110 protein-coding genes, 4 tRNA genes, 1 rRNA gene and 1 pseudogene (2 of these 116 running past the window's edge) are annotated in these 107335 nt (G+C 67.8%); 66 read left to right on the forward strand and 50 right to left on the reverse strand.

Annotated features, from left to right (window positions below; genetic code table 11):
• Together ACY5J6_RS09180 and wecB are read left to right on the forward strand one after the other, a co-directional pair.
• A protein-coding gene (locus ACY5J6_RS09180; protein WP_462844660.1) for an MraY family glycosyltransferase crosses the window boundary here: on the forward strand, positions 1–780 show its 3' portion. It extends 306 nt beyond the left edge of the window; 780 of the gene's 1086 nt are visible here — the last part of the coding sequence; its start codon lies beyond the left edge, outside the window; the stop codon is at positions 778–780.
• Positions 777–1895 carry a non-hydrolyzing UDP-N-acetylglucosamine 2-epimerase gene (gene wecB / locus ACY5J6_RS09185; protein ID WP_462844661.1) on the forward strand — a complete coding sequence of 373 codons (1119 nt, stop codon included), beginning with the start codon at positions 777–779 and terminating at the stop codon, positions 1893–1895. The genes ACY5J6_RS09180 and wecB overlap by 4 nt, the downstream gene beginning before the upstream one ends.
• Here wecB and ACY5J6_RS09190 read toward each other — a convergent pair.
• Complete coding sequence (locus tag ACY5J6_RS09190) at positions 1870–3066, reverse strand: MFS transporter (RefSeq protein WP_462844662.1); 1197 nt, start codon at positions 3064–3066, stop codon at positions 1870–1872. The two genes, wecB and ACY5J6_RS09190, sit on opposite strands and share 26 nt — an antisense overlap.
• Before the next feature lie 65 nt (positions 3067–3131).
• Here ACY5J6_RS09190 and ACY5J6_RS09195 point away from each other — a divergent pair, with 65 nt between their 5' ends.
• Genes ACY5J6_RS09195 through ACY5J6_RS09215 form a run of 5 tightly spaced genes read left to right on the forward strand, consistent with a single transcriptional unit; the run spans position 3132 to position 8898 of the window.
• Positions 3132–4244 (forward strand): site-2 protease family protein, encoded by a 1113-nt coding sequence (locus tag ACY5J6_RS09195; protein ID WP_462844663.1) that lies wholly within the window; start codon positions 3132–3134, stop codon positions 4242–4244.
• A 32-nt stretch (positions 4245–4276) separates the two neighbouring features.
• The gene (locus tag ACY5J6_RS09200; RefSeq protein ID WP_462844664.1) at positions 4277–5266 is read left to right on the forward strand and encodes a TAXI family TRAP transporter solute-binding subunit; all 990 of its coding nucleotides are present in this window, start codon (positions 4277–4279) and stop codon (positions 5264–5266) included.
• Positions 5267–5326: 60 nt separating this feature from the next.
• Positions 5327–7465: a TRAP transporter permease gene (locus tag ACY5J6_RS09205; protein WP_462844665.1), complete on the forward strand. Its 2139-nt coding sequence runs from the start codon at positions 5327–5329 to the stop codon at positions 7463–7465.
• Between the two features lie 28 nt (positions 7466–7493).
• The gene (locus tag ACY5J6_RS09210) at positions 7494–8471 is read left to right on the forward strand and encodes a TAXI family TRAP transporter solute-binding subunit (protein WP_462844666.1); all 978 of its coding nucleotides are present in this window, start codon (positions 7494–7496) and stop codon (positions 8469–8471) included.
• Positions 8472–8514: 43 nt separating this feature from the next.
• Entirely contained in the window at positions 8515–8898 is a 384-nt protein-coding gene (locus ACY5J6_RS09215) for a hypothetical protein (protein ID WP_462846520.1), read from the forward strand.
• Here the strand turns inward: ACY5J6_RS09215 and ACY5J6_RS09220 are convergent.
• Positions 8895–10112 (reverse strand): S1C family serine protease, encoded by a 1218-nt coding sequence (locus ACY5J6_RS09220; RefSeq protein WP_462844667.1) that lies wholly within the window; start codon positions 10110–10112, stop codon positions 8895–8897. The two genes, ACY5J6_RS09215 and ACY5J6_RS09220, sit on opposite strands and share 4 nt — an antisense overlap.
• 46 nt (positions 10113–10158) lie before the next feature.
• On the reverse strand, positions 10159–11016 hold the full coding sequence (gene purU / locus ACY5J6_RS09225) for a formyltetrahydrofolate deformylase (RefSeq protein WP_462844668.1): 858 nt from the start codon (positions 11014–11016) through the stop codon (positions 10159–10161).
• 18 nt (positions 11017–11034) lie between these two features.
• On the opposite strand from purU, the gene rraA reads away from it, so the two are divergent.
• Positions 11035–11529 (forward strand): ribonuclease E activity regulator RraA, encoded by a 495-nt coding sequence (gene rraA / locus ACY5J6_RS09230; RefSeq protein WP_462844669.1) that lies wholly within the window; start codon positions 11035–11037, stop codon positions 11527–11529.
• Here rraA and mutL read toward each other — a convergent pair.
• Together mutL and mutS are read right to left on the reverse strand one after the other, a co-directional pair.
• The gene (gene mutL, locus ACY5J6_RS09235; RefSeq protein ID WP_462844670.1) at positions 11423–13057 is read right to left on the reverse strand and encodes a DNA mismatch repair endonuclease MutL; all 1635 of its coding nucleotides are present in this window, start codon (positions 13055–13057) and stop codon (positions 11423–11425) included. The genes rraA and mutL overlap by 107 nt on opposite strands.
• A complete protein-coding gene (mutS, locus tag ACY5J6_RS09240) occupies positions 13054–15489 on the reverse strand; it encodes a DNA mismatch repair protein MutS (RefSeq protein ID WP_462846521.1) in 2436 nt (811 codons plus the stop codon). Before mutS ends, mutL begins: the two co-directional genes overlap by 4 nt.
• A 123-nt stretch (positions 15490–15612) precedes the next feature.
• Between mutS and ACY5J6_RS09245 the strand changes: the two are divergent.
• The 4 genes and pseudogenes from ACY5J6_RS09245 to ACY5J6_RS09260 all read left to right on the forward strand — a co-directional run bounded on the left by ACY5J6_RS09245 (position 15613) and on the right by ACY5J6_RS09260 (position 18943).
• Positions 15613–16729, forward strand: a pseudogene (locus ACY5J6_RS09245) (ISAs1 family transposase).
• 84 nt (positions 16730–16813) lie between these two features.
• On the forward strand, positions 16814–18091 hold the full coding sequence (locus ACY5J6_RS09250; protein ID WP_462844671.1) for a molybdopterin-dependent oxidoreductase: 1278 nt from the start codon (positions 16814–16816) through the stop codon (positions 18089–18091).
• Positions 18092–18101: 10 nt separating this feature from the next.
• Positions 18102–18506, forward strand: coding sequence for a sulfide dehydrogenase (locus ACY5J6_RS09255; RefSeq protein ID WP_462844672.1), 405 nt, complete (start codon positions 18102–18104; stop codon positions 18504–18506).
• Positions 18503–18943, forward strand: a complete 441-nt coding sequence (locus tag ACY5J6_RS09260) for an MOSC domain-containing protein (protein WP_462844673.1) — start codon at positions 18503–18505, stop codon at positions 18941–18943. The genes ACY5J6_RS09255 and ACY5J6_RS09260 overlap by 4 nt, the downstream gene beginning before the upstream one ends.
• Before the next feature lie 69 nt (positions 18944–19012).
• Here the strand turns inward: ACY5J6_RS09260 and ACY5J6_RS09265 are convergent, their stop codons facing one another.
• Entirely contained in the window at positions 19013–20671 is a 1659-nt protein-coding gene (locus tag ACY5J6_RS09265; RefSeq protein WP_462844674.1) for a bifunctional metallophosphatase/5'-nucleotidase, read from the reverse strand.
• Positions 20672–20848: 177 nt separating this feature from the next.
• On the opposite strand from ACY5J6_RS09265, the gene glnA reads away from it, so the two are divergent.
• The 10 genes from glnA (at position 20849) to ACY5J6_RS09315 (ending at position 32214) form a co-directional block, all read left to right on the forward strand.
• Complete coding sequence (glnA, locus tag ACY5J6_RS09270; protein WP_054637943.1) at positions 20849–22189, forward strand: type I glutamate--ammonia ligase; 1341 nt, start codon at positions 20849–20851, stop codon at positions 22187–22189.
• Positions 22190–22334: 145 nt separating this feature from the next.
• Positions 22335–23507, forward strand: coding sequence for a branched-chain amino acid ABC transporter substrate-binding protein (locus ACY5J6_RS09275; RefSeq protein ID WP_462844675.1), 1173 nt, complete (start codon positions 22335–22337; stop codon positions 23505–23507).
• A gap of 64 nt (positions 23508–23571) precedes the next feature.
• Positions 23572–24540 carry a branched-chain amino acid ABC transporter permease gene (locus ACY5J6_RS09280; RefSeq protein WP_462844676.1) on the forward strand — a complete coding sequence of 323 codons (969 nt, stop codon included), beginning with the start codon at positions 23572–23574 and terminating at the stop codon, positions 24538–24540.
• Entirely contained in the window at positions 24537–25865 is a 1329-nt protein-coding gene (locus ACY5J6_RS09285; RefSeq protein WP_462844677.1) for a branched-chain amino acid ABC transporter permease, read from the forward strand. The genes ACY5J6_RS09280 and ACY5J6_RS09285 overlap by 4 nt, the downstream gene beginning before the upstream one ends.
• Positions 25862–26641 (forward strand): ABC transporter ATP-binding protein, encoded by a 780-nt coding sequence (locus tag ACY5J6_RS09290; RefSeq protein ID WP_462844678.1) that lies wholly within the window; start codon positions 25862–25864, stop codon positions 26639–26641. The genes ACY5J6_RS09285 and ACY5J6_RS09290 overlap by 4 nt, the downstream gene beginning before the upstream one ends.
• On the forward strand, positions 26638–27351 hold the full coding sequence (locus ACY5J6_RS09295) for an ABC transporter ATP-binding protein (protein ID WP_462844679.1): 714 nt from the start codon (positions 26638–26640) through the stop codon (positions 27349–27351). Before ACY5J6_RS09290 ends, ACY5J6_RS09295 begins: the two co-directional genes overlap by 4 nt.
• A gap of 154 nt (positions 27352–27505) precedes the next feature.
• Entirely contained in the window at positions 27506–29089 is a 1584-nt protein-coding gene (locus ACY5J6_RS09300) for an ABC transporter substrate-binding protein (RefSeq protein ID WP_462844680.1), read from the forward strand.
• A 53-nt stretch (positions 29090–29142) separates the two neighbouring features.
• Positions 29143–30153, forward strand: a complete 1011-nt coding sequence (locus tag ACY5J6_RS09305; protein WP_462844681.1) for an ABC transporter permease — start codon at positions 29143–29145, stop codon at positions 30151–30153.
• 4 nt (positions 30154–30157) lie between these two features.
• The gene (locus tag ACY5J6_RS09310; protein WP_462844682.1) at positions 30158–31006 is read left to right on the forward strand and encodes an ABC transporter permease; all 849 of its coding nucleotides are present in this window, start codon (positions 30158–30160) and stop codon (positions 31004–31006) included.
• A gap of 155 nt (positions 31007–31161) precedes the next feature.
• Positions 31162–32214, forward strand: a complete 1053-nt coding sequence (locus ACY5J6_RS09315) for a protease complex subunit PrcB family protein (RefSeq protein ID WP_462844683.1) — start codon at positions 31162–31164, stop codon at positions 32212–32214.
• Positions 32215–32348: 134 nt separating this feature from the next.
• On the opposite strand, the gene ACY5J6_RS09320 is transcribed toward ACY5J6_RS09315, so the two are convergent.
• From ACY5J6_RS09320 to ACY5J6_RS09345, 6 genes are all read right to left on the reverse strand, one after another.
• The gene (locus ACY5J6_RS09320; RefSeq protein ID WP_462844684.1) at positions 32349–33509 is read right to left on the reverse strand and encodes a bifunctional folylpolyglutamate synthase/dihydrofolate synthase; all 1161 of its coding nucleotides are present in this window, start codon (positions 33507–33509) and stop codon (positions 32349–32351) included.
• 3 nt (positions 33510–33512) lie between these two features.
• Positions 33513–35327, reverse strand: a complete 1815-nt coding sequence (locus tag ACY5J6_RS09325) for an ABC transporter ATP-binding protein (RefSeq protein WP_462844685.1) — start codon at positions 35325–35327, stop codon at positions 33513–33515.
• Positions 35324–37063: an ABC transporter ATP-binding protein gene (locus ACY5J6_RS09330; protein ID WP_462844686.1), complete on the reverse strand. Its 1740-nt coding sequence runs from the start codon at positions 37061–37063 to the stop codon at positions 35324–35326. Before ACY5J6_RS09330 ends, ACY5J6_RS09325 begins: the two co-directional genes overlap by 4 nt.
• Positions 37064–37200: 137 nt before the next feature.
• On the reverse strand, positions 37201–38031 hold the full coding sequence (locus ACY5J6_RS09335; RefSeq protein WP_462844687.1) for a hypothetical protein: 831 nt from the start codon (positions 38029–38031) through the stop codon (positions 37201–37203).
• Positions 38032–38036: 5 nt separating this feature from the next.
• A complete protein-coding gene (locus tag ACY5J6_RS09340; protein WP_462844688.1) occupies positions 38037–39026 on the reverse strand; it encodes a M20/M25/M40 family metallo-hydrolase in 990 nt (329 codons plus the stop codon).
• The gene (locus ACY5J6_RS09345; RefSeq protein WP_462844689.1) at positions 39026–39679 is read right to left on the reverse strand and encodes a response regulator transcription factor; all 654 of its coding nucleotides are present in this window, start codon (positions 39677–39679) and stop codon (positions 39026–39028) included. Before ACY5J6_RS09345 ends, ACY5J6_RS09340 begins: the two co-directional genes overlap by 1 nt.
• Before the next feature lie 51 nt (positions 39680–39730).
• Between ACY5J6_RS09345 and ACY5J6_RS09350 the strand changes: the two genes are divergently transcribed.
• Positions 39731–40960 (forward strand): class I SAM-dependent RNA methyltransferase, encoded by a 1230-nt coding sequence (locus ACY5J6_RS09350; RefSeq protein WP_462844690.1) that lies wholly within the window; start codon positions 39731–39733, stop codon positions 40958–40960.
• On the opposite strand, the gene ACY5J6_RS09355 is transcribed toward ACY5J6_RS09350, so the two are convergent.
• Positions 40946–41914 (reverse strand): LysM peptidoglycan-binding domain-containing M23 family metallopeptidase, encoded by a 969-nt coding sequence (locus ACY5J6_RS09355; RefSeq protein ID WP_462844691.1) that lies wholly within the window; start codon positions 41912–41914, stop codon positions 40946–40948. The two genes, ACY5J6_RS09350 and ACY5J6_RS09355, sit on opposite strands and share 15 nt — an antisense overlap.
• 29 nt (positions 41915–41943) lie before the next feature.
• Between ACY5J6_RS09355 and aroQ the strand changes: the two genes are divergently transcribed.
• The 13 genes from aroQ (at position 41944) to ACY5J6_RS09420 (ending at position 52458) form a co-directional block, all read left to right on the forward strand.
• Positions 41944–42384, forward strand: coding sequence for a type II 3-dehydroquinate dehydratase (aroQ, locus tag ACY5J6_RS09360; protein ID WP_462844692.1), 441 nt, complete (start codon positions 41944–41946; stop codon positions 42382–42384).
• 127 nt (positions 42385–42511) lie between these two features.
• Entirely contained in the window at positions 42512–44929 is a 2418-nt protein-coding gene (gyrA, locus tag ACY5J6_RS09365) for a DNA gyrase subunit A (RefSeq protein ID WP_462844693.1), read from the forward strand.
• Positions 44930–45241, forward strand: coding sequence for a divalent-cation tolerance protein CutA (gene cutA / locus ACY5J6_RS09370; protein ID WP_462844694.1), 312 nt, complete (start codon positions 44930–44932; stop codon positions 45239–45241).
• Entirely contained in the window at positions 45238–45663 is a 426-nt protein-coding gene (locus ACY5J6_RS09375; protein ID WP_054638393.1) for a nucleotidyl transferase AbiEii/AbiGii toxin family protein, read from the forward strand. Before cutA ends, ACY5J6_RS09375 begins: the two co-directional genes overlap by 4 nt.
• Entirely contained in the window at positions 45660–45890 is a 231-nt protein-coding gene (locus ACY5J6_RS09380) for a hypothetical protein (protein ID WP_462844695.1), read from the forward strand. The genes ACY5J6_RS09375 and ACY5J6_RS09380 overlap by 4 nt, the downstream gene beginning before the upstream one ends.
• A 76-nt stretch (positions 45891–45966) precedes the next feature.
• A complete protein-coding gene (locus ACY5J6_RS09385; protein ID WP_462844696.1) occupies positions 45967–46575 on the forward strand; it encodes a helix-turn-helix domain-containing protein in 609 nt (202 codons plus the stop codon).
• 121 nt (positions 46576–46696) lie between these two features.
• On the forward strand, positions 46697–47344 hold the full coding sequence (locus ACY5J6_RS09390; protein ID WP_462844697.1) for a DUF502 domain-containing protein: 648 nt from the start codon (positions 46697–46699) through the stop codon (positions 47342–47344).
• 12 nt (positions 47345–47356) lie between these two features.
• Entirely contained in the window at positions 47357–47719 is a 363-nt protein-coding gene (locus ACY5J6_RS09395) for a hypothetical protein (protein WP_462844698.1), read from the forward strand.
• On the forward strand, positions 47716–48396 hold the full coding sequence (locus tag ACY5J6_RS09400; protein ID WP_462844699.1) for a response regulator transcription factor: 681 nt from the start codon (positions 47716–47718) through the stop codon (positions 48394–48396). Before ACY5J6_RS09395 ends, ACY5J6_RS09400 begins: the two co-directional genes overlap by 4 nt.
• A gap of 113 nt (positions 48397–48509) precedes the next feature.
• A complete protein-coding gene (locus ACY5J6_RS09405; RefSeq protein ID WP_462844700.1) occupies positions 48510–49760 on the forward strand; it encodes a sensor histidine kinase in 1251 nt (416 codons plus the stop codon).
• A 32-nt stretch (positions 49761–49792) separates the two neighbouring features.
• Positions 49793–50503 carry a (Fe-S)-binding protein gene (locus tag ACY5J6_RS09410; RefSeq protein ID WP_462844701.1) on the forward strand — a complete coding sequence of 237 codons (711 nt, stop codon included), beginning with the start codon at positions 49793–49795 and terminating at the stop codon, positions 50501–50503.
• A complete protein-coding gene (locus tag ACY5J6_RS09415) occupies positions 50493–51881 on the forward strand; it encodes a LutB/LldF family L-lactate oxidation iron-sulfur protein (protein WP_462844702.1) in 1389 nt (462 codons plus the stop codon). Before ACY5J6_RS09410 ends, ACY5J6_RS09415 begins: the two co-directional genes overlap by 11 nt.
• A complete protein-coding gene (locus tag ACY5J6_RS09420) occupies positions 51871–52458 on the forward strand; it encodes a LutC/YkgG family protein (protein WP_462844703.1) in 588 nt (195 codons plus the stop codon). The genes ACY5J6_RS09415 and ACY5J6_RS09420 overlap by 11 nt, the downstream gene beginning before the upstream one ends.
• Here ACY5J6_RS09420 and lepB read toward each other — a convergent pair.
• Both lepB and ACY5J6_RS09430 read right to left on the reverse strand, forming a co-directional pair.
• Positions 52427–53233 carry a signal peptidase I gene (gene lepB, locus ACY5J6_RS09425; RefSeq protein WP_462844704.1) on the reverse strand — a complete coding sequence of 269 codons (807 nt, stop codon included), beginning with the start codon at positions 53231–53233 and terminating at the stop codon, positions 52427–52429. The two genes, ACY5J6_RS09420 and lepB, sit on opposite strands and share 32 nt — an antisense overlap.
• Positions 53230–53982, reverse strand: coding sequence for a patatin-like phospholipase family protein (locus ACY5J6_RS09430; RefSeq protein ID WP_462844705.1), 753 nt, complete (start codon positions 53980–53982; stop codon positions 53230–53232). The genes lepB and ACY5J6_RS09430 overlap by 4 nt, the downstream gene beginning before the upstream one ends.
• Positions 53983–54030: 48 nt before the next feature.
• On the opposite strand from ACY5J6_RS09430, the gene ACY5J6_RS09435 reads away from it, so the two are divergent.
• The gene (locus tag ACY5J6_RS09435) at positions 54031–54804 is read left to right on the forward strand and encodes a serine/threonine-protein kinase (protein WP_462844706.1); all 774 of its coding nucleotides are present in this window, start codon (positions 54031–54033) and stop codon (positions 54802–54804) included.
• Positions 54805–54926: 122 nt separating this feature from the next.
• Here ACY5J6_RS09435 and ACY5J6_RS09440 read toward each other — a convergent pair whose 3' ends face one another.
• Positions 54927–56018 (reverse strand): N-acetylmuramoyl-L-alanine amidase, encoded by a 1092-nt coding sequence (locus ACY5J6_RS09440; RefSeq protein WP_462844707.1) that lies wholly within the window; start codon positions 56016–56018, stop codon positions 54927–54929.
• 49 nt (positions 56019–56067) lie between these two features.
• Between ACY5J6_RS09440 and ACY5J6_RS09445 the strand changes: the two genes are divergently transcribed.
• Positions 56068–56487, forward strand: coding sequence for an OsmC family protein (locus tag ACY5J6_RS09445; protein ID WP_462844708.1), 420 nt, complete (start codon positions 56068–56070; stop codon positions 56485–56487).
• The gene (locus tag ACY5J6_RS09450; protein ID WP_462844709.1) at positions 56488–57246 is read left to right on the forward strand and encodes a type III pantothenate kinase; all 759 of its coding nucleotides are present in this window, start codon (positions 56488–56490) and stop codon (positions 57244–57246) included. It begins immediately after the preceding gene.
• Here ACY5J6_RS09450 and ACY5J6_RS09455 read toward each other — a convergent pair.
• Positions 57209–57574 (reverse strand): hypothetical protein, encoded by a 366-nt coding sequence (locus ACY5J6_RS09455; RefSeq protein ID WP_462844710.1) that lies wholly within the window; start codon positions 57572–57574, stop codon positions 57209–57211. The two genes, ACY5J6_RS09450 and ACY5J6_RS09455, sit on opposite strands and share 38 nt — an antisense overlap.
• 65 nt (positions 57575–57639) lie before the next feature.
• Here ACY5J6_RS09455 and ACY5J6_RS09460 point away from each other — a divergent pair.
• From ACY5J6_RS09460 to ACY5J6_RS09485, 6 genes are all read left to right on the forward strand, one after another.
• Positions 57640–57716: transfer RNA gene (locus tag ACY5J6_RS09460), tRNA-Asp, on the forward strand.
• A 1-nt stretch (position 57717) separates the two neighbouring features.
• Positions 57718–57793, forward strand: a tRNA-Phe gene (locus ACY5J6_RS09465).
• 76 nt (positions 57794–57869) lie between these two features.
• Positions 57870–59561: a tetratricopeptide repeat protein gene (locus ACY5J6_RS09470; RefSeq protein WP_462844711.1), complete on the forward strand. Its 1692-nt coding sequence runs from the start codon at positions 57870–57872 to the stop codon at positions 59559–59561.
• Positions 59562–59664: 103 nt separating this feature from the next.
• A complete protein-coding gene (locus ACY5J6_RS09475) occupies positions 59665–60975 on the forward strand; it encodes a S8 family serine peptidase (RefSeq protein WP_462844712.1) in 1311 nt (436 codons plus the stop codon).
• A 122-nt stretch (positions 60976–61097) separates the two neighbouring features.
• Positions 61098–61859 carry a LamG-like jellyroll fold domain-containing protein gene (locus ACY5J6_RS09480; protein WP_462844713.1) on the forward strand — a complete coding sequence of 254 codons (762 nt, stop codon included), beginning with the start codon at positions 61098–61100 and terminating at the stop codon, positions 61857–61859.
• Positions 61860–61872: 13 nt separating this feature from the next.
• On the forward strand, positions 61873–63105 hold the full coding sequence (locus tag ACY5J6_RS09485; protein WP_462844714.1) for an ArsR family transcriptional regulator: 1233 nt from the start codon (positions 61873–61875) through the stop codon (positions 63103–63105).
• A 122-nt stretch (positions 63106–63227) separates the two neighbouring features.
• Here ACY5J6_RS09485 and ACY5J6_RS09490 read toward each other — a convergent pair.
• Positions 63228–63302: transfer RNA gene (locus ACY5J6_RS09490), tRNA-Val, on the reverse strand.
• A gap of 89 nt (positions 63303–63391) precedes the next feature.
• On the opposite strand from ACY5J6_RS09490, the gene ACY5J6_RS09495 reads away from it, so the two are divergent.
• From ACY5J6_RS09495 to ACY5J6_RS09510, 4 genes are read left to right on the forward strand one after another with little or no spacing between them, the layout of a single operon-like run.
• The gene (locus ACY5J6_RS09495) at positions 63392–64069 is read left to right on the forward strand and encodes a response regulator transcription factor (protein WP_462844715.1); all 678 of its coding nucleotides are present in this window, start codon (positions 63392–63394) and stop codon (positions 64067–64069) included.
• Positions 64066–64959 (forward strand): sensor histidine kinase, encoded by an 894-nt coding sequence (locus tag ACY5J6_RS09500; RefSeq protein WP_462844716.1) that lies wholly within the window; start codon positions 64066–64068, stop codon positions 64957–64959. Before ACY5J6_RS09495 ends, ACY5J6_RS09500 begins: the two co-directional genes overlap by 4 nt.
• A gap of 14 nt (positions 64960–64973) precedes the next feature.
• Positions 64974–65636, forward strand: coding sequence for a phosphate signaling complex protein PhoU (phoU, locus tag ACY5J6_RS09505; protein ID WP_462844717.1), 663 nt, complete (start codon positions 64974–64976; stop codon positions 65634–65636).
• A complete protein-coding gene (locus ACY5J6_RS09510; protein ID WP_462844718.1) occupies positions 65636–66034 on the forward strand; it encodes an iron chaperone in 399 nt (132 codons plus the stop codon). The genes phoU and ACY5J6_RS09510 overlap by 1 nt, the downstream gene beginning before the upstream one ends.
• A 47-nt stretch (positions 66035–66081) precedes the next feature.
• Here ACY5J6_RS09510 and prfB read toward each other — a convergent pair.
• A protein-coding gene (gene prfB / locus ACY5J6_RS09515; RefSeq protein ID WP_462844719.1) for a peptide chain release factor 2 occupies positions 66082–67180 on the reverse strand; the annotation gives its coding sequence in 2 pieces (ribosomal slippage) (positions 66082–67128 and positions 67130–67180; 1098 coding nt in all).
• Between the two features lie 92 nt (positions 67181–67272).
• Here prfB and ACY5J6_RS09520 point away from each other — a divergent pair.
• Positions 67273–67719 (forward strand): hypothetical protein, encoded by a 447-nt coding sequence (locus tag ACY5J6_RS09520; protein ID WP_462844720.1) that lies wholly within the window; start codon positions 67273–67275, stop codon positions 67717–67719.
• A gap of 97 nt (positions 67720–67816) precedes the next feature.
• On the opposite strand, the gene murA is transcribed toward ACY5J6_RS09520, so the two are convergent.
• Entirely contained in the window at positions 67817–69118 is a 1302-nt protein-coding gene (gene murA, locus ACY5J6_RS09525) for a UDP-N-acetylglucosamine 1-carboxyvinyltransferase (RefSeq protein ID WP_462844721.1), read from the reverse strand.
• 88 nt (positions 69119–69206) lie between these two features.
• On the opposite strand from murA, the gene ACY5J6_RS09530 reads away from it, so the two are divergent.
• From ACY5J6_RS09530 to meaB, 4 genes are read left to right on the forward strand one after another with little or no spacing between them, the layout of a single operon-like run.
• The gene (locus tag ACY5J6_RS09530; RefSeq protein ID WP_347240324.1) at positions 69207–69419 is read left to right on the forward strand and encodes a transcriptional regulator; all 213 of its coding nucleotides are present in this window, start codon (positions 69207–69209) and stop codon (positions 69417–69419) included.
• A 1-nt stretch (position 69420) separates the two neighbouring features.
• A complete protein-coding gene (locus tag ACY5J6_RS09535) occupies positions 69421–71238 on the forward strand; it encodes a protein kinase domain-containing protein (protein WP_462844722.1) in 1818 nt (605 codons plus the stop codon).
• A 4-nt stretch (positions 71239–71242) separates the two neighbouring features.
• Positions 71243–71617: a RidA family protein gene (locus ACY5J6_RS09540; protein ID WP_462844723.1), complete on the forward strand. Its 375-nt coding sequence runs from the start codon at positions 71243–71245 to the stop codon at positions 71615–71617.
• A gap of 32 nt (positions 71618–71649) precedes the next feature.
• Entirely contained in the window at positions 71650–72606 is a 957-nt protein-coding gene (gene meaB, locus ACY5J6_RS09545; RefSeq protein ID WP_462844724.1) for a methylmalonyl Co-A mutase-associated GTPase MeaB, read from the forward strand.
• Here the strand turns inward: meaB and ACY5J6_RS09550 are convergent.
• The 4 genes from ACY5J6_RS09550 to ACY5J6_RS09565 form a co-directional block, all read right to left on the reverse strand.
• Positions 72565–73023 carry an NUDIX hydrolase gene (locus ACY5J6_RS09550; protein WP_462844725.1) on the reverse strand — a complete coding sequence of 153 codons (459 nt, stop codon included), beginning with the start codon at positions 73021–73023 and terminating at the stop codon, positions 72565–72567. The genes meaB and ACY5J6_RS09550 overlap by 42 nt on opposite strands.
• A 93-nt stretch (positions 73024–73116) precedes the next feature.
• Positions 73117–74636 (reverse strand): 16S ribosomal RNA (locus ACY5J6_RS09555).
• Between the two features lie 105 nt (positions 74637–74741).
• Complete coding sequence (nrdR, locus tag ACY5J6_RS09560; RefSeq protein WP_462844726.1) at positions 74742–75203, reverse strand: transcriptional regulator NrdR; 462 nt, start codon at positions 75201–75203, stop codon at positions 74742–74744.
• On the reverse strand, positions 75200–75907 hold the full coding sequence (locus ACY5J6_RS09565; RefSeq protein ID WP_462844727.1) for an SDR family NAD(P)-dependent oxidoreductase: 708 nt from the start codon (positions 75905–75907) through the stop codon (positions 75200–75202). Before ACY5J6_RS09565 ends, nrdR begins: the two co-directional genes overlap by 4 nt.
• Before the next feature lie 28 nt (positions 75908–75935).
• Here ACY5J6_RS09565 and ACY5J6_RS09570 point away from each other — a divergent pair, with 28 nt between their 5' ends.
• Entirely contained in the window at positions 75936–76415 is a 480-nt protein-coding gene (locus tag ACY5J6_RS09570; RefSeq protein WP_462844728.1) for a macro domain-containing protein, read from the forward strand.
• Between the two features lie 182 nt (positions 76416–76597).
• Here the strand turns inward: ACY5J6_RS09570 and ACY5J6_RS09575 are convergent, their stop codons facing one another.
• Entirely contained in the window at positions 76598–77449 is an 852-nt protein-coding gene (locus ACY5J6_RS09575) for a putative Ig domain-containing protein (protein ID WP_462844729.1), read from the reverse strand.
• A 30-nt stretch (positions 77450–77479) separates the two neighbouring features.
• Here ACY5J6_RS09575 and dcd point away from each other — a divergent pair, with 30 nt between their 5' ends.
• The 5 genes from dcd to trmH are packed head-to-tail and all read left to right on the forward strand — an operon-like array spanning position 77480 to position 80902.
• Positions 77480–78025 carry a dCTP deaminase gene (gene dcd, locus ACY5J6_RS09580; RefSeq protein WP_462844730.1) on the forward strand — a complete coding sequence of 182 codons (546 nt, stop codon included), beginning with the start codon at positions 77480–77482 and terminating at the stop codon, positions 78023–78025.
• 3 nt (positions 78026–78028) lie between these two features.
• On the forward strand, positions 78029–78628 hold the full coding sequence (locus ACY5J6_RS09585) for a peptidylprolyl isomerase (protein WP_462844731.1): 600 nt from the start codon (positions 78029–78031) through the stop codon (positions 78626–78628).
• Positions 78625–79704 (forward strand): ATP phosphoribosyltransferase regulatory subunit, encoded by a 1080-nt coding sequence (locus tag ACY5J6_RS09590; protein ID WP_462844732.1) that lies wholly within the window; start codon positions 78625–78627, stop codon positions 79702–79704. Before ACY5J6_RS09585 ends, ACY5J6_RS09590 begins: the two co-directional genes overlap by 4 nt.
• Positions 79701–80321: an ATP phosphoribosyltransferase gene (hisG, locus tag ACY5J6_RS09595; protein ID WP_462844733.1), complete on the forward strand. Its 621-nt coding sequence runs from the start codon at positions 79701–79703 to the stop codon at positions 80319–80321. The genes ACY5J6_RS09590 and hisG overlap by 4 nt, the downstream gene beginning before the upstream one ends.
• A complete protein-coding gene (trmH, locus tag ACY5J6_RS09600; RefSeq protein WP_462844734.1) occupies positions 80318–80902 on the forward strand; it encodes a tRNA (guanosine(18)-2'-O)-methyltransferase TrmH in 585 nt (194 codons plus the stop codon). The genes hisG and trmH overlap by 4 nt, the downstream gene beginning before the upstream one ends.
• Here trmH and ACY5J6_RS09605 read toward each other — a convergent pair.
• The 4 genes from ACY5J6_RS09605 to ACY5J6_RS09620 are packed head-to-tail and all read right to left on the reverse strand — an operon-like array spanning position 80892 to position 83207.
• Entirely contained in the window at positions 80892–81131 is a 240-nt protein-coding gene (locus ACY5J6_RS09605; protein ID WP_462844735.1) for a hypothetical protein, read from the reverse strand. The two genes, trmH and ACY5J6_RS09605, sit on opposite strands and share 11 nt — an antisense overlap.
• Position 81132: 1 nt before the next feature.
• Complete coding sequence (locus tag ACY5J6_RS09610) at positions 81133–81321, reverse strand: hypothetical protein (RefSeq protein ID WP_462844736.1); 189 nt, start codon at positions 81319–81321, stop codon at positions 81133–81135.
• A complete protein-coding gene (locus ACY5J6_RS09615) occupies positions 81311–82267 on the reverse strand; it encodes a branched-chain amino acid transaminase (protein WP_462844737.1) in 957 nt (318 codons plus the stop codon). The genes ACY5J6_RS09610 and ACY5J6_RS09615 overlap by 11 nt, the downstream gene beginning before the upstream one ends.
• Positions 82254–83207 carry a hydrogen peroxide-inducible genes activator gene (locus ACY5J6_RS09620; RefSeq protein WP_462844738.1) on the reverse strand — a complete coding sequence of 318 codons (954 nt, stop codon included), beginning with the start codon at positions 83205–83207 and terminating at the stop codon, positions 82254–82256. Before ACY5J6_RS09620 ends, ACY5J6_RS09615 begins: the two co-directional genes overlap by 14 nt.
• 109 nt (positions 83208–83316) lie before the next feature.
• On the opposite strand from ACY5J6_RS09620, the gene ACY5J6_RS09625 reads away from it, so the two are divergent.
• Entirely contained in the window at positions 83317–84225 is a 909-nt protein-coding gene (locus ACY5J6_RS09625; RefSeq protein ID WP_462844739.1) for a manganese catalase family protein, read from the forward strand.
• Positions 84226–84228: 3 nt separating this feature from the next.
• On the opposite strand, the gene dprA is transcribed toward ACY5J6_RS09625, so the two are convergent.
• A complete protein-coding gene (gene dprA / locus ACY5J6_RS09630) occupies positions 84229–85230 on the reverse strand; it encodes a DNA-processing protein DprA (protein ID WP_462844740.1) in 1002 nt (333 codons plus the stop codon).
• An 84-nt stretch (positions 85231–85314) separates the two neighbouring features.
• Here dprA and era point away from each other — a divergent pair, with 84 nt between their 5' ends.
• From era to ACY5J6_RS09645, 3 genes are read left to right on the forward strand one after another with little or no spacing between them, the layout of a single operon-like run.
• Positions 85315–86220: a GTPase Era gene (gene era, locus ACY5J6_RS09635; protein WP_462844741.1), complete on the forward strand. Its 906-nt coding sequence runs from the start codon at positions 85315–85317 to the stop codon at positions 86218–86220.
• Positions 86221–86264: 44 nt separating this feature from the next.
• Entirely contained in the window at positions 86265–87146 is an 882-nt protein-coding gene (locus ACY5J6_RS09640; protein ID WP_462844742.1) for an acyltransferase, read from the forward strand.
• Position 87147: 1 nt separating this feature from the next.
• Positions 87148–87957, forward strand: coding sequence for a HesA/MoeB/ThiF family protein (locus ACY5J6_RS09645; RefSeq protein ID WP_462844743.1), 810 nt, complete (start codon positions 87148–87150; stop codon positions 87955–87957).
• Positions 87958–88080: 123 nt separating this feature from the next.
• Here the strand turns inward: ACY5J6_RS09645 and ACY5J6_RS09650 are convergent, their stop codons facing one another.
• The 9 genes from ACY5J6_RS09650 to glpX all read right to left on the reverse strand — a co-directional run bounded on the left by ACY5J6_RS09650 (position 88081) and on the right by glpX (position 96857).
• Positions 88081–89211, reverse strand: a complete 1131-nt coding sequence (locus tag ACY5J6_RS09650) for a citrate/2-methylcitrate synthase (RefSeq protein WP_462844744.1) — start codon at positions 89209–89211, stop codon at positions 88081–88083.
• 55 nt (positions 89212–89266) lie between these two features.
• A complete protein-coding gene (locus ACY5J6_RS09655) occupies positions 89267–90424 on the reverse strand; it encodes a class I SAM-dependent rRNA methyltransferase (RefSeq protein WP_462844745.1) in 1158 nt (385 codons plus the stop codon).
• Positions 90425–90518: 94 nt separating this feature from the next.
• Positions 90519–91442 carry a class II fructose-1,6-bisphosphate aldolase gene (gene fba / locus ACY5J6_RS09660; RefSeq protein WP_462844746.1) on the reverse strand — a complete coding sequence of 308 codons (924 nt, stop codon included), beginning with the start codon at positions 91440–91442 and terminating at the stop codon, positions 90519–90521.
• Complete coding sequence (gene rpe / locus ACY5J6_RS09665; protein WP_462844747.1) at positions 91423–92088, reverse strand: ribulose-phosphate 3-epimerase; 666 nt, start codon at positions 92086–92088, stop codon at positions 91423–91425. The genes fba and rpe overlap by 20 nt, the downstream gene beginning before the upstream one ends.
• Positions 92089–92097: 9 nt before the next feature.
• The gene (locus ACY5J6_RS09670; protein WP_462844748.1) at positions 92098–93063 is read right to left on the reverse strand and encodes a phosphoribulokinase; all 966 of its coding nucleotides are present in this window, start codon (positions 93061–93063) and stop codon (positions 92098–92100) included.
• The gene (locus tag ACY5J6_RS09675; RefSeq protein ID WP_462844749.1) at positions 93053–93940 is read right to left on the reverse strand and encodes an AAA family ATPase; all 888 of its coding nucleotides are present in this window, start codon (positions 93938–93940) and stop codon (positions 93053–93055) included. Before ACY5J6_RS09675 ends, ACY5J6_RS09670 begins: the two co-directional genes overlap by 11 nt.
• 42 nt (positions 93941–93982) lie before the next feature.
• On the reverse strand, positions 93983–94411 hold the full coding sequence (locus ACY5J6_RS09680; RefSeq protein WP_462844750.1) for a ribulose bisphosphate carboxylase small subunit: 429 nt from the start codon (positions 94409–94411) through the stop codon (positions 93983–93985).
• Between the two features lie 12 nt (positions 94412–94423).
• The gene (locus ACY5J6_RS09685) at positions 94424–95869 is read right to left on the reverse strand and encodes a form I ribulose bisphosphate carboxylase large subunit (protein ID WP_462844751.1); all 1446 of its coding nucleotides are present in this window, start codon (positions 95867–95869) and stop codon (positions 94424–94426) included.
• 13 nt (positions 95870–95882) lie between these two features.
• Positions 95883–96857: a class II fructose-bisphosphatase gene (gene glpX / locus ACY5J6_RS09690; RefSeq protein ID WP_462844752.1), complete on the reverse strand. Its 975-nt coding sequence runs from the start codon at positions 96855–96857 to the stop codon at positions 95883–95885.
• A gap of 70 nt (positions 96858–96927) precedes the next feature.
• Here glpX and ACY5J6_RS09695 point away from each other — a divergent pair, with 70 nt between their 5' ends.
• On the forward strand, positions 96928–97833 hold the full coding sequence (locus ACY5J6_RS09695; RefSeq protein WP_462844753.1) for a LysR family transcriptional regulator: 906 nt from the start codon (positions 96928–96930) through the stop codon (positions 97831–97833).
• On the opposite strand, the gene ACY5J6_RS09700 is transcribed toward ACY5J6_RS09695, so the two are convergent.
• Genes ACY5J6_RS09700 through tkt form a run of 7 tightly spaced genes read right to left on the reverse strand, consistent with a single transcriptional unit; the run spans position 97811 to position 102596 of the window.
• Complete coding sequence (locus tag ACY5J6_RS09700) at positions 97811–98251, reverse strand: phosphate-starvation-inducible PsiE family protein (RefSeq protein WP_054638091.1); 441 nt, start codon at positions 98249–98251, stop codon at positions 97811–97813. The genes ACY5J6_RS09695 and ACY5J6_RS09700 overlap by 23 nt on opposite strands.
• Before the next feature lie 4 nt (positions 98252–98255).
• Positions 98256–98525: a hypothetical protein gene (locus tag ACY5J6_RS09705; protein ID WP_054638090.1), complete on the reverse strand. Its 270-nt coding sequence runs from the start codon at positions 98523–98525 to the stop codon at positions 98256–98258.
• Between the two features lie 10 nt (positions 98526–98535).
• Positions 98536–98808: an annexin VII gene (locus ACY5J6_RS09710; RefSeq protein WP_462844754.1), complete on the reverse strand. Its 273-nt coding sequence runs from the start codon at positions 98806–98808 to the stop codon at positions 98536–98538.
• Positions 98796–99107: a Dabb family protein gene (locus ACY5J6_RS09715; protein ID WP_462844755.1), complete on the reverse strand. Its 312-nt coding sequence runs from the start codon at positions 99105–99107 to the stop codon at positions 98796–98798. Before ACY5J6_RS09715 ends, ACY5J6_RS09710 begins: the two co-directional genes overlap by 13 nt.
• On the reverse strand, positions 99092–99844 hold the full coding sequence (locus ACY5J6_RS09720; protein WP_462844756.1) for an HAD-IA family hydrolase: 753 nt from the start codon (positions 99842–99844) through the stop codon (positions 99092–99094). The genes ACY5J6_RS09715 and ACY5J6_RS09720 overlap by 16 nt, the downstream gene beginning before the upstream one ends.
• Positions 99832–100638 (reverse strand): class II fructose-bisphosphate aldolase, encoded by an 807-nt coding sequence (locus tag ACY5J6_RS09725; protein ID WP_462844757.1) that lies wholly within the window; start codon positions 100636–100638, stop codon positions 99832–99834. The genes ACY5J6_RS09720 and ACY5J6_RS09725 overlap by 13 nt, the downstream gene beginning before the upstream one ends.
• Before the next feature lie 2 nt (positions 100639–100640).
• On the reverse strand, positions 100641–102596 hold the full coding sequence (gene tkt / locus ACY5J6_RS09730; RefSeq protein WP_462844758.1) for a transketolase: 1956 nt from the start codon (positions 102594–102596) through the stop codon (positions 100641–100643).
• Between the two features lie 166 nt (positions 102597–102762).
• Here tkt and ACY5J6_RS09735 point away from each other — a divergent pair.
• Positions 102763–102839, forward strand: a tRNA-Arg gene (locus tag ACY5J6_RS09735).
• A 139-nt stretch (positions 102840–102978) separates the two neighbouring features.
• On the opposite strand, the gene ACY5J6_RS09740 is transcribed toward ACY5J6_RS09735, so the two are convergent.
• The 4 genes from ACY5J6_RS09740 to nth form a co-directional block, all read right to left on the reverse strand.
• On the reverse strand, positions 102979–104508 hold the full coding sequence (locus tag ACY5J6_RS09740; RefSeq protein WP_462844760.1) for a DEAD/DEAH box helicase: 1530 nt from the start codon (positions 104506–104508) through the stop codon (positions 102979–102981).
• A gap of 71 nt (positions 104509–104579) precedes the next feature.
• Complete coding sequence (locus ACY5J6_RS09745; RefSeq protein ID WP_462844762.1) at positions 104580–105794, reverse strand: molybdopterin molybdotransferase MoeA; 1215 nt, start codon at positions 105792–105794, stop codon at positions 104580–104582.
• A gap of 29 nt (positions 105795–105823) precedes the next feature.
• A complete protein-coding gene (locus tag ACY5J6_RS09750) occupies positions 105824–106963 on the reverse strand; it encodes an MFS transporter (RefSeq protein WP_462844764.1) in 1140 nt (379 codons plus the stop codon).
• Positions 106964–107055: 92 nt separating this feature from the next.
• Positions 107056–107335: the end of an endonuclease III gene (gene nth, locus ACY5J6_RS09755; RefSeq protein ID WP_462844766.1), read on the reverse strand. The gene runs 383 nt beyond the window's last position; 280 of the gene's 663 nt are visible here — the last part of the coding sequence; the start codon falls outside the window, past its right edge; it ends in the stop codon at positions 107056–107058.

A 107335-nucleotide genomic window follows, 5' to 3' on the forward strand; every position in this document is an offset into this window, starting at 1 on the left:
GGAGCCTGGCTGGTCATGGTGGGCTTCATCGACGACCAGTTCGGCCTTCCGCCCCTCTTCCGCCTCTTCGTCCAGACCTTGGCCGCCCTCCTCCTCATGGCGGTGGGGGTGCGCCTCGAGGCCGCCTTCGGCACGCCCCTGGACCCCGCCTTGGGCCTTTTCCTCACCTGGCTTTGGGTGGTGGGGATCACCAACGCCCTCAACCTCATGGACGGCCTGGACGGCCTCGCCGGGGGCATCGCCTTCATCAGCGCCATGAGCCTCCTCTTCGTCTCCGCCCAGTTCCCCTACTGGGCGGCGGGGACGCTGGTGCTCTCGGCGGTGGCCGGGGCCGCTTTGGGGTTTTTGCGGCACAACCTGCACCCAAGCCGCATCATCCTGGGAGACGCGGGGGCCTACTTCCTGGGCTACACCCTGGCCGCCACCGCCCTCCTCGGCAACCTCAAGCTCACCACCTTTTTGGGCCTCCTTCCCCCAGCCCTCTTTCTCCTCCTACCCATCCTGGACACCACCCAGGTGGTCCTGAGGCGGCTTCTTCGGGGACAGAACCCCCTTTCCACCCCGGGGAAGGACCACATCCACCACCGCCTCCTGGCCCGGGGGCTTTCCCAAAGGCGGGCCGCCTTCCTCCTTTGGGGGGTGGCCCTCCTCTTCAACCTCGTGGCCATGGCCTACCTGGGGATGCCCTGGGAGGCCATCCTGGCGAGCCTCCTCGCCACCTTCCTGGGCCTTTCCTGGGTAACGTACCGCAGGCTTAGAGCCTTCTGGAGGGGGGAATGAAGCGCGTGGTCCTCGCCTTCGGCACGAGACCCGAGGCCACCAAGATGGCCCCTGTTTACCTGGCCCTGAAGGCCATGCCCTACCTCAGGCCCCTGGTCCTCCTCACGGGACAGCACCGGGAACAGCTCCGCCAGGCCCTGAGCCTCTTCGGCATCCAGGAGGACCGGAACCTGGACGTGATGCAGGAGCGCCAGGCCCTGCCCGACCTCGCGGCCCGCATCCTCCCCCAGGCGGCGAGGGCCCTCAAGGAGATGGGGGCGGACTACGTCCTGGTCCACGGGGACACCCTCACCACCTTCGCCGTGGCCTGGGCGGCCTTCCTGGAAGGGATTCCCGTGGGCCACGTGGAAGCGGGCCTGAGAAGCCACAACCTCAAGGAACCCTTCCCCGAGGAGGCCAACCGCCGCCTCACCGACGTCCTCACCGACCTGGACTTCGCCCCCACGCCCCTGGCCAAGGAAAACCTCCTCCGCGAGGGAAAGCGGGAAGAGGGGATCCTGGTCACGGGGCAGACCGGGGTGGACGCCGTGCTCCTGGCCGCCAAGCTCGGGCGGCTTCCCGAAGGGCTTCCCGAAGGGCCCTACGTGACCGTGACCATGCACCGCCGGGAGAACTGGCCCATCCTTCAGGACCTCGCCAGGGCCCTCAAGCGGGTGGCCGAGGCCTTCCCCCACCTCACCTTCGTCTACCCGGTGCACCTGAACCCCGTGGTGCGGGAAGCGGTCTTCCCGGTGCTCAAGGGGGTGCGAAACTTCGTGCTCCTAGACCCCCTGGAGTACGGCCCCATGGCCGCCCTCATGCGGGAAAGCCTCCTCCTCGTCACCGACTCCGGGGGCCTCCAGGAGGAAGGGGCCGCCTTAGGGGTGCCCGTGGTGGTCCTGAGGAACGTCACGGAGAGGCCCGAGGGGCTTAAGGCCGGGATCCTCAGGCTTGCGGGCACCGACCCCGAAAGGGTCTTCCGGGTGGTGAGGGAGCTTTTGGAAAACCCGGAGGAGCTTTCCCGCATGCGCCAGGCCAAGAACCCCTACGGGGACGGGAAAGCGGGGCTTAGGGTGGCGAGAGGAGTGGCCTGGCGGCTTGGCCTGGGGCCTAGGCCCGAGGACTGGACCCCCTAGGCCAGGGGCGGAGCTGGTAGAGGCCCACCAGGAGAACCATCCCCCCCAGGGCCAAGGCGGCCAGCCGCCCCCCCAAAAGCTCAAAGAGAAGCCCCGTGAGGTAAGCCCCTAAAGGCCCCGTGCCCAGCATCACCAGGCTGTAGACCGCCATGACCCGGCCCCTCAGGCGGTCGGGAACGGAAAGCTGTACCAAGGTGTTGGCGTTGATGAGAACGGAGATCATGCCAAACCCCCCTAAGGCCAAGAAAAGGGGCACCGAGGACCGGTGGGCCCAGAAGAGGCCCAGGTGGGCCAAGGCCAGGGCGAAGGCGCCCAGGAGGAGACGCCCGGGCCTTGGCCTCCCCGTGAAGGCCATGATCAAGGCCGCCCCCAAAGCTCCAAGCCCCACGCTGGAAACCAAAAAACCGTAGCCGGTGGCGGAAAGGGAGAGCACCAGCCGGGCGTAGGCGGGGACCAGGGTCTGGAAGTTCATGCCGAAAAGGCTGGCGAAGAGGACCAGCCCCACCACCCGGCGCACCAGGGGGTGCTCCAGCACGAAGCGCACCCCCTCCAGGGCCTCCCGCCACCAGCGGCCTTCCCCTCCCTCGCCCACGGGCCCCGGGGGTAGGCGGAGGAGGACGAGGAGGAGGGGCAAAAAGGAGAGGGCGTTGGCCAGATAGGCCACCCCTACCCCGTAGAGGGCGATCAAGACCCCCGCCAAGGCCGGCCCCAGGAGGCGGCTCAGGTTGAAGCCGAAGGAGTTCAAGGCGATGGCCCCCGGGTAGCGCTCCCGGCCCGCCAGCTCCACGGTGAAGCTTTGGCGCACGGGCTGGTCCATGGCGTTCAAGGCCCCGTAGAGGAAGGCGAAGAGGAGGACATGCCCGTAACGCACCCACCCGGTGAGGATCAGGAGGGCCATGAGGAGGGCCAGGACCATCATCCCCCCCTGGGTGAAGAGGAGGAGGTTCCGCTTGGGGTAGCGGTCCGCCAGGACCCCGGCGGGCAGGGAGAAGAGGAGGGAGGGCAGAAACTGCAGGGCCACCACCAAGCCCAGCCGCTCGGCGCTTCCCGTGAGGAGGAGGACCAGCCACCCCTGGGCCGCCGCCTGCATCCAGGTGCCCATCTGGGAAACGAAAAGGGCCATCCAGTAGGTCCGGTAGCGGGCGTCTTGGAGAAGGGCCAGGGCCAGCACCCCCCTATCCTACGACTGACCGACCAGTCATAACCGGGATGCCCCGCGTCGGCCTATACTGAGGCATGCTCCAGCGCGGGCTTTTCCTCTTCCGCCTCCTGGGCATCCCCCTCTACCTGGACCTCTCCTTTCTGGTGGTCCTCCCCCTCCTGGCCCTGCTCATCGCCGGGAACCTGCCCTTGTACCTGAGGCTCTTCGGGCTCCCCCAGGAAGAGGGCCTCCTCCGGGGGCCCTGGCCTTTCCTCCTCGGCCTTCTGGCCGCCACGGGGCTCTTCCTCTCCGTTCTCCTCCACGAGCTGGGCCACGCCCTCGCGGCGAGGCGCTACGGCATCGCCACCCGGCGCATCACCCTGTGGCTTCTGGGCGGGGTGGCGCAGCTGGAACGGATCCCGCGAGAACCCCTAAGGGAGCTTTGGGTGGCGGTGGCGGGGCCTTTGGTAAGCTTCGCCCTGGCCCTCCTCTTCTGGCTCCTGCGCCAGGGGGAGGGGGTCTTAGGGTTTCTCACCCACTACCTGGCCCTGGTGAACCTCACCCTGGGCCTCTTCAACCTCCTCCCCGCCCTGCCCCTGGACGGGGGCCGCGTCTTCCGTGCCCTCCTCGCCCTCAGGAAGCCCTACCTCCAGGCCACGAGGCAGGCCTTGGCCCTGAGCCAGGCGGTGGCCCTGGCCCTGGGGCTTTTTGGGCTTACGGTCTTCAACCCTTTTCTGGTCCTCATGGCCTTCTTCGTGTACATGGCCTCGAGGGCCGACGCCGAGGCCACCCTCCTGGCCCAGGCCCTGGAGGGCCTGAAGGTGAAGGACCTGATGACCCAAAACCCCATCGCCCTTCCCCCCGACCTTCCCGTGGGCGAGCTCCTCAGGCTTTCCCTCCTCCATAAGGTTTCGGGCTTCCCCGTGGTGGCGGAGGGCCGGGTCTTGGGCGCGGTGGGGCTGGAGCACCTCGAGGGGGCTGACCCAGAAGCCCCCATAGAACGCTACCTCCAGCCCCCCCTCCTCCTCTCCCCCGAGGACACGGCCTTAAGCGCCCTGGAACGCATGGCCGAGCAGGGCTACGCCCGGGCCCTGGTGCTGGAAGAGGGAAGGCTTGTGGGGGTCCTCAGCAAGACCGATCTCCTGCGGGCCTTCCAGGCAAGGGTTCTGGGCCTTTCCTCCCTTGACAGGACCCCGGGACCAAGGTAGGGTATGGGCGCAAAAGTATGCGGGAGGTGAACATGAAGCGAAGCCTTATCCTCGTGGCCCTGTCCCTTGCGGCCTTTGGGCTGGCCCAGAAGCCCAAGGTGGTCCTCGGCACCGGAAGCACCGGGGGGGTATTCTTCTACTACGGCACCGCCCTGGCGGACATCCTCAACAAGGCGGGGGCTGCGGAGGCCCAGCCCGTGCAGACCGGGGGCTCCTACGACAACCTGCAGCTCCTCCGCGACCGCACCAACCCCCAGGCCAACACCTTCTACTGCGCCCTCACCACCACGGACTCCGCCTACGTGGCCTTTACGGGAGAGGACCCCCGCTTCAAAGAACGCCCGGCCAAGAATCAACGGGTGCTCTTCTACATGTACCCCTCCTTCATCCACCTGGTGACCTCGGAAAAGACGGGCATCAAGCTGGTGCAGGACCTGAAGGGCAAGCGGGTCTCCACGGGCCAACCCGGCTCCAGCACGGAGAACCTGGCCCTCCTCGTCCTCCAGGGGGCCGGGGTGAAGCCCGAGTCCTTCGCCAAGCGGGAGCGCCTCCCCGTGGCCGAGGCGGCCAAGGCCCTGGCCGAGGGCACCCTGGACGCCTTCTTCTGGGTGGGAGGGTTGCCCACCAGCTCCATCGTGGAACTCTCCCAGACCCTATCCCGGAAGGGGGACCGGATCCACCTGGTGCCCATAGACCCCAAGAGCACCACGGCCCAGGTGGTCCTGAAGCGCTTCCCCGGCCTGGTGGACACCTACAAGGTGCCCAAGAGCGTCTACAACACCCGCACCGACGTGCCCGGCCTGGCCACGGGCAACATCGTGGTCTGCCCCGACACCCTGCCCGCCGAGGCCGCCTACGCCACGGTGAAGGCCGTCTTCGAGAACCTGGACACCCTGCGCACCGCGGTGGCCGCCGCCAAGGACACCAGCCTCGAGGCCACCGTCCGCCTCTACGGCAAGCTCCCCATCCCCTTCCACCCCGGGGCGGAACGCTACCTGAAGGAAAAGGGCCTCCTCAAGTAAGAAGCCGCACGCGCCCGGGGTCGGGGAACCCCCGGACCCCGGGCTTTCTTGGAGAAGTCCATGGAGCTAGAACACCCGGCCTACCCCTCCACCCCCCTCACCCGGTTCACCCACTGGGTCCTGGTGCTGGGGGCCCTCTATAGCCTCTACCTGGTCCTCCACCCCTTCACCCCCCTCTCCCGGGCCGAGATCCCCATCCTGGATCAGGTACAGCTACAACGGAGCACCCACGTCCTCTTCCTCCTTCTGGGCGCTTATCTGGTGAGTTTCTACCTGCCGAGGAAGCGCACCCCCGGGGCCTGGGTCTACTTCCTCTTCAGCCTCGTGCCCCTCTACAACTTCCTCTTCCCCAACGTCCCCGGGGTAAGCCTGCCCCTTGCCGCCAAGCTCACGGGTCTTCTGTACTGGGCGGTGGCCGTCTTGCCCGCCCTCCTCCCCGGGCTCAAGCGCCCCGCCGACCTCCTGGGGGTCCTCCTCGCCCTCTTCCCCACCTTGTACCAGCTCCGCCACTTTGAGGAGCTGGTCTACCGGGCTGTCTTGCCCGAGCCCTGGGACATGGCCATGTCCTTCGGCCTCATCACGCTGGTCCTGGGAGCGGTTTACCGCCTCCTGGGCCCCGTGATGCCCGTGCTCGTCCTCTTCTTCTTCAGCTACAACCTCTACGCCGACCTCTTCCCGGGGGCCTTTAGGGGAAGCCGCCAGGGGATCGACCTCCTCCTGGGCAAGACCTTCAACGAGACGGAGGCCGGAATCTACGGCCTCATCACCGGGGTCTCCGCCAAGTACCTGGTCTACTTCACCCTGCTCTCCGGGATGATCGCCGCCTTGGGCCTGGGCAGGGTGGTGGCCAACATGGCCCTGGCCCTGGTGGGCAAGCACCCCGCCACCCCCGGGCGGGTTACGGGCATCGCCAGCGTCTTCATGGGCATGTTCTCGGGAAGCGGGGCCGCCGACACCCAGTTCGTGGCCGCCCTCACCAAGCCCCTTTACGAGCGGGCGGGCTACGACCGCCTCATCGCCGCGGGGCTCGTGGCCACCGCCGGCACCATCGCCCTCATCACCCCGCCCGTTTTGGGCTCCATCGCCTTCATCATGGTGGAGATCCTGCAGATTCCCCTGCTGAAGGTGATCGTCATGGCCATCGGCCCCGCCCTCCTCTACCTCACCACCGTGCTGGCCTTCAACGAGTTCTACGCCAGGAAGGCGGGGCTTAAGCCCGTGGCCCCAGAGCTCGGCATGGGCCGAAGGGCCTACGTCCTGCGTTACAGCTTCATCTTCCTCCCCATCCTCCTCATCGTGGCCATGCTCTACCTGGGGTACGAGGTGCGCACCGCGGCGAGCCTCGCCCTGGTCCTCTTCGTGGCCCTGGCCTACCTGGACCCCACCCTGAGGCCCAAGGGCCTCGGCCCCCTCTTCCAAGGCCTTGCCGAAGGCTTCCGCACCCTGCTTCCCATCGGCACCGCCGTCACCGCCGCCAACCTCATCTTCGCCAACATGGTGATCTCCGGCCTCCCCTCCAAGTTCAGCCAGCTTTTGCAGCAAGTTTCCGGGGAAAGCCTCCTCCTCGCCACCCTCATCACCGCCCTCTTTAGCCTGGTTTTGGGGATGGGCGTCCCCCCCACGGCCACCTACGTCCTCACCTCCGCCCTCACCGCCCCCGCCATCATCGCCCTGGCGGTGAAGAACTTCACCGCGGAGGGCCTGGGCCCGGAGGCCGCCCAGCAGGCCGCCCTCCTCGCCACCCACATGTTCCTCTTCTACTACGCCGTCCTCGCCGACGTGACCCCGCCCGTGGCCCTCTCCGCCTACGCCGCCGCCAGCGTCTTCGGCACCGACCCTCTGCGGACCGGGGTCTACGCCGCCCGGGTGGCCCTTTCCAAGTACCTGGTGGGCTTTTTCTTCCTCCTGGCCTACTCGGGCTCGGCCCTCCTCATCGTGCCCGCCCTGGAAACCGCCCCGCCCCAAGAGGCCTGGCTCCTCATCCTCTGGCGCTTCCTCGCCGTGGGGCTTGGGGTGGTCTACCTCTCCGCCTCGGGAGCGGGGTACACGAGGAGGCCCCTTAAGCGCTGGGAGGCCTGGGCCTTGGGGGCCTTGGCGGTCCTCCTCTTCGTGCCCCAGCCCTACCTGAATCTGGCCGCCTTCCTCTTGGGCCTCCCCTTCTTCCGCAAGGGCTTGACGGGAGGGCCTAAAGGGGCTTAGGGTAGGGCCGAAGGAAAGGAGGAAGGGGATGAAGCGAGTCCTGCTGGCCCTTTTAGCCCTGAGCGGCCTGGCCCTGGCCCAAAAGCCCAAGGTGGTCATCGCCACCGGCGGGGTGGGCGGGGTCTACTTCTACTACGGCACCACCCTGGCGGAGATCTGGAACAAGGCAGGGGTGGCGGAGGCCCAGGCCATCCAGACGGCGGCCTCCATCGACAACCTCCTCCTCCTGGAGAACCGCACCGGGGGAGGCACCTACTACTGCGCCACCGTGCTCCCCGACTCCGCTTACCTGGCCTACACGGGCACCCACGAGCGCTTCAAGGACAAGCCCGCCAAGAGCGCCCGCATCCTCTTCGCCATGTACCCCAACTACCTGCACATCGCCGCCCGGGAGGGAAGCGGCATCCGGGTGATCCAAGACCTCAAGGGCAAGCGGGTCTCCACCGGGGCCCCGGGCTCGGGCACCGAGGTGGAGGCCCTTCTCGTCCTCCAGGCGGCAGGTCTTTCCCCCAAGGACTTCGCCAAGCAGGAGCGCCTGGGAGCGCAGGAGAGCGCCAATGCCCTTTCCGAAGGTAACCTGGACGCCTTCTTCTGGTCGGGGGGCCTACCCACCGGGGCCATCACCGAGCTCTCCGCCGCCTTGGCCCGGAAGGGGCAACGCCTCTACCTGGTGCCCATTGACCCCAAGAGCACCGTGGCCCAGACCTTCCAGAAACGCTTTCCCGGCCTCGCGGGAACCGGGGTAATCCCCAAGGCCACCTACAACACCCGCGCCGACACCCCCACCCTGACCTTCTGGAACCTCTTCGTCTGTCCGGCGAGCCTCCCCGAGGAGGCGGCTTACGCCCTCACCAAGGCCACCTTTGAAAACCTCCAGGCCCTCCGGCAAGCGGTGGCCGCCGCTAAGGACACTTCCTTGGAAAACGCCGTGCGCTTCGTGGGCGGCACCATCCCCTACCATGAGGGGGCGCTGCGCTACTTCCGCGAGGCGGGGGCCTTGAAGTGAAGCGGTGAGGAAGGCGCCTTCCCTAAACCCCTGGGCCCGGCTCCTGAGGAGCTGGGCCTTTTGGTTTGGCTTGGGGACCCTCTCCTTGGTCCGCCTGGTGGCGGTGGAGGAAGGGGCCACCCGGCGCTTCCTCCTCCTCCTTCCCTGGGAGGAGGGGCGGGTGGAGTTTGTGAACTCGGTGACGGGGAAGCCCGTGCTCCTGGAGTTTCGGCCCCTCTTTCGCTTCCAGGGCTTCCGGGCCTACACCGACGCCGAGACGGAGGCCTACTACACCGCCGGGGCCTACCCTTGGAACCAGGTCCTGGCCCAGGAGAGGCGGAAGGAACTCTATTACTGCTCGGAGGTGGGCCTAGCCCTCCGCCTGGGGGAAATCTGGTTCCAAGCGGAGGGGGGATGCCTGAGGGTAAGGCTTCTTTGGCCTCCTTAGCGGATCACCTGGGGGACCGCCCTGAGGGTTAGGGTGCGCCCCTGGCGCCAGACCTTGAGGACCACCGCTTCCCCCGGCTTCTTGGCGTAGAGAACCTGCCGGAGCTGGGCGATGGAGGTGAGGGGCACCCCGTCCGCCTCCAAGAGCACGTCCCCGTCCACCCCCACCTGCAGTGCCTCCCCCGTGGGAAGCTGGATGTAGGCGAAGCGGCTCGGGGGCTTGAGGCCCGCCCGCTCCGCGGGGCTATTCCGCTCCACCTCCTGGACCATGAGGCCGCTTTCGGGCAGGTTGTACTGCTGGCGGAGCCTTTCCGGGTAAAGGGAGAGGGGGGTCAAGGACACCCCGAGCCGGGGCCGGTTTCGGACGATGGCTTCGGCGGTCAGGGTCTTCCCCGCCCTGAGCTCGGGCAGGTACTGCTTCACCAGGTTAATGGGCAAGGCGAACCCCACCCCGGCGAACTGGGCCGCGCCGAACTGGCCCGTGGGGGTAAAGATGGCGGTGTTGATGCCGATGACCTCGCCCCGGGAGTTGAGGAGGGGCCCCCCGGAGTTCCCGGGATTGATGGCGGCGTCCGTCTGGATCACCTGGGGCACGAGGCCCGACTCGTCCCCGATGGCCCCGGGGTTTTCCCGGATGGCGGAAACGATCCCCTGGGTCACGGTGAACTCCAGCCCAAAGGGGTTCCCCATGGCGATGGCCTTCTGTCCCACCCGGATCCGGTCGGAGTCCCCCAGGACCAGGGGTACCAGCCTGTCCTTGGGTGCGTCCACCTTGAGAAGGGCCACGTCCAAAGGGAGCGCCGCCCCCACCAGGCGGGCCCGGTACTCCTTGGGATCGTTGTGGAACTTCACCGTGATCTGGCTTGCCCCCTCCACCACGTGGTAGTTGGTGAGGATGTACCCCTCCTTGTCTATTACGAAGCCGGAGCCCGTGCCCTGCTGAGGGGGCACCTGCAGGAAGGGGGCGAAGAACTCAAACCCCGGGGGAAGCTGGACGCTCTGGGGCCGGGTGACCACGGAGACGTAGACCACCCCGTCCCCGTAGCGCTCCACGATCTCCACGGTGTTCCGCTCGTACTCTAGAAGACCCCCGTCCGAAGGGGGCGGGGCGGCCTGGGGGCGGGGGGTCTGGCCCTGGGAGAGGCCCCACCAGAGCACGGCCCCCGCCATCACGGAAAGCACCAAAAACCCCACGAAGGAACGGCCTAGGTTCATGCGCCACCTCCTGGCCCCACCTTACCCCCGCCCCGTTAGGCGGCGATTAGACGAAGACCACGGTGCGGTTCTCGTGGACCAGGATGCGGTCTTCCAGATGCCAGCGCACCGCCCGGGCCAGGACGGTCCTTTCCAGCTCTTGCCCCAGCCTTTTCATCTCCCGTACCGAGTGGCGGTGGGAGACCCGCACCACGTCCTGCTCGATGATGGGGCCCTGGTCCAGCTCCTCGGTGACGTAGTGGGCCGTGGCCCCGATGAGCTTCACCCCCCGCTCGTAGGCCTGGCGGTAGGGGTCGGCCCCGGCGAAGGCCGGGAGGAAGGAGTGGTGGATGTTGAGGATGCGCATGGGATACCGTTCCACGAAGGAGGGCGAAAGGACCTGCATGTAACGGGCGAGGACCACGAGCTCCACCCCTTCCGCCTCCAGAAGGGCGAGGATCCTCTCCTCCGCCTCCTCCTTCTTGCCCTTCTCCACGGGCACGTGGTGGTAGGGGATGCCGAAGCGCTCCACCTCCTCCTTGTGGTCGGGGTGGTTGGAAACCACGAGGCGGAGGTCCATGGGAAGCTCCCCCACCCGGTAGCGCCAAAGGAGCTCCAGTAGGGCGTGGGCGGGCTTGGAAACCAGGATGGCGGTGCGCTTTTTTTCCGAGGCATAGGCCAAGCGCCACCGCATCTGGAAGCGGCTTGCCACCACCTCCTGGAAGGCCCTTTCCAGGGCGGGGCGGGCCAGGTCCAGGTGGGAGGCGGTGAAGGCCACCCGCATGAAGAAGGTACCCCCCTCGGGGTCGGTGGAGTGCTGCTGGAGGTCGGTGATGTTGGCCCCGTGGGCGTAGAGGAAACCGGTGACGGCGGCCACGATGCCGGGGCGGTCCGGGCAGGTGATAAGAAGCCGCGCCTCCTCCATGGGGGCTACTATATCCCCATGGAGGCGCGGACCACGGATCTCTCGGACCTCCACCTGGAAGGGGAAACCCTTCCCATGGTCTTTAAAAGCTTTGGCGGCAGGACCCGCTTCGCGGGGCGGATCAGGACCCTTAAGGTCTTTGAGGACAACGCCCTGGTGCGTAAGGTCCTGGAGGAAGGCGGCGCAGGCCAGGTCCTCTTTGTGGACGGGGGAGGCTCCCTCAGGACGGCCCTTTTGGGGGGGAACTTGGCCCGCCTGGCCTGGGAAAAGGGGTGGGCCGGGGTGGTGGTCCACGGGGCGGTGCGGGATGTGGAGGAGCTCAAGGAGGTCCCCATCGGCGTCCTTGCCCTCGCCGCCACCCCCAAAAGGAGCGCCAAGGAGGGCAAGGGGGAGGTGGACGTGCGCCTCAAGGTTCTCGGGGCACAGGTTCTTCCGGGGTGGTTCCTGGTGGCCGATGAGGACGGGCTCCTTCTCCTCCCCGAGCCCCCGAGCGGCGGCCAAAGCGGCGGATGAGCTCCTCCTCCTTCAGGGCCAGAAGCACCGGCCTCCCGTGGGGGCAGACCCAAGGGGTTTCGCAGGTGAGGAGGGCGTCCAGAAGGGCCTGGCCCTGGGCCTTCCCCAGGGGGTGGCCCGCCTTGAGGGCAGGAAGGCAGGAAAGCCGGGCAAGAAGACCCCGAAGGCTTCCCCCCTCGCCCCGGAGGGCCTCCTTGAAGACCTCGGGGAGCAAAAGGGGGTAGGGGTGGAGGAAGGGCGGGGCCTCCAGAAGGCGGACCCTCGATGGCCCGAAGGGCTCGTAGGCGAAAAGCCGGCCCTCCATGCCCTGGCCCAAACGCTCCTCCTCCCCGGGGGAGAGCTCCACCACAACCGGGTACGGGAGGGGGGCCAGGCCTTCCCCCTCGAGGCGCCGCTTGAGCTCCTCAAAGATCACCCGCTCGTGGGCGGCGTGCTGGTCCACGATGTAGAGGGTGTCCTCCCCTTCGGCCAGAAGGTAGCTTTCCCGGAACTGGGCGAGGAAGCGGAGCCGGGGTAGGCCGGAAGGGGTGGGGGGGGAAAGGGGAAGAAGGGGCTTGGGGTCGGGGAGGAGGCGGGCCAGGTTTTTCCGTCCCAGGGCCTCCCTTAGGGCCTCTTCCACAAAGGCCTCCACCTGGGGCTCCAAAAAAACCTCCTCTTTGCGGGCGTCCAAGCGGAGCCGGAAGGCGGAAGGGGGAAGCCTGAGGTTCAGGACCCCCACGGGGAAATGCCCCTCGGGAAGGAGCTCCCGATAAGCCCGGCGCACGGCCTTGAGAAGCCCCGGAGGGAAGGCCACGGGACGGCCGTTCACCGAAAGGAAGAGGGCATCCTCCCGGGCGCGGGAAACCTGGGGGCCGGAGAAGAGCCCCAAAAGGGCCCACTCCCCCTCCTCGGCCTCCACGGGAAAGAGCCGTTCCGCTAAGACCCTGCCGAAGGCGAGGCGGGCCGCCTCCAGAAGCCCCGCCCCGGGGAAGAGGAGCCTGGCCTCCCCCTCCACGAAGAGGGTCAGGGAAAGGTGGGGGTGGTGGAGGAGGTAGCGCCTGAGGAGCTCCAAAACCCCCCGGACCTCCCCCTTGGGGTCCCGCCCCTCGCCCTGGAAAAGGCCCAGGACCTCCACCCGGGTCCCCGGTGGGGCGGGGCCCTCCCTCACCTCCACCCGCCCTCCCCTCACCCAAAGGAGGCCCCCCCCAAGCTGCTTCCGGGGCCGGGAGCGGATCTTGAGGGTGGCCGCCTGCCTCAAGGCGTAAAGGGCCTGGCCGCGGAAGCCCAGGGTGCGGATGTCCTCGAGGTCCTGGAGCTTGCTCGTGGCGTAGGGCTCCACGGCGAGGGGGAGGTCTTCCAGGGGGATCCCCTCCCCGTCGTCCTCCACCACAAGCCTTTCAAGCCCACCGCCCCAAAGCTCCACCCGCACCCTTTTGGCCCCGGCGTCCAGGGCGTTTTCCAGAAGCTCCCGCACGGCGTCCTTCACCGCAAGGAGCACCTCGCCCCGGGCGAGGAGGCCCCTGAGCTCGGGAGGCAGGGGGCGGATCACCCCTTCATGCTACCCAGGGGGAGGCCCAGGGCCAAGGCCTTGAGCTCGTGGAGGAACCTTAGGGCCTCGAGGGGGGTGAGGCGGTCGGGGTCTAAGGCGAGGAGGCGCTCCAAGACCTCCTCCAGGGCGCCTTCCCGCCTTGCGGCCATGGCCTGGAGGAGGGCCTTGGCCCGGGCCACCACCTCCTTGGGGAGGCCCGCCATCTCCGCCACCTCCACCCCGTAGCTCTTGGAGGCGGGGCCCGGCAAAACCTGGTGGTAGAAGACGAGGCCCCCTTCCTCCTCCTTGGCGGCCACGTGCAGGTTCTTCAGCCGGGGCAGGGCGAGGGCGGTGAGCTCAAAGTAGTGGGTGGCGAAGAGGGCGTAGCACCGCCGCTCATGCAGGGCCTCGGCCAGAGCGGTGGCGATGGCCACCCCGTCCAGGCTGCTCGTGCCCCGGCCCACCTCGTCCAGGAGGACGAGGCTTCTTTCCGTGGCCTCCTTGAGCACCAGGGCCACCTCCTCCATCTCCACCATGAAGGTGCTCTTCCCCCCGGCGAGGTCGTCGGAGGCCCCGATGCGGGTGTAGATCCCGTCAAAGAGGGGAAGCTCCGCCTCCTCGGCGGGCACGAAGCTCCCGATCTGGGCGAGGAGGGCGATGAGGGCGGTCTGGCGGAGGAAGGTAGACTTCCCCGCCATGTTGGGCCCGGTGACGAGGACGAGCTCGTGGGCCATCTCCAGGTCGTTGGGGACGAAGGCGGTGCGGCGCTCCACCACCGGGTGGCGCCCCGCCCTTATGCGAAGCCTCTCCCCGAAGCGGGGCCTGGTGTAGCCGTAGCGCACCGCCACCTCGGCGAGGGCGGCGTAGACGTCCAGCTCGGCGAGGATCCTCGCCGCCTCCCTTAGGGCCTCCGCTTCCTTTCTCGCCCTCTCCCTCAGGGCGAGGAAGACCTCCTCCTCCCGCCTCTTGATCAGGGCCTCGAGGCGGTAGAGCTCCCGCTCCCTTTCCTTCATCTCGGGCAGGGTGTAGCGCTGCCGGTCCTTGAGGGTCTGGACGGGGCGGTACTCCTTAGGCACCTCTTCGTAGTAGGGCCGGGTCACCTCCAGGTAGTAGCCGAAGACGGCGTTGTACCCCACCTTGAGGGTGGGGATGCCGGTCCTCTCCTTCTCCCGGGCCTCGAGGTCCAGGAAGTAGGCCACCCCCTCGGCGTGGGCCCGCCTTAGGGCGTCCAGGTCCGGGTCGTACCCCTCCCGGATGAGCCCCCCTTCGGAAACCTTGAGGGGCGGGTCCTCCACCAAAGCCGCCCTAAGCTCCTCCAAAAGGCCGGAAAGGTCGGGAAGCCCCACCTCCTCCCCGAGGAAGCCCTTAAGCTCGGGGAGGATCTCCAGGCTCCTGCGGAGGGCGGCGAGGTCTTTGGGGCTTGCCCGGGAAAGCTCCAGCCTCGTGGCCAGGCGCTCCAAATCCGCGAGGCGGAAGAGGAGGCGCCTCACCCCCTCCCTCAAACTCCCCTCCCGCACGAAACGCTCCACCCGGTCAAGCCGCGCCTCCAGGGGCCCCCTTTCCAGAAGGGGGTGGCGGAGCCAGGCCTGGAGGAGCCGCCTTCCAGGCGCGGTCCTGGTCTCGTCCAGCGCCCCGAAAAGGGTGTCCTGGCCCCGCAAGGGTTCAAAGACCTCGAGGGCCTTCAGGCTCGCCTCGGGCAGGCGCACGAAGGCCCCGGGGTCGTAGAGGCGAAAAGGGCGCACGCTCAAGGCCCCCCCCTGGGTGGCCCGGGCGTAGGCGAGAAGCGCCCCCTGGGCCCGCCTCAGGGCCAAGGGCCCTTCCCCCTCCGGGTCAAAGGGGGCCTCGGAGAGCATCACGGGAAAGCGCTTGCGGAACTCCTCCACGAAGGCCCCGTTCTCCCGAAGCTCCGGGGCCAAGAGAACCTCGGCGGGCCGGTGGCGGAAGAGCTCGTCGTAGAGGGCGCTTTTGCCCTTGAGGAGGGTCCCCTTGAACTCCCCGGTGGAGACGTCCAAAAAGGCCAGGCCCCACCCGTCCCCGGTGGCGACGGCGGCCAGGTAGTTGGCCTCCCGGGGGAGGAGGGCCTCCTGGGTGAGGGTCCCCGGGGTGAGGAGCTGGGTCACCTCCCGCCGCACCAGGCCCTCCGCCTCCTCGGCGGGCTCCACCTGGTCGGCCACCGCCAATCTGAAGCCCATCCTTAAGAGCCTCTCGGCGTAGGCGTCAAAGGCCCTTATGGGAATCCCCGCCATGGGGGTGGTGAAGTCCTTGCTGGTCTTGTGGGTGAGGACGAGGCCGAGAGCGCGGGCAAGGCGCTCGGCGTCCTCCCCGAAGCACTCGTAGAAGTCCCCCACCTGGAAGAGGAGGAGGTAGTCCGGGTAGCGGTCCCGAAGCTCCACGTACTGCTGAAGAAGGGGCGGCAGCGGACCCGGGCCTTCGCCCTTGAGCATGCCTCCCATCATACGCCGAAAAGGGCCCTTCCGGATACCCAAGGCCTTTACGAGCGGGAAGCCCCCCTCGCAACTCACAGCTTTTCCCCATCAGACTTGACCTATATACGGCCCCTGGGGTAAAGAAGAGGCATGACCCTACGCGAAGCCCTGTCCCAGATCCCCGACCCCCGGGCCCGCAACCGGCGGTACCCCCTGTGGAGCCTCCTGGCCCTCATCCTGGTGGCTTTCCACAAGGTGTTTCCCTGACGGGAAAGCAGTTCCGCGTGGACTCCCTGAGGGGCGTGGAACGCTTCGCCCGCGCCAACCCTCACCTCTTGCCCCACCTCGGCCTGCGCAAGCCCCCGGGCCACACCATCCTCACCCTTCTCCTGCACCGCCTGGACCCCCATAAGCTCCAGGAAGCCCTGCTCAAGGTCTTTCCCGAAGTGGAGCTGGGGGAGGTCCTGGTGGTGGACGGGAAGCACCTTCGGGGAAGCGGCAAGGGGAAAAGCCCCCAGGTCAGGCTGGTGGAGGTCCTGGCCCTGGGTCTGCGGACCACCCTGGCCCAGGCCCAGGCGGAGGGGAGGGAGGATCAAGCCCTCTTGGAGCTCCTGGACCGCCTTGGGGCGGAGGGGCTCAAGGGGAAGGTGGTGGTGGGGGACGCGGGGTACCTGTACCCGGAGGTGGCGGGGAAGGTGGTGCAAAAAGGGGGGCCTACCTTTTCCTTTTGAAGGCCAACCAGGGGGAACTGCTGGAGTGGGCTCTGGAGGTGTTCAAGGGGATGGAGGAGAGGCGGCTTCCCGGGGAGACCGAGGCGGTGTGGAGTCTGGCGCGGGACGGGGAGGTGTGGACCTACCGGGTCTGGGCCTCCCCCCACTTGCCGGAAGAGGTACGCGCCTTTCCCGGGTGCCGGCAGGTGGTGCGGCTGGAGCGGGAGGTGGCGCACAAGGGGACGGGGGAGGTGCGGCGCGCGGTGAGCTACGCCCTCACCAGCCTGGGGCCGGAGGTGGCGGAGGCGAGGCGGCTTGGGGAGCTTCTCCTTTCCCGGTGGGAGGTGGAGAACCGGTCCTTTTGGGTACGGGACGTTCTCTTCCGTGAAGACGCCTGCCAGGTGCGGGGGGTGGGGGCGCGGGTCTTGGCGGTCCTCCGGGCCTTTCTGGTCTCCCTCTTCCACCGCCGAGGGATCAGGGAGAAGAAGGCGGCCATGGAGGCCTTCTCCTTCCATCCCCTCTCCGCCCTCAAGTTCCTGGGGCTCTATGCAGTATAGCGGTCAAGTCTGTTTTCCCCATACCCCCCTTTGACAGAAAAACGCTTCCCCGGTAAAGTACAAATGTCCCCTAGGGAGGGCGCTATGAGAAGAGTGGATAGAAGGCAGCTTCTGAAGCTTTTGGGCGCTGGGGGGTTCTTGCTCGCCTCGAGGCCCGCCTTGGCGCAGACCGCAGCCCAGGCCGAAGAGGCCCTTCCCAGCTTCACCGGGCCCCAGGCCAACCCTTACTGGAACGGGGTTCACCCCTACGCCGTATACCCGCAAAAGCTTCCCCTGCTCCGCATGACGGACCGCCCCGTCCAGCTGGAAACCCCGCGCCACTACTTCCGCACCCCCTTCACCCCCAACGAGGCCTTCTACGTCCGCTACCACCTGGACGAGATCCCCAACGAGATCGACCTCTCCGTGTGGCGCCTAAAGCTTGAGGGCAACTTTGAGCGCCCGGTGGAGCTTTCCCTCGAGGACCTCATCCGCAAGTTCAAGCCCGTCTCCATCGCCGCCGTGAACCAGTGCTCGGGCAACTCCAGAAGCCGCTTCCAACCTAGGGTCGCGGGGGGACAGTGGGGCAACGGGGCCATGGGCAACGCCCTCTGGACCGGGGTACGGCTCAAAGACCTCCTGGACTACGCCGGGGTGAAGCCGGGCACGGTGCAGATCCAGTTTGAAGGCCTGGACCGGGGCAAGGGGCCGGAAAACCTGGGCTCGGGCCGCTTCATCAAGTCCTTGGACCTGGACGACCCGGTCATAGAGGAAACCATCTTGGCCTATTTAATGAACGGGGAACCTCTCCCCATGCTGAACGGCTTCCCCGTACGCCTGGTGGTGCCGGGGAAGTTCGCCACCTACTGGCTAAAACACGTCACCTGGATCCGGGCCCTCACCGAGCCCGATAAGAACTTCTGGATGGCCACCGCCTACAGGATTCCCGACACCCCCAACGGCTCCACCACCCCCGAGGACGTGGCGGCGGGCCGGGTCAAGACCGTGCCCATCGGCAAGGTCAACATGCCGGTCCGCTCCTTCATCATTGACCCCGACGGCTCCTACCCCCTGGTGGCTGGGATGCCCGCCAAGGTCCGCGGCATCGCCTTCAGCGGCTACGGCCGGGTGGTGAAGGTGGAGGTCTCCACCGACGGCGGCCAGACCTGGCGCCCCGCCATCCTGGGCGCCGACTACGGGAAGTACTCTTTCCGCACCTTTGAGTACACCTGGCGGCCCGAGCGCCCCGGCACCTATGTTCTGGCGGTGCGGGCCACAGACGAGAAGGGGAACGTGCAGCCGGATACCGGGGTCTGGAACCCTGGCGGCTACCTCTGGAACAAGATCGAGCGCCAGGAAGTGGTGGTCCTGGCGGCCAAGTAGGGAGGAGAACATGAAGAAGCGCTGGCTGGTACCCTTGGGGCTTTCCCTGCTGGGCTTCGTGCTGGCCGAGGTTCCGGGCGTGGTGGCGGGCAACTGGGCCCAGGGGCCCTTGGGCCTCATCCTCCAGCCCGCCCCCGCCAAGCCGGGAGAGGGCACGGTCTACAAGGTGGGGGCCTACCCCCTCTACACCGCCGAGCTGGCGGAGGGGGAGGGCAAGGAGTTGGTGATGGGCTATTGCTCCATCTGCCACAGCGTCACCTACATCACCATGCAGCCCCCCTTGGCCAACTGGAAGCCCACCGTGGACAAGATGCTGAAAACCTTCGGGGGCGAGAAGTTCATCCCTCCGGACGTGGCCGAGAAGATCCTCGCCTACCTCCAGGCCCACTACACCCCGGAGACCCGCAAGGAATGAACCGGGTCCTCTCCCTCCACCTGGGCCGGGAACCGGGCCTTCCCAAGCCCCAGGTGGGGGAGCTTCTCCTCGTGGCGGGACACGGCGCCCTGGGGGACCGGCACGCCGGCCAAGACCCCGACCGGGCGGTGTTGGTGGCCGGGCTTCCCGCCTACGAGAAGGCCCAGAAGGCGGGGATAAAGCTCCCCTTCGGGGCCCTGGGGGAGAACCTCCTCCTGGATCTGGACCCCCACGCCCTGCCCCCAGGGGCCAGGCTTCGGGTGGGGGAGGCCCTTCTTCAGCTTTCCTACGTCTGCACCGTGTGCAAGAGCCTCTCCCGGTTTGACCTCCGCCTGCCCAAGCTCCTTTACGGGGGCCGGGGGGTGTACGCCCGGGTCCTCGAGGGCGGCGCCGTGCGGGTGGGGGACCCGGTCCTCGTCCTCGCCCCGGCGGGCTAAGTACCCCGCTCTGGCTTTCGCCAGAGCGGGGGCCCCAAAAGGAGGGGAACTCCCCGGGGCTTCGCCCCTTTACACGCCCACCCGTCCCGGCACCCGGTAGGCCCAGTAGGCGGGGCGCTCCCCCTTGGGCTCGTTGAGCACCTCGATCCGCCCTTCCAGGCCTGCCTCCACCGCCTTGAGCTCCTTCAGGTAGTCCATGAAGCTTTCCGCGTCCGAGAAGCCCGTGTCCACCCTAAAGCCCTGGGCCTCCTTGAGGACGGTGAAGCCGTCGCCCCCGTTGGCGATGAAGTTGTTCACCACCACCCGGTAGGTGGCCTCGAGGTCCAGGGGCACATACCCCTTCTCCGTCCTCATCTCCACCCGCACCACCCGGCTCCCCGCGGGGCGGGCGAGGTCAAAGGCGTAGCGGAGGCCCGAGACCTGCAGGAAACGGCCCGCCTGGTTCTCCCACTGGGAGACCCCGTTTTCCAGGGCGGCCAGGACCTCCTTCCCCTTGAGGTCCATGACCACCAGGGTGTTCCCAAAGGGCAACACCTCGTAGACCTTGCCCACGGTGATGGGGCCCTTGGGGATGGAGGCCCGGATGCCGCCGCCGTTTTGCAGGGCGATCTGGGTGCCGGCGTTTTTGGTCTTCCAGAGCATCCCGTCGGCGATGAGGTTCCCCAGGTTGCTCTCCCGCCTGCGCACGATGGCCCTTTCCCCCACCAGGTCCACCCGGGCCTCGGCGATCACCTGCTGCATCAGGGCCATGACGGGCTGCGCGTAGGCCAGAAGGGCCTCCTTGGCGAAGAAGTCCTCGGGGGCGGCCTCCGGGGTCATGAGGAGGGCCTCCCCCTTGTAGGCGAGAAGCTCCCCCTTGGCCCCGAAGGTGACCTCCAAGAGGCCCACCACCTTCCCCCACTCCCAGGCCTGGACCACCAGGACGTCCTTCCCCTCGGGGTTCTTCACCACCGTGGGGTAGGGCCCCATGGGGGAAAGCTCCTTGTGGGGGAAGCTTCCCAAAAGGGTGTGGGAGTGGCCGCCCACGATCACCTGGGCCCCCACGAGCCTGCGGGCGAGCTTCAGGTCCTCGCCGTAGCCCAGGTGGGAGAGGACCACGATCTTGTTCACCCCTTTGGAAAGGAGCTCGTACACCGCCTTCTGGGCACTCTCGTAGGGGTCCAGGAAGGCCACGGTGGGCCCGGGGTTGGAGATCTCCCGGGTGTCCGGGGTGGTGAGGCCGATGACCCCGATCCGCTCCCCGCCCACCACGACCACGGCGTAGGGGGCGAAGAGGCCCTTCAGGCGAGGCTCCCGGCTTACGTCCACGTTGGCGGAGACCACCCTAAACCTCGCCCCCTTGAGGAAGTCCGCCAAGGGGCCGGGGCCCAGGTCAAACTCGTGGTTCCCCAGGGCCATCACCCGGTAGAGGGCCCGGTGCATAAAGTAGCGGTCCGCCAGGCCCCGGTACTGGTTGAAGTAAAGGGTGCCCTGGAAGACGTCCCCCGCGTCCAGGAAGAGGGGGTTCTTGGCCTGGGCCCTGAGCCGGTCAAAGAGGGCGACCCTACGGGCCACCCCGCCCACCGGGGTCTTCTTGCCGGAGAGGGTGAGCTCCACGGGCTCCAGGTGGGCGTGGGTGTCGTTGGTGTGGACCAAGGTCAGGGTGAAGCCCCCCTGGGCCCTGCCCAAAGCCGCCCCTAAGGGGGTTAGGGCCAAACCCGCTTTCAATACTTCCCGCCGTTTGAGCATACGCCACCTCCGGCCTTAGTCTACCCGCCTCCAGGTCAAGGGAGGGTCAAGCCCCCCTGTTATGACCTTGCGTTCAGGGATATCTTGACATGAAGCACAGTTTTCCCTTACACTTTGCACAACCTTGTCGGGTTTTCCGGGGAAAACCCAGGCCCACAAGGGAGGAGGAGACCAAAAATGGCGTACACCAAGGCGGAAATCCTCAAGGCGCTCAAAGGGGAGAAGGTTAAGTTCTTGCGGCTCCAGATCACCGACATCCTGGGGGTGGTCAAGAACGTGGAGGTCCCCGAGTCCCAGTTTGAGAAGGCCCTGGACGGGGAGATCATGTTCGACGGCTCCTCCATCGAGGGCTTCACCCGCATTGAGGAGTCGGACATGCTCCTCAAGCCCGACTACAACACCTTCGTCATCCTTCCCGACCAGGTGGAAGACCCGGGTCGGGGCCGGGTGGCCAGGCTCATCTGCGACGTCACCTACCCCGACGGCCGCCCCTTTGAGGGGGACCCCCGTTACGTCCTGAAGCGGCAGATCGAGCGCCTGAAGAAGCTCGGGTTTGACAACCTCTACGCCGGCCCCGAGCCCGAGTTCTTCCTCTTCCTGAGGACCCCTGAGGGCCTCCCCACCACCGAGACCCACGACAAGGCGGGCTACTTTGACCTAGCCCCCATCGACAAGGGCGAGGAAGCCCGCCGGGACATGGTGAACGCCCTGGTGGCCATGGGCTTTGAGATCGAGGCCAGCCACCACGAGGTGGCCCCCGGGCAGCACGAGATCGACTTCAAGTACGCCGATGCCCTCACCACCGCGGACAACATCGCCACCTTCAAGTGGGTGGTGAAGCGCGTGGCCCTGAACCACGGCCTCCACGCCACCTTCCTGCCCAAGCCCATCCGCGGCATCAACGGAAGCGGCATGCACACCCACCTCTCCCTCTTCAAGAACGGGGAAAACGCCTTCTTTGACCCCAAGGCCGAGTACCAGCTCTCCAAGACCGCCCTGCACTTCATCGCCGGACTGCTGGCCCACGCCGAGGGCATGGTGGCCATCACCAACCCCCTGGTGAACTCCTACAAGCGCCTGACCCCGGGCTACGAGGCCCCCACCAACATCGCCTGGTCCGCCTCCAACCGCTCCGCCATGATCCGCATCCCGGCCCGCCGCGGCGTGGGCACCCGGGCGGAGCTCAGGATGCCCGACCCCTCCGCCAACCCCTACCTGGCCCTGGCGGTCATGGCCGCCGCCGCCATAGACGGCATTGAGCGCAAGCTCCTACCCCCGCCCCCCATCCAGCGGAACATCTACCAGATGAGCGTACGGGAAAGGCGGAAGCACAAGATCCGGGAGCTTCCCGGGACCCTTCGGGAGGCCCTCGAGGCCCTCAAGAAAGACCCCGTGATCCAAGAGGCTCTGGGAGAGCACGTCTACACCCACTTCCTCCAGGCCAAGCAGATGGAGTGGGACGACTACCGGGTCACGGTCCACCAGTGGGAGCTGGACCAGTACCTGGCCACATACTGACCCCGGGTATCCCAACCCCCGCCCCCAAGAGGGGTGGGGGTTGACCCACAGGTCAGGAATAAACTTTCAGCGGGGCATTGACAAACCCACCTACCCCCCCCTTAGAATAGGGCCGCAACGCGAACGCGTGCTTAAGGAGGTAGGTATGAGGAAAATCGGGCTTCTGGTAGCAGGTGCGGCTGCCCTGGGCATGGCCTTGGGACAGGCCAACGTCATCAAGATCGCCACCCAGTCCCCCCTCTCCGGCCCCCAGGCCGCCCTGGGCGAGCAGATCAAGCTGGGGGCGGAGCTGGCCGTGGAGGAGGCCAAGGCCCGGTTCAAGGCCTTAGGCTTTGACCTGGTCCTGGTGCCCTACGACGACCAGGCCAACCCCGACGTGGGCGTGGCCAACGCCAACCGCATCATCAACGACCCCGACATCCTGGGCGTGGTGGGCCACCTGAACTCCGGCGTGGCCATCCCCTCCAGCGAGGTCTACGCCCGGGTGGGGCTGGTCATGGTCTCCCCCGCCAACACCAACCCCCGGGTTACGGACCGCAAGCTTCCCAACGTGAACCGCATCTGCGGGCGCGACGACGTGCAGGGGCCTGTGGGGGCGGAGTACGCCTTCAACAACCTCAAGGTGAAGAACGTCTTCGTCATCCACGACAAGACCGCCTACGGCCAGGGCCTGGCGGAGGAGTTCAAGAAGCGCCTCGAGGCCCTGGGCGGCAAGGCGGTGGCCTTCGTGGGCACGGAGGAGCAGTCCAACTTCACCCCCATCATCAACCAGATCCGGGGGGCCCGGCCCGTGCCCGAGCTCATCTACTTCGGAGGCATCTACAGCCAGATCGGGCCCTTCGTGAAGCAGCTCCGTGAGCGGGGTGTGAAGACCCGCCTCATGGGCGGCGACGGCTTGGACGCCAGCGAGTTCGTGCGCCTGGCGGGCAAGGAGAACGCCGCCGGCACCTTCTACACCACGGTGGCCGGCCCCGTCTCCGCCTTCCCCAAGGCCAAGGCCGTGGCCCAGCGCTTCAAGCAGAAGTACGGCAAGGACATGGAAGGCTTCGGCATCTACGCCTACGACGCCGCCAACGTGATCCTCACCGCCCTGGAAAACGCCATCAAGGCCGCCGGCAACAAGAAGCCCACCCGGGAGCAGGTGAGCCAGGAGGTCCGCAAGGTCAAGATGGAGGGCCTCACCGGCACCATTGAGTTTGACGACAAGGGCGACAACAAGAAGGCCAAGTACTTCGTCATGCAGGTGGCCCCAAGCGGCAACTGGGCCGACAACAAGCTCATCCGCGTGATCGAGATGGCGGCCCCCGGCGCCAAGTAAGCTTCGGGGAAAAAGGAGGGGGTGGCCTGAGGGCCACCCCCTTGGCCCGGAGAAAGGAGGTCCTTTGCTAGAGCAGATCCTCTCCATCCTGCCCCAGGTGATCTTTGACGGCCTGGTGCTGGGGTTCGTCTACGCCATGGTGGCCCTGGGGTACACCATGGTCTATGGCGTGTTGGAGCTCATCAACTTCGCCCACTCCGAGATCTTCATGATCGGGGCCGTGGTGGGGGTGGAGGTCTTCCGGTACCTGGCCCCCCAGGTGCCGAGCGGTTTCCTCCTCCTCCTCATCGCCCTCCTCCTGGGCGGGGCCTTGGCCGGGGGCACCGCCATCCTGGTGGAGCGCTTCGCCTACCGCCCCTTGAGGAAGCGGGGCACCACCAACCGCCTGGTCCCCCTCATCACCGCCATCGGGGTTTCCTTCATCCTCCAGGACCTGGTGCGCCTCATCGAGGGTCTCTGGCACAACGAGTTCTTCCTGCGCATGCACACCGTGGAGGACCTCGAGGGCTCCTTTGACCTCTTCGGAGGGGCCATCTTCGTCCAGACCAAATCCCTCATCCTCATCGTGGTCTCCATGGTCATGCTGGTGGGCCTCACCTACCTGGTAAACCGCACCAAGCTGGGGGTGGCCATCCGCGCCGTGGCCCAGGACCTTTCCACCGCCAGCCTCATGGGCATTGACCCCGACCGCATCATCTCCCGCACCTTCCTCATCGGCGGTTCCTTGGGCGGGGTGGCCGGGGTGCTCTTCGCCCTGCAGTACACCACGGTGAACGCCTACGTGGGCTTCCTGCCCGGCATCAAGGCCTTCACCGCCGCCGTCTTGGGCGGGATCGGCAACATCCCCGGGGCCATGCTGGGGGGCCTGGTGCTCGGCCAGCTGGAAAACTTCTTCGGCACCTACCTGCCCATCCTGACCAACGGCAACTTCGGCACGGAGTACAAGGACGTGGTGGCCTTCCTCATCCTCATCTTCATCCTCCTCTTGCGGCCCCAGGGCCTCCTGGGGCAGGTGGTCAAGGAGAAGGTATGAACACCCTCGCCCTCGCCCTAAGCCTGGGCTACCTGGCCCTGGCCTTCTTGGCCCCGGGAGCCCTGAGCAGCCTTTTCGGCCTGGGCGCCCTCCTCTACACCGCCTTCGCCCGCCTTACCCCGAACGCCCGCACCCTGAGCCTGGCCTTCCTCACCTTGGCCTTTACCCTGGGTCTCCAGCGCTCCGGCAACACCCTGGGCCTCATCGGCCTGGTGGGCATCCTGGTGGCCCTCACCACCCTGCCCAGGATCCCCACCTGGGTCCGGGTCCTCCTGGGCCTGGCCATCCTCCTCCTTTCCGTCCCCATCGCCGGCTTCGCCAACACCTTCGTCTTTGAGCTGGGCATCCAGATCGGCATCTACGCCGCCATGGCCCTGGGCCTCAACGTGGTGGTGGGCATGGCGGGGCTTCTGGACCTGGGCTACGCCGCCTTCTTCGCCGTGGGGGCCTACACCTGGGCCATCTTCGGCTCGGAGCAGGCCAGGAACTTCATGAGGGGCCACTTCCCCTTGCCTGGGGAGTACATGTACCTCTTCATGGGGATCGCCGTGGTCACCACCGCCCTCACCGGCCTCCTCATCGGCCTGCCCGCCCTGCGCCTTAGGGGGGACTACCTGGCCATCGTCACCCTGGGGCTGGGGGAGGTGGTGCGCATCCTGGCCAACAACCTGGACCACCCCATTAACTTCACCAACGGACCCCAGGGTATCACCCCGGTGATGCGCCCCCCCATAGACGGGTTCCGGAGCCTTATGGCTCACTTGGGCGTGCGCCTGGACCAGACCACGGATTACCAGCTCTTCTTCTACCTCCTGGTCCTCCTCATGATCGGCCTGGTGGTCCTGGTGAACGTCAACCTGGCCAACTCCCGCTTCGGCCGGGCCTGGGTGGCCATCCGGGAAGACGAGGTGGCCGCCCGCTCCATGGGAATCCCCCTCCTGCCCACCAAGCTCTTGGCCTTCATGACCGGGGCGGCCTTTTCCGGGGTCATGGGGGTCATCTTCGCCGCCCAGCGCACCTTCGTCTCCCCGGAGTCCTTCACCCTCTTGGCCTCCATCACCATCCTGGCCATGGTCATCCTGGGAGGGATGGGCTCCATCCCCGGGGCCATCCTGGGGGCAGCGGCCCTCACCATCCTCAACCTGGACGTCCTCAAGACCTTCAGCGAGTTCGTGCGCACCAGCTTCCCCCAGATCCCAAGCCAGGTGGACCCCGCCAAGTACGAGAGGCTGGTCTTCGGGCTTATCCTGGTGCTCATGATGATCTTCCGCCCGGAAGGGCTGATCCCCGAAAGGCGCCACCGGGCGGAGATGGAGGAAGCATGAAGGCCCTCGAGGTCCATGGCGCCACCAAGCGTTTTGGCGGCCTGGTGGCCGTGAACGAGGTGAGCCTTTCCGTGAACCAGGGGGAGATCTTCTCGGTCATCGGCCCCAACGGGGCGGGCAAGACCACCTTCTTCAACCTCCTCACCGGGATCTACGCCCCCGATGAAGGCCGGATCTTCCTTTTCGGCAAGGACATCACCGGGTTCTCCCCGGACCGGGTGGCCAAGGAGGGGGTGGGGCGCACCTTCCAGAACATCCGCCTCTTCGGGGCCATGACCGCCCTGGAAAACCTCCTGGTGGGGATGCACGTTCACATCCGCGTCCCCTACTTCCACGCCGTTTTCCGCACCCCCCTCGCCCGCAAGGAGGAGCGCCGCGCCAAGGAGGAGGCGGAGAGGCTCCTCGCCTACGTGGGGCTTCTCCACCGGAAGGACGAGCTGGCCAAGAACCTCCCCTACGGGGAGCAGCGCAAACTGGAGATCGCCCGGGCCCTGGCCCTCAAGCCCCGGCTCCTCCTCCTGGACGAGCCCGCCGCCGGGATGAACCCCCGGGAAACGGAGGAACTCCAGGAGTTCATCCAGAAGCTTCGGGAAGAGCTGGGCATCACCATCGTCCTGATCGAACACGACATGCGCCTGGTGATGCGCATCTCCGACCGCATCGCCGTGCTGGAGTACGGCTCCAAGATCGCCGAAGGCACCCCCGAGGAGGTGCGCCGTAACCCCCGGGTCATCGAGGCCTACCTGGGCAAGGGAGCGGCGGGAGGTGCGGCATGAGCCTCTTGGAGCTTAGGGAAGTCCACACCTACTACGGGCACATCCACGCCCTCAAGGGCATCTCCCTCCGGGTGGAGGAGGGGGAGATCGTCACCCTCATCGGCTCCAACGGGGCGGGCAAAAGCACCACCTTGCGCACCATCAGCGGCCTGGTGAGGCCAAGACAGGGCGAGGTCCTCTTCCAGGGGAGGCCCATCCACCGCCTGCCCGCCCACGAGATCGTGGCCCTAGGGGTGGGGCACGTGCCCGAGGGGCGGAGGATCTTCCCCCGCCTTACCGTGGAAGAGAACCTGGAGATCGGGGCCTACCTGGAAAAGGACCGCAAGGTGGTGGAAGAGCGCAAGGAAGAGGTCTTTACCCTCTTCCCCCGGCTCTACGAGCGCCGCCAGCAAAAGGGGGGAACCCTTTCGGGTGGGGAACAGCAGATGCTGGCCATCGGCCGGGCCCTCATGCAAAACCCCCGCATCCTCCTGATGGATGAACCCTCCATGGGCCTGGCCCCCGTCCTGGTGGACTTCATCTTTGAGATCATCCAGAAGCTGAACCGGGAAGGGCGCACCATCCTCCTGGTGGAGCAAAACGCCCGCCTGGCCCTGCAGATCGCCCACCGGGGCTACGTCCTCGCCACGGGGGAGATCACCCTCTTTGGGCCCGCCCGGGAGCTTGCGGAAAACCCCGAGGTGCAGAAGGCCTACCTCGGCGAGGGGTAATACCATCCCATGCCGGCCCAAGCCGGCATGGGGGCCCCGGTAAAGCTTCCCCGGGCCAAGGAAGCGGCGGATACCCCGGGCTTGCGCCCCCCTAGGGGGGCGCTTTATACTTGGTCCGGCACGACAAGGGGAAAGGACCCCAGAAAGGAGCCCTATGAAAGGAAAAGTCCTACTCGGTCTTGCCGTGGCCTTGGGCCTCGGCCTCGCTCAGAAGACCCTGGTGTTCGGGGCCAACGGGGAGCCGGTGAGCCTCGAGCCCGGCAACATCACCGACGGCATCTCCATCTACGTCCAGCGCCAGATCTACGACACCCTGGTGGACTTCAAGCCGGGAAGCACGGAGGTCACGGCCGGCCTAGCCACCAGCTGGTTCAGCAGCCAAGACGGCAAGGTCTGGACCTTCCGCCTGCGCCAGGGGGTGAAGTTCCAGGACGGCACCGAGCTCACCGCCGAGGCGGTGAAGTTCAACGTGGAGCGCTGGTGGGACCCCAAGAACCCCACCCGCATTGACGCCGCCGCCCGCTACGAGATCTGGCCCGAGCTTTTCGGCGGTTTCAAGGGCGAGGAGGGCTCCTTGCTGAAGGAAATCCAGGTGGTGGACAAGTACACCATCCGCTTTGTCCTCACCCAGCCCTTCCCCGCCTTCCCCGCCGCCATCGGCTCGGGCTACTTCGGCATCGCAAGCCCAAGCGCTATAAGGAAGGACGGGGCCAGGTACGGCTCCCCCACGGGGAGCGCCGTGGGCACCGGGCCCTTCCGGCTGGTAGAGTGGCGGCCTGGGGAGCAGATCGTCCTGGAGAGGAACCCCACCTACTGGAAGGCGGGCCTCCCCAAGATGGACCGGGTGGTCATCCGGGTCATCAAGGACCCCGCTGCCCGGCTGGCGGCCCTGAAGGCCGGCACCATTGACTTCACCACCGACATTCCCCCGGCCAACCTCAAGGACCTCGAGGCCGACAAGAACCTGGCCCCGGTCTTCCGGCCCTCCTTCAACGTGGGCTACCTGGCCTTGAACCCCTCCCACAAGCCCCTGTCCGACCCCAGGGTGCGCCAGGCCATCGCCATGGCCATCAACAAAAAGGCCATCGTCCAGGCCTTCTGGGGGAAGCTGGGGATCACCGACGGCCACTTCACCCCGCCTTCCATGAAGGCCTTCCAGTCCCCCAAGGTCACGGACTACGAGTTCAACCCCCAGAAGGCCAAGGCCCTCCTGGCGGAAGCGGGCTACCCGGGGGGCTTTGAGATGGACCTCTGGTACATGCCCGTCTCCCGCCCCTACTTCCCCACCCCCAAAGAGATCGCCGAGGCCATGGCCGCCGACCTCTCCGCCCTCGGCATCCGGGTGAAGCTTCAGACCAAGGACTGGGCCAGCTATCTTGCGGATCGCAAGAAGGCCCCCGGCTTCCAAGCCTACATGCTGGGCTGGACCGGGGACTACGGCGACCCCCAGAACTTCCTTGACCCCCACTTCGCCTGCCCCATCGCCGACCTCTTTGACACGAGCGGCAAGCCCCTCTGCGCGAAGGAGCTGGGCGACCTCCTCACCAAGGCCGCCACCACCCCGGGCCTCGAGGAGCGCAAGCGCCTCTACCAGCAAGCCGACGAGCTCACCTTCAACCTGGCCCTGCGCATCCCCATCGTTCACTCCCAGCCCCTCTTGGCCAAGCGCCAGAACGTCACCGGCTGGACGCCGAGCCCCCTGGGCTCCGAGTCCTTTGAGACCATAGAGAAGCGCTAAGGCGTGGTTTTCCGGACCCCCTTCGGGGGGTCCGGGCTTTTTGAGGCGAAGAAATGGGGAGCTACATTTTGCGGAGGCTTCTGGGGCTCGTCCCCGTGCTCTTGGGCATCACCCTTTTGGTCTTCACCTTCCTCCAGCTCATCCCCGGGGACCCCGCCCAGGCCATCCTGGGGGAGCGGGGCACCCCCGAGCAGCTTGCGGCCCTCAGGGAAAAGCTTGGGCTCAACCGCCCCCTCCACGTACAGTACCTCACCTTCCTGAAGAGCGTCCTCACAGGGGACCTGGGCCAAAGCGCCGTCTCCACCATCCCCGTGGCCGAGGAGCTGAAGCGGCGCTGGCCCGCCACCTTTGAGCTGGCCGTGAGCGCCACCTTGGTGGCGGTGGCGGTGGGTGTGCCGGTGGGCATCCTGGCGGCGGTGCGCAAGAACAGCCTTCTGGACACCCTCTCCATGAGCCTCTCCTTGGTGGGGGTCTCCATGCCCGTCTTCTGGCTTGGCCTCCTCCTGGTCTACTTTTTCGCCGTGAACCTCCACTGGCTCCCCACGGGGGGAAGGCTTTCCACGGAGCTCGCCCTGGACTTCCGGCCCCTCAGCGGCTTCCTCCTCCTAGACAGCCTCCTCCAGGGCCGGCCAACGGTGTTCCTAGACGCCCTTCGGCACCTGGTCCTCCCGGCCCTGACCCTGGGGACCATCCCCCTGGCCATCCTCACCCGCATCACCCGTAGCGCCATGCTGGAGGTCCTCTCCCAGGACTACGTGCGTACCGCCCGCGCCAAGGGCCTGGCCGAGCGCCAGGTCATCCTCAAGCACGCCCTAAAAAACGCCCTCCTCCCCGTGGTCACCATCGTGGGCCTCCAGTTTGGCACCCTCCTGGGGGGGGCCATCCTCACCGAGACCATCTTCTCCTGGCCCGGCATCGGCTCCTACATCTACGAGGGCATCCTTAACCGGGACTACCCCGTGGTCCAGGCGGGGGTCCTGGTGGTGGCTACGGCCTTCGTGCTGGTGAACCTTTTGGTGGACCTCTCCTACGCCCTTTTGGACCCGCGCATTCAGTACCGGTGAAGCCATGGAAACCCCCACCCGCCAAGCCTTCCGGCGTTTTCTGAAATCCCCCTCCGGCAAGGTAGGGCTTTTCCTCACCCTTTTCTTGGTGCTCCTGGCCCTTCTCGTCCCCGTCCTCAAGCCCTACGACCCCTCCACCGACCGCGACTACCTAAACCGGCTTAAGCCCCCCTCCCTGGAGCACCCCTTTGGCACCGACCACCTGGGCCGGGACCTCTTCACCCGGGTCCTCCACGGAAGCCGCATCTCCTTGCAGGTAGGGGTGATCTCGGTGAGCCTCGGCCTGGTCCTGGGCACCCTCCTCGGGCTTCTCGCCGGGTTTTACCGCGGGAAGACCGAGCTTTTCATCGGCTGGCTCGCCGACCTCCTCCTGGCCTTCCCCGGCACCCTCTTGGCCATCGCCATCGTGGCCGTGTCCGGCCCCAGCCTGCAAAACGCCATGCTGGCCATCGGCATCGTGCAGGTGCCCGTCTACATCCGCCTGGCCCGCTCCATGGTCCTCTCCTTACGGGAGCTGGACTTCGTTCAGGCGGCCATGGCCCTGGGAGCGGGAAACGGCCGCCTTCTCCTCAAGCACATCCTCCCGGGCACCCTCCCCCCCCTCGTGGTCCAGGCCACCTTGTCCATCGGGACGGCCACCCTCGAGGCCGCCGCCCTGGGCTTCCTGGGCCTTGGGGCCCAGCCCCCCGCCCCGGAGTGGGGCGCCATGATCGCCGACAGCTTCAAAGGGGGCTACGCCATGAACGCCCCCTGGACCATGATCTTCCCCGGGCTTTTCATCATGCTCACCGTGCTGGCCTTCAACCTCCTGGGGGACGGCCTCCGGGACGCCCTGGACCCCCGGAGCCGCTAAGGCGCGGGCACTTAGGCTTGGGCGAGGGATTCATGGTGGCGAACGGGCGCTTAGCGCCCCACCCTGGCTTCGCGCGGCCTCCCCTTTCCTCGGCTTGGAGGAAGGCCTAAGGGAAGCTTAAAAGGAGGGAAAGGGGAGAAGGGTATCATGGGGGCATGAGAAAAGGCCTTCTCGTCCCCCTGTTGCTTCTCCCCCTGCTTTCCGCCTGCGAGGTGCTCCAGGGCTCGGGCTACCGGGTGGCCGAGGCGCAGCTCCTTTTCCCCGAGGCCACGGAGCGCTGGACCTACTTCTACGGGGAGCCCAGGGAGGTGCGCCTGGGAGAGAGGGTGCTCCGGCTAGGGAAGCCCGGAGGGGAAAGCCTCTGGGCCGTGCCCGGGGCCCTTTGGGTGGAGGATAGCCCCCTCCTTCGGGAGGTGGGGCCCGCCCTGAGGCCCCCGGCGGAGGCGGTGCGGGGGATCTCGGGAAGCCTCGTGGAGGTGAGGACCCAGGCCGCCTTGCGCTCCACCTGGCTCTACGACGGGGTGGGCTGGGTACGGCTCACGGGAAGCCTCAAGGAAGGGGAACGGCGCACCCTGGTCCAGCCCGCGGGCTACCAGACCCCCGACCTCTACGCCCTCACCGGCCCCGAGACCCAGGTTCTCCTGCGGGAGGTGCTGGCCCGGCGGGGAGGGCGGCAGGTGGCGCTCTTTGAGCTGGCCGAGCCGGTCTTGCGGCCCCTTGCCCTAGACCCTCCCCCCGACGCCTACCGGGTGGGCGCCCTCCTGGTGCAGTATGGGCTTAAGGTGGAGCTCGTGACCCCACCCGCTCCCCTTTACCGCGTCCTGGACCAGGGCACCAACGCCGCCTACACGGAGACCGAGCCCCGGGCCTATCTGGCCAACAACCCCACCCGCTTCGCCGAGGTCTGGGGGCTCGTGGTGGGCAACCGCCTCCCCCGCCCGCCCGCTCCCCCGGTGGACTTCCGCAACAAGAGCGTGGCCGCCTTCTTCTGGGGGCTGAAACCCACCGGCGGCTACAACCTGGGGGTGGCCGGGGTGACCTACGCCGGGGACGCCGCCCGGGTGGTCCTCACCCTCACCTCCCCCAGGCCCGGGGCCATCGTCACCCAGGCCCTCACCAGCCCCTACGTGGTCCTGGAACTCAACCGGGTGCGCCGGGTGGTCTTCACCGACCCCTCGGGGCGCACCCTGGCGGAAGACCGGGAATGATACCACCCCATGCTGGCTTGCGCCAACATGGGGGCCCCGGCCAAAAGGCCCCCAGGGCTTCCGTACCTGGGCTTGGGCGAAGGATTCACGCCAAAGGGGTATAAGGCCCACGGGCGAAGACCTCGGCAAAGGGGTCATCCAACGCCCCGGGAGAGGAGGGCCCGCAGGGCCCCCACCAGGTACAAGGAGCCCGTGGCCAGGACCGGGACCCCGTCCTCCCGCGCCCACCCCAGGGCGTCCTCCAAGGCCTCCCAAGGGTCTTCAAAAAAGGGCTCCCCCAACTCCCGCCCCAAAGCCCCTTCCCCCGCTTGGGCGTAGCGGACGCTTTTGGCCTTGGGCAGGAGGTGGGCGAGAACGCCCCGCACGTCCTTCCGGGGAAAGGCCCCGAAGAGGAGGTGATAGGCGGGAAACTCCCGGGCGAGGGCCTCGGCCGCCGGGGGGTTGTGGGCTCCGTCCAGGTAGACCTCCGCCCCCCCAAGAAGGAAGCGCTCCATCCGCCCAGGGTGCTGCGCCTCCCGAAGCCCCTGGACGATGGCCTCCTCGGGGAAGCCAAGGAGCCTGAGGGCGGCCGCCGCCAGGCGGGCGTTCTCCTCCTGGTAGGCCCCCTTGAGCCCCGGGGGAGCGGGAAGGGCGAAGAGGGGGTCTTGGGGGTCCAGGACGTGGAGGGGCGCTCCCCGTTTTTCCGCCACCTCTCGGGCCACCGCAAGCCCCACCCCCCTCGCCCCCGTGACCACCGGGACCCCTTTGCGGAAGGCCCCCGTCTTCTCCCGGGCCACGGCCTCGAGGGTCCCCCCCAAGGCCTCCAGGTGGTCTTCCCCCACGTGGGTGAGCACCGTGAGGACCACGCGGGGAAGAGCGTTGGTGGCGTCCTTCTCCCCCCCTACCCCCGCCTCCACCGCGGCCAGGGAAACCCCCACCTCCCGGAAGTGGAGGAAGGCCAGGGCGGTGGCCAGGTCGAAGAAGCCCGGGGGCTCCTCCCAGACCTCCCCCTTAGCCCACGCCACGAAGGCCACCACCCTTTCCTCGGGGACGAGGCCCAGGTGGGTGCGGATCCGCTCGCGGAAGTCCACCAGGTGAGGGCTGGTGTAGGCCCCGTAGGCCAGGCCCCGGGCGCGGAAGGCGGCCTCGAGGTAGGCCACCACGCTCCCCTTGCCGTTGGTGCCCAGGACGTGGACCGCCGGGAAGGCCTCCTCCGGGTGGCCCAGGCGGGCGAGGAGGGCCCTTACCCGCTCCGTCCCCCTGGGCCCCTGCCGCCTCTTTCCGTAAAGCCAGTCCAAAGCCCCCCGGTAGGTCACGGCCTAGTCCGCGTACTGCAGGCGGTAGAGGGTAGCGTAATACCCCCCCTTCTCCAAGAGGGCCTCGTGGGTCCCTTCCTCCAAAAGCCTCCCCTTGCGGAAGACCAGGATGCGGTCCACCCGCCTTATGGTGGAAAGGCGGTGGGCGATGAGGATGGAGGTTCTTCCTTCCATGGCCTTGTAGAGGGCCTCCTGCAGGCGAACCTCGGTCTCCGAGTCCACGTTGGCCGTGGCCTCGTCCAGGATGAGGAGGATATCGGGGCTCATGAGAAGGGCCCGCACCAGGGCGAGAAGCTGCTTTTCCCCCGTGGAAAGCCCCGCCCCCCTCTCCCCCAAGAGGGTGTGGTACCCCTGGGGCAGGCGCAGGATGGCCTCGTGGACCCCCAAAAACCTCGCCACCTCCACCACCTTCTCCTCGGGGATGGAGGGGTCAAAGAGGCGGAGGTTGTCCAAGACGGTGCCGGAAAAGAGGAAGGGGTCCTGGAGGACGATGCCGATGTGGCGGCGTAGCTCCTCCTGGCGGTAGGCCCGCACGTCCTCCCCGTCTAGGAGGACCTGGCCCCTCTGGGGATCGTAGAAGCGGGCGATCAGGCTCACCACGCTGGTCTTCCCCGCCCCCGTGGCCCCCACCAGGGCCACCTTCTCCCCCGGGCGGATGCGGAAGGACACCCCCTTCAGGACCCAATCCTTCTCCGTGGGCTCCACCCCTTTGGGGGTGTAGGCGAGCCAGACGTCCTTGAACTCCACCTCCCCCCGGAAGCGCAAGATGGGCTTGGGGTCCTCGGGGTCCTTGAGCTCCTCCTCCGTGTCCAGAACACCGAAGATCCGCTCGGCGCTGGCCATGGCCCCCTGGAAGAGGTTGAACTTGTCGGATAGGTCCTGCAGGGGCTGGAAGAGCTGGCGGGTGTAGTCCACGAAGGCCACCAGAAGCCCCAAAGAGGCCACCCCCCGCACCACCTCCCCCCCGCCGTAGAGGAGGAGGCCCGCCACCGCCAGGTCCCCGAGAAAGCCCACCACGGGGAAGAAGAGGGCGAACCAGCGCACGATCTCCACCCAGGCCTGGAGGAGGTCCTGCCCCAGGCGGTCAAACTTCTCCTCCCGCTCCCTTTCCCGGGCGAAAAGCTGGATGGTCTCCACCCCGGAGAGGTTTTCCTGAAGGGCGGCGTTCAGGCGAGCAAGCCTCAGGCGCATCTCCCGGTAGGCGGTGCGCATCCCCTGCCGCACCCAGGCGGTGACCCAGAGGAGGACGGGGACCACCAGGAGGACCACCAGGGTGAGCTTGGGGCTTAAGGTCAGCATGAAGGCGAGAAGGCCGAAGAGGGTGAAGAAGTCGGCGATGACCCCCACCAGCCCCCCGGTGATGAACTGGTTGATGGCGTCCACGTCCGAGGTGATGCGGGTCATGAGGCGGCCCACGGGGTTCTTGTCGTAAAAGCCCGGGTGGAGGCGCATGAACTTGGCGAAGAGGGCGCTTCGCAGATCGAAGAGAACCCGCTGCCCCACCCACTGGATGAGGTAGGTCTGGCCGTAGGTGGCGGCGAAGTTCACCCCCCGCACCGCCAAAAACCCCAGGCTCACCCACAGGAGGAGGTGGAAGCGCTCGGAAAGGGGCTTGGCCTCCTGGGGGACCAAAGCCCCGTCGATGGCCCACTTGAAGAAGAGGGGGGTGAGGGCGGCGGTAAGGGTGGTGAGGAGGAGGAAGAGGAGGGCCCAACCCACCTGCAGGCGGTAGGGCCTGACGTACTGGAGGATGCGGGCGAAGAGCACCCGGTCAAAGGCCTTGGTGTAAGCGTCTTCCGGCCCTGGAGAAGCGCTCATCCCTCCACCTCCCGCTCCATGCGCTGAATGCGGTCCAGCTCAGCGTAGAGCCCCCCGGCCTCGAGGAGGCTCTCATGGGTCCCCTCCTCCACGATCCTCCCCCCGTCCAAAACGACGATCCAGTCGGCGTGGCGCAGGGTGGGGGTGCGGTGGGAGATGAGGAAGGTGGTCTGCCGCCCCAAGACGGTCTTCAGGCCCTGGAGGATCCTGGCCTCCGTTTCGGTGTCCACGGCGCTTAAGGCGTCGTCCAGGATGAGGATCTTGGGCCTTTTGGCCAAGGCCCGGGCCAGGGCCACCCGCTGGCGCTGCCCCCCGGAGAGGGTGATGCCCCGCTCCCCCAGGACCGTCTCGTACCCTTTGGGGAAGGCGAGGATCTCCTCGTGGATCCCGGCGAGCCGCGCCGCCCACTCCACCCGCTCGCGGTCTGGACGGTCCAGGCCGAAGGCGATGTTTTCCAGAATCGTTTCGCTAAAAAGGAAAGGCTCCTGGGGGGCCACCCCCACCGCCTGGCGCAGGACCTTGAGGGGCAGGCGGCGGGCCTCGTACCCACCCACCCACACCCGCCCCTCCGTGGGGTCCAGGAGGCGGGGCACCAGGGCCGCCAGGAGGCTCTTCCCCGACCCCGTGCGCCCGGTGATGCCCAGGGTCATGCCCTCGGGCACGGTGAGGGTGAGGTCCTTGAGGAGCCAGCGTCCGTCCGCCTGGAGCCCCACCCCCTCTAGGCGCACCTCCCCCGAAAGGGCCTTTGGGTCCACCGGCAGAGGATCCTCGTCCCGGATAAGGGGCTCCCGGTCCAAAAGCTCCAGGAGGCGCTTCAGGCTGGTGAGCCCCCGCTGGTACATGGCCATGACCCACCCCAGGCCGAGGATGGGCCAGGTGAGCTGGGCCAGGTAGGCGTTGAACTGCACCAGCTGGCCCACGGTCATCTCCCCCCGCACCACCATCCCTCCCCCCACCCACAAGACGGTGAGGAAGGCGAACCCCATGAGAAAGCCCAGAAAGGCCTGCATGGGGCCTTCCACCCGGGCCAGGGCCAGGCTCTTCTCCACGTAAACCCGGTTGAGGTCCTGGAAGCGGGCGAGCATGCGGCCTTCCAAGGCGTACCCCTTCACCACCCGGATGCCGCTGAAGGCCTCTTGGGCCAGGGTGCTGATGCGGTCAAAGGCCTCCTGGGCCTCGCGGTAGCGCCGGTCCACCAGCCGGAGCAGGTAGAACACGAAGAGGGCGATGAGGGGCAGGATCAGGGTGAGGTAGAAGGCCAAGCGGGGGTTAACGGCGTACATGGAGCCAAAGGCCAGGAGTACCATAAAGGACAGGCGGCTTCCCATCATGATCCCCGGGCCCACCATCTCCCGCACCGCCGAGAGGTCGGTGTTTAGGCGGTTCATCAGGTCTCCCACCCGGGTCTTGTGGTAAAAGCTCCGGTCCAAGCGGAGAAGGTGGTGAAAGAGGTCCTTCCTGAGGTCGTATTCCACTTGGCGGCTGGCCACCACCGCCAGACGGCGCATAGCGTAGGAGAGGAGGGCCGAGGCCGAGGCCGTAAGGAGGAGGTAGAAGGCGTATCGCCCGTAGGCCCCTCCGTGGCCTACGGCATCCACGGCGAGGCGCAGGAAGTAGGGCCCCAGGACGAAAAAGAAGATGGAGGCCAAACCCGCCAAGACCCCAAGGAGGTAGTGGCCCCGGTAGGGAAAGAGGTAGGGGAGGAGGCGGGAGAGGAGGACTGACCGCTCGGTCATGCCCTGAGTCTAACCCATGAAGGCCCGGGCTCAAGGAGCCCGGCCACAGGCTTATACCCCTTTGGCGTGAATCCTTCGCCCAAGCCCAGGTACGGAAGCCCTGCGGGCCTTTTGGCCGGGGCCAGCATGGGGTGGTATTACCCCTCCATCTCCCGCTTGAGGGCCTTAAGCTCGCCTTCCCAGTCTTCCCCCAGGGTGAGGAGGCGGTGGGGCTTGGTGAGCCTCCGGGCCGCCTTCCTGAGAAGAGGGGGAATGGGGGGACAGGCGTAGGAGACCACCAGGAGGAGGGCCCTCACCCGGCCCAGGCGGTGGAGGTAGTGGACCATGCCCAGAAGCTCCTGGTCGGTGGGCAGGTCCAGGGGAAGGAGCCTCTGCCCTTCCTCACGGAGGCGCTCCGGGGGCTGGTCGGGAAAGTAGGGAAGGAGTTCCACCTGGGCTAAGGCCTCCGTCACCCTTTGGCGGAAGCCCTCGTCCTCTAGGAGGTAAGGCTGGGCCACCACCCCCACGCTCCCCGGAGGGGTCTTGAGGGGTGGGGCGGGCTTGAGGAGGCTTTTGGTCTGGTCCAGGGCCCGGCCTACCCGCATGGGGTTGCGGGTGAGGATCTGGCCGATCTCCCCCGCCCGCCCCAAAACCCGCTCCGAAAGCTCCGCCGGCACCTTGAACACCGGAGGAAGCCCGGGGTAATAGCGGTGGAGGGTGGCCTCGAGGTCCAGAAGCCAGGGGCACTGCCCCCCACCCCGCTCCGACTCCACTCCCCCTTGCAGGTCGGGGAGGAGCAGGTAGTCCACCCCCTGGGCTTTCAAGGCCTCCACCTGGGCCAGAAGCCCCTGCACGGGCAGGCAGTAAGGCAGGCGGGAATCGGGGTCCACCGAGGCCCGCACCACCTCCACCCCCAAGGCGCGAAGGTAGGCCTCCCAGAAGCCCAGGTACCGGCGAGAAAGGAAGCCCTGAAGGACACCCACGCGCATACGCCCTATCCTACGCCAAGGGCCCGGAGAAAGGAAAGGAGCGCCTTTTGCCCCTCCCAAAGGCTTTGGGGAAGGATCCACTCCTCCTCGGTGTGGGCCCCGCCCCCCCGGTAGACCCCCAGGGCCAGGGCGGGAATCCCCCGCTCTATGGCGGCGCTGGCGTCGGTGGAGCCCACCTGGAAGAGGGGCCTTTCCCCTATGGCCTTCAGGGCCTCGGTGGCTGCCCGCCTCAGGGCCTCCGTGGCGGTGGCCCCGGCGGGCCTTTCCCCTAGGACCTCGAGGCGGAAGTCCACTCCCTGGCCCCGGGCCGCTTCCGCCATCGCCTCCTTGGCCCGGGCGAAGAGGCGGGAAAGGTCCTCCTTGGCCTCGGCCCGGATCTCCAAAAGGGCCGAGGCCTCCTTGGGCAGGACGTTCACCGCCTGGCCCCCCTGGAAGGCGGTGGCGTTGAGGCTCGCCCTCCCTTCCCCCCGAAAAAGGCTCTGGAGGCGGTGAAGCCCCTCGGCCAGGGCGAAGACGGGGTTAGGGCTTCCCCGGTCCCCCCAGGCGTGCCCCCCAGGGCCCAGGAAGCGGACCCGGAAGCGCACCGAGCCCAAGGCCCGGTCCACCACCCCCGGGAGGTAGCCGTCCACCGCCACCACCACCTGGGGAGAAAGGGCCGCCACCAGGGCCCTGGCCCCCTTCAGGTTCCCCAGGCCCTCCTCCCCCACGGTGAAGCCCCGAACCACCCCGGGGATCTCCGGCAGGGAGAGGAGCACCGCCACCCCGCCGGTGTTGTCGCCGATCCCCGGAGCGTAAAGCCTCTCCCCCACCCGCCGAGGAGGAGCCGGGGGCAAGACGGTGTCCAGGTGGGCGAGGAGGAGCACCTTTCCCTCCCCAGCCCACACGTTCCCCAGGCCATCCCGACGGGCACCAGGAAGGCGCCCGGCCACGTAGGCTCCCCTGGCCTCTTCCCCCTCCAGGGGGGCGAGCTCCAGGAGGAAGCGCACCGGGTCCACTACTCTTCCGCCTCGGGCTGGGCCAGCCCCTCGCGGATAGCGTAGAGGGCGGCCTGGGTGCGGTTGTTCAGGTGAAGCTTCTGGAATATCTCGGAAAGGCGGTTGCGCACCGTCTTCTCCGAGAGGCCGAGCTCGGCGGCGATCTCCAGGTTGGTGTAGCCCTGGGCCAAGAGCTTCAGGATCTGCACCTCCCGCTCGGAAAGCTCGGCGTGCAAAGGGGCCTGGCCTTCCTTTTTGGCCCGGAAGTCCTGGATGATGCGCCCGGCCAGGTCCGCGTCCAGAAGCACCTCCCCGGCGTGCACCCGGCGGATGGCCTCGGTGAGCTCCCGGGCATCGGTGTCCTTGAGGAGGTACCCCCGCGCCCCCGCCTTCACCGCCTCAAAGACGTAGGCGTCCTGGCGGTACATGGTGAGGATGATGACCCTGGCCTGGGGCCACTCCTTGAGGATGGCCTGGGTGGCCTGGACCCCGTCCAGCCCCGGCATCTGGATGTCCATGAGGATCACGTCGGGCTTGGCCTCGAGGGCGTGGCGCATGGCCTCCCAACCGTCCTTGGCCTCTCCCACCACCCGGAAATCCCCCTCCGCCTCCAGAAGGCTTTTGAGCCCCTGGCGGAAGAGGGCGTGGTCGTCTGCCAACAACACCCGGATCACCCCTTCATTGTAGCGCTCCCGCACCCGCAGGCCCGGTGGTAGGGTGGAGGGGTGAGGGTCTTCACGGTGGAAAAGCTGGTGCCCGGGGGATACGGCCTGGCCCGAGGCGAAGAGGGGGTGGTCCTGGTCAAGGGGGGCCTACCGGGGGAGGTGGTGCGGGGAAGGCCCGTGCGCCGCAAGGGAGCCCTCTTCCTGGAAGGGGTGGAGGTCCTCTCCCCCCGCCCCGACCGCTACCCCCACCCTCTCCCCCCCTCCGCCGACCTGCCCCTGACCTACGAGGCCCAGCTTCCCCTTAAGGAGGGCCTGGTGGCCGAGGCCTTGGCGCGCATCGCCAAGCTTTCCTTCCCCTTAAGCCCCATCCGCCCTTCCCCCAGGCCCCTGGGCTACCGCACCGCCGCCCAGTACGCCCGCCACCCCTTGGGGGGCCTGGCCTACCGCTTTCCGGAAAGCCACGAGCTCTTCCCCCTGGAGAAGGACCCCCTGGTGGCCGAACCCCTGGCCTGGGCCCTGGAGGTCCTGAGGTTCTGGCCCCTCCCGGTGGAGGAGGTGGCCTTAAGGGGGAGCCTCTTAAAGGGCCAGGCCCTCCTGGGGCTCATCGGGGGAAGCCCGGAGGGCCTAAGGCGGGCCGCCAAGGCCCTGGTGAAGGAGGGCTTCGCCGGGGTGGTCTGGGCCGAGCCCTCCCCCAGGGGGCGCTTCCGGGGACAGGTGCGCCCCCTGCACGGGGAAAGAACCCTCCTGGAGGCCTTCGGCCCCCTCACCGCCACGGTGAGCGTGGAGAGCTTCGCCCAGGTGAACCCCCTGGCCATGGGGCTTCTCCTGGAGGAAGCCCAAAGGCTGGTCGCCGGGGGGCGAAGGGCCCTGGAACTCTACGCGGGCTCCGGACTCCTTTCCCTTCTCCTCGCCCCCCGCTACGAGGAGCTGGTGGCGGTGGAGATCAGCAAGGAGGCGGTGCGGCGGGGGGAGGCGGACCGGCGGCGCCTAGGGGTGGGGAACCTCCGCTTCCACCGGGGGGACGTCCGGGAAGCGGCGGGGCTTGGCGCCTTTGACCTGGTGGTCCTGGACCCCCCTCGAGGGGGCCTCGCCCCCGAGGTCCGGGCCTACCTCAAGGAAAGCCGCCCCCGGGAGATCCTCTACGTGGCCTGCGACCCCCCCACCTGGGCCCGGGACGTGGGGGAGCTGGTGCGGGAGGGCTACCGCCTGGCCTTCGCTAGGCCCTACGACTTCTTCCCTTTTACCCACCACGTGGAGGTCCTCTCCCTCCTCCGCCTAGGGGAAGGGTAGGCCGGAGAAAAAGGGCCTGGGGTCCACCGGCACCCCGAAGAGGCGCACCTCCAGGTGCAGGTGGGGGCCGGTGGAAAGCCCGGTACTCCCCAGAAGCCCCACCACCTGGCCGGCCTGCACCCTTTCCCCAGGGCGCACCCTCCGCTCCTTCAGGTGCCAGTACCCCGTGCAAAGCCCCGCTCCGTGGGCCACCACCACCGCCTCTCCCCGCACCTTGAGCCTTTCCGAGAGGACCACCACCCCTCCCGCCACCGCCTTCACGGGGGTGCCCGGGGAGGCGGCGTAGTCCAGGCCCTCGTGGTAAGAGGTGAAGAGGGCGCCGTACCGCCTCCTCACGCCGAAGGGGCTGGTGATCCGCCCCGAGAGGGGGGGCCTGAAAACCAGGCCCCAGGGCCCAGGGCCCTCCCTGGGGCAGGCGGCCACCACCTTCTCCCGCTCGGCCTCGAGGGCGGGATCGCGCAGGAGCGATTCCAGGTTAGGGGACAGGTCCAGGGCCTCCTGGCCGTACCCCCCGGGGGCGACCGGCAGGGGCCAAACCGCCTCCTGCCCTGGCAAAAGGAGACGCAAAGGGGCCTCCTTGGCTTCCGCCAAGGCGTTCACCGGTACCAGGCCGAGGAGGCCCCCTTTCCCCGGGAAAAGGGGAACCCGCACCCCCAGAAACTCCACCTCCCCCTCCCGGTACCCCTCCACCCGGAGGGCAAAGGCCTGGCCCTGCACCGGGGGCGAGAGGAGGATTCGCCCTTGGGGAAGAGCCCTCTCTAGGAGGGAGCGGATCCATAGCCGCTGTCCCACCCGGATGCGGTTCGGGTCCTCCAGGCCGTTGAGCCGGGCGAGGGCTTCCACCGTGGTGCCGTAGCGCCGGGCGATGGCGAAGAGGGTCTCCCCGGGAGCCACCACGTGGACCTGGGCCCAGGCGGAGGCCAGGAGGAGAAGCAGAGCCCAGAGGCGGCCCATGGGCTTATCCTATGGGGAAAGGAGCCCCTATGGTCCTCATCCTGAACGGACCCAACCTGAACCTCCTGGGCGAGCGGGAACCCGAGGTTTACGGCCGCACCACCTTGGAGGAGTTGGAGGCCCTCTGCGAGGCCTGGGGAGCGGAGCTCGGCCTTGGGGTGGTCTTCCGCCAGACGAACTACGAAGGCCAACTCATAGAGTGGGTGCAGCAGGCCCACAAGGAGGGGTTTTTGGCCGTGGTTTTAAACCCTGGGGCCCTCACCCACTACTCCTACGCCCTCCTGGACGCCATCCGCGCCCAACCCCTCCCCGTGGTGGAGGTCCACCTCACCAACCTCCACGCCCGGGAGCCCTTCCGCCGCCACTCCGTCACCGCCCCGGCCTGCCGGGGAATCGTCTCCGGCTTCGGGCCCCTCTCCTACAAGCTGGCCCTGGTGTACCTGGCGGAAACCTTGGAGGTAGGGGGCTAAGGCGTTGGCGGCGCCTTTGGGCCTCGAGGGCAGAATCTTGAAGATTCTCCCGTTATTACCCCATGGGCGGGAAAGAAAGCCCCGTGCTATAATGAAAGTCGGCGTCTAAACGCCTCTTAGGAGCGCTATGGCCCAGGTACTGCCGGTAGAGATCACCGAGGAACTCAAGCAGAGCTTCATCAACTACGCCATGTCCGTCATCGTGGACCGGGCCCTGCCCGACGTCCGGGACGGGCTCAAGCCGGTCCAGCGGCGCATCCTCTTCGGGGCCTACCAGGAGGGGGTGCTCCCTAACCGCAAGCACGTGAAGAGCGCCAAGATCGTGGGCGAGGTCATGGGCAAGTACCACCCCCACGGGGACGCCGCCATCTACGAGGCCCTGGTGCGCCTCGCCCAGCCCTGGAACCTCCGCTACCCCCTCGTGGACGGCCAGGGGAACTTCGGCTCCATAGACGGCGACCCTCCCGCCGCCCAGCGCTACACCGAGGCCAGGCTTTCCCCCATCGGGGCGGAGATGCTCCTGGACATAGACAAGGAGACGGTGGACTTCCGCCCCAACTACGATGGCTCCCTCAAGGAGCCCGAGGTCCTGCCCTCCGCCATACCCAACCTCCTGGTAAACGGGGCGAGCGGCATCGCCGTGGGCATGGCCACGAGCCTCCCGCCCCACAACCTCTCCGAGGTGGTGGACGCCCTGGTGGCCATGATCGAGAACCCCGCCATCACCCTCGAGGAGGTCATGCGTTACCTCCCCGGCCCCGACTTCCCCACCGGGGGGAAGCTCTCCCGGAAGGGCATCCAAGAGGCCTACGCCACGGGCCGGGGAAGCCTCAAGGTGCGGGCCAAGGTGCGGGTGGAGGAGAAGGGCCAGCGGCCCGTCCTGGTGGTGACGGAGATCCCCTACCAGGTGAACAAGGCGAGCCTCATCGCCCAGATCGCCGCCCTGGTCAAGGCCAAGAAGCTGGAGGACATCGTGGCCCTCCGGGACGAGTCCGACCGGCAGGGCCTGAGGGTGGTCGTGGAGCTCAAGCGGGGCGCCAACCCCCAGGTGGTCCTGAACCAGCTCTACAAGCACACCGCCCTCCAGACCTCCTTCACGGTGAACCTCCTGGCCATCGTGGACGGGGAGCCCAAGGTCCTCTCCCTCCTGGACCTCATGCGCCACTACCTGGACCACCGCAAGGAGGTGGTGCGCCGCCGGAGCCTCTTTGAGCTCAAGAAGGCGGAGGAAAGGGCCCACGTCCTCGAGGGCCTCCTCATCGCCCTGGACCACATCGACGAGGTCATCGCCCTGATCCGCGGCTCCGAGGACGCCCCCAAGGCCCGGCTGGCCCTCATGGAGCGCTTCGCCCTCTCCGAGGCCCAGGCCCAGGCCATCCTGGACATGCGCCTCCAGCGCCTCGTGGCCTTGGAGCGGGAAAAGCTCTTGGAGGAGTACCGGGGGCTCATGGAGGAGATCGCCCGCCTGAAGGCGATCCTCGAGGACGAGGCCCGCCTTCTCGCCGCGGTCAAGGCCGACCTCCTCCGGGTCAAGGAGAGGTACGGGGACGCGCGTCGCACCCACATCACCGAGTTTGAGGAGAACTTCACCCCCGAGGACCTGATCGAGGACGAGCCCATGGTCATCACCCTCACCGCCCAGGGCTTCCTCAAGCGCCTCCCCCTGGAGGGCTACCGGGCCCAGGGCCGGGGGGGCAAGGGCCTCATCGCCGGCAAGACCAAGGAGGAGGACGAGGCCACCCAGGTCTTCGTGGCCGACGCCCACGACGACCTCCTCCTCTTCACCAATCGGGGCCGGGTCTACCGCCTCAAGGTCTACGAGCTTCCCGAGATGGGCCGCCAGGCCCGAGGGGTGCACGTGAAAAGCCTCCTGCCCCTCTCCGAGGAAGAAGAGGTGGCGGCCCTCCTCTCCGTGCGGGGCCTGGACCAAGAGGGGTACCTGGTCTTCGCCACCGAGCGGGGCCTCGTCAAGCGCACCGCCCTCAAGGAGTACCAGAACCTGGGCCAGGCGGGCCTCATCGCCATAAGGCTCCAGGAGGGGGACCGCCTGGTGGGGGTGGCCTTCTCCGACCCCGAGGACGAGGCCATCCTGGCCACGGAGGAAGGGCAGGCCATCCGCTTCCCCCTGGAGGAGGTGCGGGCCACGGGGCGGGACAGCCAGGGAGTAACCGGAATCCGATTCAAAAAACCCCGCGACCGGGTGGTCTCCCTGGTCACGGTGAAGCCCGGGGAGATGGTGGACCTCCTCTCCGTGAGCACCCGCGGCTACGGCAAGCGCACCCCCCTTTCCGAGTACCCCCTGCAGGGCCGGGGCGGGGTGGGGGTCATCACCTACGCCGTCTCCGCCAAGGTGGGGAGGCTTGCCGCCCTCCTCAAGGTACGGGGCACGGAGGACCTCCTGGTCCTTTCCAAGAAGGGGCTCGCCATCCGCACCCCCGTGGCGGAGATCCGCCAGTACTCCCGGGCCACCGCCGGGGTGAAGGTGATGAACCTCCCCGAGGAGGACGAGGTGGCCAGCGCCTTCGTGGTGGAGGAGGAGAAGTAGATGGAAGAGGTGGTGCTGATCACCGTGCCGAGCGAGGAGGTGGCGAGGACCCTGGCCAAGACCCTGGTGGAAGAGCGCCTGGCGGCCTGCGTGAACATCGTCCCCGGGCTCACCTCCGTCTACCGCTGGCAGGGTAAGGTGGTGGAGGACCAAGAGCTTCTCCTCCTGGTCAAAACCACCACCCACGCCTTCCCCAGGCTTAAGGAACGGGTCAAGGCCCTCCACCCCTACACCGTGCCGGAGATCGTGGCCCTGCCCATCGCCGAGGGGAACCAGGAGTATTTGGACTGGCTTCGGGAGAACACGGGATGACCCCGGACATGCTGGACTTCCTCCGGGCGCTCCACGAGGCGGGGGCCCGGTTTTTGGTGATCGGCGGGTACGCCCTGGCCTTCCTGGGGAGGCCCCGCTTCACCAAGGACCTGGACCTCTGGGTGGACGCCCAGGAGGCGGAGAGGGTCCTCGCCGCCATCCGCGCCTTCTTCGGCGGGGACGACCTGGGCCTCACCGTGGAAGACCTGGCAAGCCCAGGCGTGGTCCAGCTGGGCTACGCCCCCAACCGCATTGACCTGGTGATCCTGGACGCCCCCCCCTTTGACGCGGCCTTCGCCCGGGCCCTGGAGCGGGAGGTGGCGGGCGTCAGGGTCTACGTGGTGCACCCCGAGGACTTCAAGGCCCTGAAGCGGGCCTTCGGCCGACCCGTGGACCTCAGGGACCTGGAGGAGTTGGAATGAGAACCATCCGGCCCATGGCCCGCCGCTTCCCCCTGGAAACCCTCCCGGACGACCGGGAGGAGTGGCGAGAAGTGCCTCTAGAAGAGCGCCTAAAAGCGCTATGGGAGATGGCCCTTTTCTGGGCCAGAATGGAGCTGGCCCAGGCGGAAGGGGAGGGGAGGAGGGCGGAGATCGCCGTGGAGCGGCTTCTCCCCGTGGCCAGGAAGCGCCCCTTGGGGAAGGGATAGCCGGGGGGCGATTTTTGCAACCCGAAGGTTTACAAAATCCCGGGGGGCGTGATAGCCTAGGGGCAAGGAGGGAACCATGACCCAGGCCCGCGAAACCGTAAGCTTCAAGCCCGGAGAGGTCATCCTCTACCCCGGGGTACCGGGGCCCAGGGAGCGGGCCTTCCGGGTGCTGGAGGGGTTGGTGCGCCTCGAGGCGGTGGACGAGGAGGGCAACGCCCTCACCCTGCGCCTGGTCCGCCCCGGGGGGTTCTTCGGCGAGGAGGCCCTCTTCGGCCAGGAGCGGGGCTACTTCGCCGAGGCGGTGACGGAGGTGCTCCTGGAGCCCCTGCCCAAGGAGCCCACCCCCGAGGTGCTCCAGGAGCTGGCCCAGCACCTGGCCCAGGCCCTGGCGGGCGCCTACCGCCGCATCGAGCGCCTCGCCACCCAGCGCCTCAAGAACCGCATGGCCGCAGCCCTCTTGGAGCTGGCGGAAACCCCCTTGGCCCAGGAGGAGGAAGGGCAGCTGGTCCTCCACGCCACCCACGACGAGCTGGCCGCCGCCGTGGGGAGCGTCAGGGAGACGGTGACCAAGGTCATCGGAGAGCTGGCCCGGGAGGGCTACATCCGCTCAGGCTACGGAAAAATCTTCCTCAAGGACCTCCAGGGCCTTAAGGAACTGGCCCAGGCCCGGGGAGAGGGCCGGTAACTGCCCCATGCTGGCTTGCGCCAGCATGGGACGAAACCCTAGGGCCCGCACTTTAAGTACCCCGCCGCGGTAGGGTACTTAGGCCCTCAGGCCCCGCCCCGCCTGGCGTAAACTGAAGGCCATGCGGCTCCGGCAACGCCTCCTCACCGGCCTGGTCACCCTCTTGCCCCTCTTGGTTACCCTCTACTTCCTGGGCTGGGTCTACACCTATTCCGGGAGCTACATCCAGGGCTTCCTCCGCCTCTTGAACCTCGAGGTCCCCCCGGGCTACGTGCCCCTCCTCCCCTTCGTGGGCCTCTTCCTGGCGGCGGCCCTCATCTACCTGGTGGGCACCCTGGCGGAGAACTACCTGGGCAGAAGGCTCATCGTCTCCTTGGAACGCTCCCTTCTCCTCCTCCCCATCGTGCGGGACATCTACAAGGCGGTGCAGCAGATCGCCCACACCCTCTTCGGCCACCAGGAGGTGAGGTTCAGCCGGGCGGCGGTGATCGAGTACCCCAGGCGGGGCCTCTACACCCTCTGCTTCGTGGTCCAGCCCGTGGGGCACCGCCTTCCTCCCCTGCCCGAGGGGTACACCGCCGTCTTGGTGCCCACGAGCCCCGTGCCCGCCAGCGGCATGGTGATCCTGGTGCCCTCGGAAGAGGTCATCCCCCTGGAGATCAGCGTGGAGGAGGCCCTCAAGTACGTGGTCTCGGCGGGCTTCCTCCTCCCGGAAAAACCCCAAGGCCCCTTAACCTCCCTCCCACAAAAGGCGGAAAACCCCTCCTAGAATGGGGAAAAGATGCGGCGCCTCCTTCTCTTCCCCCTCCTTCTGGCCGCGGCCCTGGCGGCCCTCCCTCCCCTCCTCGGCCCGGCCCTGCTCCCAGGCGCGGAGCTTAGGCTCCTCTCCGCAGACCTCAAGACCCTTTTCGGGGCCTGGCGGGTGGAGGGCAAAAGGCTTCTTCCCCTCTCCCCCCCCCTTGCCCCCAGGGTGGGGCAGGAGGTGCAGCTTCTCCTGGTCCTCCCCGGGGAAAAACCCCGGGCTTTCCCCGGCGTGGCCGAGCGGGGGGACGTCTTCCTCCTCTGGGAAAAGGAGCGGGTGAGCCTCTTAAGGCTCCTCAAGGAGGTCTACGGCCTCGCCCCTCCGGAAAGGCTTTGGCCATGAAGCGCATTCTCCTCATTGAGGACGACCCCGAGGTGGCCCAGCTGGTGGAGCTGGAGCTCAAGGAGGCGGGCTTCGCCGTGGACTGGGCGGGGACCGGCATGGAGGGCCTGGTGAAGCACCGGGAGAAGAAGCCCGACCTGGTGGTGCTGGACCTGGGCCTGCCCGACCTGGACGGGGCCGAGGTGGCCCGTAGGATCCGCGCCACCGACGACACCCCCATCCTGGTCCTCACCGCCCAAGACGCCGTGGACCGCAAGGTCTCCCTGCTTTCCGAAGGGGCGGACGACTACCTGGTCAAACCCTTCCACCCCGCCGAGCTTCTGGCCCGCATCCAGGTGCAGCTCCGCCACAAGGGGGAAGGGGAGGTCCTCGCCGTGGGGCGGCTTGAGCTTTACCCCAGGAGGCGGCAGGTCTTCTTCGGGGAGCGGGAGGTGCGGCTTTCCCCCAAGGAGTTTGACCTCCTTTCCCTCCTCATGAGCCGCCCGGGACGGGTCTTCTCCCGCCAGGAGATCGAGAAGCGCATCTGGGGGAAGCCCTTGGGCAAGGACTCCAACGTGCTGGACGTCCACGTGGCCAACCTCCGGGCCAAACTGCGGGAGGCCGGGGCTTACGGCTACCTGCGCACGGTGCGGGGGCTGGGCTACGCCGTGCGCCAGGGCAAGGGAGAGGAAGACTAAGTGCCCGCACGTTGTTTTCGCAAGATGGGACACCCGAAACAGGGTCAGGAGAAGGCCCTTTTGGGGCCCCCGCCGCGGCGGGGTACTTAGACCGGGCCGGCCGGGGGGATTCGGTGCCTTCCTTCCGCACCCGCCTCTTCTTGGCCTTCAGCCTCCTTTGGTTCCTCTTCCTGGGGGGGGCCTTGTACCTGGCGGGGCGGGGGGTGGAGCGGGCCCTTCGCGGCCACCTCGAGGCCACCCTCCTCCAGGACGCCCGCAGGGTGGCCGAGGCCTACGGCAAGGGCCAGGCGGGCATCCTCCTCACCACCGGGGGGGTGTACCTGCACCTCTACGCCGAGGACGGGGAGGCCCTGGTCCTCACCCGCCCCGACCACCGCCTGCCCCGGGAGGTCCTCCGGCACGCAGGGGCCGAGCCCAAGGCCTTCTGGGCCCAGGGCTTTCTGGCGGCGGTGGTGCGCACGCCCCTGGGCCTCCTGGCCCTCACCGCCGAGGCGGCCCCCATTGAGGCCGCCCTGGCCGCCCTGAGGCAGGCCCTTATGGAGGCCTTCTTCCTCCTTTTCCCCCTGGGGGTGGTCCTGGTCTACCTCGCCGCCCGCCTGGCCACGAGGCCCTTGGCGGAGGCGGCGAAGGAGATCGCCACCCGGAGCCCCGAACGCCTGGACCCCGTCCCCTTGCGCCTTCCCAGGGACGAGTTTGGCCACATGGTGGAGGCGGTGAACGCCCTCCTCTCCGCCCTCAAGGAGGCCAAGGAGCGGGAGCGGGCCTTCCTGGCCGAGGCGAGCCACGAGCTCAGGACCCCCCTCACCGTGCTCCTCGGCCACCTGGACCGCCTGGGGCGGAACCCTATGGACCTCGAGGCCCTGGCCGCCGCCCAAAGGACCGCCGAGCGCATGGGCCGCCTGGTGGAGGACCTCCTCGCCCTGGCCCAGGGGGAGACGGGTTTCCGCTTCAGCCCCCACATCGTGGACCTGAAGGCCCTGGCGGAGGAGGCCGCCAGAGAACACGGGGTGGCCTTCCAGGGGGAGGAGGCCGAAGTCCTGGGGGACCCCGACCGCCTCCTGCAGATGCTCCGCAACCTCGTGGCCAACGGGGTGCGGGCCGCGGGGAGGGGGGGCGTGGCGGTGCGGCTACGCCGGGAAGGGGACCACGCCCTCCTGGAGGTGGAGGACTCGGGGCCTGGGATCCCCGAGGACCTCCTTCCCCACCTCTTCCAGCGCTTCGCCCGGGGGCCCGGAGGGGGCACGGGGCTCGGCCTGGCCATCGCCCAGGCCATCGCCCGGGCCCACGGGGGGGAGATCGCCGTGGAAAGCCGCCCCGGGCGCACGGTCTTTAGGGTGCGGCTGCCCCTTTTGGAAGAGGAGTAGGCGCTCTTCCGGCTCGGGTATGCTAAGGCCAAATGCGTGTGGCCCTCTTTATCACCTGCCTGGCGGACCAGTTCTACGCCGAGGCCGGGGTGGTGGCGGTGCGGCTCCTAAGGGCCCTGGGGGTGGAGGTGGACTTCCCCCAGGGGCAGACCTGCTGCGGCCAGCCCGCCTTCAACGCCGGGTACTGGGACGAGGCGAGGCCTCTCGCCAAGCGGACCCTGGAGGTCTTTGAAGAGGCGGAGTACGTGGTCCTCCCCTCGGGAAGCTGCGCCAGCATGGTGAAGAACCACTACCCCGAACTCCTTCCCGGAAACCGGGAGGCTTTGGCGATGGCGGAGAAGACCTACGAGCTCTCCCAGTTCCTGGTGTGGGTCCTCGGGGTGGAGAAGCTGGGAGAGGGGCTTAAGGGGAGGAAGGTGGCCTACCACCACGGCTGCCACGCCCTGAGGGAGCTTGGGGTGCGGGAGGAACCCCTTCTCCTCCTCCAAAACGCCGGGGCCGAGGTCCTCCCCTGGGAGGCCTGGGAAGAGTGCTGCGGCTTCGGGGGGCTTTTCTCGGTGAAGCTCCCCGAGGTCTCCTTGGCCATGGCGGACCGCAAGATCGCCACCCTGCCCGAGGCCGAGGTCCTCACCTCCACGGACGCGGGCTGCCTCCTCCACCTCTCGGGGCGGATGGCGAAGAAGGGCCTGGACCTGAGGGTGGCCCCCCTCGCCACTCTGCTTTGGGAGGCGTATGCGGGCTAAGGCCAAGCTCTACCCCAAGGAGGCGGCAAGGCTCCTCCGGGAGAAGCCCGGGGTGCGGGAGGCGGTCACCGGGGCCACGCTCCACTTTGAGAGGAACCGCCTCCGGGCCTACGCCGAGGTCCCCATTGAGGAGTGGCGAGAAAGGGCCCAGGCAGTGAAGGACCACGTCCTAAGCCTCCTGGACCGCTACCTGGAGCTTGCGGAAAAGCGCCTTCGGGAAAACGGGGTCCAGGTGCACTGGGCGGAGACCCCTGAGGACGCCCACCGGGTCTTAAGGGAGGTGGTGGCCCGGCGCGGGGTGAGGCGGGCGGTGAAAGCCAAGAGCATGCTCACCGAGGAGCTCGCCGTAAACCCCCTCCTCGAGGCCCTGGGGGTGGAGGTCTACGAGACGGACCTCGGGGAGTACCTGATCCAGCTTTTAGGCGAGCCCCCAAGCCACATCGTGGGCCCCGCCATCCACCTCTCCTTGGAGGAGATCCAAAAGCTTTTCCACCAGCGCTTCGGCACCCCCTTGGACGCTCCCCCTGAGGCCCTGGCCCAGGTGGCCCGAAGGGTGCTGCGGGAGGCCTTCCTCACCGCCGAGCTCGGCATCAGCGGGGCCAACTTCCTGGTGGCGGAGACCGGGACCCTGGCCCTGATGGAGAACGAGGGGAACATCCGGCTCTCCACCAGCCTCCCCAGGGTCCACGTGGCCTTCGTGGGGATAGAGAAGCTTCTTCCCCGCTTTGCCGACCTCGCCCTCTTCCTCCCCCTCACCGCCCGGGCGGCCACGGGGCAGCGCCTCTCCACCTTCGTCTCCCTCATCCAGGGCCCCGCCAGGGAGGGGGAGGAGGGCCCGGAGGAGGTGCACGTGGTCCTGGTGGACCACGGGCGCACCGCCCTCCTCCATGACCCCGAGGCCTGGGAGACCCTGAGGTGCCTCCGCTGCGGGGCCTGCCTCAACGCCTGCCCCGTCTACCGCCAGACCGGGGGGCACCCCTACGGCTACGTCTACTCCGGGCCCATCGGGGCGGTTTTGGACCCCGGCCTCCTCACCCTGGAGGAGGCCTACCCCCTGCCCTACGCCTCCACCCTCTGTGGCGCCTGTTACGAGGCCTGCCCGGTGAAGATCCCCATCCCCAAGCTCCTCCTCACCTGGCGGCACCGGGCGGTGGAGGAGGGCCTCACCCCCTCGTGGGAGCACGGGGCCATGAAGGCCTTCCGCAAGGTCATGGAAAGCCCCGCCCTTTACCGCCTCTTCTCCAAAGGCCTAAGGGGCCTTCCCCTGCCCCAGGACCTCCTTCCCCTCCTCAAGGCCTGGACCGAGGGCCGGGGCCCCCTGAAGCCAAGCCCCAGGCCCTTCCACGAGCTCTGGAAGGAGGTGGAAGGTGGACGCTAGGACCAGGATCCTCGCCCGGGTAGAGCGGGCCCTCAAGGAGAGGCCCAAGGCCCTTCTCCCCGAGCACCCCCACACCCCTCTCCCCCTGGACCCCGTGGACCTCCTCCTTGGGCGCCTTCAGGAAAACGGGGCCGAGGCCTTGAGGCTTTCCCGGGAAGAGGCCCCCTCCTTCGCCCTACGCCTCGCCCAGGGGCTTCCCGGGGCCGCCTTCGGCAAGACCCTCCCCCAGGACCTCAGGCCCCCCCTCCCCGAGCTCCCCCCCGAGGAGGCCCCCTTGGGGGTCTCCTGGGCGCTCTTCGCCGTGGCGGAGACGGGGAGCGTGGCCCTCTCCAGCGAGGAGGGGCGAAGGGTCCAGCTCCTCCCCCCCATCCACCTGGTCTTCGTGGAGGAAGGGAGGGTGTACGGTACCCTCCTCGAGGCCCTCCAGGACCTCCAAGCCCTCCCCAGCACCCTAGGCCTCCACTCCGGCCCCTCCAAGAGCGCCGACATCGGCCAGGTGATGGTGAAGGGGGTGCATGGGCCGGGGAGGCTCATCGTGGCCGTGCTCACGGAAGCCGGTAGGCGGGAGGAGGGGTAAGCCTCCGCCAGTTGAAGCGTAGACCCCCCTCGTCCCGCACGAAGACGGGCCACCAGACGAAGCTCGCCCGCCCGGCGATGGCCTCCTGGGGCACGGGGCCGAAGGTGCGGGAGTCCTCCGAGCCGCCCAGGGTGCGGTTATCCCCCATGACGAAGTAGTAGCCCTTCTTTAGCCGGATGCGCCCCACCTCGCAGGACTCCTCCAACCGGCTCCGGTCCAGCACCTCCTTGGAGGGGGGAAGGAGCATCTCCTTCAGGGGCCTGAGGTAGGCGGGCAGGAGGTCCACGGGAAAGTCCCCCTGCTGGGTGATGATCCGGGTCATGCGCCCCTCCTTGTAACAGACCCCGGGGAAGGAGTCGGGCCAGGGGGAGAGGTGGTCGGTGATGTGGGTTTCCGGTAGAGGCACGCCGTTCACGTGCACCACGCCCCGCTCTATATACACCTCGTCCCCCGGCACCGCCACGATGCGCTTGATGAAGAAGGCCCGGAAGGAAAAGCCCAGGACGGGGAAGCGGGCGGTGGCGTAGGGGGTGCCCTCGGGGGGCTTGAGGATGGCGATCTCCCCCCGGCGCCACTCCATGAGGCCAAAGCGCACCAGCCAGGTCTCCCACTTGGGCACCAGGACCCGCTCCCCGTTTCTCAAGGTGGGGAACATGCTCTGCCCCACCACCCCCACGGTGGTGAAGACGAAGGTGGTGACCAGAAAGGCCACCAGGAGGGCCTCCCCCACCTGGCGGAACCACTCCTTGAACAGGTACTCCCAGAAAGCCTTCATACTCCCCCCACTTTAGCAAGGGCCGCCCGCGCCGCCTGGCGGCCGGCCTCCACGATCTCCTCCAGGCGGCGGAAGTCCTCTAGGCCCACCCCTTGGAGGCTCGGCCGGACGTAGACTTCCGGGGCGTAGAGGGTGAGGCGCACGGAGGTGAGGTGGGCCTGCATCAGGTCCACCGCCCGCCGGGCCAGGGCCAGTAGGCCCCGGGGCACCCCCTCCACCGCCCTTTCCGGGGTCACGTCCACGGCGTAGACCTCCCCCGCCCCCAGGAAGCGGGCGGCGTCCACGGGCAGGTTGTCCAGCACCCCCCCATCGAAAAGAAGCCTTCCCTCCCGCTCCACCGGGGCCAGGAGACCGGGGTAGGCGGCCGAGGCCAGCACGGCGCTCGGCAGCTCCCCCTGGGTCAGGAAGACCAGCCTCCCCGAAACCGCGTCCACGGCGGTCACCGCCAAGGGACGCTGGAGCCCGGAAAAGGTCTCGGGCAGGTGCTCGGCCAGAAAGTCCTTGAGCTTCCTGCGGGAGAAAACCCCCTCCCTGGGGGAAAGGCCCAGAAGACCCAGCCAGGGGGTTTTCCGGGCCAAGGTCAGGATCTCCTGAGGGCTTTTTCCCGCGGCGAAAAGCGCCCCCACGATGGCCCCCATGCTGGTGCCCGCCACCACCTGAAAGTCCAGACCCGCTTCCAAAAAAACCTCTAGGGCCCCGATGTGGGCGAGGCCCCGGGCCCCGCCTCCGGAAAGCGCCAGGCCACGCACGGGAAAATCCTAACGGCTTCCAGGTGAAAGAGGTGAGGGGCGGGTATAGTGGAGGCGGTGAGCCTGGCGGGGAAGACCCTCCTTGAGCGCTACCGGGTGGTGCGCCCTTTGGGCCAGGGGGTCCTGGCCACGGTCTACCTGGCCTTTGACCCCTTCGGTACCCCCTACGCCCTCAAGGTCTTCCCCAAGGGGGCCGAGGCCCGGCGGAGCCGGGAGCTTTGGGTGGGGAAAAGGCTTTCCCACCCCAACCTCAACCCGGTGCTGGAAGCCTTGGACCTGGAGGAAGGCCCCGCCCTCCTCCTGGCCTACGCCCCGGGAGAGGAGATGGGCCGCTGGATGCTCCGGCGCCCGGAGCGTGGGAGGGCCCTCTTCGTCTTCCGGCAGCTCCTAGAGGCCCTGGCCCACATGCACGAAAAGGGCCTGGTCCACCGGGACGTGAAGCCGGAAAACCTCATCGTGGCTGGCACCGATGAGGCGAGGCTTCTGGACTTCGACCTCTCGGGTCCGGCCCTCGAGGCCTTCAAGAAACCCTTGCGGGTGGGCACCCTGCCCTACCTGGCCCCCGAACAGGTGCTGGGGAAAAGCCCGGGCCCAGAGGCCGACGTCTACGCCGCCGGGGTCATGCTCTACTGGCTTCTTTCCGGAGAACACCCCTTCGTGGGCGCACCGGAGGAGGTCCTCCTGGGCCACCTGCAAGGGACCGTCCCCCCCCTGCCCGGCCTGGGCCAGAAGGAGCGGGCGTACCTGGAGCGCCTTCTGGCCAAGCGGCCCGAAGCCCGCTTCCCCACGGCGGGGGAAGCCTTAGGGGCCTTTCCCTTTTGATGTTTCGCCTCCCTAAGTACCCCACCGCGGCGGGGGCCCCAAAAGGGCCTTCGCCCAGCCCCAGTCCGGGCACCTCATGTCGCGAAGCCAAGGCCCCGGGCGCGAGCCAGCATGTGGCGGTATCAGCGGGCAAAGGCCCCGTTGGCGAGGAAGCTGAGTATCCCGGCAAGGAGCCCCTGGGCCACCTTCTCCCGGTAGGCCGCCTCCAGAAGGCGCCTTCCCTCCACCGGGTGGTCCCCGAAGCCGATCTCCACCAGCACCGCCGGCACCTTGGCGTAGCGGAGGACGAAAAGATCCCCGGGAAAGCTCCCCCGGTAGGGGCTCCCCGTGGCCTGGGAGAGCTTTCGGCCCAGGGTTTCCGCCAGGCGCTGGCTGTAGCGCTGGTTGGCCTGGGCCACGATGTCCGAAAGGATGCGCTCGGCCACGCCCTTGGCCTCCTCGGTGAGGCGCTTGCCCAGCTCCCCGCCGCCGTTTTCCCGGATCACCTGGGCCACGACCCTGGGGTCCTGGGCCCGGCCGAAGTAGTAGGCCTCCACCCCCTGGGCGGTGCGGGTGGGGGAGGCGTTCACGTGGATGGAGATGAAGAGGTTCACCCGGGAGCTGTCCGCCATGGCGGCCCTCTGGGAAAGGTCTTGGCGCTTGTCGGGGGAGAGGTGGACGTCCTTGTCCCGGGTGAGGCGGACCTCAATCCCCTCCCCCTCCAAGAGGCGCTTGAGGCGGAGGGCCACGTCCAGGACCACCTCCTTTTCCACCACGTACCCCACCATCCCCGGGTCCACGCCGCCGTGCCCGGGGTCTAGGAGAACCACGGGCTTGGGGGGTTTGGGGGCGCGGCTTGCGGGCGGGGACGGGGAGGGCGGGGGGGGATCCTTGGCCTTCTTCAGGCTCAGGTCCAGCACCAGGCGCTCGGGGTCGGTGTAGCGCTGGACCTTCACCTCCACCGGGGCCTTGAGGCGCACCCAGACCCGCACCCCCCCCTTCTCGGGCACCACCTGCACCGAGGCCACCTCGGGGGAGTTCACCACGAGGTCATCGGGGGCCAGGGTGAGGCCGGGGAAGGAAAGGGTGAGCAGGTCGTCTCCCTGGTCCAAGCGGTAGGCCACCCCGGCCGAGGGGAGGTCAAAGACCAGGCGGGTGAAGCCCTCGTGGACCCCTACCCGGGGGAAGGCCAGGGCTAGGCTCCATAGGAAGAGGAGGCTCCAAAGCCACCGCATTCAAGCCCCATTCTAGCGGCCTGGGTGAGGGCCTGGTAAAATCCGGTTCATGACGAAGAAGGTGGTCCTCTACAACCTGGTGGGGCACCGCTTCCTGGGGGTCAACGAAAAGGGGGACAAGGTGATGATCGACGGGGACGAGCCCGCCACCGGTCCCCGTCCCATGGAGCTCCTCCTCATGGCCCTGGGGGCCTGCACCGCCTACGACGTGGTGGACATCATGCGCAAGAAGAAGCAGCCCCTGGCCCGCTACCGGGTGGAGGTGGAAGGGGTGCGGGCGGAAACCCACCCCAAGCGCTACACCCACATCACCGTCACCCACATCGCTTCGGGGCCCAACGTGACCCTCGAGGCCCTGGAAAGGGCCGTCCACCTCTCCCACACCAAGTACTGCTCCGTTTCTGCCAACCTCAACGCCGAGATCACCACCCAGGTCGTCCTGGAGCCCTGGGAGGAAGGGGAAGGCTAGATGTTCCTCGCCGTGGACATCGGCAACACCTCCACCGCCCTGGGGGTCTTTGAGGGGGAGAGGCTCGTGGCCCGTTTCCGCATCCACACCGACCGGATGCGGATGGAAAGCGAGTACCGGGTGATCCTCAAAAACCTCTTCGCCCTGGAGGACCTACCGCCCCCCAGGACCGCCCTCCTCGCCAGCGTGGTCCCTCCGGTGGAGCGGGAGATGAAGGGGGCCATAGAACGGCTCTTCGGGGTGGAGGCCCAGGTGGTGGAGGCGGCGGACACGGGCCTCGAGGTCCTCATAGACAACCCCAAGGAGGCCGGGGCCGACCGCCTGGTGAACGCCGTGGGGGCCCTGGCCTACCCAAGCCCCACGGGCCGCTACATCGTGGTGGACTTCGGCACCGCCACCACCTTAGACCTGGTGGAGGCGCCCAACCGCTACCTGGGCGGGGCCATCACCATCGGCCCCCAGACCGCCGCCGACGCCCTGGCCGCCCGCACCGCCAAGCTCCCCCGCATAGACCTGGTCCCCCCTAAGCGGGCGGTGGGGAAGAACACCCTCGAGGCCCTTCGCTCCGGCCTTGTCCTGGGCTATGCCGCCCTGGTGGAGGGCATGGTGCGCCGCTTCAAGGAAGAGGCGGGAGAGGCCCTGGTCATCGCCACCGGGGGCTTCGCCGAAACCCTTAGGCCCATCTGCCCCTCCTTTGACGTGGTGGACGAGGACCTGACCCTCAAGGGACTCCTTCGCATCCACCTGGCGCGAGGGTGAACCAGTACACGTACCGCCCCTCCTCCCGCAAAAGGGCGTACCGCCACCCCTCCACCCGGTAGCACCCCAGGTCCCGCCAGCGCCCGGGCCTTTCCCTGAGAAACACCCGGAAGGGGGTGCCCTCCCGGTGGGCCAGAAGAAGCCTGAGGTTCCCCCCTAGGGGCTCCTGGTGGCCCCGCTTTCCCTCCCCCATGTAGAGGATGCGGCCCCCGGGTAAAAAGAGGTTCCGGTACCCCGACTCTCCCCGGTCCACCAGAAGGCTACGCTGCCCGATCCCCCTCCGTGTCCTGTGGTAGGCGAAGACCTCGCTCCAGGTCAAGCTTGACACGTGCCCTTCCCCCGGCTATCATCCTAGTTGCCCGGTCGGACGCCCCCGACCCGGCCCAAACCTAAGGCCCCGTGGTGTAGTTGGTTAACACACCCGCCTGTCACGTGGGAGATCGCGGGTTCGAGTCCCGTCGGGGCCGCCATGCCGAGGTAGCTCAGTTGGTAGAGCATGCGACTGAAAATCGCAGTGTCGGCGGTTCGATTCCGCCCCTCGGCACCAAGAACCCCCCGCCCCAAGGCGGGGGCCGGTTTTAAGGGCCCTAGGGTGGGAACCCCGGGGAGGCTATACTAGAAGGGTGCTCCGAACCCTAGGGGGGCTTTTTCTAGAAGGAGCTTCGTTTAGGAAGCAGAAACCCCTCCTGCTCCTAACTTACTTGGCCCTGGAGGGGCCCAAAGGGCGCCGCCACTTGCAAGAACTCTTTTGGCCTCGAGCCCAGGACGCCTCCAACAGCCTTTCCGTGGCCCTTTCCCAGCTCAAACGGGCAGGAGTAGCGGTCCAAGGAAACGAGACCCTGAGGACTGAGGTGGTTTGCGATGCAGTTCTCTTGAGGTCTGCCCTGGAGAAAGGGCAACTAGAGGAGGCCCGGGCGCTTTACCGCGGCCGGTTTTTAGAGGGGGCCGACCACGGGCTGGGGGAGGAGCTGGAGGAGTGGGTCTGGAGCACCCGGGAGGCGTTGGCGGAGTCCCTCTTCCAGGCTCACCGGGAGGTGGCGGAAAGGCTTTGGGCCTTAGGGCTCCCTGAGGAGGCAAGCGCCCTCATGCGGGCCGTCCTGGATTTGCCCGGAGTCCGGGAGGCGCTGGTGGAGCCAGAGGAAAGGCTAAAGCCCGTAGCTCCCCTTCCCGAGGGTGCACGGCGCACCTTTTACGCGGTAGCTTTCTTGGGACCAGCGAGGGCGGGAGAGCTTTTAGGGCTGGACCCGGAGGACCTAGACCAGCTCTGGAGGCGGGGCCTGTTGGACGCACAAGGGAGGCCCACCCTGACCCCTCCCCTCACCCTCGAGGCCCGCAAGGTGGCCCTGGAATTGGCGCGGAGGCTCCCCCCCGCCGAAGCCGCTCCCTTTTACCAGCTGGCCCTACCCTTCTGGGAGGCCGAGGATCGCCATCGGGGGGAAAAAGCCTTGCTCAAGGCCGCCCAGGCCCGGGTGGAAGGCGATCCGAAGGAGGCTCTGATGCTCCTCGAAGCCCTGGCACCTACCCCCGAGGTCCTCCTCCTCAAGGCGCGGGCCCTGGAGCGGCTGGGCCGCTACGGGGAAGCCCGGGAAACCCTCGCCGAAATCCCGGAGAGCCCGGAAAAAAGCTCCCTCCAAGGGGTTCTCTGCTTCCGCCTTGGGGAGCGGGAGGCAGCTCGCCGGGAGGCGGAGAAGGCCCTCTCTGGTGGAGCCTACGCCCAAGCCGAGGGGTGGAACCTCCTAGGCCTCCTCCTCATGGGCGAGGGGCGTTTTCAGGAAGCCGCGGAGGCCTTCAGCCGAGCAGCGGTGCGCTTCCTCCTGGCCGGGGAGGAGACCCGCCATCTGGGGGCCTTGAGTAACCGGGCGGTGGCCTTGGCGGAACTCGGGCAAGGAGAGGAAGCCTTAAGGGAAGTGATGCGGGCGGCGGAAAAGTTCCCCCTGGTCAAGGCCCGGCTCCTCCTGAACCTAGGGGTAGTGCGGGAGCGCCAGGGCAGGGTCCGAGACGCGGAAACGCTCTACCGGGACGCCCTGTCCCTGGCAGAAGACCAAGGCAACCTCGAGGCTATGGGCCGGGCCTGGAACAACCTGGGGGCCCTTTACCACCGCCAGGGAAGGAAGGAGGAAGCGCTGAGGGCATATGAAGAGGCCCTCCGCCTGGCCCAGGCTGCCCGGGAGCACGTCCTATTGGCCACGGTCCTCGCCAACCGCGCCGAGCTTTTGGAGGAGCGGGCCTCCCTGGAGGAGGCCGTGCGGGTCCTGGAAGAAGTAGGCCACCACACCCTGGCCGCCCGCTACCGAACACGCCTCCAGGATCTTTAGTCTCTGGATTCAGGGAGCGTTCAGGCCGCCCCGACTATTTTTGGTGGGTGCCCATGAGCCTTTGGGACCTTGACGGTTATAGCTTTTTGGCGGAGGTAAGGCCATGAGAACCTTTATTTGGCTCCTTCTGGTGCTCGCCGCCTGCACCCCTGGACCCGCAAGCCTCCGGCTTTCCCCAAACCGGGCCTTGGTGGGGGAAGAGGTAACGGCCATCCTAAGCGGGGCCAATGCTCTGGGGGCCCGGGTAGAGGTAGGGGGGGCCGAAGCAGAGGTGGTCCGGGCCGGGGGCAACACCTTGGTCTTCCGGGTCCCCCCGGTCCCGGGAGGACCCCAGACGGTGAAGGTCCACACCTCAGGGAAAACCCTGGAGGCCACCCTGGGGGTGCTGGGCCAGGTGGACCCGGCCCGCGTCCTTCTTCGGCTACCCCTTGGGAAAAGGCCGACTTTACCCCCAGGGTTCACCCTCTTGGACCTCAAGGACCTTAGGGGTTGCGGTTTCGCCCTGGCCGAGCTCGGCTACGGCGGCGAGGCTCTGGGCCGCGCGTTGGAAGAGCTGGAACGCCTAGACCCCAGCTACAAGGCCGATCCGGAGAGCTTGTGGAGCTTTGACGGCTGGGGCGCAGAGGTCGTGGGCGCCTTTGCCGCCCACAGACGGGGTCTTTCTGGCCAAGGGGTCCGGGTGGCCGTGCTGGACACGGGGGTGGACCCGGTGGTTCCCCAGCTTCCCGGCTACGACTTTGTGGAAGACGATGCCGTGCCCCAGGATGCCTTCCCCGGCGGCCACGGCACCGGGGTAGCGGGCCTGGTGAGGGAGGTGGCCCCTGGAGCAGGGATCCTCCCGGTGCGGGTTTGCGAGGAGAACGGTGTGTGCCGAGCGAGCCGGGTGGTGAGGGGGGTGTGCTGGGTGCTGGAAAACCGCCAGGGCCCCACCGTCCTCAACCTGAGCCTGGGGGGCGACACCCCGGTGGAGGCCTTGAAGCTGGCCCTGCAGGCCGCCCTGGGCCAGGGCATCCCGGTGGCCGCCGCCGCGGGCAACCAGGGGAACCGGGGAAGCCCCGCCCACTACCCCGCCGCCTTGGACCTGCCGGGGCTGGTGGCGGTGGGGGCGCTGGAACAAAACCCCACCCAGGGTGGCCTCAGGCCCGCGCCCTACAGCACCCGTGGGGCCTACGTGGACCTGGCCGCCCCGGGCACCAACCTGGAGTGCGTGACCCCTGGGGGAGGGCAAGGCCTCTGTACGGGAACCTCTTTCGCCACCCCCTTGGTGGCCGGGGCCATGGCCCTTTGGCTTTCCGCCCAGCCAAACCTGACCCCTGCCCAGCTCCAGGCGAACCTGGAGCAGTACGCCAGACCCCTGCCCTTTTCCCCGCAGGAGGTGGGCAAGGGAATGGTGGACCTCTCGCAGGCCCCATGAGGCCCCACCCTCCACTTCCACCCCCGCCCGGCGCGGGGGTGTTGCTGTTCAGGGGGCATTCAGGGAACGTTCAGACCCTCTCGTCTACGCTACCCTCGGGTAAACCCCAAAGGAGGTATGCGATGAAAGGAATCTGGCTTCTGGCCCTCTCCCTGACCCCCTTCCTCTTCGCCTGTAGTGGCCCTGTGGCCGCCTGCACCACGCCCATCTGCCCGGTGGCCCACTGGCCCCTGAACGAGGCCCCCGGGGCCACGGCGGTGCAGGATCTGGTGACGAACCCCATCTTCAACACCGGGACGCCCAAGCCCGGGCCCGTGGTGGCCTGGCCCGGCTTCTCCGGGCCCAGCGCGGTTAATGGGCAATCGGGCGGGGCCTTCTACTTCCCGGGCAACGGGGCCACCTGGGTGGAGGTGCCCTCTACGCCCGACCTCAACCTCTCCTACGGGAGCCTCTACCTGGAGGCCTACGTGGCCCCGGTGCGGTGTGGGGCCGGGGCTTACTATCCCATCCTGGACAAGTGGGACCCGGCGGGCGCAAACGGGTACACCCTCTACCTGGAGGGCGTAGGCCCGGGGCAGGTGCGGGTGGCCTTGAGGCTCGGCGGGGGAACCTTTGCCTCCACCCAGACCTTCTCCGCCAACTTCCAGCCCCCCTCAACGGGCACCTGGACCAAGGTGGCGGTCAAGGTGGACGGAACAAGCGGCGCCTTCTACGTAAACGGGAACCCCGCGGGCACCTTCACCGCCCCTGCCGGAAGCACCACCAACGCCCTGCCCCTCTGGATCGGGGCCCTGCACTCGGCCCCCACGGGCCTCTACCACTGCGAGATCGCCCTGGACGAGCTGAAGGTGGGCACGGTGAACCCCATCTTCAGCACCCAGTAAGGAGGAAAGCAAGATGCGCCTTTGGCCTTTTCTGCCCCTTCTCGCCCTCCTGGCCGCGTGCGGGGGCGGCGGCATCCAGACCCTGAACGTGACCCTGGTGGACGGCCTCGGGGAGCCCCTCCTTCCCCAGGCCGCCGCCTGGCGGATCGGCCCGAGCTCCGGCCCCCCCTGGGCCGCCCTGCCCACGGGCCAGTCCAGCTGGAGCCTCCCCATCCCCTCGGGGGCCCGCTTTCAGGTGGCCTTCCGCTGCCCCGACGTGAGCGGCGTCCAGTTCTACGTGAGCCTGGACCTGATGCGAAACGAGCTGGGAACCAGCCTGCTGGTGCGCTGTCCTGTGGCCTATGCGAGCCCCACAGCAGCGGTAACTGGGAGTGTTTCCCCGAGCATCGGCTCCGGGACCGCCTTCTCGGCTCGGGGGACGGCGGGCTTCGCAGGAGGGAGCTTTGCCGGGCTCACCTCGCCCACGGGGCCGGGGCGGGAGGTGGCGGTCTTCGGGGTTAGCGGGAGCACGCCCTACTTCGGCCGCACGGGCCCCGTCAACCTCCCCAACGCGGTTTCCGTCCCCGTAAGCCCCACGGGCACCCTCAGCCTCACCACCCCACCCGGCTTCTTCACCTACGCCGGCCTCGTCCTCTCCACCTTCGTCCCGGTGGACCTGGTCCCTCCGGGCTGGACGGGCACGGGAAGCCCCCAGCCGGTGGCCCGGCCCAGTTCCCTCTTCGGCGGGGACCTCTTCCAGTTCTGGACCTGCCACGGGTGGAGCTGCGCCATCCTGGTCAAGGACGCCAACGACCCTGCGGTAGCGCCGGGAGCCTCCTTCACCCTCTCCGTGCCTCCCTTAAGCCTCTCCGGCAACCAGAGCCACACCTCAAGCGCCCTGCCCACCTTCAGCAACATCGCCTCGGGAGGGTTCAGCCCGAGCCTCAGCTTCCTGGGCTACGCCCTCTTCCTGGGGGAACCTGGGGTGCGCTACTGGCGGCACTTCGTGAGCGCCGGGGCCCTGGGAAGCGCCACAGGCTACTACGTGGACGTGGAGCAGGCTCCGGGCTTCGCCGGGGTGGTGCCCGCGCCAGGAAGCAGCGTCCAGCTCCGGGCCACCGCCTTCGCCGGGGACCAGCCCCTAAGCGCCCTCCTCGCCGCCCGGCCCATCCCAAAGGAGACCTTTGCCGCGCACAGCCTCTTCCTGGACCGGATGTGGCTGGCGCACCTCGAGGCCGCCCTCCTCCAGAGCACCTTCACCTGGTAACAAAGGGGCGAACCCTTCCCTGGCCACTGGACCCCAAGGCTCTCCCGCAACGGGACCCCTTAACCCGGGAATAAACGGCCAAGCCCTCGGGCCGAATCCCGAGGGCTTGACGTCGCTGACGCTGGTGGGCGGCGTAGGACTTGAACCTACGACCTCTCGCGTGTGAGGCGAGCGCTCTTCCGCTGAGCTAGCCGCCCCAGCCTCTAGAAGGGTAGCACGGGGTCTTAAGGCCTGTCAAGCAACTTTCTTGACCGGCATCTGACAGAAGCCGGTCTAGACTAAAGCTGTGGCCACGGTGCTTCTGGTAGAGGACGAGCCCGCGGTGCGTCTAGGGGTACGCCTGGCCCTGGAACGGGCAGGCTACCGGGTCCTCGAGGCCGCCTTGGCCCAGGAAGCCTGGAGCTTACTCAAGGAGGCCGAGGTGGTGGTCCTGGACTGGATGCTCCCCGACGAACCCGGAACCCGCCTCTTGGAGAGGATGCGCCAGGGGGCCTATCCCCACCTCCCCGTCCTCATGCTCACCGCCCGGGCCGAGGTGCGGGACCGGGTAGAGGGGCTTTCCCGGGGAGCGGACGACTACCTGGTCAAGCCCTTCGCCACCGAAGAGCTCCTGGCCCGCCTCGAGGCCCTCCTGCGCCGGGCGGGCAAGCGCAAGGTCCTCAAGAGGGGGCCCCTCCTCCTGGACCTGGAGCGCATGGAGGCGAGCCTGGAAGGGCAGCCCCTCCCCCTGACCCGGCGGGAGTTTGAGCTCCTGGCCTTCCTGGCAGGCCGCCCGGGCCGGGTCTACACCCGGGAAGAACTCCTGGAGGCGGTGTGGGGCCAGGACTTCATGGGCACCCCCAGGACCGTGGACCAGCACGTTCTCCAGCTGAGGGAAAAGCTCGGGGAGGACCCCAAGGCCCCCCGCTTCCTGGAGACGGTGCGGGGAGTGGGGTACCGGTTCAAGGAGGCGGACGAAGGGTGAGGGGCGAGGAGGCGCTGGCCCACGCCTGGGAGGAGGCCCTGGAGGGCCTCGTCCTCCACGAGAACCGCCAGGTGGTCTACCTCAACCCTAAGGCCGCCCAGCTCCTCGGGGTGAACCGGGAAAGGGTGGTGGGCCGCCCCCTCCTTCTGGCCCTCAGGGACCACCGCCTCGAGGCCCTGGCCCTCCACGGCGGGGAGAGGCTTTTGGAGGTGCGGGGCCGCCTGCTTCGGGCCAAGGCCCTCCCGGGAAGGCTTTACCTTCTAGACGAGACCGAGGGGCAGAGGCGCCTCCAGGCCCTGGAGGAGGCCACCCAGACCCTGGCCCACGAGCTCCGCACCCCCCTTTCCGGCATGGGCCCCCTCCTGGAGGTGCTCACCCCAAAGACCCCCCAGGAAAAGGAAGTCCTGGCCCTCCTCAAGGCCGAGGTGGCCCGCCTCGCCCGCCTGGTGGAAGCCCTCTCCCCCATCCGGCCCGGCCCCAAGCGGCCCGTGGCCTTGGCCGAGCTTTGGCCGAGGCTGGAAGGCCTCCTTCAGGCAAGGCTTAAAGGCAGGGCGGTGGAGGTCTCCCTCCTCCACACCCTCACCACCGACCCGGAAAGCCTCCTGCAGATCCTGCTCAACCTCCTGGAAAACGCCCTCAAGTACGGCCAAGACCCCATCCGCCTCCTCTCCCGAGAAGAAGAGGGCCAAGTCTGCCTCGAGGTGCGGGACGCAGGCCCTCCCCTCCCCGAGTACGAGGCCCTCTTCCTCCCGGGAAGGCGGGGAAACGCGGGGGGGCAGGGGCTCGGCCTCTACCTGGTGCGCCGCCTGGCCCGGGCCCTGGGAGGCGAGGCCTACGCCAGCCGGGAGGGGGAGGCTAACGTTTTCGGGGTACGCCTTCCCCTAGACTGAAGAAAGGAGGCGGCATGCGTGAAGCCTTGGACAAAGCCCTAAACGAACTCATAGAGGAAAGCCTAAGGATGCTCTCCCTGGTGCGCCAGATGACCCAGGAGGCCACCCAGGCCCTGGTGGAGGGCGACCGGGCCCTGGCCGAAGGGGTGATCGCCCGGGACAAGGAGGTGGACGCCCTGGAGCTCAAGGTGGAGAACCAGGCCATCACCGTCATCGCCCGGCACCAGCCCGTGGCCACGGACCTCCGCCTCATCTTCACCGTCATCAAGGCCCTCACCGATCTGGAGCGGGCCGGGGATTACGCCATGCACGTGGCCGAAGACGCCCTCCTCCTCTCCCAGGAGCCTCCCTTGAAGCGCTACGTCACCCTCCCCGAGATGGGCCGCAGGCTCCTGGAGATGATGGACGCCCTGAGCAAGGCCGTGGCCGAGCGGGACCCCGGGCTCGCCCGCCAGGTCCTCAGCATGGACGACCACGTGGACGCCCTCTACGAGGAGGTGAGCCGGGAGCTCATCACCTACATGATGGAAGACCCCCGCACCATCACCAAGGCCCTCACCCTGATGCGGGTGGCCCGGAGCTACGAGCGCCTGGGGGACCACCTGGAGAACATCGCCGAAAGGGTCATCTACTGGCTCACCGGGGAGGTGTACAAAGCCCCGGAGGACGTCTATTGATGGAACTCACCCCCGAGGAGAAGGCGGCCCTGAAGCCGCGCCTTCAAGCAAGCAAGCGGCCCCAAGGAGAGGAAGCAGTCCTGGCTCAGGTGAAGGGGTGGCCCGAGCCCGACCGCTCGCTCTTCCTGGAGCTCCACGCCCTGGTCCGGACCGAAGCCCCAGCGCTCACGCCGAGGCTCTGGTACGGGATGCCCGCCTACGCCGAGAAGGGCCGGGTCCTTTGCTTCTTCCAACCCGCCCACAAGTTCAAAACCCGCTACGCCACCTTGGGGTTCACCGACCGCGCACGGCTGGACGAGGGCCACTTTTGGCCCGTGGCCTTTGCCCTCACCCGGCTCACCCCAGAGGAAGCGGCAAGGATACGGGCACTCTTGCGCCGGGCCCTGGGTGGGGAGTAAAGGCCTAGCGCGGCCTGAAGAAACCGGACCCGGTAGGGTTCCGCGGTTTACTCCGCCTCCGCCACCTCCGCCCCCTGGCGGCGGCCCGCCTTCCACTCCAACCCGGCCCAGATGAAGTCCAAAAGGTCCCCATCCAGGACGTTCTGGGGGTCAAAACGCATGAGGCCCGTGCGGTGGTCCTTGATGTATTGCTTGTCCAGGACGTAGCTACGAATCTGGCTTCCCCACTCTATGGGCCGAACCTCGCCCCGTAGCTTTTGAAGCTCCTCCTGCTTCTTCTTCCACTCCAGCTCAAAAAGCCTCGAGCGGAGGACCTTCAGGGCCAGCTCTTTGTTCTTGATCTGGCTCCGCGTGGTCTGGCAGGTGACGGTGATGCCCGTGGGCAGGTGGACGATGCGCACCGCAGAGTCGGTGGTGTTCACCCCCTGGCCCCCGTGGCCTTGGGAGCGGAAGACGTCTATGCGCAGGTCCTCGGGCCGGATCACCACCTCCACGGTGTCGTCTACCTCGGGCATGACCTCCACCCCGGCGAAGGAGGTGTGGCGGCGGCCCGAGGCGTCAAAGGGCGAGGGGCGCACCAGGCGGTGGACCCCCGCCTCCGGGGAGAGGAGGCCGTAGGCGTTCTCCCCTTTGATGAGGATCTGGGCGTAGTCAATGCCCGCCTCGGGCCCAGGGGTGAGGTCCACCACCTCCACCTGGAAGCCCTGGCGCTCGGCGAAGCGGGTGTACATCCTAAGGAGCATCTCCGCCCAGTCGCAGGCCTCCGTCCCCCCGGCCCCGGGTTGGATGGTGAGGATGGCGTTTTTCTCGGCGTGGGGGAAGGAAAGGAGGGTCTGGTGGTAAAGCTCGTCCAACTTCCTGGTGGCCTCCTCCAGCTCGGGCCTGAGCTCCTCCCGCTCCTCGGCGGGAAGCTCCTCCCAAAGCTCCAAAAGCCCCTGGAGGTCGCTTTCCAAGGAGCGGAAGGTCTCCACGGTGCGCCGGAGGCGGGCCGCTTCCTGGCTCACCTTACGGGCCTCCTCCGGGTTCTGCCAGAGGCCGGGATCCTCCAGGCGGGGTTCCAGTTCCTTTAGACGGGCCTCTTTTCCGGGGATGTCAAAGATACCCCCGAAGGCCCTCGAGGCGCTTGGCGAGAAGGTCCAGGTCCATACCGCCTTTTAGTGTACCCCACTTTCCAGGGAGAAGGCAAGCGAAGTTGATACCAGCAAGCTAATCTTATATGATATGGCAGGAGGTGGGGTATGGACGTCAAGGAACTGGCCCAGAAGCTCAAATCCGCCTACCCCAAGGGCCTTCCCGGCGAAAGGGACGGTCTGGTGGCCCTTCTAACCCAGTGGGGCCACAGCCACCCCGAGGCCGCACGTCTGGCCCAGGCCCTGGAGGCCAAGGGCTACGCCCACTTCCTTCCCGGGGAAAAGGGCCGCTGGTACTTCACCGCCAAGCCCCAGGACCTCAAGGCCCTCATGCGGGCCTTGGATCAGGAGTACCGGGAGTTCGTGGGCGAAGGGGACGAGGAGGAAGAGGCCCTCTCCTTCCTCGCCGCCCGCCTGGAAGGGGACCGGGAGGCGGCCCGGGAGGTGCTGGAGGCCTTACGGCTTTCGGGCTACGTGGGCACCTTCTACAGCCCCGAGCTTGCCCGGAACCGCCTCTACTTCCGCTTCCCCGAGGCCCTGCGCCTCTACGGCTAAGGTCCTCTCATACCACCCCATGCTGGCCCCAAAGGCCTTCACGCCCGGGCTTGGAGGAAGGATCTCCGCCAAAGGGGTATCCGTGGGGGCGAGGCCATCAGTCGGCCGCCACGGCCAGGGGGGTTTCCTCGAGGCGCACCTGGGCCCCTAGGGCACCCAGCCGTTCCACCAGGTCCTCGTACCCCCGCTCCAGGAAGTAAACCCCCTCTATCTCCGAAACCCCCTCGGCGCTCAAGGCGGCCACCACCAACCCGCCCCCGGCCCGGATGTCCAGGGCCTTGACCTGGGCCCCGTGGAGGCGCTTGCCGTGAACGAGAAGGGTACGGTCCTTCAGGTAAAGCTCCGCCCCCATGCGGGCCAGCTCTCCCACGTGGGTGAAGCGGTCGGGATAGACCCGGTCGGTCACGGTGCTCTGCCCGGGCACCGTGGCCAGGTAGGCGGTGACGATGGGCTGCAGGTCCGTGGGAAAGCCCGGGTACTCCCGGGCCTCCACCTGAAGGGGAAGGGGGTTGGGGGTGGCGGTAAAGCGCACCCAGTCTGTTCCCACCTCGAGGCGGTGCCCAGAACCTTGCAACTTATCCAACAAAGCGTCCAGGTGGTCGGGGCGAACCCCGGTGAGGGTGAGGCTTCCTCGGGTGGCCGCCGCCGCCAGGAGGTAGGTGCCGGCCTCTATGCGGTCGGGGATGATGCGGTAAGTGCCCCCCCCAAGGCGCTTCGCCCCCCGCACGTGGAGCACCGCCCCGCCCAGACCCCGCACCTCCACCCCCAGCATCTGCAAGAAGCGCCCCAGGTCTTCGATCTCCGGCTCCATGGCCGCCTGGACCAAGGTGGCCTCCCCCCCCAGGGCCACGGCCAGCATGGCCTGCTCGGTACCCCCCACGGTGGGCAGGTCAAAGACCACCCGGCCCGAGAGGGGGCGGGTCCTGCGGGCATAGAACTGGCCCCCTTCCTCCTCCACCACCTCGGCCCCCAGGGCCTTTAGGGCCTTGACGTGCTGGTCCACGGGCCTGGCGCCAAAGGCGCACCCCCCGGGCAGGGAGATCCTGGCCTCCCCCACCCGGGCAAGAAGCGCCCCCCAGACGATGAAGCTGGCCCGCATCTGTCCCACGAGCTCGTAGGGGGCGTGGTGGGTGCGGATCTCCGGCGTGTGCAGGTGCAGGGTCCGCCCCTCCCAGAGGTAGCGGGTGCCCAGGTGGGCCAGAAGCTCCAGCATCACCTCCACGTCGCGGAGCCTGGGCACCTCCAGGAGGGTGATGGGCTCCGGGGTGAGGAGGCTGGCCGCCAGGATGGGGAGGGCGGCGTTCTTGGCAGGGTAGATGCGAACCTCCCCGGAAAGGGGTACCCCTCCCTCCACGCGCAGGATCCTACGGCCTCCCTTTCCCGGGTCTGGGTGCGTCATACACACCTTACTCAAGGTGAGCATAAAGCGCAAAAAACACATTGTCAAGCCGATGGGCCTTCTGCTACACTAAACCCCAAGGAGCGGTATGCCGAAGCGGGAAAAAAAGCGGCTGCAGGTGGTCATCTCCGAGGAGCAGGACGCCCTCCTCACCCGGGCCGCCTACGCCCTTTCCAGCCCCGAGCGCCTGGTGTCCAAGTCGGAGGTGGTGCGCCTGGCCATCGCCAAAATCGTCCAGGAGCTGGAAGGCAACAAGGAGGAGCTGGCCGAACTCCTAAAGCGCCTGGAGCCGGAAGAATAGAATGGCCCACATGGTCCTGGGCGGGCGGTACCGCCTCGAGGCCCCCCTGGGCTCCGGGGGCATGGCCGAGGTCTTTCGGGCGGTGGACGAGCGCCTGGGGCGGAAGGTGGCGGTGAAGCTCCTCCACCCCCGGGCCCTTCCTCCGGAGCGGGAGCGCTTCTTGCTGGAGGTCCGGGCCCTCTCCCGGCTCTTCCATCCTGGTATCGTCCAGGTGCTGGACCTGGGGGAGGAGGACGGCAGGCCCTACTTCGTCATGGAACTGGTGGAGGGGGGGAGTTTTGACCGTTTGGGCCCCTTTGAGGAGGGCCCCGAGGGGGAGCGCATCCTGCAGGCGGCCCAGGAGGTGATGGAGGCCCTGGCCCACCTCCACGCCCAGGGCATCCTCCACCGGGACCTCACCCCCAAAAACATCCTCCTCACCAAGGAGGGCCACCCCAAGGTGATGGACTTCGGCCTGGCCTACCTCCTGCAGGAAAGCCGCCACCTCACCCGCACCGGCTACACCCTGGGCACCCCCCTTTACATGGCCCCCGAGCAGGCCAAGGGCCTCCCCCTCACCCCCAAGGCCGACCTCTACAGCTTCGGGGCCGTGCTCTACCGGACCCTTACCGGCAGACCCCCCTTTGAGGGGGAAAACGACCAGGCGGTCCTGTTTCAGCACGTCTACGAGCCCCCCAAGCCCCCCGAAACCCTCAACCCCGCCCTGCCCAAGGGGGTCAGCGAGGCCGTTCTCGCCCTCCTGGCCAAGCACCCCGAGGAGCGTCCCTCCCACCCCGCCCTCTTCCAAGGGGTCTTGGAGGACTTCCGGGCCCTCCGCCTGGCCACCCCCCGGGCCGGAGCCAGCCGCTCGGGCCACTATCCCCTGGCCCCTGAACCCCGGCGCCTTTCCCTCAAGGGCAAGCTGGACCTGGGGGGAGAGGCGGCCTGGCCGGGAGAGATGGTCTACGCCGGGGGGCGGGTGTACCTGGGGGTGGGGAAAAACCTGGCCGAGGTAGACCTCCTCACGGGAGAGGTGCGCCACCAGAGCCTTCCCGAGGAGGCCTCGTCCCCCCCGGTGGTGCGGGGTGGGGTCTACGTGGGAAGCTGGGACGGCAAGGTGCGCCGCTTCCGGGGCCGGGGGCTGGAGTGGACGGCGGAAACCGGGGCCGAGGTCACCGCAAGCCCCCTGGTTCTGGGGGACCGGGTCTATGTGGCCAGCCGGGACGGCACCCTCTACGCCTACGAGAAGGACCGTCCCCTCTTCCGCTTCCACGCCGGGGGGCACCTTTCCACCGGCCCCACCTTTTACCGCGGCCTCCTCTTCACCGGCTCCGAGGACGGGTGGCTTTATGCCCTGGACCCCGCCACAGGCGCCCTGCGCTACAAGGTGCGCGCCGGTCCCATCCACGCCCCGGTGGCCGCCCACGGGGGCCTCCTCTTCATTCCCACCTGGCCCGGAGAGGTCTACGCCTTTGACCCCCTGACCCGGGAGACGCTTTGGAACGTGGAGCTGGAAGAGGAGCTCTGGGGAGGGCTGGCCCTGGACGAGGCCCGGGTCTACGTGGCCGCCTGGGACGGGGTCCTCAGGGCCTTGGACCAGGCCACGGGGGAAGAGGTGTGGAGCCTCGAGGTGGGCAAGGTCACCGCCGGGCTGAGCTACGCCGCCGGGCACCTCTTTTTGGCCACGGAGGAGGGGCGCTTTCTGGCCGTGGACCGGAGGGGGCAGGTGGTCTTTGAAGCCACAGGCCTGGGCTCGGTCCAGGTGCCTCCCCTACCCCTGCCCCAGGAAGTGCTGGTGGTCAACCTCTCCGGACAGCTTTACCGGTTTGGCGTAGGATGAGGCCATGGAAGCCGTCCACACCCCCCACGCCCCCCAGGCCATCGGCCCCTATTCCCAAGCGGTGCGGGCCGGGGGGTTTCTCTTCGTTTCCGGCCAGATCCCCCTCACCCCGGAAGGAAGCCTGGTGGAAGGGGACATCCGGGCCCAGACGAAGCGGGTGATGGAAAACCTCCGGGCCATCCTGGAGGCGGCGGGCTCCGGTCTCCACCGGGTGGTGCAGACCACCTGCTTCCTCGCCGGCATGGAGGACTTCCCCGCCTTCAACGAGGTCTACGCCCAGTACTTCGCTCCTCCTTACCCCGCCCGGGCCACGGTGGCCGTGAAGGCCCTTCCCCGGGGGGTACGGGTGGAAGTGGCCTGCGTAGCCCTGGCGGAATAAAGCGCCCCTGCGAAAAAGCGTAGAATGGCGGCATGGCGGAGGCGTGGACCAGCGAGGCCGAGGACCTGGAGCGCCGCTTTCGGCACGGGGATGTTCGGGCCCTAGCCCGGGCCCTGACCCTGGTGGAGTCGGGCCACCCCATGGGCCAGGCCCTCCTCAAGCGGGTGCGGGGCCAGGGCCGGGCCAAGGTGGTAGGGGTGACGGGAAGCCCGGGGGCCGGAAAGAGCACCCTCACGGACCGCCTCATCCTAGAAGCCAGAAAGCGGGGGGAACGGGTAGGGGTGCTGGCCGTGGACCCTTCCAGCCCCTTCACGGGGGGGGCCATCCTAGGGGACCGGATCCGCATGATGCGCCACCACCAAGACCCCGGGGTCTACATCCGCTCCCTGGCCTCCAGGGGAGCCTTGGGGGGGCTTGCCGGGGCCACGGTGGCCGCCTTGAACCTCCTGGAGGCCTTCGGCTTTGACCGCATTTTCGTGGAAACCGTGGGCGTGGGGCAGAGCGAGGTGGACATCGCCCGGGTGGCCGACACCACCCTTCTCGTCCTCACCCCGGCGGCCGGGGACGCGGTGCAGGCCTTTAAGGCCGGGGTTATGGAGATCGCCGACCTCTTCGCCGTGAACAAGTTTGACCTGCCCGGCGGGGAGAGGGTCATCCAGGAGCTGAAAAGCGCCCTGGAGCTCTCCCCGCCCCGCCCCGGGGGCTGGCGCCCCCCCATCTACCCCACGGTGGCCGCCACGGGCCAGGGGGTGGAGGAGCTCTTTGCGGGCCTCGAGGCCCACCACCGCCACCTCCTGGAACACGGGCTCCTCGAGGCCCACCGCCTGGAAAGGGCCCGCTTTGAGGTGGAAAGCGTGATCCAGGAGTGGGGGCGCCGCAAAACCCAAGGCGCCGGAGAGCTGGTGGCGTCCGTGGCCCGGGGGGAGATCTCCCCGGAAGAGGCTGCCCTAAGCCTTCTTCGCCCGGAAGCGGAGGAGGGCTCTTTTTAGCATCTCCCGTTCGTTAGGGTAGGAAAGGCGCTCCAGGGCCTCGGAGACCGGAAGAAAGTAAGCGGCCTCCACCTCGGAAAGCTGCGGCCTGGGCTCCCCGCCCCGGTAGGCCATGAGGAAGTAGTGAACCTCCTTGCTCACGGTCACGGGTTCCTCCCCTTCCCGGGCGGTGAAGTAGTAGCGCACCTTGCCCAGGGGGGAAAGCACCGCCGCCTCCACCCCCGTTTCCTCCCGCACCTCCCTGAGGGCGGTTTCCGGGTAGCGTTCCCCGGGCTCCACCTGCCCCTTGGGAAGGGTCACCACCCGCCCTTCCTTCAAGGAAACCACCAGCACCTCGGGCGGGTCCCCCCGCAGGACCACGCCCCCCGCGGAAACCACCCGCTTCCTGGCCCTTGGCACCTGCCGCTTCCTGCGCACGTTCCCCTCGCCTTCCGGCAAAAAAAAGGGGCGCCCAAAGGCGCCCCCAAGGGATCCGGAAAAGGGGAGAACGCAAGGCCCTTAGCTCCTTAGAAAGGAGGTGATCCAGCCGCACCTTCCGGTACAGCTACCTTGTTACGACTTCGCCCCAGTCACGGGCCCTACCCTCGGCGCCTGCCCGTAGGCTCCCGGCGACTTCGGGTAAAACCCGCTCCCATGGCGTGACGGGCGGTGTGTACAAGGCCCGGGAACGTATTCACCGCGGCATGGCTGATCCGCGATTACTAGCGATTCCGGCTTCATGGGGTCGGGTTGCAGACCCCAATCCGAACTACGCCCACCTTTTCGCGATTCGCTCCCCGTCACCAGGTCGCCTCGCTCTGTAGTGGGCATTGTAGCACGTGTGTCGCCCAGGCCGTAAGGGCCATGCTGACCAGACGTCGTCCCCGCCTTCCTCCCGCTTTCGCAGGCAGTCCCGTTAGAGTGCCCGGCCTCACCCGCTGGCAACTAACGGCAGGGGTTGCGCTCGTTGCGGGACTTAACCCAACATCTCACGACACGAGCTGACGACGGCCATGCAGCACCTGTGCTAGGGCTCCCCTCACAGGGCACCCCAGGCTTTCACCCGGGTTCCCCAGCATGTCAAGGCCTGGTAAGGTTCTTCGCGTTGCTTCGAATTAAACCACATGCTCCACCGCTTGTGCGGGCCCCCGTCAATTCCTTTGAGTTTCAGCCTTGCGGCCGTACTCCCCAGGCGGCGCGCTTAACGCGTTGGCTTCGGCCCCCAGTAAACCCAAAGACCTAGCGCGCATCGTTTAGGGCGTGGACTACCCGGGTATCTAATCCGGTTTGCTCCCCACGCTTTCGCGCCTCAGCGTCACGAACGGACCAGGTGGCTGCCTTCGCCATCGGCGTTCCTCCCGGTATCTGCGCATTTCACCGCTACTCCGGGAATTCCACCACCCCCTCCCGCCGTCTAGCCTGAGCGTATCCCACGCTCCCCCACGGTTGAGCCGTGGTCTTTCACATGGGACGCCCCAAGCCGCCTACACGCCCTTTACGCCCAGTAAATCCGGGTAACGCTCGCGCCCTCCGTATTACCGCGGCTGCTGGCACGGAGTTGGCCGGCGCTATTACCCCGGTACCGTCAGCCCCCTCCACAGGGATTTCGTCCCGGGTTCAGGAGTTTACACCCCGAAGGGCTTCCTCCTCCAAGCGGCGTCGCTCCGTCAGGCTTGCGCCCATTGCGGAAGATTCCTAACTGCTGCCTCCCGTAGGAGTGGGGCCCGTGTCTCAGTGCCCCTGTGGCCGGCCATCCTCTCAGACCGGCTACCCGTCGTCGCCTTGGTGGGCCTTTACCCCACCAACCAGCTGATGGGACGCGGGCCCATCCGGAAGCGGGCAAAACCCTTTAAACGTACCCCACAGGGCACGTCCACATGGGGGATTAGCCCGGGTTTCCCCGGGTTGTCCCCCTCTTCCAGGTAGGTCACCCACGCGTTACTCACCCGTCCGCCGCTGACCACGGAGTAAAACCCCGCAGCCCGCACGACTTGCATGTCTTAGGCACGCCGCCAGCGTTCACCCTGAGCCAGGATCAAACTCTCCAAGAAAAGCACCCCCAAAGGGGGTTAGGTTCGCTTGGCTTTGACCTTGCGTTCTCCCCTTTTCAAGATCCCCCTGCTTGGGCTTTCGCCCGCGCAGCAAAAGCTATCCTATCAAGTCCCCCTCTCCTTGTCAACCCCAAAGAGGTGGCGGATCTCCTCAATGAAGCGCTCCACCGAGTCAAACTCCCGGTAAACCGAAGCGAAGCGGATGTAGGCCACCTGGTCCAGCTCCCTAAGGAAGGCCATGGCCTTCAGACCGATCTCCTCGGAGGAGATCTCGGGCCCGGGCACCTGGTCCTCGAAGGTGTAGGCGAAGCGCTTCAGGGCCTCCCGGTCTACAGGACGCTTCTCGCAGGCGAGGAGGAGGCCCCTAAGGAGCTTGTCGGGGTTGAAGGGCTCCTTGCGGCCATCCCGCTTGATGACCATGAGGGGCTCCAGCTGGGTCCTCTCGTAGGTGGTGAAGCGGCGCGCACAGGAGGGGCATTCTCGCCGCCTGCGGATGGCGGCCCCCTCATCGGAAGGCCTCGAGTCCACCACCCGGGTGTCGGGATGGCCGCAGTAGGGGCACTTCATGGCACTTCCCGGAGCATCTCGTAGACCTCCGGGGAAAGGGGCGGCTCGGGGAGCTGGACCTCCAGGACCACCCCCCGCACCCCCTCGGCCACCATGGACCCCAGGGCCAGGGCCGCCCGCACCAGGGCCTGGTCGTGGGCCTCCCCCACGGGATCGCGGGAGGGCACCACCCCGTTCACCCGCACCCCCGGGAAGGTGCGGCTCGCGCCCTCAATGAGGCCCTCCACCGCCTTGCGCACCGAGAGGGTGTGGGGCTCTATGCGCACGGCGGGGGGCAGGACCAGGGTCACGAACCCGCCCCCCGCCAGGTGGCGGAGGCCTTGCTGGAGGACGTAGAGGCTAGACTTCACGTCCTGGCTCATGAGGTCGTACCACTCCCCCTCCAAAAGCTCCACGAAGGGGGTTTTGCTCTCGGCGGCGGTCACGTGGACGATACCGTCCAGAAGCCCAAAAAGCTCCTCCACCTTTTCGAAGGTGCTGGTGACGTCCAAGACCACGCTCATGTCCCCGCGTATGGGGATGGCCGTGGCCCCCAGGGCCTCCACCTCCGAGGCCACCCCCGTGGCCAGCTCCACGTCCGGGTCCACCACCACCACCGTGGCCCCGTTCCTGCCGTAGCCGTGGGCGATGGCTCGGCCGAAGCCCCGCCCGGCCCCAGTCACCATCACGATCCGCCCCTCGAGGCCCAGAAGATCCCGTGACATCAGGCCCATTGTAAGGGAAAATGAGGGCATGGCCCGAATCCGCGTGGCCCAAGGAGACATCACCGAGTTTCAGGGGGACGCCATCGTCAACGCCGCCAACAACTACCTGAAGCTGGGAGCCGGGGTGGCGGGGGCCATCCTCCGGAAGGGCGGCCCTTCTATCCAGGAGGAATGCGACCGCATCGGCAGGATCCGGGTGGGGGAAGCGGCGGTCACGGGGGCGGGAAACCTCCCTGTGCGCTACGTCATCCACGCCGCCGTCCTGGGGGACGAGCCCGCGAGCCTGGAAACGGTGCGCCAGGCCACGCGAAGCGCCCTGGAAAAGGCGGTGGAGCTAGGGCTAAAGACCCTGGCCTTTCCCCTCCTCGGCACCGGGGTGGGGGGGCTTCCCGTGGAGGCGGTGGCCCGGGCGATGCTGGAGGAGATCAAGAAGGCCCCGGACACCCTGGAGGTCACCCTTTACGGCTACCGCGAGGAGGACGCCGAGGCCATCCGTAAGGCGCTCTAGAAGCTCGGCGTCTGGAGCCGCTCCACCTCCTCCCGGTCCGCACCCCCCTCTGTCCACAGGGCAGCGCGAAGGGACAGCTAAGTGCCCGCACCTTGGTTTCGCGACATAGGATGCCCGAAATGGGGCGAGGAGAGGGCTTTTTTGGGGCCGCCGCCGCAAGGGCCGGACGGCCATTCCCTTCCTCACGGAGCTCCCCCTTCCCCCGACCCCTCCCCCGGGGGAGGGGCCTGAACCTTGGGGAAGTAGCCCTGGGCGAGAAGCTTAAGGTCCCCCTCCCCCACCTTGCCGTCCCCGTCCAGGTCCTTCCCCTCCCGGCCCCAGTTCTGGGCAAGCCCTAGGAGGTCGGCAAAGGGCCTTCCCCGGGAAGGGGCCTGGCCCGAGGGCTTCCCCTCCTTGTCGTAGAGGACCACCTGGGGGGAAAGCCTCGGGGTGAGGGGCTTCTCCGGGGTAAGGAGGAGGCGGAAGACCTCCTGGTCCTTAAGAGGCCTCGGGAAGGCCATGTCCAGGCGGAGGAGGCGGCTTTGGGGGTCGTAGTCCAGGAGGTGGACGGGGCTTGCCGCCTTGAGGCTGGAGAGGTCCGGGGTGAGGTCGGCGAGGCGCACCTCCAGCTGGAAGCCCACCGCCTCCCGCCCCTCCACCCGGGCGAGGAGGAGGAAGGGCCCCTCCACCTGGGCGGGGGGGAGGACCAGGGTAAGCCTCGGCGGGGGCGGGTCGGAAACCGTGAGGGTGAGCCTCTGCGCCCGGCTGTTCTTGGCGGCGTCCTCCACGGTGAGGATGAGGGCGAAGCTTCCCTTCTCCTTGGGCACCCCGGAAAGCCTCCCCCCCTGGAAGCTGAGCCCCTCGGGGAGCTTCCCGTCCAGGCCGAAGCTGTAGGGGCGCACCCCTCCCTCGGCGCTGAAGGTGGCCTGGTAGGGCTCCCCCAGGTAGGCCGGGGGAAGGCCGGTGGCGGTGAGGCGCAAGGGGTCCAGGCCCGCCCCCACGTCCTGGGCGCCGCAGGCGGCGAGGAGGAGGGCCAGAGGCCAAAGCTTCCGCATGAGGCCAGTCTAGCGGGTATAGTTGAGGGCATGGTGAAGCCGGACTGGTGGATCCGGGAGATGGCCAAAAAGGGCATGATCGAGCCCTTCGAGGAAAGGCTGGTGCGGGAGGGGGTCATCAGCTACGGGCTCTCCAGCTTCGGCTACGACCTCCGGGCCGCCCCCGAATGGAAGATCTTCACCAACGTTTTCTCCACGGTGGTGGACCCCAAAGGCTTTGATCCCCGAAGCTTCGTGGAGTACGAAGGGGAGGAGGTCATCATCCCCCCCAACTCCTTCGCCCTCACCCGGAGCGTGGAGTACATCCGCATGCCGGAGAACGTCATCGCCATCGCCCTGGGAAAGAGCACCTACGCCCGGTGCGGCATCGTGGCCAACGTGACCCCCCTGGAGCCCGGCTGGGAGGGGCACGTTACCCTGGAGATCTCCAACACCACCCCCCTTCCCGCCAAGGTCTACGCCGGCGAAGGCATCGTCCAGCTCCTCTTCCTGGAAGGCCCAAGGCCCGAGGTCACCTACCGGGACCGCAAGGGGAAGTACCAGGGGCAGAAGGGCATCACCCTGCCCAGGGTGTAGGCTATGAGGGTGCGCCTTCTCCTCTTGCTTCTGCTCCTTGGCGCCTGCAAGGGTGAGAGCATGAAGCCCCTTCCCTACCTCTCGGAAACCCCGGTGCGCTCCTTTGCCGCCCCCAAGCCCGTGTTGGAGGCGGGGAAGAACTACTACGCCCGGCTCAGGACCACCAAGGGGGATATCCTTCTGGACCTTTTGGAGAAGGAGGCCCCCAACACCGTGAACTCCTTTGTCTTCCTCGCCCTCCACCGCTACTTTGAGGGCCTGGACTGGCACCGGGTCATCCCGGGGTTCGTGGCCCAGACCGGGGACCCCACCGGCACGGGCCGGGGTGGGCCGGGCTACGCCTTCGGCCTGGAGGTCGCCCCCGGCCTGGCCTTTGACCGGGAAGGCTTGGTGGGCATGGCCCGCACCCAGGACCCCAACTCCAACGGTAGCCAGTTCTTCATCACCTTAGGCCCCGCCCCCCACCTCACCGGCCAGTACACCCTCTTCGCCCGGGTGGTGGAGGGCATTGAGGTGGCAAGGCGCCTCGCCCCCACCGAGGGCCCCCTGGCCACGGGGGCCAGGGACAAGCTCCTCTCCGTGGAGATCCTGGTCAAGGAATGATCCCCGAGGGCACCCGTTTTCTTCTCCCTCCGGAGGCCCGGCTCAAGGCCGAGGCGGTGGGGAGGCTTCAAGACCTTTTCCTGCGCCATGGGTACGAGCCCGTGGAGCTTCCCGCCCTGGAGGTCTATGACCCCACCCACCCCGTGGCGGAGAGGGCCTTCAAGCTGGTGGACAAAACGGGGGAGGTACTCTCCTTAAGGAGCGAGTTCACCACCCTCCTGGCCAAGCTCCTCAAGGGAAGCCTGGGGGATGGCGTGCACCGCTTCCAGTACGCCGGGGCCCTGTGGCTCAGGGAGGCGGATGCGGAGCTCGGGCGGCTTAGGGAGTACACCCAGGTGGGCCTGGAGCTCTTGGGGGCCACGGGGCCCTTGGCGGACGCCGAGGTCCTGGAGCTGGCCTTCGCCGCCCTCGAGGCCTTAGGGGTCCAGGGGGAGGTGGAGGTGGGCTTGCCGAGCCTCGTGGGGGAGGTGCTCAAGGCCTCGAGGCTTCCTGAGGCCCTGCAAAGGCGGGCGCAACAGGCCATCCACCGCAAAAACCTCCCCGAGCTCAAGGGGCTTCTCGCGCAAAGCCCCGTCCCCGAGGAGGCGCGGAAGGTCCTCCTCGCCCTCCCCGACCTCTATGGGGAGCGGGAGGTCTTGAAGGAGGCGCAGGGCCTTCCCCTTCCTCCCAAGGCCCGGGAGGCCCTGAAGGAGCTGGAGAAGACCCTGGACCTCCTGGGGAGGCCCGTCCTCCTGGACCTGGGCATGGCCCGGCGCTACGAGTACTACTCGGGGATCTTCTTCCGGGCCTACACCCCGGGGTTCGGCCTCCCCCTCCTCGGGGGCGGGCGGTACGACGGGGCCCTCCTTCCCAAGGCTGCGGGCTTCGCCCTGGGGGTGGAGAGGCTTCTGGAGGCCTTGCGGCTTCCCAAGGAGGAGGCGGCCCCCGAGGTCTTGGCCCTGGACCTCGCCGCCCTCCGCCGCTTCGCTCGGGAGAGGCGCACGGAGCTCTTCCACGGGGAGGACCCCGTGGCCTACGCCCGAAGGCGCGGCATCCCCTTCCTCGCCCGGGGGGAGGAGCTTTGGAGGGTGGAATGAGGCGCTTCGCCCTCACCGTGGCCCTGCCCAAGGGTCGGATGTTCCAGGAGGCCTACGAGGCCCTGAAGCGGGCCGGGCTGGACCTCCCCCCGGTGGCGGACCCGAGGGCCCTCCTCCACGGGAAGGAGGGGGGCGTGGCCCTCTTGGAGCTTCGCAACAAGGACGTCCCCGTCTACGTGGACCTGGGGATCGCCGAGGTGGGGGTGGTGGGGAAGGACGTGCTTTTGGACTCGGGGAGGGACCTTTTTGAGCCCGTGGACCTAGGCTTTGGGGCCTGCAGGCTCTCCCTCATAAGGCGCCCCCACGACACGGGGCCCATCCGCCGCATCGCCACCAAGTACCCGAACTTCACCGCGAGGCTTCTCAAGGAGCGGGGCTGGGCGGCGGACGTGGTGGAGCTTTCCGGGAACATTGAGCTCGCCGCGGTCACCGGCCTGGCGGACGCCGTGGTGGACGTGGTGCAGACGGGGGCCACGCTGAGGGCGGCGGGGCTTCTCGAGGTGGAGGTCCTCGCCCACTCCACGGCGAGGCTCGTGGTGAACCGGCAGGCGCTTAAGCTCAAGCGGGCGGTCCTCAAGCCCTTGATCCAGAGGCTCAGGGAGCTTTCCGGATCATGAGGGAGCGCACCGAGGCGCGAAGGCAGAGGATGGAGGAGGTGCTAAAGCGGCGCCAGCCCGACCTCACCGTCCTCTTGGAGAACGTGCACAAGCCCCACAACCTCTCGGCCATCCTGCGCACCTGCGACGCCGTGGGGGTCCTCGAGGCCCACGCCGTGAACCCCACGGGGGGCGTCCCCACCTTCAACGAGACCAGCGGAGGGAGCCACAAGTGGGTCTACCTGCGGGTCCACCCCGACATCCGCGAGGCCTTCCGCTTCCTGAGGGAAAGGGGCTTCGCCGTCTACGCCACCGCCCTTAGGGAGGACGCCCGGGACTTCCGGGAGGTGGACTACACGAAGCCCACCGCCGTCCTCTTCGGCGCGGAGAAGTGGGGGGTTTCCGAGGAGGCCTTGGCCCTGGCGGACGGGGCCATCAAGATCCCCATGCTGGGGATGGTCCAGAGCCTGAACGTCTCCGTGGCCGCCGCCGTGATCCTCTTTGAGGCCCAGCGGCAGAGGCTAAAGGCGGGGCTTTACCAGAGGCCCCGCCTGGACCCGGAACTCTACCAAAAGGTGCTCGCCGACTGGCTCAGGAAGTGAGGAAGGCCTCCTCCTCCAAGAGTTCCTCCAAGGCCTGGGCCTTGACCCCGAGAACGGAAACCCAGACCTGGAGTTCTCCCCAGGCCTCCTCGTCCCCCGGGTTTTCCTTGGCCCTTTTCCAAGCGCTCTGGAAGGCCCTGGAAGCCTCGTCCAGCTCGTCCAGGAGCACCCCCAGGACCTCCCTCAGGTGTTCCTTACGCGCCCGTTTCCGGGCTTCTGCCTTGGGCATCCTACCTCCTTCCCATCCTGCGGAGAAGCCGCTCCACCCGCTTCTGGTAGGCACGGATCTCGCGCTCCCAGTACCGGATCAGCTCCCACCTGGGCTCGGGCCTACGAAGCTCCTCCTCTATTTTGGCCTGGTGCTCACGGATACGCGCTTGGTAGCTCTCCACGCTCTTGCGCAACCGCCTATTGCCCATCCACGTACGTGAGCCAGCCCTCGTACTCGGGCCGCCGCCCGGTGGCGGCCTCGAGGTAGACCTCCCGGAGTCTGAGGGCGATGGGGCCCGCCGTGCCCTTCCCGATGGGCCGCCAGTCGATCATGGACACCGGGGTCACCTCGGCGGCGGTCCCGGTCATGAAGACCTCGTCGGCCATGTAGAGCTGGTCCCGGGTGGCCCGCACCACCTGGACCTCGTAGCCCAGGTCCTTGGCGATGCGGATCACAGAGTCCCGGGTGATCCCCTCGAGGTTCACCGAGTGCTCCAGGGCGTAGATCACCCCGTCCCGCACGAAGAAGAGGTTCTCCCCGCTCCCCTCGGCCACATAGCCTTCCTCGTCCAGGAGGAGGGCCTCATCCGCCCCGGCGGCCACGGCCTCCATCTTGGCCAGGGCCGAGTTCACGTAGTTCCCCCCCACCTTGGCCTTGCCCGGCATCACGTTGGCGGGGAAGCGGGCCCAGGAGCTGGTGATGAGCCTGGCCCCCTTGCGCACCGCCTCCTCCCCCAGATACGCCCCCCACTCCCAAGCGGCCACCATCACCTCGGCGGGGTTGTTGGGGAGGGGATTGACCCCAAGGGCCTTCGCCCCCATCCAGGCCAGGGGGCGGATGTAGCAGCTCTTGTAGCCGTTTTTCCGCACCACCTCCTTGATGGCCTCCTCCAGCTCCTCGGGAGCGAAGGGGATCTCCATGCGGAGCACCTTGGCCGAGTTGTAGAAGCGCCGCACGTGCTCCTTGAGCCGGAAGATGGCGGGGCCCTTGGGGGTTTCGTAGGCCCTTATCCCTTCAAAAACGCTCGTGCCGTAGTGGAGGGCGTGGCTTAGGACGCTGGTCTTGGCCTCCTCCTGGGGCACCAGGGCCCCGTTCATCCAGATGAGCCCGGCCTTGATGTGCACGTCGCCGCCCTTGGCCTCAGGCTTGGTCATGGCGAACCTCCGCCCCCATCATAACGCTTTTCCTCACGCGGGCTTCCAAACGCAAGGCCTGGAAGACCTCCTTGGCTTCCTCGGCGAGCTTCCGAGCCACAGGCGCTTTGAGGCTTCCTTCCCGTTGGACGAGGTAGACAGTCCGCCCGGCCCCTGGGGGGCTTAGGGGACGGAGGTAGGCCCGCTTGACCTCGGGCAGGGTCCAGAAAGCCACCTCGGGGAGGAGGGTGAGTCCCCCTACCTCCTCCACCAGGAGAACCAGGGTCTCCAGGTTGCCGCTTTGGAACTCCACGGGCTTCTTCCTCAGGCTTGGGCGGCAGACGGCGAGAACCTGGTCTCGGAAGCAGTGCCCCTCGGCGAGAACCCAGGTATCCTCCAGGGGAATCTCCAAAGGGTGGACCACCTCCCGCTGAAAAAGGGGGTGGCTTGGGGCCACGTAGACCCAGAAGGCCTCGGTAAAAAGGGGTTCCGCCGTCAGCCCTGGGTGCCGCTCCTCCGTGCCCACGAGCCCGGCGTCCAGGCTCCCTTCTTCTAACCCCCGCACGATCCCCGGGGTGAGCTCTTCCCGCACCGAGAGGGAAAGCCCGGGGTAGCGTGCTTTCAGCCGTGGGAGGAGCCGGGGAAGGAGGTAAGGGGCCAGGGTGGGAATGACCCCGAGCCGGAAGGTCCCCTGGAAGCAGGTCTCTTCCCCTTGCACCAAAAGCTTCAGCCTTTCCACCTCCTCGAGGACCCTCCGGGCTTGGGCCACCGCCACCCGGCCCGCCTCCGTGAGCGTGCCCTTTTTCCGGTCAAAGAGCCTTGTTCCCAGGGTTTCCTCCAGCTTGCGGATCTGAACGGAGAGGGCGGGCTGGGTGAGGTAAACCCGTTCCGCGGCCCGGGTGAAGCTCCCCTCCTCCGCCAAGGCCACGAGGTAGCGCAACTGGTCTAGGGTCGGCTTCATAATCCTGACTTATTCTAGCGCCTAGAAGGATCTATTGGACTTATGGGCACTCCCCCTTCTAAGGTGAGGACGTCCCTGGGGCCAAGCCCAGGGCGAAAGGAGGGAGAAGATGTTCCTGAGGATAGACCGCCTGCAGATTGAGTTGCCCATGCCCAAGGAGCAGGACCCCAACGCCGCCGCCGCGGTCCAGGCCCTACTGGGCGGGCGCTTCGGGGAGATGTCTACCCTGATGAACTACATGTACCAGTCCTTCAACTTCCGGGGGAAGAAGGCCCTGAAGCCCTACTACGACCTCATCGCCAACATCGCCACCGAGGAGCTGGGCCACATTGAGCTGGTGGCGGCCACCATCAACAGCCTCCTGGCCAAGAACCCGGGGAAGGACCTGGAGGAGGGCGTGGACCCGTCCAGCGCCCCCCTAGGCTTCGCCAAGGACGTGCGCAACGCCGCCCACTTCATCGCTGGCGGGGCCAACAGCCTGGTCATGGGGGCCATGGGGGAGCACTGGCACGGGGAGTACGTCTTCACCAGCGGCAACTTGATTCTGGACCTCCTCCACAACTTCTTCCTGGAGGTGGCCGCCCGCACCCATAAGCTCAGGGTCTACGAGATGACGGACAACCCCGTGGCCCGGGAGATGATCGGCTACCTCCTGGTGCGGGGCGGGGTGCACGCCGCTGCCTACGGCAAGGCCCTGGAAAGCCTCACCGGGGTGGAGATGACCAAGATGCTCCCCATCCCCCGGATTGACAACAGTAAAATCCCCGAGGCCAAGAAGTACATGGACCTGGGCTTCCACCGGAACCTCTACCGCTTCAGCCCCGAGGACTACAGGGACCTCGGGCTCATCTGGAAGGGGGCCTCTCCCGAGGACGGCACGGAGGTGGTGGTGGTAGACGGCCCGCCCACGGGCGGCCCCGTCTTTGACGCGGGCCACGACGCCGCCGAGTTCGCCCCCGAGTTCCACCCCGGCGAGCTCTACGAGATCGCCAAAAAGCTCTACGAGAAAGCGAAGTAGTCCTTAGCCTGGCCCGTAGCGCCCTCCCGGGAGGGCCTGGGCTAGGCCTTTGAGCTCCAAGAGGGTGAGGAGGGAGAGCACCTTCTCCGGGCTCAAGCCCATGGCCTCCGCCAAGTGCTCCGGCAGGGCCTCCCCCTGGCGGAGAAGCTGGTAAAGCCTGGCCTCTTCCGGGGAGAGGTCCAAGGAGGCCTTGGGCTTTCCGGAAAGGCCCAGGTAGGAAAGGACATCCTCCGCCCCGAGCACCGGGTAGGCCCCGTCTTGGATGAGGCGGTTGGCCCCTAGGGAGCCTTGGTCCGTGGGCCTTCCGGGCACGGCCAACACCTCCTTGCCGAGCTCCAGGGCGTGGCGGGCGGTGATGAGGGCCCCGGAGTCCGGGGGGGCTTCCACCACCACCACCGCCCGGGAGAGCCCGGCGATGAGGCGGTTTCTCCGGGGGAAAAACTCGGGCTTGGGACCGTTGCCAAAGGGGAACTCGGAGAGGAGGTCCATCCGTTGGGCCAGGGAGCGGTTTTCCGGGGGGTAGATGCGGTCCAGGGCGCTTCCCAGAACGCCCAGGGTGCGCCCCCCGGCCTCGAGGGCCCCCAGGTGGGCCTCCCGGTCTACGCCCCGGGCGAGGCCCGAGACCACCCAAAGCCCGGCCTCGGCGAGTTCCCGGGCGAGCCTCCGGGCGAAGGCCAAGGCCCAAGGGGAGGCCCGGCGCGTGCCCACCAAGGCCACCGCCTCCCCTTCCGGGGGAAGCCCTCCCTTGAGGTAGAGGTGGGTGGGGGGCTGGGGAAGCGCTTTAAGCCCCTCGGGGAAATCCTCCTCCCAAAGGCCCAGGATGCGCACGCCCAGGGCCTGGGCCAGGCGCCTTTCCGCCGCTGCCCGCCCCTCGGCTTCGGGTAGGCGCCGCCAGGCCTCGGGGAAGCGTTCCTTGAGGAAGCCCGTGGGGTCTTCCGCCTTTAGGGCCTCCAAAAGCCGCTTGGGGCCGATGCCCGGGAGAAAGGCCAGGGCCAAAGGGTCCACGCCGTGCAGTATACTGAAAGGCCTAGAAGGTCCGGCCTCTGCCTTTAAAGGGCAAATCCCGAGGGCCGGGATCACCTAAACGCCATGGAAGAAAAGACCTACTCCGGCTTCGTGGCCATCGTGGGCAAGCCCAACGTGGGCAAGTCCACCCTGCTCAACAACCTCCTGGGGATCAAGGTGGCCCCCATCAGCCCCCGTCCCCAGACCACCAGGAAGCGCCTCCGGGGCATCCTCACCGAGGGGAACCGCCAGATCGTCTTCGTGGACACCCCGGGCCTCCACAAGCCCATGGACGCCCTGGGGGAGTTCATGGACCAGGAGGTGTACGAGGCCCTCGCCGACGTGAACGCCGTGGTCTGGGTGGTGGACCTGCGCCACCCCCCCACGCCGGAGGACGAGCTGGTGGCCAAGGCCCTAAGGCCCCTGGTGGGCAGGGTGCCCCTCCTCCTGGTGGGGAACAAGCTGGACGAGGCCAGGTACCCTGAGGAGGCCCTAAAGGCCTACCACGCCCTCCTCCCCGAGGCCGAACCCCGGATGCTCTCCGCTCTGGACGAGCGGCAGGTAGCCGGGCTCAGGGCGGAACTCCTCGCCCTTCTCCCGGAAGGTCCCTTTTACTACCCCGAGGGCCACGCCAAGGGGGACCAGACCTTTGGGGAGTGGGTGGCGGAGATCGTCCGGGAAGAGGCCATGAAGCGCCTCTGGCACGAGGTGCCCTACGCCATCGCCACCAAGGTGGAGGAGGTGGCGGAAAGGGAAAACGGGGTGCTCTACCTCAAGGTGGTGATCTACGTGGAGCGCCCTTCCCAGAAGGGCATCGTCATCGGGGAAGGGGGAAGGAAGCTCAAGGAGATCGGCCAGGCGGCGAGGAAACAGCTGGAGGTTTTTCTGGGCCGCAAGGTGTACCTGGACCTCGAGGTCAAGGTCTACCCCGACTGGCGCAAAGACCCCGAGGCCCTTCGGGAGCTCGGCTACCGTTCCTCCGTAGGGTGAGGCAGGAGGCTGTTTCCCCGGGCTTTGGGGGGTAGCATAGGCCTATGCCCTGGCTTCTTCCCCGCGAGATCGCGCCCCTCCACCAAAAGGCCCTGGACCGCTATCTGGGTAGCCTCACGGAGAGGCTTTCCGACCCCAATGTGGACCGGAATGCCTTGGTGCGGGAGGAGCTTGCCCGCCTCCTTTACGGGAGGCCCTACGAGGAGCTTCTGGAGGCGAACCCGCTCGCGGCCATGGGCCTGGACCCGGAGGGGATCACCTTTGAGGCCGAGTACTACGCCGCCACCGACCTGGAAAAGTTCCGGCGGGTCAAGCCGCTCCTTTGGTTCTGGAAGGTCCTGGACCTCACGCCCCTGGGCCAGTCGGTGCACTCGGGGGTGGCCATAAGGCGGGCCCTCGCCCCCTTCATCTTCAAGCGGGTGGGGAAAAACCCCAAGTTCTTCCAGAACGTGGAGTTCTCCGTGGGGTACAACCTGGAACTGGGCGACGACGTGGTGGTGCACCGCTACGTCTTCTTAGACGACATCGGTGGCATCAAGATCGGGGACCGCACCTCCCTCTCCGACTACGTGAACGTCTACAGCCACACCCACCACGTCCTGGCCTCCCCCGACGTGACCCTGAAGGAGACGGTCATCGGAAGCGGGGTGCGCATCACCTACCACGCCACCGTCCTGGCGGGGGTGCGCATCGGGGACGACGCCATGGTGGGCACAGGGGCCATCGTCACCAAGGACATCCCTCCCCACGCCATCGCCCTGGGCATCCCCGCAAGGCCCGTGCGCTACAAGGTCCGCCACGACTGTCCCTATTGCCGGAAAGGGGAGCCCCACCCCTCGGACCTCGTGCCCAAGGCCCCGGACCGCAAGGGCAACCCCGACTACCCGGACTTCCTCCCCCCTGGCTTCGGCACCCGGGAGGCCTAGGATGTGGACCAAGGAGGAGCTGGACCGCTACCACCGGCAAATGATCCTGCCCCAGGTGGGCCCCGAGGGGCAGGAAAGGCTCAAAAGGTCCTCCGTGGTGGTGGTGGGCGCGGGGGGCCTGGGGGTGCCCGTCCTCCAGTACCTGGTGGCCGCCGGGGTGGGGCGGGTGGGCATCGTGGAGATGGACCGGGTGGAGCTTTCCAACCTCCACCGCCAGGTGCTCTACGCCACGGAAGACGTGGGCAAGCCCAAGGCCTTGGCCGCCAAGGAGCGCCTTCTCGCCCTCAACCCCTTGGTGCAGGTGGAGGCCCACCCGGTGCGCCTCACCTCGGAAAACGCCCTGGAGATCCTGAGGCCTTACGACCTCATCGTGGACGCCTCGGACAACTTCCCCACCCGCTACCTGGTAAACGATGCCGCCGTGTTCCTAAACAAGCCCCTGGTCTATGGGGCCATCTACCAGTTTGATGGACAAGCAGCCGTTTTCCACCACCTCACGGAAGAAGGCGAGATGGGACCCTGCTACCGCTGCCTCTTCCCCAAACCCCCGCCCCCCGGATCCGTCCCCTCTTGCGCCGAGGCCGGGGTGTTCGGGGTCTTGCCGGGGGTGGTGGGAAGCCTCATGGCCGCCGAGGCCCTCAAGGTCCTCCTCGGCCTGGGGAGGCCGCTCGCCGGGCACCTGCTCCTCTACGACGCCCTGGAAGGAAACTTCCGCAAGCTACGCACGCGCCGCAACCCATCCTGCCCGGTGTGCGGGGACCACCCCACCCAGAAGGAGCTTATAGATTACGAGGCTTTCTGCGGGCTGTAATACCACCCCATGCTGGCTTGCGCCAGCATGGGGCCCCGGCCAAAAAGGCCCGCAGGGCTTCCGTACCTGGGCTTGGGCGAAGGATTCACGCCAAAGGGGTGGGTGGTATTACCCGGAAGGCACCTAGCGGGCCTCGAGGGGCACGTAGGGCACGTCCAGCTCCCCGATGTACTTGGCGTCGGGGCGCAGGAGACGGTTGTCCAGCTCCTTGTACTCCAGGATGTGCCCCACCCAGCCCGCGATGCGGGCCACGGCGAAGATGGGGGTGAAGAACTCCAGGCCGAAGCCCAGGTCGGAGTAGACCACCCCGGAGTAGAAGTCCACGTTGGGGTAGATGCCCCGGGGGTTCAGGACCTTGCCCGCCTCCTCCTCCACGATCTTCAGGATCTGGTACTCGGTGGAGTGGCCGTGGGTTTCGGCCACCACCCGGGCCAGGCGTTCCAGCACCCCAGCCCTCGGGTCAAAGGCCTTGTAGACCCGGTGGCCCATGCCCATGATGCGCTCCTTCCTGGCGAGCTTTTCCCGCACCCACTCCCGGGCCCGCTCGGGGGTGCCGATCTCCCGGATCATCTTCATCACCGCCTCGTTGGCCCCCCCGTGCCGGGGGCCCTTGAGGGAGGCCACGGCGGCGGTAATGGCCGAGTAGAGATCGGTCTCCGTGGAGAAGGCGGCGATGGCGGTGAAGGTGCTGGCGTTGAAGCCGTGCTCGGCGTGGAGGATGAGGGCGGCGTCCATGAGCCTTTCCTGCTCGGGGGAAGGCTCCACCCCGTTCGCCATGTAGAGGAAGTTGGCGGCGTGGGAGAGGTCCTCCCTCGGGGGAAGGGGGTCCTTGCCCTCCCGCAAGCGCTTGTTGGCGGCCACGATGGTGGCGAACCTGGCGATGAGGTCCAGGCCCTTCTGGTAGAGGGCCTCCCGGGAGATGTCCCCCTCGGTGGGGTCCAGCATGCCCAGCTCGGAAACGGCGGTGCGCAGGAAGCTCATGGGGTGGGCCGAGGTGGGGTAACGTCGGAAAGAGGCAAGAAGGTGGTCCGGCAGGGCCCGCCGGCGCGCCAGGTCCTTTTTGAAGGCCGCAAGCTCCTCTCTCCCCGGTAGCCTCCCGTGGAGGAGGAGGAAGGTGGTTTCCTCAAAGGTGCTCTTCTCCGCCAGCTCCTGGATGGGGATGCCGTAGTAGTAGAGGCGGCCCGCCTCCCCGTCGATGAAGCACATCCGGCTTTCCGTGAAGAGAACGCCCTCCAAACCCCGTGCCACTTCCATACTTCCTCCTTTTCCGCACCCCAAGGGTGCTTCCCCCCCATCATACAGGGAGCGGTTAGAGGGCGTCCTCCTGAAGGATCAGGGTCTTGAGGTAGAGGCTCTCCGGGACGTGGAGGCTCCAGGGGTGGTCCTTGGGCTGGTGGGTAAGGGCGTGGACCCGAAGGCGCATCCCCCGATCGGCGGCGGCCCGGCGGGCCACCTCCAAGAGGTCCTCGGCCTTCAGGTAGTAGCTGCAGCTGGAAAGCCAAAGGTAGCCCTCCGGGGCGAGAAGCCTTAAGGCCTCCCGCACCAGGTCCACCAAGTGGCGCTTCATGGCGGGAAGCTCCTCGGGGCGCTTCACCAAGGTGGGCGGATCCAAGAGTACGTGGTGGAAGGGGCCCTCCAGGGTCCTGAGCACCGCCAAGGCGTCCCCGTGGCGGATGTCCACCCGAAGGCCTGCCCCCATGGCGGCCCGGTCCAGGACGGCCAGGGCCTCCAGGTCCTTGTCCACCGCCAGGGCGTAGGCCCCCTTGCGGGCGGCCCTCAAGGCGAAGCCCCCCACGTAGCTGTACACGTCCAAGACCCTTTCCCCGGGGCGCACCATGGCCTCCAGGAGGCGGCGGTTTTCCCGCTGGTCCAGGTAGAAGCCCGTCTTCTGGGCGAGGGCCAGGGGGATGGGAAAGAGGAGGCCGTCCTCCTCCACCTCCAGGACCTCGGGCACCTCCCCATAGAGCACCCCCACCCGCTCGGGAAGGCCCTCCTGCCGCCGGGCCTCGAGGTCGCTCCGCTCGTAGACCCCCCGGGGGGCCACGGCCTCCACCAAGGCGGGGAGCCAGACCTCCCTAAGGGCCTCCATCCCCCGGGTGCGCACCTGGAGGACCAGGACCTCCCCGAAGCGGTCCACCACCAAACCGGGAAGCCCGTCCGCCTCCCCGTGGACCAAACGGTAGGCGCTTCCCAGGCCTTCCCGCTTCCTTAGGGCGCGGGCGAAGCGCTGGCGGAAGAAGGCCCGGTTCAGGGGCCCGCGGTCAAAGCGGTAGGCCCGGAAGGGAACCCGGGAACGGGGGTCAAAGTAGCCCACCGCCAAAAAGTCCCCGTCCGCGGCCAAGGCCTCGGCTACCCCGGCCTCCTCCGGGGCCTCTTCTAGCTCGTCCCGGTAGAGGTTGGGGTAAAAGTTCCGGACCTTGCGCTCTTTCCCCGGCTTGACCACCACCCTCAGCACGGGGCTCAGCATACCCCGGCTTAAGTACCCCACCGCAGCTTTCGCTGCGGTGGGGGCCCCAAAAGAGCTTCACTCGGGTATCCCGTGTTGCGAGGGCACGTGGCCCTCAGGCGCGGCCTACGGTGCCCATGAGGGCGAACTTCTCCCGGATCACCTGCTTCAGGTACTCCCGTCCCCTGCCGAGGATCTTCCTGGGGTCGAACTCCTTGGGGTTTTGCGTCACCACCTCGCGGATCCCCAGGGTCATGGCCAGGCGCAGGTCGGTATCGATGTTGATCTTGGCGATGCCGTTGGGGATGGCCTTGCGGATGTCCTCGTCGTGGATGCCCGTGGCCTCCTTGAGCTCGGCCCCCGTGGCAAGAAGCTTCTCCTTAAGCCAGGCGGGAACCCCGCTCGCCCCGTGAAGCACCAGGGGAATAGGCACCCGTTTGCTGATCTCCTCGAGGCGCTTGTGGTCGATGTAGGGGCGGCCCTTCCCTTTGTAGGCCCCGTGGCTCGTGCCGATGGCGATGGCCAGGTAGTCGATCCCGGTCTCCGCCACGAAGCGCTCCGCCTCCTCGGGGTCGGTGAGGAAGGCCTCCGCCTCGGAGACCTGGATGTTGTCCTCAATGCCCTGGAGACGGCCGAGTTCGGCCTCCACGCTCACCCCCACGGCGTGGGCGGCCTCCACCACCTTCTTGGTCTCCCGCACGTTCTCCTCAAAGGGATGGTGGCTGGCGTCGATCATCACGCTGGTGAAGCCCGCCCTGAGGGCCTGCATCACCATGGCGAAGTCCGCCCCGTGGTCCAGGTGGAGGACCACGGGCACCCGGGTGCGGCTGGCCATGTCCTTCACCAGGTTGGCCAAGTTCTCCATCCCGGCGTACTTCCGGGCCCCGTCGGAAACCTGAATGAAGACCGGAGCCCTCAGTTCCTCGGCCACATCGAGGATGGCCTGGGTGATCTCCAGGTTGTTGGTGTTGAAGCTGGGCACCGCGTAGCCTTCACGCCTCGCCTTGTCCAGGACCTCTTTACCGATCACCAAGGGCATAGATGACCTCCTTAAGCGCTTTTAGGTTTTCCGCCACCGGGCGGTCGTTAAAAAGGGCGCTGCCCGCCACGGCCACATCGGCCCCCGCCCGGTACACCTCGGCCACGGTCTTTCGGTTCACGCCCCCATCCACCTCGATCAGGCAACCCGGGTTCAGGCGGTCCCGCATCTCCTTGAGGCGCCTGAGCCTGGGGGTGGCGGTGGGGATGTACCGCTGCCCCCCAAACCCCGGGTTCACGCTCATGAGAAGGGCCAGGTCCAGCTCGGGCAGGAGGGGCTCAAAGGCCTCCAGGGGCGTGGCCGGGTTCACGGCGAGCCCCGCCTTCTTGCCCAGCTCCTTCACCTTCTGCACCGCCCGGTGGGGGTGGTAGGTGGCCTCAAAGTGCACGGTGATGTGGTCCGCCCCCGCCTGGGCGAAGTCCTCGAGGTAGCGCTCCGGCTGCACGATCATGAGGTGGACGTCCAGGGGCAAAGAGGTGACCCGCCGCACCGCCTCCACCAGGATCGGCCCGAAGGTGAGGTTGGGGACGAAAAGGCCGTCCATCACGTCCAGGTGGATCCAATCCACCCCCGCCGCCTGGGCCTCCTCTATGGCCTCCTTGAGCCTGGCAAGGTCTGCCGTGAGGATGGAGGGCGCAAACTTCATCTTCTCCCCCTAGGCCACCCGCAGGTGTCCCCGCTCAATGGCCAGCTCCCGCATCTTAACCAGGTAGTAGGCGATGATGAGCTGGGTCAGGGCCAGGGGGTAGCTCTGCCCCGCCTTGTCCCAGAAGGTGCCCACCAAGCTGGGGTCAAAGTGCTCTGCGTGGGGGCCCAGGTGCTCCCAGATGATGCGCTCAAAGGTCTGGGCCTGCTCCGGGGTAACGTTGCCGGTGATGTCCAGGATGTCGGCCTCCCGGCGGGTCTCCAGGCGGATCAGGGCCTCGTCCTCGTAGGCCGAGTGGAGGACCTCGGAGAGGTCCAGACGGGGCAGGGTGTGCTTGAGGGTGATGCGCACGTTCAGGGTGCTGGGGTTTTCCGGATCGTAGCCCAAAGGGCGGTAGAAGCGCACCACGATGTCCGCGTGCTCCTTTTGCGGCCAGATGAAGGCCTTGGAGTCGGGCATGCGCCGCTCTATATCCGCCAAGACCTCCTCCGGGGTGTAGCCCCGCTTGGCCACGTCCCGCTTCACCTTCCACTCCCGCCTCAGCTCCTCCTCGGGGTCCAGGTAGACGGTAAGGTGGTAGCGCCCCCTAAGGGCGGGGGAGTAGAGGGTAAGGAGGCCCTCCAGGATGACCACCCGGGGGATGAGCCTTCCCCCCTCCTCCACCGCCCTGGGCGCCGGCACGTACACGGGGGGGTCAAAGGTGCCGGTGGAGTGGTTGTACACGGGCTTCAAGATGGGCTCCCCCTCGGCCAGAAGCCTCACGTGCTGCTCCATGATGTCCATGTAGTTGCACTCGGGGTTCAAGGGGGTGATGCCCAGCTCCTTGCGCTGCTTGCGGTCGTACTTGTGGTAGTCGTCCACGCAGATCCCCGTGGTCCGCTCCACACCCAAAAGGCGGGCGATCCCTGAGGAGAGGGTGGTCTTTCCCGCCCCCGAGTCGCCGGCGATGCCGAGCATGAAGGGTCTATGGGGCATGCTCCTCCTCCTTCCCGTGGAAGACCGAACTCTGGTAAATGTCCTCCGCCTCTATCCTCATGAGCTCCTCGGGGGTCACAGGCCCCGCCTTCTGGTAAAGGCGGTAGGCCTGGCGGAGCTTGAAACGGTCCAGGGCGTTGCGGACGCTCCGGGCGTAGGCGAAGTTGGGCAAGCGCATCCGCCGTTCCAGATATTCCCTGAAGGCCTTCTCCGCCTCCGGGCTAAAGCGGTACCCCTGGCGCTCCAGCATCATCCTACCGATGAGGAAAAGCTCCTCCAAGGTGTAGGGGGGGAACTCTATGTGGTGGGCGATGCGGGAGCGCATGCCGGGGTTTAGGGCGAAGAACTCCTCCATGCGGTCCTTGTAGCCCGCCAGGATCACCACCAGGTCCTCCCGCTGGTTCTCCATGACCTGGAGGAGGATCTCCAGGGTCTCCTGGCCGTAGTCCCGCTCGTTCTCCGCCCGGTAGAGGCTGTAGGCCTCGTCGATAAAGAGCACGCCCCCCATGGCCCGCTTCAGCACCTCCTTGGTCTTGGGGGCGGTATGGCCGATGTACTGGCCCACCAGGTCGTCCCGGCTGGCCACCACCAGGTGGTCCCGGCGGATGTAGCCCAACTTGTGGAGGATGGTGGCCATGCGTAGGGCCACCGTGGTCTTCCCCGTGCCCGGGGGGCCCACGAAGGCCATGTGCAGGGTGGGCCGGTCGGCGGTAAGCCCCAGCTCCCGACGCAGGCGGTCCACGGAGAGGTAGGCGGCGATCTCCCGGATCCGCCGCTTGACGGGCCTAAGGCCCACCAGCTCCTGGTCCAGCTGCTCCAAGACGGCCTCTATCTCGGGGCTTTTGACCACCGCCAGGCCTTGATGGGGGTTCTCCATGGCGCTCCTCCCGGGAAGGCCGGGGCTACCCGGCCCCCCCTCCTACTCCTCCCGGTACCGCTCCCCCGCTGGCCTTTGGGTGGCGTAGGCCTCGAGGGTGTACTTAAGCCGCCTCCCGTCGCTGTAGAGGGTACGGTGGAGGCGGAAGCCGGGCTCTTCCTTGGGCCTGTGGGCGATGAAGGAGACCCGCTGGGCCTGCCACATGGGGGAAGGATCGTAGCCGTTCACCTTGATGTAGTGGTTGGGAAAGGCCTCCCGGCACTTCCGGAACTCGTACATGGCCGGGGCGGGGTCCTCCAGGTCAAACATGGGCAGGCCCCACATGTTCCAGTAGACGTTGTAGGGGCTGGGGTCGTCGGTGTACTCAATGGACACCGCCCAGCCGTTTTGGATGATGTAGCGGATCTGGGCCTCGATCTCCTCGTCGGTGAGGTCCGGCAGGTAGGAAAAGGTCCCTTGGGTGATCCTCATGGCTTACCTCCTTTAGCTCGGGGTGGGCAGGACATCGGGGGTGTCGGTGGAGGCGAAGTCAAAGGTGACGCTCCCCCAGGTCTCCAAAGCGGCGGCCAAGGCAGGGGAGCGCTGGGCCGCCTTCTTGAGGATCTCCGGGCCCTCCGCCAGGATGTCCCGACCCTCGTTCCTGGCCTTGACCATGGCCTCGAGGGCCACCCGGTTGGCCGTGGCCCCCGCCTGGATGCCCATGGGGTGGCCTATGGTGCCCCCCCCGAACTGCAACACCACGTCGTCCCCGAAAAGGGAAAGGAGCAGGTGCATCTGCCCAGCGTGGATGCCCCCCGAAGCCACGGGCATCACCGCCGGCAGGTAGGCCCAGTCCTGGTCAAAGTAGATGCCCTTCACCGGGTCCGCCTTCACGTACTGCTCCCGCAGGATGTCGTAGTAGCCCCGCACCAGGTTGGGGTCCCCCTCCAGCTTGCCCACGGCGGTGCCGGCGTGGATGTGGTCCACCCCCAGCATGCGCATCCACTTGGCCAGAACCCGGAAGTTGATGCCGTGGTTCTTCTGCCGGGTGAAGGTGGCGTGGCTGGCGCGGTGGAGGTGGAGGATCATGCCGTTTTTGTGGCACCAGTTGGAAAGGCTCTGGAGGGCGGTGTAGCCCATGGTGAGGTCCGCCATGATGATGATGGACCCGATTTCCTTGGCGAACTCCGCCCGCTCGTAGACCTGCTCCATGTCCGGAGCGGTGACGTTCATGTAGTGGCCCTTACGCTCCCCCGTGACCTCCTCGGCTTTCATCACCGCCTCCTGGGCGTAGAGGAAACGGTCGCGCCAGCGCATGAAGGCCTGGGAGTTGATGTTCTCGTCGTCCTTGGTGAAGTCCAGCCCCCCCGCCAAGGCCTCGTAGACCACCCGCCCGTAGTTCCTCCCGGAAAGCCCCAGCTTGGGCTTCACCGTGGCCCCGAGGAGAGGACGGCCGTACTTGTTCAGCATGTCCCGCTCCACGGGGATGCCGTGGGGAGCCCCCTTGAAGGTCTTGAGGTAGGCCGCGGGGATGCGCAGGTCCTCCAGCCTAAGGGCCCTCAAGGCCTTGAACCCGAAGACGTTGCCGATGATGCTGGAGGCCATGTTGGCGATGGAGCCCTCCTCAAAGAGGGCGAGGTCGTAGGCGATCCAGGCGAAGTACTGCTCGGGGTTCCCCGGCACCGGCTCCACCCGGAAGGCCTTGGCCCGGTAGCGGTCCAGGTAGGTAAGGCGGTCCGTCCAGACCACGGTCCAGGTGGCGGTGGAGGACTCCCCGGCCACCGCCGCCGCCGCCTCCTCCGGCTCAATCCCCGGCTGGGGGGTGATGCGGAAAAGGGCGATGGTGTCGGTGTCTTTGGGCTCGTAATCGGGATCGTAGTAGCCCATCTCCTTGTACTCCAAGACCCCTGCCTTGCTGTACCTGCCTTTGCCTGCGTACTGGTTTGCCATACCTCACACCTCCTTAGTAGGCCACGGGGCTGATGCCCCGAAGCTTTCCCAGCTGGTGCCGGGCCTCCACCTTGCGCAGGGTGCGGGTGGCCCCGCGGATGACCAGGCTCTCCGTCCAGGCCCACCTTTCCCCGTAACGCACCCCCTTGAGGAAGGGCCCGTCGGTGATGCCGGTGGCGGCGAAGTGGGTGTCCTCGGCCCGGCAGAGCTCTTCCAGGGTGTAAACCTTCTCCAGGTCAAAGCCCGCATGGACCAGGTTCCAGCGCTCCTCCTCGCTCTGGGGGTCCAGGCGCATCTGCATGCCGCCCCCCAGGGCCTTGACCGCCACGGCGGCGATCACCCCCTCCGGGGTGCCCCCGGTGCCCATGAGGACGTCTACGCCCGTGTCCGGGAGCACGGCGGCCAAGGCCCCGGCCACATCCCCATCGGTTTGGAGGCTGATGCGGGCCCCCGCCAGGCGAATCTCCTCTATGAGCCGGGCGTGCCGGGGCTTGTCCAGGACAAACACCGTAAGCTCCCGCACCTCCTTCTTGAGGGCGCGGGCGATCTCCTTGAGGTTGTCGGCCACCGAGGCCCGGAGGTCCACGGCCTCCCGGGCCTCCGGGCCCACCACCAGCTTGGCGGCGTAAAAGCCGGGGCCGGGGTTGAAGAGGGCGCCCTCGGGGGCGGCGGCGATGACGCTGATGGCCCCATAGCGCCCCAGGGCGAGAAGCCGCGTTCCCTCCACGGGGTCCACGGCCAGGTCCCAAAGGGGGCCCTCCCCCTGGCCCAGGACCTCCCCGTTGTAGAGCATGGGGGCCTGGTCCTTTTCTCCCTCGCCGATGACCACCCGGGCGCGGAAGTCCAGGCTGTTCAAGAGGAGGCGCATGGCCTCCACCGCCGCCCGGTCCCCCCCCTCCTTGTCCCCCCGGCCCACGAAGCGGGCCGAGGCCAAGGCGGCGGCTTCGGTGGCCCGCATGAGGTCCAGGCCCAGGTTGCGGGTAGGCATAGCCATGGGCTTACCTTAGGGGGGGTGATTTATTATTGCAATCATATGTTTTTCCTCATAGCATAAGTCCATGCTGATATCTAAAAACGCTAAGCTCCCCAACCCCGCCGCCTTAAGGGTGTTCGTCACCGTGGTGGAGGAAGGAGGGGTGGGCCGGGCCGCCCTGGCCTTGGGCATCACCCAACCGGCGGTGAGCCAGTACCTCAGGGCCCTCGAGGAACAGGTGGGCCACCCCCTCTTTGAGCGGCAGGGGCGGCACCTGGTCCTCACCCGGGTAGGGGAAGCCCTCCTCCCCGAGGCCCGGCGGGTGGTGCAGGCCCTGGAGGAGTTCCAGCGGGTTTCCCAGGCCATGGGCCGGCTGGAGATGGGGGAGATCACCCTGGGGGCCTCCACCACCATGGCCACCTACGTGGTCCCCTTCTTCCTGAAGAAGTTCCACGAGGCCCACCCCGGGGTGCGGGTCCACTTGGAAAGCGGTAGCTCCGAGCGCCTGGCGGAGCGTCTGCTCATGGGGGAGCTGGAACTCGCCATCGTGGAGGGGGTGGAGCGCTGGGAGGGCTACGAGCGCCACCTCTTCTACGAGGACGAGCTGGTGCTCATCGTCCCCCCGGACCACCCCTGGGCCGGCCGGGAGGAGGTGCCTCCCGATTGGCTCCTGAAGGAAACCCTGGTGGTGCGCAAGCCGGGCTCCATGACCTGGCGGGCCCTGGAGCGGGCCTTTGAGCAGGCCAGCCTGGAGCTCAGCCCCACCTTCTACACCGACAACAACGAGGTCACCAAGCGCCTGGTGCTGGCGGGGGCCGGGGTGGGCATCGTGAGCCGGGTGGTGGTCCAGCCCAACCTGAAGGTGGGGAACCTCAAGGCCCTGCGCCTGGCCCCACCGGTGGGGGAGATCCGCCGCTATTTCTGGCTGGTCCACCCCAAGCGGGTGGCCAACCCGGCGGCCCAAGCCCTCATTGCCCTTCTCCGGACCTGACCAGGCGGATGGCCAGGGCGAAGGCCACCACCATGAGGGAAAGAAGCCCCAGTTCCGCCAGGACCGCCATGAAGGCGGGGTCCGCCAGGTCAAACTTCTCCACCGCCTCGGCGGTGAGGACCAGGACCCGCCTTATGGCGGCGATGATGCCGATGATGAGGAAGGGGGTGGCCTCGAGGCTCCCCTCCTTGGCGAAGCGGAGCAGGGTGTAGAGGATCTCCGCCAGCATCAAGGCCAAAAGCACCCGGTCCAGGAGCCGCAAGGCCACCTCCCCGTAGTCCCCCTGCAGGAGGTGGTGGACTCCTTCCACCAAGGAGGTAAGGAGGAGGACCGCCGCCCCGGCGGCGATGAGGAAGCCCGCAAAGAGGTAGATGGCGGTCTCGGTGCCCTGGAGGATGCGGAAGGCGTCCCGCTTCACCCCCTTAGTCTACGTCGTTGAGGTAGTCGGGCTCCCCGTGCTCCTCCAAAAAGCGCTTCGCCTCGTAGGGAGAGCGCACCTCCTCCAAGGAAGCCTTGGGGCCCTCCATCCAGTGGGGCAGGGCGGTGGGCGGCGGGGCCTGGAACCCGTAGAAGTAGTAAAGGACGTAAAGGCCCCGCTCGTCCTTCAGGACCACCGCGTCCCCGTAACCGTCCTCCAGCACCTTCACCGCCATGGCCTTGGCCTTTTCGTAAGGGAGCTCGTCGTACTCCACGCCCCACCTCCTACTTGGACTCGTTAACGAAAAGAGCGTAGCCGTGTTCTTCCAGCCAGCGGGCCTGGTCGTAGGGGGCGCGGAAGCCCTCCGGTGCCTCCCGGGGACCCTCCACCCAGTCGGGGGTCTCCTCGGGGTCGGGGGCCTTCCGGCCGTAGAGGGGGAAGAAGTAGTAGAGGGCGTAGTACCCCCCTTCCCCGAGAAGGACCAGGCCCTCCCCCATCCCGTCCGCCAACACCCGGACGGCCTTGGCCTCCGCCTCCCGGTAGGCTAGCTCCCACATGGGGGCACCTCCAGAAGCACCCGGTAATCGGTGGTGAGGCGGTCCTTGGCCATGGGGCGGAAGACCCGGTCGGCGAACTCCACGTGCAGGGGGTGGTCCCGGTAGCGTTCCACCACCTCGGGCCCGGAAAAAAGGACGGAGATGAAGTAGCGGTAGCGAACCCCCGGTAAAAGGGCCTCCCCAAAGCGGAGCCCCACCACCCCGGGAATGCGAAGCAGGACCTCCTTGGCCTCCTCGGCCATGCGCAAGACCTCCTCCCTCGAGGCCTCGGCGTTGAACACGATCAGGTGCTCCACCATCTCCGCACCTCCTCCAAATAACCCAGGTCCACCCCCACCCGTTCCCCCTCCCTGGGACCCCGCAAGACCAGCCCGGGGTTTCCCTCGTCTCCCAGGTGGCTCAGCACCGCCTGGGCCTGGGAGAAGTCCTGGCCCGAGGTGTACAGGCCCGGGGTCACCAAGACCGGAAACCCCGCCCCCAAAGCCGCCAAGAGGCCGTTGCGGGAATCCTCCACCGCCACCCCCTCCCCCGGTCCCAGGCCCAGGGCCTCCCGGGCCAGAAGGTAGACGGCCGGATGGGGCTTCTTCTCGGGCACCGCGTCCCCCGCCAGCACCAGGTCAAAAACCCCCTTGAGCCCCGTGGCTTCCAGAAAGGCTTCCGCGTTCTCGGGGCTGGTGGTGGTGGCCAGGACCAGGGCCACCCCGGCCTCCTTGGCCTCTCCAAGAAGCCTCGCCACCCCGGGCCTCAAGGCCACCCCTTCCTCCCGCAAAAGGGCGTGGTAAAGCGCGTTCTTCCTGGCGTGAAGCCGGGCCACGGCCTCCGGGGAAAGCCTTGGGCAGTCCCCGCACCGGCCCAAGAAGGCGGCGATGCGCTCCTTGCCGCCCGCGGTCCCAAGGAGCTCCCCGTAGAGGGCGCGGTCCCAGCGGAAGGGAAGCCCCGCCTCGGCGAAGGCCCGGTTGAAGGCCTCCCGGTGAAGCTCCTCCGTCTCCGCCAGGGTGCCGTCCAGGTCAAAGAGAAGGGCTTTCAGCCCCACCATAGCCGCATCCGTGCCTCGGCAAGCCCCCTAAGGGCCTCCTTCATCCCCGCCACCAGGGCGAGGTAGTCCTCCCCCTCCCCCTCCTTGAGGGCGTGGGCGGCCTCGAGGGCCAGGTCGGCGTAGAGGTTGATCTTCCGAATCCCCCGGTCCACCACCGCCCGGTACTCCACCGGGGAAAGCCTCGAGGCCCCGTGGAGGACCAGGGGGACGGGAAGGCGGGAAAGCTCCTCCAAGAGGGCCAGGTTGAGGCGGACCGGACCCTTGTGCAGGCCGTGGCGGGTGCCGATGCTCACCGCCAAGGCGTCCACCTGGGTTTCCTCCAGGAAGCGCCGGGCCTCCTCGGGGTCGGTGTAGGCCACGGGCCCCCGGTCCACCTCCCCGCCATACCCCCCGGGCACCGCCCCCACCTCCCCTTCCACCGTGGCCCCAAAGGCCCGGGCCACCTCCACCGCCAGGCGGGTCTTGTGGATGTTCTCCTCCAGGGGCAGGTGGCTTCCGTCCAGCATCACGCTGGTGAAGCCCAGCCGCAAGGCCTCGGCCACCTGGGAAAGGCTCTCCCCGTGGTCCAGGTGCAGGGCCACGGGCACCCGGGCGCTCTCGGCCAGGAACCTGAGGCCCGAGGCCAGGGCGGGCAAAGGAGGCCCTCCCAGATGGGGGGCCACGCTGAGGACCACGGGAAGGCCCAAGGTCTCAGCCCCCTCCAAAACGGCCTCGGCCCACTCCAGCCCCACCACGTCAAAGGCCCCCACGGCCCGGCCTTTTTCCGGAAGCACCTCCCGCAAGGTGGCCAGCATGGCTAAAGCAGGGAAAGGAGGGCCTCGGCCACCCGCTCCGGGGTGAAGCCCAGCCGCTCGTAGACCTCGGGGTAAGGGGCGCTGGCCCCGAAGCGGTCCAGGGCCACCACCTTGTGGGCGTACCGCTCCCACCCCAGGCTGGCCCCCGCCTCCACGGCCACCACCGGAAGCCCCGGGGGCAGGACCTCTTTCCGGTAGGCCTCGGGCTGGGCGGCGAAGAGCTCAAAGGAAGGCAGGCTCACCACCCGGACCCGCACCCCCTTTTCCAGAAGGAGCTCCCGGGCCCTCAGGGCCAGGTGCACCTCGCTCCCCGTGGCCACCAGGACCCCTTGGGGCTTTTCGGCGTCCTCCAGGACGTAGCCTCCCCGCAAAAGCCCCTTGGCCTTCTCCGGGGAGAGGAGGGGCACCGCCTGGCGGGTGAGGACGAGGGCGGCGGGGCCCTCCTTGCGCTTGAGGGCCACCTGCCAGGCGTAGAAGGCCTCGTAGGCGTCCGCAGGGCGGATGACCCAGAGGTTGGGCATGGCCCGGAGGCTCATGAGGTGCTCCACGGGCTGGTGGGTGGGGCCGTCCTCGCCCAGGGCGATGGAGTCGTGGGTGAAGACGAAGACCGTGGGGGTTCCCATGAGGGCGGCGAGGCGGATGGCGGGGCGCATGTAGTCGGAGAAGACCAGGAAGGTCCCCCCGTAGGCCCGATACCCTCCGTGGAGGTTGAGGCCGTTCAGGATGGCCCCCATGGCGTGCTCCCGCACCCCGAAGTGGAGGTAGCGGCCCAGGGGGTTCTCCCGGGAGAAGTCCTCCATCCCCTCGGCCTGGGTGTTGTTGGAGGGGGTGAGGTCGGCGCTTCCCCCAAGGAGCTCGGGAAGGCGGGGGGCGAGGAGGCTTAGGACCCGGCCGCTTGCCGCCCGGGTAGCCAGGGGCTTGTCAAAGGCCGGGGGCGCCTCGGGCAAGGGAGGAAGCTCCCCTTGCAGGCGCCGCGTGAGCTCCTGGTAGAGGTCCGGGTAGTCCCGGGCGTAGGCCTCGAGGGCCCGCTCCCAGGCCTCCTGCCAGGCCTTACCCTTCTCCCGCATGTCCATGTGGCGGTAGACCTCCTCGGGCACCACGAAGGGAGGGTAGGGCCAGCCCAGGTTCTTGCGGGTGGCCTCCACCGCCTCCGCTCCCAGGGGCTCCCCGTGGGCCTTGTGGGAGTCCTGCTTGGGGGAGCCGAAGCCGATGTGGCTCCGCACGGCGATCAGGGTGGGCCGCTCGTCCAGCCGGGCGAGCCTAAGGGCGTGGCGGAGGGCGTCCAGGTCGTTGGCGTCTTCCACCTTTAGGGTCTGCCAGCCGTAGGCCCGGTAGCGCCCGAGCACGTCCTCGGTGAAGGCGAGGTCCGTGGGGCCGTCGATGGAGATGCGGTTGTCGTCCCAGAAGACGATGAGCCTGGAAAGGCCCCAGTGCCCCGCCAAGGAGGCGGCCTCCCCGGAAACCCCCTCCATCAGGTCCCCGTCCGAGGCCAGAACGTAGGTGTAGTGGTCCACCACGGCGTGGCCCGGGCGGTTGAACTCGGCGGCGAGCTTCCTTTCCGCCAGGGCGAGCCCCACGGCGGTGGAGATTCCCTGGCCCAAAGGCCCCGTGGTCACCTCCACCCCGAGGGTGTGGCCGTGCTCGGGGTGGCCCGGGGTCTTGGAGCCCCACTGCCGGAAGTTTTTCAGCTCCTCCAGGGGGAGGTCGTAGCCCGTGAGGTGGAGAACGGCGTAAAGGAGCATGGAGCCGTGCCCCGCCGAGAGGACGAAGCGGTCCCGGTTCGGCCAGGTGGGGTCTAAGGGGTTGTGGCGCAGGACCTCCCGGAAGAGGAGGTAGGCCAAGGGGGCCATGGCCATGGGCATGCCGGGGTGGCCGCTTTTCGCCTTCTCCACGGCGTCCACGGCCAAAAAGCGGATGGCGTTCACCGAAAGGGCAGCGAGGTCCTTGGTCTCGGTCATGGTTCCCTCCAGGGTACGCTCCCGTGAAGCCGGGCACAAGGTGGCCTCGAGGCCCCACAGGATAAAGAGGCGCTTATGGAAAGCTCCTCTTCCCCCGGGGAAGACTATACCCGGGAAGCGGGTGTTGCCTTGGGCTTAGGGGAGTGCTAGAATCCCTTAGGCGTGGGCGCCCGTAGCTCAGCAGGATAGAGCGGGGGCTTCCTAAGCCCTAGGCCGGGGGTTCGAATCCCTCCGGGCGCACCAAAACCCTAGGCCCCGCCTCACGAAGAGGCGGGGCCTTATACCACCCCATGCTGGCTTGCGCCAGCATGGGAGCCCCGGTCAAAAGACCCGCAGGGCTTCCGTACTTGGGCTTAGACGAAGGATTCACGCCAAAGGGGTATCACGCCCTGGCCGGGCGCCGGGAGCGGGAAGGAGTTTCCAAAAGGCCCTCCACCCTCCTTGCGGGCTCCAGCCGAAGGCCGGCCACCTCCGGCCGGGCCTCGGGGCGCAGGTCCACGTAATAGCCCCCCTCGGCCTCGGCCACCTTGCCCACCTCGAGGCCCTGCTCCTTCAAAAGGGCCACCAGTCGGGGGAGGGAAAGCCTGGGTCCCGTGGCCTTGTAGGTGCGCCAGCCCTCCTCTCCGGTGAGGAGGCTCTTCTCCTTGGGCGCCCCGCCCAGAAGGAGGGCCATGAGGGCGGCCACCACCTCCACCCGGCCTTCGGCGAAGAGGCGGCCCGCGAAGTCTTGGTAAAGGCGGTAGTCCTTCTCCGGCACCCGGGCGAGGCGGGCCAAGAGGTGGTGCCACTTGGCCTCGAGGACCTCCTCCGGGGTGGGCGGGTTCACCCTCTTGAAGGCGCGGCCCACGGCCTTTTCCAGCTCGGAAAGCTCCCGCCGTTCCCGGGGGCCGCAAAGGAGGACCACCTCTCCCCCCCGGCCCGCCCGCCCCGTGCGCCCGGAGCGGTGCTGGTAGGTCTCGGGTTTGTCGGGGAAGCGGTAGTGCACCACCAGGTCCACCTCGGGAATGTCCAGCCCCCGGGCGGCCACGTCCGTGGCCACCAGGACCCGCACCTCCCCCTCGCGGAAGGCCCGCATGACCCTTTCCCGGTCGCTCTGGGACAGGTCCCCGTGGATGGCCCGGGCGGCGTGGCCCAGGCGGAGAAGCCCCGCGGCCACCTCCTCGGTCTCGGCCTTGGTCCGGGTGAAGACGATGGCCCGCTTGGGGGCCTTGACGTAGAGCAGGTCGGAAAGAAGGCCCAGGCGGTCGGAAGGGGCCAGGATGGCCTCCTCCTGGTAGGTCACCCCTTCCTCCCGCACCACGTTGATGACCACCGGGCTCCGCATGTAGCGCTCGGCGAGCTTCTTGGCCCAGGAGGGCAGGGTGGCGGAGAAGAGGAGGGTCTGCCGGGAAGGGGGCGTGGCGGAAAGCAGGGCCTCCACCTCCTCCTCAAACCCCATGGAGAGCATCTCGTCCGCCTCGTCCAAAACGGCCACCTCTACCTGGGAAAGGTCCAAGACCCCTTGTTTCAGGTAGTCCAGGGCCCGCCCCGGGGTGGCCACCACCACGTCCGCCCCCCGGGCAAGCTCCTCCTTCTGCTTTGTGTAGCCCGTGCCCCCGTAGACGGGGACCACCCTCAGGTGGGGGGCCACGGCGGAAAGCTCCGAGGCCACCTGGAGGGCGAGCTCCCGCGTGGGGGTGAGGACCAGGGCCCTGGGCTTCCGGCCCCTTTCCCGGTTTGGGGCGAGCCTCTCGGCGATGGGCAGGGCAAAGGCCAGGGTCTTGCCCGTGCCGGTGCGGGCCTGGCCGATGAGGTCCTTGCCCTCCAGGGCCAGGGGCAGGGCCGCCGCCTGGATGGGGGTGGGGGCGGTGATGCCGCGGCGCGAAAGGGCTTCCTTGATCTCTTCCTTCAGGGGAAAGTCTTTGAACTCCATGCTCTACCTTTCCGGGCCCACCTGCGCCCGAAAAGGGAGGTAGCGCCCGTAAACCTTCCTAGCTTAGTGAACTAGGGCACGAAAGTCAAGGGGATGACCTCCACCTCCTCCCCTTCCCGGGCGTCCCGGTCCGGGGGGAGGACCACCAGGGCGTTGCCGAAGGCCATGGAGCGTAGGACCCCGCTGCTCTGGTTCCCCGTGGTGCGCACCACGGCCTCCCCTTCCCAGGAGAGCACCCCCCGGCGGAAAACCTTCTTCCCCTTGGCCCCCTTGAAGGGGGTGAGGGCCCGGGCCCTTAGGCGGCCGTAGGGAGGCTCGGTGCGCCCGAGGAGCCGGAAGAGGAAGGGCCTCCCGTAGAGAAAGAAGGTGACCATGCTGGAGACGGGGTTACCGGGAAGGCCCAGCACGGGAAGCTCCCCAAGCCTGGCCAAGAGCAAGGGCCCCCCCGGCTGCTGCCTGACCTTCCAGAAGACCACCTCCCCGTGGCGCTCCAGAACCTTGCGCACCACGTCGTACTCCCCCATGGACACCCCTCCGGAGGTGAGGAGGAGGTCCAAAGGCCCCACCGCCTCAAGCCTCGCGAGCACCGCTTCCGGATCGTCCGGGACCTTTCCTAAGAGGACGGGCTCCCCGCCCGCCTCGAGGACCAGGCCGAGAAGGCTGTAGGCGTTGGAGTTGTACACCCCCCCATAGGGCAAAGGCTCCCCCGGCTCCACCACCTCGTCCCCGGTGGAGAGGATCCCCACCCGGGGCCTCCGGAAGACCCTAAGGCGGGGGTGGCCCATGGCCGCCGCCAGGCCGAGCCTCCCCGGGGTGAGAAGGTCCCCCCGCCTCAGGTACACCTCCCCCCGCCTAAGGTCGTCCCCCTTGGGGCGGATGTCCTTGGGGGAAGCGGGGGTGAAGAGGAAGACCTCGTCCCCTTCCCGCCTCGTGTCCTCCACCCGCACCACGGCGTCCGCCCCCCTAGGGATGGGGGCCCCGGTGTAGACGGCCACGGCCTCGCCCCTGCCCACCTCCCCGGGAAAGGGCCTTCCCGCAGGGGCTTCGCCGACGACCCTGAGGCGCACCGGGGCCTCGGGGGAGGCCCCTAAGGTATCCTCCGCCCGGCAGGCGTAGCCGTCTATGGCGGTGTCGTCCTGGTCGGGGTGGTCCACCAGGGAGGCGAGATCCTCGGCCAGCACCCGGCCAAAGGCCTCCCGAAGGGGGACCTCTTCCACAGCGAGCGCCCCTCGGGCCTCGGCCAGGACCCGCTCCAGGGCTTCCTCCACCGTGAGGTTCGTGCGCATGAGCCCAGTCTAGTCCACGGAAAGCCCCTTCAGGAAGAGGCCCGCAGCCGGCCGAAGGCCCAGGGCCAGAGGAGGATGCCGAGGGCGTAGAGGGCGAGGGTGGCCCCGAAGAGGAGGTCAAAGGCCCTTAGGCCCAAGGCCCCCTGCGCCGCCCCGGAAAGGGCGCTTCCCAGGGCGAAGAGGAGGCTCCAGAGGGCGCTTTCCAGGAGGAAGAAGCCGGGGCGCTCCTCCTCGGCGAGGTAGTCCATGACCAAGGCGGCGTAGACGGGCCCGGCGGCGTTCATCAGGGCCCCCCGGACGAGGAGGGCGAAGGTGACCAGGGGAAGCCACGGGGCCCAGGCCAGGATGGCCAGGAAGGGCAGGGAGAGGGCCTGGACGAAAACGATGGCCCCAAGCCGACCGAGCCTCCCGGCGAGAAGGGGCTGGAGGAGCATGGCCGCCCCCGTGGCCAGGGAGGAGAGGGCGAAGACCAGCCCCGTGGTCCCGTAGGAGAGGCCGAACTTCTCCTTGAGGAAGAGGTTGAGAAAGGGGATGACGAGCCCCGCCCCGAAGCCGATGAGCACCTGGGGCAAAAGAAGCCTGAGCCACACCCGGATCCGGCCCAGGAAGCGGGGGGGCCTTCCCTCCCCCATCCCGGCGGGCAGGCCCCGCACCAGGGGAAGGCCCAGGAAGAAGAAGGGCAGGGCGAAGAGGAGGACCCACCGCGCCCCAAGGAGGTCCGAGAGGTAGCCCGCAAGCAGGGTGGAGAAGAAGCCGCTCATCGTGGTGAGGGCGGCCTGGAGGCTGAAGAAGGCCACCCGCCTCCCCTCGGGGACGAGCCGGGCGAGGAGAGGGGCCGAGGCCCCCTGCAGGAGGGCCCCGGCCAGACCGTAGCCCGCCAAGGAGGGGAAGACCCAAAGCCCAAGGCCCAGAAGAAGCCCGCTCCCCACGGCGAGGAAAAAGGCCAGGTAGAGGCTTTTCAGGTAGCCGAGGCGGGGGATGAGGTAGGCCAAGGGCAGGGCGAAGGCCACCCCGGAGAGGAGGACCACCGCCTGGGCCAGGCCGATGGCTTGGCGGGAGAAGCCCAGGGCCTCGAGGTGGAAGTTGAGGAAGAAGTAGAGCAGGTTCCCCCCGAAGGACCAGAGGAAGCCTGCCAAGAGAAAGCGGTAGGCGGGAGAGGGTTCGCGCACAGCGTCTCCTTTCTTATGCCCCTTTCTCGCTCCCGCGCCCGGCTGGCCTCGGAAATCCCCAGATGGGCCCCCCAAGCCAGCATGGGGTGGCCCTAGACCTGGCGGCTCGGGCAGTGGGGCGCAAGGGCGCACGCCCCGCAGCGGGGCCTTCTCGCGGTACAGACGTAGCGGCCGTGGAGGACGAGGGCGTGGTGGACGAAGACCCAGTCCTCCTTGGGGAAGAGGGCCTCGAGGTCCTTCCCGATCCTCTCCGGAGCCTGGGCCTCGGAGAGGCAGAGCCTCCGGGCGAGGCGGGCCACGTGGGTGTCCACGGCGATCCCCGGCACCCCAAAGGCCGCCCCCAACACCACGGTGGCCGTCTTCCAGCCCACC

The sequence above is a fragment of the Thermus sp. H19.2 genome, assembly GCF_054979525.1.

Bases quoted from the DNA above. Each gene is read 5' to 3' on its own strand.
- aroQ (WP_462844692.1), top strand. From the start codon at position 41,944: ATGGTCCTCATCCTGAACGGACCCAACCTGAACCTCCTGGGCGAGCGG.
- ACY5J6_RS09260 (WP_462844673.1), top strand. From the start codon at position 18,503: ATGAACCGGGTCCTCTCCCTCCACCTGGGCCGGGAACCGGGCCTTCCC.
- ACY5J6_RS09275 (WP_462844675.1), top strand. From the start codon at position 22,335: ATGAGGAAAATCGGGCTTCTGGTAGCAGGTGCGGCTGCCCTGGGCATG.
- ACY5J6_RS09640 (WP_462844742.1), top strand. From the start codon at position 86,265: ATGCCCTGGCTTCTTCCCCGCGAGATCGCGCCCCTCCACCAAAAGGCC.
- ACY5J6_RS09290 (WP_462844678.1), top strand. From the start codon at position 25,862: ATGAAGGCCCTCGAGGTCCATGGCGCCACCAAGCGTTTTGGCGGCCTG.
- ACY5J6_RS09295 (WP_462844679.1), top strand. From the start codon at position 26,638: ATGAGCCTCTTGGAGCTTAGGGAAGTCCACACCTACTACGGGCACATC.
- ACY5J6_RS09300 (WP_462844680.1), top strand. From the start codon at position 27,506: ATGAAAGGAAAAGTCCTACTCGGTCTTGCCGTGGCCTTGGGCCTCGGC.
- hisG (WP_462844733.1), top strand. From the start codon at position 79,701: ATGAGGCGCTTCGCCCTCACCGTGGCCCTGCCCAAGGGTCGGATGTTC.
- ACY5J6_RS09380 (WP_462844695.1), top strand. From the start codon at position 45,660: ATGAGAACCATCCGGCCCATGGCCCGCCGCTTCCCCCTGGAAACCCTC.
- ACY5J6_RS09645 (WP_462844743.1), top strand. From the start codon at position 87,148: ATGTGGACCAAGGAGGAGCTGGACCGCTACCACCGGCAAATGATCCTG.
- ACY5J6_RS09480 (WP_462844713.1), top strand. From the start codon at position 61,098: ATGAAAGGAATCTGGCTTCTGGCCCTCTCCCTGACCCCCTTCCTCTTC.
- ACY5J6_RS09615 (WP_462844737.1), bottom strand. From the start codon at position 82,267: ATGACCAAGCCTGAGGCCAAGGGCGGCGACGTGCACATCAAGGCCGGG.
- ACY5J6_RS09250 (WP_462844671.1), top strand. From the start codon at position 16,814: ATGAGAAGAGTGGATAGAAGGCAGCTTCTGAAGCTTTTGGGCGCTGGG.
- ACY5J6_RS09680 (WP_462844750.1), bottom strand. From the start codon at position 94,411: ATGAGGATCACCCAAGGGACCTTTTCCTACCTGCCGGACCTCACCGAC.
- ACY5J6_RS09535 (WP_462844722.1), top strand. From the start codon at position 69,421: ATGGCCCACATGGTCCTGGGCGGGCGGTACCGCCTCGAGGCCCCCCTG.
- ACY5J6_RS09400 (WP_462844699.1), top strand. From the start codon at position 47,716: ATGAAGCGCATTCTCCTCATTGAGGACGACCCCGAGGTGGCCCAGCTG.
- ACY5J6_RS09485 (WP_462844714.1), top strand. From the start codon at position 61,873: ATGCGCCTTTGGCCTTTTCTGCCCCTTCTCGCCCTCCTGGCCGCGTGC.
- ACY5J6_RS09390 (WP_462844697.1), top strand. From the start codon at position 46,697: ATGCGGCTCCGGCAACGCCTCCTCACCGGCCTGGTCACCCTCTTGCCC.
- tkt (WP_462844758.1), bottom strand. From the start codon at position 102,596: ATGACCGAGACCAAGGACCTCGCTGCCCTTTCGGTGAACGCCATCCGC.
- ACY5J6_RS09440 (WP_462844707.1), bottom strand. From the start codon at position 56,018: ATGCGGTGGCTTTGGAGCCTCCTCTTCCTATGGAGCCTAGCCCTGGCC.
- ACY5J6_RS09410 (WP_462844701.1), top strand. From the start codon at position 49,793: ATGCGTGTGGCCCTCTTTATCACCTGCCTGGCGGACCAGTTCTACGCC.
- ACY5J6_RS09330 (WP_462844686.1), bottom strand. From the start codon at position 37,063: ATGACCGAGCGGTCAGTCCTCCTCTCCCGCCTCCTCCCCTACCTCTTT.
- ACY5J6_RS09575 (WP_462844729.1), bottom strand. From the start codon at position 77,449: ATGCGGAAGCTTTGGCCTCTGGCCCTCCTCCTCGCCGCCTGCGGCGCC.
- ACY5J6_RS09220 (WP_462844667.1), bottom strand. From the start codon at position 10,112: ATGAACCTAGGCCGTTCCTTCGTGGGGTTTTTGGTGCTTTCCGTGATG.
- ACY5J6_RS09385 (WP_462844696.1), top strand. From the start codon at position 45,967: ATGACCCAGGCCCGCGAAACCGTAAGCTTCAAGCCCGGAGAGGTCATC.
- ACY5J6_RS09695 (WP_462844753.1), top strand. From the start codon at position 96,928: ATGCTGATATCTAAAAACGCTAAGCTCCCCAACCCCGCCGCCTTAAGG.
- ACY5J6_RS09445 (WP_462844708.1), top strand. From the start codon at position 56,068: ATGACGAAGAAGGTGGTCCTCTACAACCTGGTGGGGCACCGCTTCCTG.
- era (WP_462844741.1), top strand. From the start codon at position 85,315: ATGGAAGAAAAGACCTACTCCGGCTTCGTGGCCATCGTGGGCAAGCCC.
- ACY5J6_RS09670 (WP_462844748.1), bottom strand. From the start codon at position 93,063: ATGCCCCATAGACCCTTCATGCTCGGCATCGCCGGCGACTCGGGGGCG.
- lepB (WP_462844704.1), bottom strand. From the start codon at position 53,233: ATGAAGGCTTTCTGGGAGTACCTGTTCAAGGAGTGGTTCCGCCAGGTG.
- ACY5J6_RS09205 (WP_462844665.1), top strand. From the start codon at position 5,327: ATGGAGCTAGAACACCCGGCCTACCCCTCCACCCCCCTCACCCGGTTC.
- ACY5J6_RS09590 (WP_462844732.1), top strand. From the start codon at position 78,625: ATGATCCCCGAGGGCACCCGTTTTCTTCTCCCTCCGGAGGCCCGGCTC.
- ACY5J6_RS09725 (WP_462844757.1), bottom strand. From the start codon at position 100,638: ATGCTGGCCACCTTGCGGGAGGTGCTTCCGGAAAAAGGCCGGGCCGTG.
- meaB (WP_462844724.1), top strand. From the start codon at position 71,650: ATGGCGGAGGCGTGGACCAGCGAGGCCGAGGACCTGGAGCGCCGCTTT.
- purU (WP_462844668.1), bottom strand. From the start codon at position 11,016: ATGGAGGAGGCGCGGCTTCTTATCACCTGCCCGGACCGCCCCGGCATC.
- ACY5J6_RS09585 (WP_462844731.1), top strand. From the start codon at position 78,029: ATGAGGGTGCGCCTTCTCCTCTTGCTTCTGCTCCTTGGCGCCTGCAAG.
- gyrA (WP_462844693.1), top strand. From the start codon at position 42,512: ATGGCCCAGGTACTGCCGGTAGAGATCACCGAGGAACTCAAGCAGAGC.
- ACY5J6_RS09605 (WP_462844735.1), bottom strand. From the start codon at position 81,131: ATGCCCAAGGCAGAAGCCCGGAAACGGGCGCGTAAGGAACACCTGAGG.
- ACY5J6_RS09200 (WP_462844664.1), top strand. From the start codon at position 4,277: ATGAAGCGAAGCCTTATCCTCGTGGCCCTGTCCCTTGCGGCCTTTGGG.
- mutS (WP_462846521.1), bottom strand. From the start codon at position 15,489: ATGGGAGGCATGCTCAAGGGCGAAGGCCCGGGTCCGCTGCCGCCCCTT.
- glpX (WP_462844752.1), bottom strand. From the start codon at position 96,857: ATGCCTACCCGCAACCTGGGCCTGGACCTCATGCGGGCCACCGAAGCC.
- ACY5J6_RS09315 (WP_462844683.1), top strand. From the start codon at position 31,162: ATGAGAAAAGGCCTTCTCGTCCCCCTGTTGCTTCTCCCCCTGCTTTCC.
- ACY5J6_RS09355 (WP_462844691.1), bottom strand. From the start codon at position 41,914: ATGGGCCGCCTCTGGGCTCTGCTTCTCCTCCTGGCCTCCGCCTGGGCC.
- ACY5J6_RS09265 (WP_462844674.1), bottom strand. From the start codon at position 20,671: ATGCTCAAACGGCGGGAAGTATTGAAAGCGGGTTTGGCCCTAACCCCC.
- ACY5J6_RS09565 (WP_462844727.1), bottom strand. From the start codon at position 75,907: ATGTCACGGGATCTTCTGGGCCTCGAGGGGCGGATCGTGATGGTGACT.
- ACY5J6_RS09650 (WP_462844744.1), bottom strand. From the start codon at position 89,211: ATGGAAGTGGCACGGGGTTTGGAGGGCGTTCTCTTCACGGAAAGCCGG.
- dcd (WP_462844730.1), top strand. From the start codon at position 77,480: ATGGTGAAGCCGGACTGGTGGATCCGGGAGATGGCCAAAAAGGGCATG.
- ACY5J6_RS09375 (WP_054638393.1), top strand. From the start codon at position 45,238: ATGACCCCGGACATGCTGGACTTCCTCCGGGCGCTCCACGAGGCGGGG.
- ACY5J6_RS09255 (WP_462844672.1), top strand. From the start codon at position 18,102: ATGAAGAAGCGCTGGCTGGTACCCTTGGGGCTTTCCCTGCTGGGCTTC.
- ACY5J6_RS09415 (WP_462844702.1), top strand. From the start codon at position 50,493: ATGCGGGCTAAGGCCAAGCTCTACCCCAAGGAGGCGGCAAGGCTCCTC.
- ACY5J6_RS09710 (WP_462844754.1), bottom strand. From the start codon at position 98,808: ATGTGGGAGCTAGCCTACCGGGAGGCGGAGGCCAAGGCCGTCCGGGTG.
- rpe (WP_462844747.1), bottom strand. From the start codon at position 92,088: ATGAAGTTTGCGCCCTCCATCCTCACGGCAGACCTTGCCAGGCTCAAG.
- ACY5J6_RS09325 (WP_462844685.1), bottom strand. From the start codon at position 35,327: ATGAGCGCTTCTCCAGGGCCGGAAGACGCTTACACCAAGGCCTTTGAC.
- ACY5J6_RS09530 (WP_347240324.1), top strand. From the start codon at position 69,207: ATGCCGAAGCGGGAAAAAAAGCGGCTGCAGGTGGTCATCTCCGAGGAG.
- ACY5J6_RS09310 (WP_462844682.1), top strand. From the start codon at position 30,158: ATGGAAACCCCCACCCGCCAAGCCTTCCGGCGTTTTCTGAAATCCCCC.
- ACY5J6_RS09720 (WP_462844756.1), bottom strand. From the start codon at position 99,844: ATGGTGGGGCTGAAAGCCCTTCTCTTTGACCTGGACGGCACCCTGGCG.
- ACY5J6_RS09210 (WP_462844666.1), top strand. From the start codon at position 7,494: ATGAAGCGAGTCCTGCTGGCCCTTTTAGCCCTGAGCGGCCTGGCCCTG.
- rraA (WP_462844669.1), top strand. From the start codon at position 11,035: ATGGAGGCGCGGACCACGGATCTCTCGGACCTCCACCTGGAAGGGGAA.
- ACY5J6_RS09395 (WP_462844698.1), top strand. From the start codon at position 47,357: ATGCGGCGCCTCCTTCTCTTCCCCCTCCTTCTGGCCGCGGCCCTGGCG.
- nrdR (WP_462844726.1), bottom strand. From the start codon at position 75,203: ATGAAGTGCCCCTACTGCGGCCATCCCGACACCCGGGTGGTGGACTCG.
- ACY5J6_RS09335 (WP_462844687.1), bottom strand. From the start codon at position 38,031: ATGCGCGTGGGTGTCCTTCAGGGCTTCCTTTCTCGCCGGTACCTGGGC.
- glnA (WP_054637943.1), top strand. From the start codon at position 20,849: ATGGCGTACACCAAGGCGGAAATCCTCAAGGCGCTCAAAGGGGAGAAG.
- wecB (WP_462844661.1), top strand. From the start codon at position 777: ATGAAGCGCGTGGTCCTCGCCTTCGGCACGAGACCCGAGGCCACCAAG.
- ACY5J6_RS09675 (WP_462844749.1), bottom strand. From the start codon at position 93,940: ATGGAGAACCCCCATCAAGGCCTGGCGGTGGTCAAAAGCCCCGAGATA.
- ACY5J6_RS09520 (WP_462844720.1), top strand. From the start codon at position 67,273: ATGGACGTCAAGGAACTGGCCCAGAAGCTCAAATCCGCCTACCCCAAG.
- ACY5J6_RS09450 (WP_462844709.1), top strand. From the start codon at position 56,488: ATGTTCCTCGCCGTGGACATCGGCAACACCTCCACCGCCCTGGGGGTC.
- ACY5J6_RS09625 (WP_462844739.1), top strand. From the start codon at position 83,317: ATGTTCCTGAGGATAGACCGCCTGCAGATTGAGTTGCCCATGCCCAAG.
- ACY5J6_RS09570 (WP_462844728.1), top strand. From the start codon at position 75,936: ATGGCCCGAATCCGCGTGGCCCAAGGAGACATCACCGAGTTTCAGGGG.
- ACY5J6_RS09745 (WP_462844762.1), bottom strand. From the start codon at position 105,794: ATGCGCACGAACCTCACGGTGGAGGAAGCCCTGGAGCGGGTCCTGGCC.
- trmH (WP_462844734.1), top strand. From the start codon at position 80,318: ATGAGGGAGCGCACCGAGGCGCGAAGGCAGAGGATGGAGGAGGTGCTA.
- ACY5J6_RS09305 (WP_462844681.1), top strand. From the start codon at position 29,143: ATGGGGAGCTACATTTTGCGGAGGCTTCTGGGGCTCGTCCCCGTGCTC.
- ACY5J6_RS09610 (WP_462844736.1), bottom strand. From the start codon at position 81,321: ATGGGCAATAGGCGGTTGCGCAAGAGCGTGGAGAGCTACCAAGCGCGT.
- fba (WP_462844746.1), bottom strand. From the start codon at position 91,442: ATGCCCTTGGTGATCGGTAAAGAGGTCCTGGACAAGGCGAGGCGTGAA.
- ACY5J6_RS09510 (WP_462844718.1), top strand. From the start codon at position 65,636: ATGGAACTCACCCCCGAGGAGAAGGCGGCCCTGAAGCCGCGCCTTCAA.
- cutA (WP_462844694.1), top strand. From the start codon at position 44,930: ATGGAAGAGGTGGTGCTGATCACCGTGCCGAGCGAGGAGGTGGCGAGG.
- murA (WP_462844721.1), bottom strand. From the start codon at position 69,118: ATGACGCACCCAGACCCGGGAAAGGGAGGCCGTAGGATCCTGCGCGTG.
- phoU (WP_462844717.1), top strand. From the start codon at position 64,974: ATGCGTGAAGCCTTGGACAAAGCCCTAAACGAACTCATAGAGGAAAGC.
- ACY5J6_RS09475 (WP_462844712.1), top strand. From the start codon at position 59,665: ATGAGAACCTTTATTTGGCTCCTTCTGGTGCTCGCCGCCTGCACCCCT.
- ACY5J6_RS09685 (WP_462844751.1), bottom strand. From the start codon at position 95,869: ATGGCAAACCAGTACGCAGGCAAAGGCAGGTACAGCAAGGCAGGGGTC.
- ACY5J6_RS09620 (WP_462844738.1), bottom strand. From the start codon at position 83,207: ATGAAGCCGACCCTAGACCAGTTGCGCTACCTCGTGGCCTTGGCGGAG.
- ACY5J6_RS09715 (WP_462844755.1), bottom strand. From the start codon at position 99,107: ATGGTGGAGCACCTGATCGTGTTCAACGCCGAGGCCTCGAGGGAGGAG.
- ACY5J6_RS09195 (WP_462844663.1), top strand. From the start codon at position 3,132: ATGCTCCAGCGCGGGCTTTTCCTCTTCCGCCTCCTGGGCATCCCCCTC.
- ACY5J6_RS09740 (WP_462844760.1), bottom strand. From the start codon at position 104,508: ATGGAGTTCAAAGACTTTCCCCTGAAGGAAGAGATCAAGGAAGCCCTT.
- ACY5J6_RS09285 (WP_462844677.1), top strand. From the start codon at position 24,537: ATGAACACCCTCGCCCTCGCCCTAAGCCTGGGCTACCTGGCCCTGGCC.
- ACY5J6_RS09540 (WP_462844723.1), top strand. From the start codon at position 71,243: ATGGAAGCCGTCCACACCCCCCACGCCCCCCAGGCCATCGGCCCCTAT.
- ACY5J6_RS09655 (WP_462844745.1), bottom strand. From the start codon at position 90,424: ATGCTGAGCCCCGTGCTGAGGGTGGTGGTCAAGCCGGGGAAAGAGCGC.